Source organism: Gilliamella sp. B2828, from assembly GCF_026537125.1.
In the GTDB taxonomy this organism is placed as follows: Bacteria; Pseudomonadota; Gammaproteobacteria; order Enterobacterales; family Orbaceae; genus Gilliamella.
This window is the reverse complement of sequence record NZ_JAFNMU010000008.1, coordinates 1-106,964: the sequence shown is the minus strand read 5'-3', so window position 1 is coordinate 106,964 and position 106,964 is coordinate 1. Positions and strand designations below refer to the sequence as shown.

The window sequence follows — 106,964 nt, the reverse complement described above, 5'->3', positions numbered from 1 at the left end:
TCAAAATTTTTGACCTTGCTCACTTACACCTGCTGTCTCTGTTTGTCGATGACGCCGTGTCAGTGGATGCGCATTATAGGCACTTCATTTTTTTTGGCAAGTAAAAAAGATTAAATATTTATTCGTTCGAATAACCTTTAAACAGAAAAGACATTAATACACTGATATTTATCAAGATTATATTTAGTTAATTTTTTAATCAATTTTTCAACGGACTGATTGCAGATTGTACTTAATATAATATTTTCTTTTTTAAATAATGGTATTTTGTTTACGTCATACTTGTCTTTTAATAGATTATATACCCTAGTTGCAATTGCATAACCTGAATCAATAAAATTAACTTGAGGAAAAATCATCTGCAACTCTTCTTTAATAAACGGGTAATGAGTACAGCCAAGAACTATTGTATCAGGAATAGTTTGCATATTAAGCCATGGTTGCATCAATTTTTTCAAATATTGCATATCTACAGCAATACCTTGTAATTTATTTTCTGCTATGAGTGCTAATTCAGACAAACCTAATAATTTAACTGAACAATGATTAGCAAATTGGTTAATAAGATTTGTTGTATAAGCCCTTTCAATCGTGGCTTTTGTTGCCAATAATCCTATACATCTATTTTTAGTTAGTAAACTTGCAGGTTTAATTGCAGGTACTACGCCCACTATAGGAAAAGAAAAGTTAGAGCGTAAACTTGGTAAACAAATAGTGCTAGCCGTATTGCATGCAATAACCGCTAAATCGATTTGTTGAAATTTATTAATAGTTTTAATAACAGCATTAACTCGATTAACCAAAACTTCTGACGATTTATCACCATAAGGAAACATTTCATTATCAAATGCATAAATATAATGCGCATTAGGTATTTTATTGTAAATTTCTTTATAGACGGATAATCCACCAATGCCAGAATCAAATACCAACACACTAGGAGATTGTTTTATACTATTCATAGTAAATTAAACTTTATTAGATAATAAAATAAAAAACGAGCGATATCGTAAATTGAATAGAAATTAATGCAAGTAATTTTATTTCTAATAAATTTGCTTTTATTTTATAAACTATTAAGATAGACGTCTAGATGGTAAAACTGCTAAAATAGGCACTTAAAAGCTGAATATTATATTTTCAGCGTTAGACACTATTAAGTTAAAAAGGTATTTTATGTCAGAATTTCTATTCACATCAGAATCTGTTTCAGAAGGTCATCCAGATAAAATTGCAGATCAAATATCTGATGCCGTACTTGATGCAATTTTAAAACAAGATCCAAAAGCTCGTGTTGCTTGCGAGACATATGTAAAAACAGGTATGGCGTTAGTTGGAGGTGAAATTACAACTTCTGCTTGGGTAGATATAGAAGAATTAACCAGAAAAACAATTAATGATATTGGTTATACTAGTTCAGAAATGGGATTCGATGCAAATTCTTGTGCCGTGTTAAATGCAATTGGTAAACAGTCCCCCGATATCAATCAAGGCGTGGATAAAGAAGATCCATTAGAACAAGGCGCTGGTGATCAAGGTATTATGTTTGGTTATGCAACTAATGAAATGCCTAACTTGATGCCCGCCGCAATCAGCTATGCTCATGATTTGATGCGCCGCCAAGCTGAAGTAAGAAAAAATGGTACACTTCCTTGGTTAAGGCCTGATGCAAAAAGTCAAGTCACATTAATTTATCAAAATGGTCAGATAAAAGGTGTCGATACAATTGTTTTATCGACCCAACATTCAGAAGGTATCGAACAAAAAGTTATACAAGAGGCTGTAATGGAAGAAATCATTAAACCGACATTACCTGCCGAATGGTTAACCTCTAAAACTAAATACTTTATTAATCCAACTGGGCGTTTTGTAATTGGTGGTCCTATGGGAGATTGTGGTTTAACTGGCCGAAAAATTATTGTTGATACCTATGGCGGTGCAGCTCGTCATGGTGGTGGTGCGTTTTCTGGAAAAGATCCTTCAAAAGTAGACCGTTCCGCTGCCTACGCAGCAAGATATGTTGCTAAAAATATTGTTGCAGCAGGACTTGCTGATAAATGTGAGTTACAAATTTCTTATGCAATTGGTGTTGCTAACCCAACATCTGTTTATGTTAATACTTTTGGCTCTGAGAAAATTGGACACGATAAAATTATTTCGTTAATCAAAGAATTTTTTGATCTAAGACCTTATGGGTTAATTCAAATGCTTGATCTGATTCAACCAATTTATCAAAAAACTGCAACTTACGGTCATTTTGGTCGAGATATCTTTCCTTGGGAAAAAACCGATAAAGCAGCACTACTTCGCGATGCGGCAGGATTATAAACATATACCAATTTATTTACATAATCAGGTGATGGCTTGTTTGAGAGAGTACTTAAATCAAGCCAATCAACTGCTAGGGACTGAATATAAAGAACCAAAAGTTATCTATAAATCAAAAGGTAGTATAGCAGGTAGTGCAGTATTAAATCATTGGGAAATTCAACTTAATATTACAATGCTTTATGAAAATGGGAAAAATTTTATTGATGAAGTCGTTCCCCATGAATTAGCTCATCTTATTACCTTTCAAAGCTATGGAAAGGTAAAACCTCATGGTAAAGAATGGCAATATGTCATGTCTGAAATAATGAAGAAACAACCTAAAGTCACCCATAATTTTATTTTTAAACGTTTCGAGTATGTATATATTTGTGATTGCCAAGAACATTATTTATCACCAATACGACATAATAAAATTAGAAAGAATAAAACTAGTTATCAATGTCGTAAATGCGGTACTATACTTAAACTTAAAAATTTTGTTTAATTCTTGAAATAAATTATGCCTAAATTTGATACGCACTTTTACAAAAGCTCTATGTTTATTGTGATTTTGAGCGTTCTTCTATATATCACTGGTAACTTTTGGCTTCCATTAGACAATAAATTAACCGTTAGCTTAATTGAACATATACAATCATTATTCTTGTTATTTATGTGTTGTTATACATATCATTATGCTAAAAGCGTCAAGTATAATTTAAACCTTTATAAATTTTGGATTTGGACAATATTTTGGTGGTTTATGCTTTTTGGACGAGGCATTAGTTGGGGACGCGATTTTTTCCCTGATATTCCTCGTATTTATTACAAAATTATTGCTAGTATTATTATTGCAATACCATTGTTAAGTATCTTTTTACCCTCTATTCGTCAAGAGATAATTCGTCGATATAAATTTGAGATAATTCCCGTTTGGCACTTATTTTTTGCATTTCTTTTCTTAGGTATTGCTGATATTGCTGAACATAGACGTTTGGGATATGAATTTTTGGTTCTAGAGCCTGATCGAAAAGATCTCATTGAAGAATTGATGGAAATTCCATGTCTTTTAAGTCTAGCATTAACAACTTTCTATATGCAGAAAAATGAACAAAAGAGGTCAAATAAGTCATGTTAAGCTATCGGCATAGCTATCACGCAGGAAATCATGCAGATGTATTAAAACATATTGTATTAACATTATGTATCAATTCACTAAAAGAAAAAGAAAAACCTTTTTTATATTTAGATACACATTCTGGTGCGGGAAGATACTTGTTAAAAAGTGAGCACTCAGAAAAAACAGGTGAATATTTATCAGGTATTAATATGCTATGGCAACAATCTAATATACCTGAGCCTCTTGATACCTATCTATCTATAATAAAACGATATAATCCTTTTAGTGAATTAAAATATTATCCAGGTTCGCCTTTAATTGCTAAACAATTATTAAGACAACAAGACAAGCTTAATTTAACTGAATTACATCCTACAGATTATCCATTATTACGCCAGGAATTCAATAAAGATAAAAGAGCAAAGGTATTACGTGAAGATGGTTTTTTACAATTAAAATCCAAGCTACCACATGAGTTTCGACGTGGAATTATTTTAATTGATCCATCTTATGAAATCAAAGAAGATTATCAAATATTACCTAAAGCATTATTTGAAGCTTATAAACGTTTTGCAACGGGTGTTTATCTAATTTGGTATCCAGTTGTATCACGAACACAAACGCAAAAAATGATCGATAGTATTATTAAGTTGGGAATTAGACGAATTTCACAATTTGAATTAGCAATCAAACCAGATAATAATCAGAAAGGTATGACTGCATCTGGGATGTTGGTGATTAATCCACCTTGGAAATTACATGAACAAATGCAAACAATATTACCATGGTTGAAAAATATCTTAGATGTTGAGAGAACAGGTAGTATTATTGCTAAAGAGCTGGTTTCAGAATAGTATTAACTTTGTTGAAATGCGAGTGACGATCTCGCATTTTTAATATGGTTGGCTATAGTAGATTTCCTTTCTGTCACGATGTTTCATAAAACATCACGTTTAGATAAAATTAAGAAAAAAAATGACAAGAAAATAGATAAATCCATAAAATAACTGTTAATAACAGAGACATAAATACGGCAGCAGAACCATAGTCTTTCGCTCGTCCAGATAATTCATGTCTCTCACTACCGATCCGATCAACAACGCATTCAATAGCACTATTAAGTAATTCTACAATCATAACAAAACCTATTGAACCAAGTAATAAAATTCGTTCATAGATTGTGAAATCAATTATCATTACTGTCACATAAGCTACCAACAACAAAATTAGCTCTTGTCGAAATGCCGTTTCATATTTAATTGCAGATTTAAAGCCTTTTAAAGAATACTTTGTAGCATTAACAATGCGCTGTAATCCTGTCGATTTTTCCATTATAAATTCCAGATTTAAATTTATCTCACATAACCATAGTTCATTAATCGTTGAAATCTTCTTTCAAGTAAAGTCGATAAATCCATATTTTCAAGTTCATCTAAATCGCTAATCAATTGTTTTTTCAATGATGCAGCTACTTTAGAGTAATCACGATGAGCTCCACCTAGTGGTTCAGGTACAATCGCATCAATAAGATTTAGTTTAAGTAATTTATCAGCGGTCATGTTCATGGCTTCAGCTGCAACGGATGCTTTATCAGCACTTTTCCATAAAATAGATGCGCAACCTTCGGGCGAGATAACCGAATAAGTACTATATTGCATCATGTTAACTTTATCTGCTACGCCAATTGCAAGTGCACCTCCAGACCCTCCTTCACCAATAACAGTACAAATTGTAGGTACTTTTAAACGTGACATTTCTCTTAAATTTCTGGCAATAGCCTCAGCTTGACCTCTTTCTTCAGCACCAATCCCAGGATATGCACCAGGAGTATCAATAAAAGTAATAATAGGTAATTTAAAACGCTCAGCTAATTGCATTAGCCTTAATGCTTTACGATATCCTTCTGGAGCAGGCATACCAAAGTTACGATATATCTTTTGTTTGGTTTCTCGTCCTTTTTGATGACCGATAACCATAACCGCACGTTCATCAATACGAGCGATACCTCCAACTATTGCTTTATCATCAGCATATGCGCGATCGCCTGCCAACTCATCAAAATCAGTGAAAATTTCTTTTATATAATCTAATGTATAAGGTCTATTGGGATGTCTAGCTAATTGTGCTACATCCCAAGGTGATAGATTTGCAAATATTTTTTTAGTTAACTCGCGGCTTTTTCGATTTAATTGTTTAATCTCCTTATCTAAATTTAAATCTAATTCTACTTGTTGCGAATCAATGTTCTTTAAGGAATTAATTTTTGCTTCTAATTCCGCTATCGGCTTTTCAAATTCCAAAAAATTGTTCATAACGCTTATGATTGCCTCTTGTTTTATTTGTATTTCCTAAAAAATACATCATTAACTACAGTATACTGACTATTTCTTAAGATAAAATTAAGTCAATTCTACTATGTAATAGTTATTGAAGTCACCAATATTTATATCAATTTACTTCAATTATTCAAAAATAAAGTCACTAGTTTTTAATAATAGTGACTTTATTGATCCAATATTTTAAATCAATAATGCTCAATTGATAGGTAATTATGTATCAAATTCAAATTCAATACGATCGTTACCAAGCAATGTTTTTAATTCAACAATTAGAGCATCTTCTGGTATTATTCGCCATGTAGTACCAAATTGAATACGTACTACAGAATCTTCGCGATGATAATATAAATTTACAGGTACACTTCCATGGCGATAAGGCTCAAAAACTTGTTGTAATCGTTGTAGTATTGAACGATTAGTTTCAATTTCAGTTAATGTAATAGCAAGGCCTTTTACATATTTTGCTCTAGCATCTTTTAAATCTACAATATCTCGGACTGACATTTTTAGTCCACCATTGAAATCATCATGACTAACTTGTCCTGACACTATGAGAATTTTATCTTTTACAAGTAGATGCCCAAATTTTTCTAAAGAATCGGTAAACAGCATGCCATCAATACGACCAGAACGATCATCTAAGGTAAACAAACCAATTTTATTACCCTTTTTAGTTATCCTAACTCTAGCATCTGCAACTATACCTGCAAAGGTTGCGAGTTTTCCCCAACCAGTTGGAGAAGCCTCACTTATCCTTAACCCACCAGAATAACGATTTAATTCTTTTAAATACTGAGTTACTGGATGGCCTGTTAAATATAGTCCTAATGCTTCTCGCTCACCATCTAATAAAACTTGAGCAGGCAATTCGGGAATGGAGGCATAAGCATGTTCAACTTGCTCAGGCTCTTCGGCTAAAACACCGAACATATCTTCTTGACCTATATCTTGTGCTTTCGCATATTGATCTGCAGCTTGCATGGCATCATTAATACTATGTAAAATCGCCGCTCGATGTGGTCCTAATTTGTCAAAAGCTCCAGCCATAGTTAACTTTTCAAGTACACGGCGATTGATTTTCTTCATGTCTGTTCTGGCACAAAGTTCAAAGATATTTTTAAAATATCCACCGCTGTTACGAGCCTCAACAATGGCTTCAATTGGTCCTTCACCAACCCCTTTGATAGCACCTATACCATAAACAATCTCACCTTTATCATTCACATGAAAATGGTAAAGACCACTATTAATATCAGGAGGATTAACTTTTAATCCCATTCTTAAACATTCATCAACTAAACCAACAATTTTATCAGTATTATCCATATCCGCAGTCATCACTGCTGCCATAAATTCAGCTGGATAGTGCGTTTTTAACCATAATGTTTGATAGGAAACCAATGCATAAGCAGCAGAATGTGATTTATTAAAACCATAACCAGCAAACTTTTCAACTAAATCGAATATCCGCATTGCTAGTTCACCGTCAACACCTTGTTTTTCGGCTCCTTCTTTAAAGACAGATCGCTGTTTAGCCATTTCTTCAGGTTTTTTCTTACCCATAGCTCGACGCAATAAATCTGCACCACCTAAAGTATAACCAGATAAGGTTTGAGCTATCTGCATAACTTGTTCTTGATATAAAATAATACCATAGGTTGGTTCTAGTATTGGCTTTAATGATTCATGTTGATATTTTATATCAGGATAAGAAACGTCTTCCCGACCATGCTTACGATCGATAAAATTATCTACCATGCCAGACTGTAGTGGTCCAGGACGAAATAGTGCTACTAACGCTATCATATCCTCAAAACAGTCTGGTTTTAAACGCCGAATTAAATCTTTCATTCCTCTAGATTCCAGCTGAAATACCGCTGTGGTTTCGGCTTTTAGCAACAACTCAAAGGATTTTTGATCATCAAGTTCTATGCGATTGATATCAACTGGTGGTTGACCATTTTTTAACTGACGTTCATTAATCATTTTAATTGCCCAATTGATAATGGTTAATGTACGCAGTCCTAAAAAGTCAAATTTTACCAGTCCAGCATATTCAACATCATTTTTATCAAACTGCGTTACTGGATGATTTCCTTCTGGATCACAATAAATTGGTGCAAAATCAGTAATCTTAGTCGGAGAAATCACTACTCCACCAGCATGTTTACCCGCATTTCGTGTTACACCTTCTAATTGGCGGGCAATGTCGATTAATGATTTAACATCTTCATTATTATCATATAAATCTTGAAGCTGAGGTTCAATTTCAAAAGCTTTTGCCAGTGTCATCCCTGGATCAAGTGGAATTAACTTAGAAATACGATCAACAAATCCATAAGGGTGTCCAAGTACTCGACCGACATCACGTATTACCGCTTTAGCTGCCATCGTACCAAAAGTAATGATTTGTGAAACAGCATCTCGACCATACATATCAGCAACATGATCAATAACCAGATCACGTTTTTCCATACAAAAATCGACATCAAAGTCAGGCATTGAAATCCGTTCAGGATTTAAGAAACGTTCAAATAGCAAATCAAAAGCTAATGGATCTAAATCAGTAATTTTTAAAGCATAAGCAACGAGAGAGCCTGCGCCCGATCCTCGACCCGGTCCAACAGGAATATCATTATCTTTTGACCATTGAATAAATTCCATAACTATCAGAAAGTATCCTGGAAATCCCATCTGATTGATGACATTTAATTCTGTCTCTAGTCGTTTATCATATTCCGATCTTCTTTGATTTCTTGTTTCAGGATCGGGAAAAAGAAATTCAAGTCTTTCTTCTAAACCTATGAGTGATTTATGGACTAAAAACTCTTCAGTTGACATATCTCCTGTCGGAAATTTGGGTAAGAAGTATTCGCCAAGTCGAATTGTAACATTGCATCGTTTTGCTATTTCAACGCTATTTTCCAAAGCTTCAGGGATATCCGAAAATAGTTCACACATCTCTTGTTCACTACGAAGATACTGTTGAGATGAGTAGTTTTTAGGTCGATTAGGATCTTCAAGAGTATTACCATCATGAATGGCTACACGAATTTCATGAGCTTCAAAATCTGATGATTTTAAAAATCTGACATCATTGGTAGCAACAACAGGTAATTGATATTGTTCGGCAAGTTTTACGGCAGTATGAATGAATAATTCTTCATTAAGACGCCCTGTACGTACCAGTTCAAAATAAAAATGATTAGAAAAATTTTGAAAATAGAAATTGATTCCATTATCAATGATTGTTTGATTATTACGAGTGATACCAATGCCAATATCACTTTCTCTTCCTGCTAAAACAATTAATCCTGCTCTATGCTCAACCAACCATTGTTGATCTACTACTGGCATATCGCCAATATAACCTCGCTGATAAGCTTTAGAAATTAATAAAGTAAGATTTTGATATCCTTCATTAGTTGCAGCTAATAATGTTAACTGATAAATGTCATCTGTTAATTGCGGGTTTTTAATAACTAAATCCGCACCAATAATAGGTTTAATTCCTTTGGACATTGCTGAACCATAAAATTTAACCAATCCGCAAAGATTTGTAAAATCAGTGATCGCAAAAGCTGGCATCTGCAATTTGCTCACTTCACTAACTAAAGTATCCACTTTAGCAATTCCATCAATCATGGAAAAATCGCTATGTAAATGCAGATGAATAAACTTGGGGTCTGCCATAATTACCGGAAATAAAAATGATATAAAATTGATTGGCATTATAACACAAGCAAGATGAATATTCTTATCCTGTTTACATGCTCAACTTCAAACAAGTTTGCAATAATAAAAACTCTTGTACACAAAATCAACGACAGCACTCTTAATTGTAGATAGGATAATCGAAAATAGATTATTTAATGTATTTTAAGACATAACCCTTCTGCATTTATTGCTTTTATTTCGGCAGATAATGTATTTAAGTTAGCTTCAACAAGTAAGTTATAGATCGACTCCTCTTAAACACAACATAATGCATCCATTTTCATCAAGTATTCATCACAAATATCAATTTGACCTATTTCTGCAAGGATTGTTGATAATCCAATCAACTCATAAAGTTATAAAAGATTTCAATCATTTCTAAATCGCTGTCAATCGTCATTAAAATAGCGAAATACCTATTGCTACATTTGCTTTTGTATTATGCCAATAATCATGTATTGCTTCTAATGCAGTAAAACCATTATAAATTGCATGACTACAGATAATCCGCCACTTTCAAACCCAAGACCTGGAAAGCATATTTGTTTCAATGATATGTTTTAATACAAGAGTCATTAAATTTTATTCACAAGCATCTTTTACTTGTGCACCATCTTTTAATAATATATCAAACAAAATTGTTCTAATGGAAAAACAGTAAAAGTTCCAGGTCGTTCTCTCATATTTGCGGATATATTTTTTGAAAATCTTCTGCTTCAAACCCTGTTGCTATTGCATCGCCTATTCTAACCACTAAACGTCGCGTTGGTACCTTAGCTATAACATTTGAATCAACTAAAATTAAATCTGGATTTCCAGATAATACAAAATATTGTTTAAAATAATAATTAATTTAAAAATAATCAACAAAGCAGTATATGGTGCATCTGTTGTAACCAAAGTTCGTGCAACGACACAAGAATAACTGAGTTTTTCAGCTAAAGCTTTAGCTGTATTACTGGCTTTTTCCCTCCAGTATCACTAGTACATTTTAATTTTACCTTATAATGAATTATCCATCACATCAGCTAAATTTTTATATTCAGAAGGGTTTTCAACTAATAATACTTTTTCCAATCCTTGCTTATTTCTGCTTTAAGACCTTCTCTAATGCATTAAAGCCTTGTATATAGCAGTTTTGGTAATAGTGCAGCAGCAATCATAATAGCAGCAGTTATAAAGGATAAAATAAAATTCCCCACACATAACAATGTCATTTTTAATTAAAAAGGTGAAATGTATAGATTGCATCTTATTACCTTGCAACATACACTTTGACTTTCATTAGCGATTGATGCGTTAAATAATTTGGAAAAATGGGATACACCGCATATTTTTGATTAAATAATTTTAACCATTATTAGGCAGCAATATAGAAAAGAGTTTCTTACTCCCATCACGATTTATCGTGATGGGAAAGCAAAATAGAATTAGATTTTTTTAAATAACACTGAACCATTGGTTCCACCGAAACCAAATGAGTTGCAAAGTGCATAATCCAAATTCTTAACTTGACGAGCGGTATGAGGTACATAATCAAGATCACAACCTTCATCTGGATTATCCAGATTAATAGTTGGTGGTATAGCTTGATCACGTAATGCCAGCACAGTAAAAATTGACTCAACAGCACCCGCTGCACCAAGTAAATGACCAATCATAGACTTAGTTGAACTAACCATTACTTTATTAGCATTTTCTTTAAAAATACTTTTAACCGCTTGCGTTTCAGCTTTATCACCAGCTGGTGTTGATGTACCATGAGCATTAATATATCCTACTTGATCAGGAGTTATACCTGCATCACGAAGTGCACATTTCATAGCTAACGCTGCACCGCTACCATCCGCTGGTGGTGAGGTCATGTGATATGCATCACCACTCATACCAAATCCAACTAATTCCGCGTAGATTTTAGCACCGCGTTTTTTGGCATGTTCATATTCTTCTAAGAACATAATGCCCGCACCATCACCAAGCACAAAACCATCTCGATCTTTATCCCATGGTCGACTTGCACCTTTAGGATTATCATTGTTTGTAGATAATGCACGAGCCGCACCAAATCCACCAATACCAAGTGGAGTACTTGCTTTTTCCCCACCGCCGGCTAACATTGCATCAGCATCACCATAGGCAATCATACGAGCAGCATGCCCTATATTATGAACACCAGAGGAGCAAGCTGTAGCAATAGTAATACTTGGACCTTTTAATCCGTAAATAATAGATAAGTGACCAGCAATCATATTAACAATTGTAGATGGAACAAAAAACGGGCTAATTTTTCTTGGTCCACCATTGACTAATGCACTGTGATTTTCTTCAATTAATCCAAGTCCACCAATACCTGAACCAATAGCACAACCAATACGTTCTGCATTTTCTTCCGTTATTTCAATACCCGCATCTTGCATTGCTTGTATACCTGCAGCAATACCATATTGGATAAAATAATCCATTTTACGCGCATCTTTACGTGAAATATTATAATCTTCGCCATCAAAGTTCTTTACCATAGCGGCGAAGCGCGTTGCGAAAGGGGCTGTATCAAAGTGTTCTATGAGTTCAACACCACTTTGACCAGCTAAAAGTGCTTGCCAAGTGGATTCAACTGTATTACCGACTGGAGATATCACGCCCATTCCTGTAACAACAACTCTGCGTTTAGACACATTGTCCTCCAGAAAAGGATTGAAATGAAATTTGAATCATTGAAAATTTTATTTTAAGTTTTCGTTGAATATTCTTAAATTAAAAAATAAAGATAAGAATACAAACTAGGCGATCATTTGACCGCCTAGTGTGAAAACTCTGCAATCTTATTGATTTGCAGTAATATAATCAATTGCTGATTGAACAGTTGTAATTTTTTCAGCTTCTTCATCAGGAATTTCAGTATCAAATTCTTCTTCCAAAGCCATAACTAGTTCAACTGTATCAAGAGAGTCAGCACCAAGGTCTTCAACGAAAGAAGATTCATTTTTAACTTCTTCCTCTTTCACACCAAGTTGCTCAACAATAATTTTCTTAACTCGCTCTTCAATAGTACTCATACTCTTTTTTTTCCTATAAAAATCGCCGAAAGTGGCGGTGAATGTAAGTTTATAAAATGTTGAAAAAGATGCAAATCATTTTTCAACCCAATTGCTTATTTTTTAAGCCAAATGTTAAAATATTGGCTTATTTTACACTATTTTAATCAATTACACCATATACATGCCTCCATTGACATGTAAAGTTTCACCAGTAATATAAGATGCTTCATCTGATGCTAAAAATGCAACTGCATTTGCAATTTCAGTTGGTTCACCTAAACGTCCAGCAGGAACTTGTGCCAATGTTAACGCTTTTTGTTCATCTGTTAGAGTTGCTGTCATATCAGTTGCAATAAAACCTGGAGCAACAACATTAACGGTAATGCCTCTTGAGGCCACCTCACGTGCGAGTGATTTACTAAAGCCAATTAGTCCTGCTTTAGCCGCAGCATAATTAGCCTGTCCAGCATTACCCATAGTGCCAACTACTGAGCCAATTGTTATAATTCTGCCATAACGCTTTTTCATCATTGTACGCATTAAAGCTTTAGATAAACGGAAAACAGAAGTTAAATTTGTATCTAAAATGTCTTGCCATTCCTCTTCTTTCATTCGCATTAATAAATTATCACGAGTAATGCCAGCGTTATTAACTAATATATCAATATCACCAAATTCCGTTTTAATTGTATTAATTACTGATTCAATAGATCCTTCATCGGTCACATTTAGTGCTAAACCTTTACCTTTAGTGCCTAAATAGTCACTTATGGCTTGAGCACCTTTTTCGGTTGTTGCAGTTCCAATAACGGTTGCGCCACAAGCAACAAGTTTTTCTGCAATAGCTTTACCAATGCCGCGACTCGCGCCAGTGACTAAAGCAATTTTTCCTGATAGGTTCATACTCACCTCTTTTTATCTTTTATTTAGTAATTTCTAATGCGGCATCTAATGAAGCTTTATCATTAACAGCACAGCCAGACAACGTGTCAACAATACGTTTAGTTAGACCTGTTAATACTTTACCCGGCCCTATTTCAACTAACAATGTTACGCCTTGATTAGCCATTTTTTCAACTGTTTCAGTCCAACGTACTGGACTATAAAGCTGGGCTGTTAAAGCTGCTTTAATATTATCAGCGACTGATTCAACTTTGACATCAACATTGTTAATCACTGCAAATTTCGGTGTATTAAATGTAATGCTATTTAAGGTTGATGCTAATTTATCCGCCGCTGGCTTCATTAAATCACAATGTGAAGGTACGCTCACTGCAAGAGGTAGTGCTCGTTTAGCTCCAGCCTCTTTACATAAAACACCTGCTCGCTCAACCGCTTCTTTATTACCTGCAATAACGACTTGACCAGGAGAATTAAAATTTACCGGCGCAACAACTTGCCCCTGTGCCGCTTGTTCGCATGCATGGCGAATCAAGTCATTATCTAACCCAATAATTGCATACATAGCGCCGGTACCGCTTGGCACAGCTTCTTGCATTAATTTTCCGCGCAATTCAACAAGTTTAATTGCATCTTTAAAATCAATCACACCCGAACAAACTAAAGCTGAATATTCACCTAAACTATGTCCAGCCATAAAATCAGGTTCAGGGCCATTTTCTCCTTGCCATACTTTGTATATAGCTACAGATGAGGCAAGTAATGCTGGTTGTGTATGCCAGGTTTTATTTAATTCTTCCGCTGGACCAGCTTGTATTAGAGCCCATAAATCATAACCGAGTACCTCTGAAGCTTCAGCAAAAGTTGATTTCACAATTGGAAAATTGTCAGCAAGATCTTTTAACATGCCTACAGTCTGTGAACCTTGTCCTGGAAATACCATTGCAAATTTAGTCATTATTAAATCCTTGATTATTGAAATAAATCATAAATTAAAATCTAATTAGTGCAGAACCCCAAACAAAGCCACCACCAAAAGCTTCTAATAAAATTAGTTGGCCTCGTTGAATTCGCCCATCTCGTACACCTGCGTCTAAAGCACAAGGAACAGAAGCCGCGGAAGTATTACCCTGTTTATCTAATGTAACAATGACTTTACTCATATCCATATCTAAACGTTTTGCTGTTGCTGAAATAATTCTTAAATTAGCTTGATGTGGAACCAACCAATCAAGATCTGCCTTATTAAATGAATTTTCCATTAAAAGCTCATCAACTAAATTTGAAAGCTCTTTAACAGCAACTTTAAACACTTCATTACCATGCATAGTCATATAAACGGGATCATTCATATTACGACGATCAACATATGGATACTTTAACAAGTCGCCATAACGCCCATCAGCATGAAGATGTGAAGCAATAATACCCGGTTCATCTGATGCTCCAACAACAACCGCTCCGGCACCATCACCAAAAATAATAATGGTTCCTCGGTCATTTGGATCAACGCCCCGTGTTAACATATCTGAACCAACGACTAATGCATATTTAACTGCACCACTTTTAATGTATTTATCCACTATATCAAGTGCATAAACAAATCCTGAGCATGCAGCTGACACATCAAATGCAACGACATCATCAATATCTAGTTTAGCTTGTAATTCTGTTGCAGAACTTGGAAAAGCGTTAACTGAAGTTGCTGTTGCAACAATAATCATGCCAATATCATTTTTATTGATATTTGCCATATCTATTGCATTTATAGCTGCTTCATAAGCCATACTTGTAACGGTTTCGTTTGGATCAGCAATGCGTCTTTCTTTAATACCAGTGCGCGTGGTTATCCACTCGTCGCTAGTATCGACCATTTTTTCAAGATCAGCATTAGTTCTTATCTGTTTTGGAAGATAACTTCCTGTTCCTAAAATCTTTGTATACATCTAATTATTCGCTCTTGGGTAATGCGGAAGAAAGGCTCATTGCAATCTTCTCTGGTATATTTGTTTGTATCGCCAAAATAGCTTGTTCAATTGCTGCAAAAAATGATTTTTGATTGGCACTACCGTGACTTTTAATTACAATACTTCGGAGTCCAAGCAAACAAGCGCCATTATAGCGTCCAGGATCTAAATAACCAAAATTTTTTGTAATCGTCTTTTGAAGCCATTTACTTAATAGTTTTATAAAAAATGAATGGCGACCTAAAGATAATTTAAATGAGGACATAAAAATTTTAATTAATCCTTCTACAGTTTTCAGTGTCACATTACCGACAAAACCATCACAAACTAATACATCTGTTTTACCAGTTAATAGCTCATTACCTTCTAAATAACCAATATAATTAATTTGATCATTAGCTTTTAAAATCTCTGCCGCTGCTCGGATTTTATCTAAACCTTTAATATCTTCTTCACCAATATTTAGTAATGCAACTCGAGGATGATCTATCTTAAGCACTGTTTTTGCCAGGATTTCACCCATTATTGCAAATTGTACCAACATATCACTATCACATTGCGCATTAGCTCCGAGATCTAATACTACAGTATTTTGATTATTTAAAGCCGGAATTGTGGCTACTAAAGCAGGTCGATCAATTCCTGTTAATGAATGTAATAACAGCTTTGATAGTCCCATTAAGGCCCCTGTATTACCTGCACTTACACATGCTTGAACTTTGTTATCTTTAACAAGTTCCAATGCTATTCGCATAGATGAGCCTTGACTATGACGAATTGCATATGAGGGTTTCATGTCATTAGCAATTACTGAACTTGATTCAACCAAAGTTAGTCTACCATTTGATTGATATTGAGTGATAAGTTGAGAATTTTCTTTAGACAAAAAGAAATTAACTTCTGTGGGATCGCCGACCAGAAATAAAGAAAGGTTTGGATAACAATTTAGTGCTTGTATTGCTGCAGGAACAACAATACGAGGACCGAAGTCCCCGCTCATAGCATCTAACGCAATGGTTAGATTATCCAAAATGTCACCTGAGAATTTCTAATTAAATAGTAATTATTTAGAAATCACTTTACGACCACGATAATAACCATCAGCGGTTACGTGATGACGTAAATGAGTTTTACCTGATTCATCAACTGAGATATTAGCAACAGTTAATGCATCATGAGAACGACGCATACCACGTTTTGCACGAGTTTTACGATTCTGTTGAACAGCCATGGATTTACCCCTTATTCTTTAAACTAACTAAAATTGCAAATGGATTTGGTTTTTCATTCTCAGTAGGAATGTCACCAAATACCATATCTGCCTCTGACACTTCGCAGTGTTTACTATCATGTACCGGCGCAATTGGCAACGAAAGAATAATTTCGTCTTCAAGTAACGCTAATATATCTACTTCGCCGAACTCGTTCATCAGAACAGGCTCATAATGTTCCGGTAGAGTCTCTGCTTGAGCATCGCTCTTAACAGGACTAAATTTATTCATCACATGAACTTCAGTGATAAAAGGTTTAAAACAACGTTGACAAATCAACTCTAACGTCATTTTTGCATCAATTGTGATAACACAAAGTTTTTGCTCATCAAAATAAAAAGATAAGCTACATGTAATATCACTTTTCGGATAATCAACCCTAGTTATAGCTTGAACAGGATAATATCCAACGTAATCAAGCCGTTTTTGCGCTGCTTTAATAGGATCAATTATTAATGGCAATTTATTTAGCATAAGATATATGTATCTACCTTAAAATTTTATTCAGTATAGCTAAAAACTACACAATGCCGTAAGGCGCGCATATTACCTGTAAATCATGATTTCGTCAATGGGCGTAAATAAGATAATTTGTTTTAATTATTGATTATTACTTCAATATTTATTCTTATTTATATAATTTCGTTCATGTCAAAAATATTATCGCTTAACTGAATTTTTTTGTTAAATACCAAATTTAAGTTGGTCATTATTTATATGAAAACAGAATGTAATAAGGGAAAAACGATGACTTTCAATAACAAAGAAAAAGTATTCATTAGAGAATAAGGCTCCTTAAAAAACTCATTTATTATTACCAACTCCCAGATGCCCCACCGCCACCACTGCGTCCACCGCCACCACCACCAAATCCACCTCCTGATCCGCCTCCAAATCCACCAAAGCCGCCCCCACCTCGATGGTTATTACTACCACCATTACGACCTCCGGCTGACAAAATACCACTTAAAATGGTACTTGTTACAAAAGCTAAAAATAATACTGGTAATACCATATTTATGGGATATCCATGCCATAATGTGAATCCCCCAACAGAGAGACCATTGAGCAATCCGGTTCCTAAACTTCGTTTAGCGCTAACTTTATTAAATAATAAATTTGCAATAAAAAAACACATAAAGAAAGAAACTAATCCATAATTAATAAGCTGTGAGCCAAACTCGCTAGCAAGCAAAGTATTAAGATTCTGCTCTTTTTCATCACCGAAATCTGAAGCTGAAGTATCTATTTTTTCTTTTAATACTGATAATGCATTATCAATGCCTTGATAATAGTTATTTTGCTTAAATTGTGGCACTAATTGTTCACGAATAATATGGTTTGCAACTAAATCGGTTATTGTTCCTTCGAAGCCATAACCAACTTCAATACGCATCAGTTTATCATCTTTAACGATCAATAATAAAATACCATTATCAAGCCCTTTCTTGCCAATTTTCCATTGTATAAATACTCGATCTGCATATTGTTCAATCGTTTCATTATCAAGTTTAGCTATCATTAATACGGCAATTTGTGCTCCATCTGTTCTTGGCTTTTCAAATTCAAGTAAACTTGATTCTAAAGTATTTACTTGTGAAGATGTCAATGTATTAGTTGTATCAATAACACGTTGATTAAAAGAGGGGATGTCAGTTAGCCCATAACTAAGCCAACTAAACATTAATAAAAAACTAAGTAAGAAATAATTTTTCATTATACCTATTGCCCAAAATTGACAGATGGCGCATTAGATATTTGTTGTTCATTTTCAACAGTAAATTGTTGTTTTGGTTGTTGTCCTATTATGTCTGCAATCCATTTCGTTGGTAATTTGCGAATATAACTGTTAAAACTTTGAACTGTTTGAATGTATCTTCCTCTTGCTACAGTAATACGATTTTCCGTACCTTCAAGTTGACTCATTAAATCTTGATAAAGTGTATTAGCTTTAAGATCAGGATAATTTTCACTTACTGCAATTAATCGACTTAATGCAGAGCTTAATTCAGATTGTGCTTGTTGGAATTTTGAAAATAAAGCTGAATCACTAAGTTGATCAGAATTAATTTGAATTGAACCAACTTTAGCTCTAGCATCGGTCACTTGAATTAATACGTCTTTTTCATGAGAAGCGTAACCTTTTACAGTGTTCACTAAATTAGGGACCAAATCGGCACGCCTTTTATATTGATTAACAACTTCAGACCATGAAGCGGCTACAGCTTCATCTTGGTTTTGAATATTGTTATAGTCCTTAAAAAAAATAAAAGCCCCAATAATAACTAGTACAATAATAATTAATAAAGATTTTGATTTCATTGTAAGTCCTTATAAATAATTTAATTCATTGATAAATTAATAAATTATGTATAGTAAATATGTTATTTAAGAACTATATATTTTGCTATTTTACTTAGTAAAATAACTTGCTATTAACAACAAATAGATACAAATTTGATGAAAAATAATACAGATATCAGAAAATTATAAAGATAAGACGTTAAAAAATAATTTCAGGTGAACTATTAAGTATTTAATTATATCGGGTAATGATATTTATCAACTAAACTTACATTGCTCACTATTTATTAAATATTATATCTTTATTTATCAAATTTGCGAAGTATAATCCTAATTATTGATGAAATATACATCGCAAGATTATTTATTAAAATTAATTCAGATAAATTTATTAAATTATCTTATTTTTATAATTTTTTGATTATAGAATTGTTTCAAAGCATTCTAATTGTGCTGGCTCAAAATAAATATCTTTATTATTTGATCGATTATTTGTGTTGCGATGGGTATGTTGAAAATGTTCAGAATTAACCCAAGCATCAAAATCATCTTTAGATTCCCACTCAGTATATGAAGAGAATAACGTATAATTTTCTTCACTTTTTCCTTGTAATAAGTAAAAACGATTAAATCCGTTCATTTCTTTTAAATGACTATCACGATTACGCCATATTTCAATAAATGTATTTTCACTCCCACGTTTAATCTTAAAACGATTCATTACAATAAACATACAAATCTCCTTTTGCATTTTAAATATTTGACAAAAAAATAGCACGCCTATGCGTGCTATTTATATTCTAGCCTTTCACAAAGCTATTGCTGTTCTTCTGCTGAGTTAAGTAATTCAGCTAAGTTAGCTGTTGCTTCTTCTGCAGAAATTGTTGTTTGAATATCATCAGTCGATGGCATTGCTCGTTTACGCATACGTTCTTTATGATAAGCATAACCAGTACCAGCTGGAATTAATCGACCAACAATTACATTTTCTTTTAAGCCACGTAATTCATCATTTTTACCAGCAACTGCTGCTTCGGTTAATACGCGCGTAGTTTCTTGGAACGACGCCGCAGATATAAACGATTCAGTCGTTAGTGATGCTTTAGTAATACCAAGCAGATCGTGTAAGTAAACAATAGGTTCTTTTCCTTGCGCTTCAAGTTCACGGTTAATAATCTTCAAGCGTGAAACCTCAAGCTGTTCCCCATCAAGTAAACGAGAACTGCCTGGATGAATAACCGTTGCTTTACGTAACATCTGACGAACGATAACTTCAATATGTTTATCGTTGATCTTTACACCTTGTAGACGATAAACTTCCTGAACTTCGTTAACAATGTAACGTGTAACCGCATTTACACCACGTAAACGTAGAATATCGTGAGCTGATTCAGGACCATCCGAAATCACATCGCCACGACCAACTTGTTCACCTTCAAATACGTTAAGTTGACGCCATTTAGGAATCATCTCTTCATATGGCTCACTACCATCTAATGGTGTAATAATTAATCGACGTTTACCTTTGGTTTCTTTACCAAATGAGATAATACCATCAATTTCAGCAAGTATAGCAGGTTCTTTCGGTTTACGAGCTTCAAACAAGTCAGCAACACGTGGTAAACCACCTGTAATATCTTTGGTACCAACAGATGCCTGTGGAATACGAGCAAGTGTATCACCAATATTGATTTCAGCTCCATCTTCTAATTGAACTAACGCTTTACCTGGTAAGAAGTATTGTGCAAGCATTTCAGTGCCAGCGACATAAATATCATCACCTTTGGCATCCACAATTTTGATTGCTGGACGTAGATCTTTACCTACACCAGTCCGCTCAGCCACATCTAATATCGCTATAGATGATAAACCTGTTAACTCATCTGTTTGACGCGTAATAGTTTGACCATCAACCATATCAACAAAACGTACGAAACCTTTTGCTTCAGAGATAACTGGCATAGTATGTGGATCCCAGTTCGCAATTGTTTCACCAGCTTCAACTGCTGAACCATTACCTTTACTTAAAATCGAACCGTAAGGAACTTTGTAGGTTTCTTTCATTCGACCTAATTCATCGATAATCGTTAATTCAGCATTACGTGAAGTAATTACTAATTTCTTATCTGGATTAGTCACAAACTTCGCATTAGTTAATTTAATGCTACCTTTGTTTTTAACTTGAACACTTGATTCTGCTGCTGCTCGAGATGCTGCACCACCGATATGGAATGTACGCATGGTTAACTGTGTACCCGGTTCACCGATTGACTGAGCCGCGATAACACCGATTGCTTCACCTTTGTTAACCAAGTGACCACGAGCTAGATCACGACCATAGCATTTTGCACAAACACCAAAATCAGTATCGCATGAAACTACTGAACGTACTTTCACACTATCAACAGATTCAGCTTCTAGTAAATCACAATAGCTTTCATCTAGCAGTGTATTGCGAGGAATTAAGATATCCGCGCCACCTGGTTTTAATACATCTTCAGCTGTTACACGACCTAATACGCGTTCACGTAGTGGCTCTTTAACATCACCACCTTCAATTACTGGTGTCATTACTACACCTTCTAACGTACCGCAATCATCTTCAATAACTACTAAATCTTGAGCTACGTCAACTAAACGGCGTGTTAAGTAACCTGAGTTCGCAGTTTTTAAGGCGGTATCAGCAAGACCTTTACGTGCACCATGGGTAGAAATAAAGTACTGAAGTACGTTTAATCCTTCACGGAAGTTTGCCGTAATTGGTGTTTCGATAATTGAACCATCTGGTTTCGCCATCAAACCACGCATACCAGCTAACTGACGAATCTGAGCTGCAGAACCACGAGCACCAGAGTCAGCCATCATATAGATACTGTTGAAAGAAGATTGAACCTCTTCTTCACCATCACGATTAATGACTTTTTCTGTGGATAAGTTATCCATCATCGCTTTAGCGACACGCTCATTAGCTGCGGCCCAAATATCGATAACTTTGTTATAACGTTCACCAGCAGTAACTAAACCTGATTGGAACTGTTCTTGAATTTCAGCAACTTCAATTTCTGCTTCGTTGATGATTTGTAATTTCTTCGCAGGAATTTCCATATCATCAATACCAACTGAAACACCTGAACGAGCTGCATAAGCAAAACCTGTATACATTACTTGGTCAGCTAAAATTACAGTTTCTTTCATACCTAATTGGCGATAACAAATATTTAAAATTCGTGAAATCGCTTTTTTACCTAGTGGTTGATTAATAACTGAGAAGCTCATACCTTTAGGCATAATTAACCATAAAATAGCACGACCAACTGTAGTATCAACCACAGAAGTTGTATCTTCCCACTCACCAATACTATTACGGTGGCTTTCAGTAATACGTACTTTAACTTTAGCATGTAGCTCAACAAGACCTAAGCGATACAGTTTTTCTGCTTCTTTAGGTCCGGTTAAAATCATGCCTTCCCCTTTCGCATTAATTTTATCACGAGTCATGTAGTAAAGACCTAATACCACGTCCTGAGAAGGAACAATGATAGGCTCACCACTCGCAGGCGAAAGAATGTTGTTGGTTGACATCATTAACGCACGCGCTTCTAATTGAGCTTCTAACGTTAATGGTACGTGAACTGCCATTTGGTCACCATCGAAGTCAGCATTGAATGCCGCACAAACTAATGGATGTAATTGGATCGCTTTACCTTCAATTAGGATAGGTTCAAATGCCTGAATACCTAATCGGTGAAGTGTTGGTGCACGGTTTAGTAATACCGGATGTTCACGGATAACTTCATCTAAGATATCCCAAACAATTGCATCTTCACGTTCAACCATTTTCTTGGCTGCTTTAATGGTAGTTGCATAACCACGGCGTTCTAATTTTCCGTAAATAAATGGTTTGAATAATTCAAGTGCCATTTTTTTCGGTAAACCACATTGGTGTAAACGTAAATATGGACCTACAGTAATTACTGAACGTCCTGAATAGTCAACACGTTTACCTAATAGGTTTTGACGGAAACGACCTTGCTTACCTTTAATCATGTCAGCAAGTGATTTTAAAGGGCGTTTGTTTGATCCTGTAATTGCACGACCACGACGACCATTATCTAATAATGCATCAACCGATTCTTGTAGCATACGTTTTTCGTTACGTACGATAATATCTGGCGCAGCCAAATCTAATAAACGTTTTAAACGGTTATTACGGTTGATTACACGACGATAAAGATCATTTAAATCTGATGTTGCAAAACGTCCACCATCAAGTGGTACTAATGGGCGCAAATCAGGTGGTAATACTGGTAATACATTTAAAATCATCCATTCAGGTTTATTTTCTGATTGAATAAATGCTTCAATGATCTTAATACGTTTAGTTAATTTTTTACGTTTAGTTTCAGAATTCGTTGTTGCTAATTCGTCACGTAGTGCTTCGCATTCTGCTTGAACATCTATGTTACGTAATAATTCTTGGATAGCTTCTGCACCCATACGTGCATCGAACTCATCACCAAATTCTTCTAACGCATCTAAATACTGTTCTTCAGTTAAAATCTGACCACGTTCTAAATTGGTCATACCACCATCAAGAACCATAAATGATTCAAAATAAAGCACACGTTCAATATCACGTAGAGGCATATCAAGTAGTAAACCAATACGAGATGGTAATGATTTTAAAAACCAAATATGTGCAGTTGGAGAAGCAAGCTCAATGTGACCCATACGTTCACGACGTACTTTAGCTTGAGTGACTTCTACACCACATTTTTCACAAATTACACCACGGTGTTTTAAACGTTTATATTTTCCACATAAACATTCATAATCTTTCACTGGCCCAAAAATACGGGCACAAAACAATCCATCACGTTCAGGTTTAAACGTACGATAATTGATTGTTTCAGGTTTTTTGACTTCACCAAAAGACCATGAACGAATCATATCAGGAGAGGCAAGACCTATCTTGATAGCGTCAAAATCTTCAGTTTTAGTTTGTGCTTTTAGAAACTTTAGTAAGTCTTTCACAATTGACTCCTATGGAGTTAAATCAATTAGATAACTTATTATTGCTAATAAGTTATCCCTATAAATAGAAATCATTTGAACTAGAGAAGGTTACTCTTCGTCTAACTCGATATTAATACCTAACGAACGAATCTCTTTTAACAATACATTGAATGATTCTGGTATCGCAGGTTCCATACGATGATCACCATCTACAATATTTTTGTACATTTTAGTACGGCCGTTCACGTCATCTGACTTGACTGTTAACATTTCTTGTAAAGTATAAGCAGCACCATATGCCTCAAGTGCCCATACTTCCATCTCACCGAAACGTTGACCGCCGAATTGAGCTTTACCACCCAATGGTTGTTGAGTAACCAGACTGTATGAACCAGTAGAACGAGCATGCATTTTGTCATCAACTAAGTGATTTAATTTGAGCATATACATGTAACCAACGGTTACAGGACGTTCAAATTGCTCACCTGTACGGCCATCATACAGCGTAATTTGCCCTGACGTTGGTAAGTCACCAAGTTCAAGTAACGCCTTAATTTCTTGCTCTTTAGCACCATCAAATACTGGTGTAGCAAGTGGCATGCCATTACGTAAGTTTTGTGCCAGTGTCATGACTTCTTGATCAGTAAATTCTGCAACATTAACTTTTTGTGCAGCACCTAAGCCAAGATCATACGCTTTTTGGATAAATTCGCGTAATTTAGCTAATTCTTGCTGTTCTTTTAGCATTGCATCGATCTTCTGACCAATACCTTTAGCCGCCATACCTAAGTGAGTTTCAAGGATCTGTCCGATATTCATACGAGACGGAACACCCAATGGATTTAGTACGATATCAACAGGACGACCTTTGTCATCATATGGCATATCCTCAATTGGATTAATTTTAGAAATAACCCCTTTGTTACCATGACGACCTGCCATCTTATCACCAGGCTGGATTTGACGTTTAACAGCTAAGTAAACTTTAACAATTTTTAACACCCCAGGTTGTAAATCATCACCTTGAGTGATCTTCATGCGTTTAGCTTCAAGTTTTTTGTTAAATTCTGCTTTGATTTCTTCGTGCTGTTCTGCAAGCTGCTCTAATTGAGCTTGTTTCTCTTCATTTGCAATACCAATTGTTAACCACTTTTCACGTGGTAACACATCTAATTTATCAGCTTTAATACCACCAGCAATTAATACATCACGGATACGAGCAAACAAAGCAGCTTCTAAAATGTTAAGTTCTTCAGTTAAATCTTTACGTGCTTGTTTTAATTGCATATCTTCAATTTCAAGTGCACGTTTATCTTTTTGCACCCCATCACGCGTAAAGACTTGAACATCAATTACTGTACCAGAAACACCATTTGGTACACGTAAAGAAGTATCTTTAACATCAGACGCTTTTTCACCAAAAATCGCACGTAGTAGTTTTTCTTCAGGAGTTAATTGAGTTTCACCTTTTGGTGTCACCTTACCAACCAGAATATCACCGCCTTTAACTTCAGCACCGATATAAACAATACCTGATTCATCCAGTTTAGAAAGGGCTGCTTCACCTACATTTGGAATATCAGCAGTAATTTCTTCTGCACCAAGTTTAGTATCACGAGATACGCAAGAAAGTTCTTGAATATGAATCGAAGTAAAACGGTCATCTTGTACCACTTTTTCAGAGACTAAAATGGAATCCTCAAAGTTATAACCATTCCATGGCATGAATGCCACGCGCATGTTTTGACCTAATGCTAATTCACCTAGATCAGTTGATGGACCATCAGCAAGAACATCACCTCGCTCAACTTTTTCTCCTAATTCCACACATGGAATTTGATTGATACAAGTATTTTGGTTAGAACGGGTATATTTAGTTAAGTTATAAATATCAATACCGGTTTCGCCAGCGTACATTTCATCATCGTTAACATTAATTACAATGCGTGATGCATCAACATACTGAACGGTACCTCCACGACGAGCTACTGCCGTTACACCAGAGTCAACCGCTACAGCCCTTTCCATACCAGTACCAACAAATGGTTTTTCCGCTTTTAATGTCGGTACCGCTTGACGTTGCATGTTCGCACCCATTAAGGCACGGTTCGCATCATCATGCTCTAAGAATGGAATTAATGAAGCACCAACCGATACGATTTGCTGAGTTGATACGTCCATATAATGAACTTGTTCAGGACTATATAAACCAGACTCACCATTTAAACGGCAAGTCACTAAATCTTCTTTGAAACGTCCGTCTTCATCAAGATTCGAGTTAGCCTGAGCAATAACAAATTCGCTCTCATCAATCGCTGATAAATAATTAATTTCATCAGTTACAATACCATCAATCACACGGCGATATGGAGTTTCTAAAAAGCCATACTCATTAGTGCGAGAATAAACTGCTAATGAGTTAATCAAACCAATGTTCGGACCTTCAGGTGTTTCAATCGGGCACACACGACCGTAATGGGTAGGATGTACGTCACGAACTTCAAATCCTGCACGTTCACGAGTTAAACCACCTGGACCTAATGCTGAAATACGACGTTTGTGAGTAATTTCAGATAATGGATTGTTTTGATCCATAAACTGAGATAATTGACTAGAACCAAAGAACTCACGGATTGCAGCTGAGATCGGTTTAGCATTGATCATATCTTGTGGCATAAGTGAATCTAGATCGCCTAAAGATAAACGTTCTTTAACAGCACGCTCTACACGTACTAAACCAATACGGAATTGGTTTTCTGCCATTTCACCAACGCTACGAATACGACGATTACCTAAATGATCAATATCATCAACTTCACCATGACCGTTACGAATGCCGATTAATTTCTTCATTACGTCAACGATATCATCTTTTGTCAAGACGCTTTCGCCTTCGATATCTTCACGACCTAAAGAACGATTAAATTTCATTCTACCCACAGCTGACAAATCATAACGCTCATCAGAGAAGAATAAATTATCAAATAATGCTTCAGCCGCTTCTTTTGTTGGTGGTTCACCAGGGCGCATCATACGATAAATTTCAACTAATGCACCTAATCGATCACGAGTTGAATCAACATTTAAAGTTTCAGAAATAAATGGTCCATGATCAAGATCATTTGTAAATAATGTTTCGATCTTTCTATGACCAGCATTAGTTAATTCAAGCAATAACTCTAATGAAATTGGTGTATTAGCAAAAGCAATAACTTCACCTGTCGCTTCATTGACATAATTTTTAGCTAGAACTTTATTAACTATATATTCAACAGGTACGTCAATTTTAGTAACGTTATCTTTGTCCAATTCACGTATATGACGAGCCGTAATACGACGACCTTTTTCAGCATAAACTTTACCTTTTGATTCGATATCAAAAAGAGCTGTTTCACCACGTAAACGTTCAGGAACAAGATCCATTTTCAGTTTGGATTTGCCCACTTCAAAAATAGTTTTTTCGAAGAAAATATCTAGAATCTCTTCTGTTTCATAACCTAAGGCACGTAAAATAATTGTTGCTGGAAGTTTACGACGACGGTCAATACGGGCAAAAAGATTATCTTTTGGATCAAATTCAAAATCAAGCCAAGAGCCACGATAAGGAATAATCCGAGCATTATATAAAACTTTACCAGAAGAGTGTGTTTTACCTTTATCACTATCAAAGAACACACCAGGACTACGATGTAATTGTGATACGATTACACGTTCTGTACCGTTGATCACAAACGTACCATTATCCGTCATTAAAGGAATTTCGCCCATGTAGACGTCTTGCTCTTTAATATCTTTTACTGTTCCTTCTGGCGCATCTTTATCATAAATAACTAAACGTAATTTTACGCGCAACGGTGCTGAGTAAGTGATTCCCCTAATTTGACATTCTTTAACATCAAACACAGGTTCGCCCATTTTAAAGCTCACGTATTGTAACTCAGCGTTACCACTATAACTTTTTATCGGAAATATTGAACGGAATGCGGCTTCTAAGCCATATTGACCTTCTGGATCTTGCTCAATAAATTTCTGGAACGAATCAAGTTGAATAGAAAGAAGATACGGTATATCCAAGACTTGTGGACGCTTACCAAAATTCTTACGAATTCGTTTTTTCTCGGTATAAGAGTAAACCATTAGTTCCTCAACTTGCTTATCTGCTATTTTAGCATGATTAAATATTCATCAGGGGGTACTACCTTCAAATAATAACGCCTGACACCTCATCGAAAATATCTTTAAATATCAATTGATTAGGCTTAGAAAATATACAATTTCTTTATTACTTTTTATTGATAATCTTCAAATAAAATTCTTTGACTTTTTACAGCGCAAAAAGGCTGGAGGTAAAAAACCCCCAGCCATTTAGGTTGCTATCGATAAACTTATTTAAGTTCGACAACCGCACCAGATTCTTCAAGTGCCTTTTTAAGTTCATCTGCATCAGCTTTGCTAACGCCTTCTTTAACAGTTGCTGGAGCTGATTCAACAAGATCTTTAGCTTCTTTCAAGCCTAAACCTGTTGCACCACGAACTGCTTTGATAACAGCTACTTTGTTAGCACCAACTTCTTTTAAGATTACATCAAATTCAGTTTTCTCTTCTGCTGCTTCAGCTGGACCAGCTGCTGCAACTGCCACAGCTGCTGCTGCAGAAACGCCAAATTTTTCTTCCATCATTGATACAAGTTTAACAACGTCCATTACAGACATTTCGGCAACTGCATCTAAAATTTGTTCTTTAGTGATAGACATAATATAGTTTCCCAAATTTACAATTTTTATTAATTAATAAAGTTCACAATCATACTGCGATTAAGCAGCTTCTTTTTGATCGCGAACTGCTGCAAGAGTACGAACCAATTTGCCAGCTGCGGCTTCTTTCATGGTTGACATCAAGCGTGCTAATGCTTCTTCATAAGTAGGTAATGTTGCTAAGCGATCAATATTCGCTGCAGTAATCAACTCACCTTCAAAGGCTGCGGCTTTAATCTCAAATTTATCATTTTCTTTAGCAAACGCTTTAAAAATACGCGCTGCAGCACCTGGGTGCTCATTTGAAAATGCAATTAGAGTTGGACCAACAAACGTATCTTTTAAACACTCGTATTGAGTTCCCTCAACAACTCGGCGTAAAAGCGTATTACGAACAACACGCATATAAACACCAGCTTCACGAGCAGACTTACGTAATGCAGTCATTTTTTCTACAGTTACGCCACGAGAATCAGCAACAACTGCAGAAAGCGCACCTTTGGCGATTTCGTTAACTTCAGCAACAATTTCTTGTTTATTTTGAAGATTTAGTGCCATTGGTATTGCTCCTGGATTAAACTAGGCAAAGCCTAGACTGATTTTAACTAGCTACACATGTAGCTAGCATAACCACGATGAGCAGAATCCCTCTATTATATCTATCAGGCTCTGTCACCGTCTACGTAGGAAAATTAAGTAGTTAAAATTCAACTACACCTACGGTCTTGGACGGGGTCTGGTTAAGGCCAGACACCAACCGATTCTTATTGTTTAATTAACAAAGGTAATTAAACCGTTGCATTTAAAGTTGCTTGATCAATAGCAACTCCAGCACCCATTGTAGTAGAAAGGCTAACTTTCTTCACAAATACACCTTTAGAAGAGGCTGGTTTTGCTCGTTTTAAAGCAACAAGTAATGCTTCTAAATTTTCTTTAAGCTTCGCTGCATCAAAGTCAGCTTTACCGATAGTTGTATGGATAATACCATTTTTATCATTACGGTAACGAATCTGACCAGCTTTAGCATTTTTAACAGCTTCTGCAACATTAGGCGTTACAGTACCAACTTTAGGATTTGGCATTAAACCACGTGGTCCTAAAATTTGACCTAATTGACCAACAACACGCATAGCGTCTGGTGATGCAATAACTACATCAAAATCCATTTCGCCCTTCTTGATTTGATCAGCTAGATCATCCATTCCAACTAGTTCTGCGCCAGCTTCTTTAGCTGCTTCTGCATTTGCACCTTGAGTAAATACAGCAACGCGGACACTACGACCAGTACCGTGTGGAAGTACAATTGCACCACGTACATTCTGATCTGATTTACGTGAATCAATACCTAAATTAACAGCAACATCAACACTTTCTGTAAATTTAGCTGTTGCAAGTTCTTTCAATAAAGCAATAGCTTCATTAATCTCATATTGTTTAGTCGCATTCACTTTTTCGCGGATAAGTTTAGCTTTCTTAGATAATTTAGCCATTAATTAACCCTCCACTTCCAAGCCCATTGAACGAGCAGTTCCTTCAATAGAACGCATCATTGTTTCAATGGTAGCACCATTCATATCTGCAGCTTTTAATTCAGCAATTTCGCGAATCTGAGCACTCGTTACTTTACCTACTTTTTTCTTGTTTGGTTCACCAGAACCAGACTTAATTTTAGCAGCTTTTTTTAATAAAACCGCAGCAGGAGGAGTTTTAGTTACAAATGTAAATGAACGGTCAGAATATACTGTAATAACAACAGGAATAGGTAAACCTTTTTCCATGCTTTCAGTTTTTGCATTAAATGCTTTACAGAATTCCATAATATTAACACCATGTTGACCAAGTGCAGGACCAACTGGCGGACTAGGATTCGCTGCACCAGCTGCAACTTGCAACTTGATGTAAGCTTGTACTTTTTTTGCCATTTTTAATTTTCCTTTTCTCGGGTGCAAACGCCTCTATTAATAATAGCTATTAATAAATAGACAGCTCCCCTAAGTTAAATGAGGGCGAAATTATCCTATAACTTAAAACAAAAATCAAGATTTATTTAAAACCGGATAAATGAAAAGCAGAACCACTAGTTCTGCTTTCTTGCCATCAAATTATAGTACGTTAATTGCATTAAGTTCTTTAAATGCAAGCTCTAAACGTGCAACTAAAGAATCTTGACCTTTACGTAACCATACACGAGGATCGTAATATTTTTTATTTGGAGCGTCAGGACCTTCAGGATTACCTAATTGTCCTTGTAAGTAAGCTTCATTTGCTTTGTAGTAATCTAAAATACCAGCCCAGTTAGCCCATTGTGTATCAGTATCAATATTCATTTTGATAACACCATAGTTTACCGCTTCTGCAATTTCTTCTGGAGTAGAACCAGAACCACCATGGAACACAAAGTTCAATGATTTTTCAGGTAGATTAAACTTTTCTGATACATATTTTTGTGAATTATCGAGAATTTTTGGCGTTAATTTAACGTTACCTGGTTTATAAACACCATGTACGTTACCAAATGAAGCAGCAATAGTGAAACGAGGACTAATTGCACTCAAACGTTCATAAGCATAAGCAACATCTTCTGGTTGAGTATAAAGTGCTGAACTATCCATATGGCTATTATCAACACCATCTTCTTCACCACCAGTACAACCTAATTCTAATTCTAATGTCATTTTCATTGCCGACATACGAGCAAGGTATTGACAACAAATATCAATGTTATCTTTTAATGTTTCTTCTGAAAGATCGATCATATGAGAAGAAAACAATGGTTTACCTGTTTTAGCAAAATGAGTTTCGCCAGCATCAAGTAATCCGTCAACCCAAGGCAGTAATTTTTTCGCACAATGGTCAGTATGTACAATAACAGGTACGCCATATTTTTCTGCTATTAGATGAACATGTTTAGCACCAGATACAGCACCTAACACTGCACACTCTTGACCTTCAAGTTTTAAACCTTTACCTGCGATAAATTGTGCACCACCATTGGAAAACTGAACAATAACAGGAGACCCCACTTTAGCTGCGGTTTCAATAACTGCATTGATTGTATTTGTATCAACACAGTTCACCGCTGGTAGCGCAAAATTATTTTCACGTGCAATTTGGAACACTTTTTGAACATCATCACCAGTTACTACGCCAGGTTTAACGACATCAGAAATTTTTGTAACCATTTTATTACCTATAAATTTATTAATATAAAAAGTAGTAAGGATGAGTAATTAGCTCATCCTTACTTTTAAACTATAATATTATGCTTTTGCTCTTTCTTCTAACATTGCAACGGCTGGAAGTTTTTTACCTTCAACGAATTCTAGGAAAGCACCACCGCCGGTTGAAATATAAGAGATTTTATCTTCAATACCGAATAAATCAATTGCCGCTAATGTATCACCTCCACCGGCAATTGAAAAACCTTGGCTATCAGCAATTGCCTTGGCAACAATTTCAGTACCACGACGGAAATTAGGGAATTCAAATACGCCTACCGGGCCATTCCATAGGATTGTTTTTGCATTCTTGATAATATTTGCTAATACTTCTGCTGATTTATCTCCCAAATCAAGAATTTGTTCATTTTCTTTAACGTCTTTCACTGATTTTTCAGTTGCGGTAGCTGTTTCACTAAATTCAGTGGCAACTCGTACATCAGTAGGCACAGGAATTTCACAGTTAGCCATTAATTTTTTAGCTTCAGGAATTAAATCGGCTTCGTAAAGTGATTTACCAACATTATAACCTTCCGCTGCAATGAAAGTATTAGCAATACCACCGCCAACAATAATTTGGTCGGCAATTTTTGAAAGTGAATCAAGAACAGTTAATTTAGTTGATACTTTTGAACCGGCAACAATGGCAACCATTGGTCTTGCAGGGTTATCAAGCGCTTTACCTAAGGCATCTAACTCAGCAGCTAATAATGGACCTGCACAAGCAATAGGTGCAAATTTACCCACACCATGCGTTGAAGCTTGAGCACGGTGAGCTGTGCCAAACGCATCCATTACATAAATGTCGCAAAGTGCAGCGTATTTTTTAGATAAAGTTTCATCATCTTTACCTTCACCGACATTAAAACGAACATTTTCAAGAACAACTAATTCGCCCTCTTTAACATCCACGCCATCAAGGTAATCTTTTACTAAACGAACAGGGAAAGATACATGTTCTTTTAAATAATCAACAACTGGTTGTAATGAAAATTCTGGGTTATACTCGCCTTCCGTTGGACGACCAATATGAGAAGTAACCATTACTTTAGCACCTTTCTTGATCGCTTCTTCAATAGTCGGTAGTGATGCCTTAATTCGCGCATCAGAGGTTACTTTACCATTTTTAACTGGCACATTAAGATCTGAACGAATAAATAAACGTTTTCCATTTAGATCAAGATCTTGCATTCTAATAATAGACATGTGACTTCCTCTTATAAATATCAATATAATAAAATTGTGACTATTCTAACATAAAATTTTCTTTTAGGTTACAACCATTATTGCTCATATACTGAACATCTGCCGGAAATAAAAAATTTGTTATCTTAGTAAAAATTTTTATACAACAGCATTGACAATAGGCAGAAAATCAGGCATATTTTGCCGCCTTATTAATATGTAATTTTTATCTAAACTTGGGAGTTGACTTTGGCTAATATCAAATCAGCTAAGAAACGTGCGGTTCAATCCGAAAAACGCCGTAAACATAATGCTAGTAACCGTTCAATGATGCGTACTTATATTAAAAAAGTTTACGCAGCTGTTGCAGCTGGTGATAAACAAACAGCTGAAGTGGCATTCAAAGACATGCAAGCAGTTGTTGATCGTCAAGCGGCTCGTGGCTTAATCCACAAAAATAAAGCTGCACGCCATAAAGCGAATTTAATTAAGCAGATTAAAGCATTGGCTTAATGCCATTATCTGTTAACTATTGCAGTTAGAAAGAATAATAAAAAGTGGTGTAAGCCACTTTTTTTATTTGTATACTAATCCGTTATTCGATATTAATAAGAGAGTATATTGTGGTTCAGCGTGATTATGTAAGAAAAAAGAGCCGATCAAAAAAAAATAACTCACGAAATAAGCCTAATTTAATGATATTTTTGGCCATTATTATCATTATTCTATTTTCTACTATTCTCTATTATATTGTGAATAACAAACCAACTCAATCTGTCAAACCCCCAAAAGTAAAAACACAACCTCCGGCAATAACATTACCTGAACGGCCACAAGAACGTTGGACTTATCTTAAAGAGTTAGAAACTCCCAATGCTAGTTATGGTTCAAGATCAATCGCGAGTGAACGACAACAAATTTTAGATAGTTTTGTTAATAACTCACGTCCAGTGGCGCCGACTAAAAATAATAATGTAACCAAACAAGAAATTCCCACATCTACAACTACGCAAGATTTTAGTACTTCAAATAAATGGATATTGAAATGTGGAGCATTCAAAGATAAAGCTAATGCTGAAACCCTTAAAGCGAGAATCGCGATGATTGGCATCAGTGGTAATGTATCTTCAGGTCAATTATATCGAGTCACAGCGGGGCAATATACAAATAAAAATGAGGCAAATAAGGCATTAAACTCATTAAAAAATAATGGGATTAATGATTGTATTATTTCTAACTAAAAAGAAAAATATGAAATCATTCAAAAATATACAGTTATTCACTAAAATGTTATGGTTGCGTATCAATCAAGACCGTTTAACCACGTCTTCTGCTGGATTAGCTTATACAACAATCCTTGCTTTAGTGCCACTTATTACTGTTATATTTTCTCTACTCTCTGCTTTCCCTATGTTTGATGAGGTCAGTTTTTCATTAAAAAAAATAATTTATAACAATCTGGTTCCTACCGCTAGTGACACTATCGAAAATTACTTAGAACAATTTATTGGCAATACCAAAAAAATGACCTTTATGGGTATAATTGGTCTAATAGTTACATCGCTTTTATTAATCAATTCAATTAATACCGCGCTAAATCACATATGGAAAACCAAAAAAAAGCGATCATTCATGTACAATCTAACGATGTATTGGACGATATTAACTTTAGGTCCTATTTTAGCAGGTTCAAGTGTTGCAATAAGTTCATATATATTTTCATTAAAATGGCTTTCTACTGCTGCACCGGGTAACTTTCTACTCAGTACCCTACCTTTTTTTATATCTGTGGCTGGTTTTTGGCTGCTTTATAGTATTATTCCAACTGAATCTGTGCCTTTCAAAGAGTCCATGGTCGGAGCCATTGTTGCAGCGATTTTATTTGAACTAGGAAAACGAGCATTTGCTCTATATATAACTTCATTCCCAACTTATCAACTTATTTATGGGGTTGTATCATCAATTCCCATTATGTTGGTTTGGATCTATTTTTCTTGGTGCATTGTTTTGTTTGGTGCCGAATTTGCAGCAACTTTAACTGACTTTAATCGCAAAAAGCACATAGTTGAAAATCAATCATTACCAGAGTAATTACTTTATGATCGCCTTAATTCAACGCGTTAAACAAGCTAGTGTTACTGTTAATAATCAAATTATTGGACAGATTAATCATGGATTACTAGTATTATTAGGTATAGAAAAAGAAGATAACGAGCAAAAAGCAATACGTTTATGTGAAAAAGTACTAGGGTATCGAATCTTTAGTGATAGTGAAGGTAAAATGAATTTAAATGTTACTCAAACTAATGGTGATCTTTTAGTTGTTTCTCAATTTACACTTGCAGCCGATACGCATAAGGGAATGCGCCCTAGTTTTACTAAAGGTGCAAAACCCGAGGAAGCCAATAAACTATACCAATTTTTTATTGAACAGTGTAAAAAGCAAATTAATACACAAACAGGACAATTTGCAGCTGATATGCAAGTTTCTTTGATAAACGATGGACCAGTGACATTCTGGTTAGAGGTCTAACCAGAATCGTAATATTAAATATTATGTCCCCATGTAGAAACATAATATTTATAGTTGTTTATTTATTGAAGGTTTTTTAACATTTCTATTTCTGAATGATTTTCAACCAAACCTAATTTATTCAGTTTGTTAACATAAAATTGTTTTACATCACTCCATAGGTAATAAGGATAGATATCTGATTTTACAGGTAAATGTACTTCTCGTTCATTTAGCAATACTTTAATCAAAATAGGTTGATGGGTTTGCTTGCTTTTATAAAAAAGCCATTGAATGTTTGCTCCCATAGGAATAATTTTATCTGCTTTCCATACAGTAGGATAATCAAATAGTGTTTTAGTAACATTAGCAGAACCTTCAATTTCAAGTAAAGTGGCTAATGGCGAAATCGTTTCAGCATGTGCAAAGCGCAAATTAGCATCCACATTATTATCTTTTATTGCCTTATCGGCAGAATGAATCATATCCCATAATAATGGTGCAGCAATTTTAATTTGAATACCTGTATTATTAAAGGCAGGGCCTATCTGCAAATAATTTTTTGCAGTAACAACCGTGTTATACCATTCCTTTTGTTCTGATGAAAAATAACGGTCTAATTCAAGATGATTATCCGTTAAAACTTGTGGCGAAAAAGCCTGTAATTCTTGATACAATTGGTATATTGCAATAACAAAATCTGATGTTTTTACTGATGCATCCTCAGATACCTCTAACCCTTTTTTTAATTTATTTAAAAAAGATTTCTTAAAAATGCCTTTGGCAACTTGTTTACTCATCTGTTCGGTTCGAGAAGCATACTCAATCGATTTCACAGCATTTTTAACGGTCTGACTTTTTTTATATTCACTATAAGCGGGAGAATACTCAAAAAAGCGTAATAATGTTTGTTCATTATCTGGTTGTTGAACAACATGAATATTGGGATATTTAACTTTAAAAGATTTAATAAAAATTTCTGCTGTCTCTTTTGCTCTAGGAGAGCTAGTTGAAATAACTTCAATTTTTTGTCCTTTAAATACCGATGGATTATTTTCCAACATCCGTCTACTGATCAAACTAATGTCTGTGCGACCCAGATTAGTGAGCTGACCATAGTGGTTCTGATTTAATTGCTTAATGATAATGAGTTGACTTAGTAGATCTTTTCCTGAATTGGTCAATTGGTGCTGACTATCAGCCAATGATAAAATGTGATAAGCAAGATCCTCATGCTTTGACTTACTGATATAGCGAGAACCATGGCGTCCAATATGATCAATATAAAAAGCTTGATAGCCTGTGGGAGCAGAAGTAAGAATTTGTTTAGGATCGTATGGATAAGCTGTTTTGGAACCAGCGATCACATAGGGTTGAGCAAAACTTAATGAAGTAAAGGTAAATAAAAAAACTGTTAATAGCTTACGAGAACCCAGTATAATCATATTTGTATCTCCATTTAGATACTAATCAGGATTAAGATAAAAAACGGTCAATAAATGCCTTAAATAACAATATCCGTTTCATATATTAACACAGCAGACCCACTAAACTTGATTAATAGTAAAATTTTACGATAAAAGATGATTATTTTTATAACACTCTTTTATTTTTTGTAAAAAAGATTATCTTATTAGGCACTCAAAATAACTTCCATTTTATTAATTAAAAATAATGAAATTATATGGCCTTTCTGGCACCAAAATTAGCTGTGCATTTATTTCAGCATGTATAAGTACCCCTTATAATACAACTCGTTTTTTTAAAGACTTAATTGCAGGGATAACCGTTGGTATTATTGCTATACCACTAGCAATGGCTCTTGCAATTGCCAGTGGAGTTCCGCCACAACATGGGCTTTATACCGCAATTATAGCTGGTCTTGTTATTGCTCTAACGGGAGGATCACGTTTTAGTGTATCCGGACCTACAGCCGCATTTGTAGTTATTTTATATCCAGTATCATTACAATATGGTATATCCGGATTATTAATTGCAACATTATTATCAGGTGTTTTTCTAATATTAATGGGCATGATTCGATTAGGACGATTAATTGAATATATTCCATTACCTGTCGTATTAGGTTTTACCTCAGGCATTGCTATTACCATCGCCACCATGCAAATTAAAGATTTCTTTGGTTTAACTCTTGAACATATGCCTGAAAGTTATATAAGTAAAGTTATTGAATTAGCTAAGACTTTACCATCCATTAATATTGCAGATACAATTGTCGGAATGGTAACACTGATTATTTTAATTGTATGGCCAAAATTTCGAGTAAAAATATCCGGTCATCTACCAGCTTTGGTTGCAGGTATTATTATCATGTTTATTTTAAATCAATTCGGCTTTCAAATTGAAACCATAGGCTCAAGATTCACCTACACACTTGCTGATAATACTACCGGTCGTGGTATTCCTTCAGTACTACCTGAATTTGTTTTACCATGGGAAAATGCTGAATTTAATTGGGATTGGACGACACTTTCAGCTTTACTTCCGATTTCACTTACTATGGCAATGTTATGTGCCATTGAATCACTGCTTTGCGCTGTAGTATTAGATGAAATGACCCACACTAAACATCACTCAAACAGCGAACTGATAGGTCAAGGTTTAGGCAATATTATTGCTCCATTTTTTGGTGGTATTTCGGCTACTGCTGCTATCGCACGTTCAGCTGCGAATGTTAAGGCTGGTGCTACATCACCTATCGCAGCAGTCTTACATTCATTGGTAGTATTACTTGCTCTTATTTGCTTTGCACCACTTTTATCTTATATTCCACTATCAGCAATGGCTGCTCTGTTATTAATAGTAGCATGGAATATGAGTGCTGTGCAGCGGGTAATATATATCATCAAATGTGCACCTAAAGATGATATTTTAATTATGTTTATCTGTATGACACTGACCGTATTGTTTGATATGGTTATTGCAATTACACTTGGAATAGTACTGGCTTCCATATTATTTATGCGTCGTATTGCTAGAATGACTCGTTTAGTTGAACTAAATCGGAGTGATAATAAAACTTTAATTTTACGTGTTAATGGACCACTGTTTTTTGCTGCTGCAGAAAAAACTTTTGCTGAGCTTTATAAAAAAATTAACGGTTATGAGCATATTATATTACAATGGGATGCCGTACCAATTCTTGACGCTGGCGGACTTAATGCCTTAATACATTTTATTGATGAATTGCCAGAACACGTTGATTTATCAATATGTGAGTTGCAATTTCAGCCATTAAAAACATTAGCTCGCGCAAAAATTGTACCTATCCCCAATAAACTAATGTTCTTCTCAACATTAGATGAAGCATTGAAGGATAAAGAGTAGTTTCATCGTAGTTTTTATGTTATTTAATAAGTAAGTAGTAAGATCTGTGGTACATCTAAAAATACTACAGATCAGTAGTAATCATTACCTCCGCGATCTTTCTTTTCTATTGCTAACTATGATTAGCAATTCTACGATCAGAAAGATGTTTTATTTAAATGTAAACTTAAATATAAAAGTAGGAAAATAATATGATATGTGATGAAAATAACGTTCAATATATAAAACAAAAATCCAATTGGTTAATTGTAGTAGGCATTATTTTAATTGTATTAGGGTGTTTAGCCTTAGGTTATCAATTAATTGCAACTGTTTTTTCTGTCTATTTTATTGGTGCATTAATTTTAATAGCAGGAATTGCACAAACAATAAATTCATTTAACCTCAAAGGTTTTGGTCAAACGGCATTATGGACAATAATAGGTATTTTATACATTATTGTTGGCTTAATATCTTTTTTTCGACCGATTGCGGTTTCATCAGCTTTAACTTTAGTGATCTCCATCTTGCTGATTATGAGTGGCTTTACGCAAATTTTTGCTTCTTTTAGTAATCGAAATTTACCACGTTGGGGATGGGTACTCACTTCTGGTATTATTACCCTAATTTTAGGTTTGATGATTATTACTGGCTGGCCATATGATAGTCTTTGGGTATTAGGAATGTTTTTAGGTATAGACCTTATATTCCAAGGTTTTGCATATGTAGCTATTGGTTTTGCAATAAAAAACTGATAGTTTAATACTAAAGGGTTGCTTAAATTGCTATTGATCCAATTTAAGCTACCCTTATCTATTGTAATAACGAAATCGCATCAATTAAATAATTAAAATTAACAATATTAAAATTTAAAAACTTTTATTTATAACTTTTATTTGTTCTAGCTTTTACTTCTTTCATGGTTTGTAAAATTCGATGATAGTTATCTAACCTTGATGGTGCAATTTTGCTATCTTTCACAGCTTGTTGTAATAAGCAACCTGGTGTATCGAGATGATTACAATCTCGAAACTGACATCCCCCTAAATAGTCATCGAACTCTCTAAAGCCACTAATTACCTGTTCTGGCTCCAGATGCCATAAACCAAACTCACGAATACCTGGCGAATCAATAATATCACCTCCGTTTGGTAGATGATAAAGTCGAGTTGAAGTAGTAGTGTGCTGCCCCAATCCGGATAATTCGGAAATATCTCCAGTAATAGCTGATTGTGATTGATGCGGTAATAATAAATTAATAATACTTGATTTTCCCACACCTGATTGCCCAACTAAAATGGATATTTTATTCTGTAAAAGAGCTTGTAACGCAGCAATACCATGGTGATTGTGACAAGAAACATATAAAACTTGATAACCAATATTTTTGTAAATAGTTAATTGTTCTTCAACTTTTGCTCGTTGTTGATCACTCAGTAAATCGGTTTTATTTAAAACAATGATTGGCTCAATATCGGTTGCTTCGCAAGCCACCAAATAACGATCAATAATATTAAGTGATAATTCAGGTAAAACAGCTGAAATAATTATTATTTGATCGACGTTAGCAGCAACAGGTTTAACTCCATCATAAAAATCAGGGCGAACTAACTCAGAATGCCTTACATGAACCGCCTCAATAATACCATTGGTATTAGGCTCCAAACTTTCACGCCACACGACTTTATCACCTGTCACTAATGATGGTAAAGTACGCCGAATACTACAGCGATAAATGTGTCGTGAGTTATCTTCAACATCAGCTGTCTTCCCAAAACGACTTATCACCACACCATCACGTGGTGATGAAAAATTTAACAGACTTTCATCTTGTTTGGTTTCTAATCGTTGTCGGTGTTTAGCCTCAACACGTCTTTTTTGATTTTTGGATAGTTGATTTTTTGCCACAGTCACTAATTTTTGCTAAAACAGTTTGACAGTTATGCTACACTACTCGGCATCAAAAAGAAAATTTCTATAACAAATTATGACCACACAATTACAAATTAACAGTAGCAATCTCATTTGGATCGATCTTGAAATGACTGGTCTAAACCCAGAAACCGATCGTATTATTGAAATTGCAACTATCGTAACTGATTCTAATTTAAACATTTTAGCTGAAGGTCCCGTTATTGCCGTTCATCAATCCGACGAACGATTAGCCTTAATGGATGATTGGAACAAAAATACCCACGGCAAGTCAGGTTTAATTGAACGAGTACGCCAAAGTAACGTTAATGAACAACAAGCCGAACAACAAACCATCCAATTTTTAAAACAGTGGGTACCTATAAATAGCTCACCAATTTGCGGAAACACTATTGGGCAAGACCGCCGTTTTCTATTTAATTATATGCCTAATTTAGAGAGTTATTTTCATTATCGCTATTTAGATGTTAGTACCATAAAAGAATTAGCGAAACGATGGAAACCTGAAATTTTAAAAGGATTCACAAAACGAAGTACTCATCAAGCACTTGATGATATTCGTGATTCTATTGCAGAGCTTATTTATTATCGCCAACATTTTTTTAACCTTAAGGACTGATGGATATGCAACGGATTTATACCATTTTACTCTATCTTATTCAGCCATTGGTATGGATAAGATTACTTTGGCGTAGTTACAAAACACCAGCATATCGTAAACGTTTGCTTGAGAGGTATGGTTTTTGCAAAAATAAAGTGAAGGAAAATGGCATTTTAGTTCATGCAGTATCTGTCGGTGAAACCATTGCAGCCGTTCCGCTTATTAAAGCTTTACAACGACAATATCCTGATTTACCCATTACCGTCACAACAATGACACCAACGGGATCTGAGCGAGTTAAATCATTACTAAAAGACAGTGTAAGCCATGTGTATTTACCATATGATTTGCCGTGCGCTATTAGGCGTTTTTTGCAAAGAATCCAACCTAAGTTAGTTATTATTATGGAAACCGAACTTTGGCCTAATTTTATTAGCCAATGCCATAAGTACGCTATCCCTTTAATTATTGCTAATGCTCGCTTATCCGAACGCTCAGCTAACCGTTACAGTAAACTAGGCACAAGCATTAAACATTTATTAGCTAAAATTAGCATGGTTGCGGTACAAAATAAGCAAGATGGTGAACGCTTTCTATCACTAGGCCTACCCAGCGATCATCTAACCGTAACTGGCAGTATCAAGTTTGACATTAATTTAACGACTGAGCAACAACAAAAAATTGCTGAATTAAAACAAAAATGGCAATTAAATCGTCCCGTTTTTATTGCAGCTAGTACTCATGATGGCGAAGATGAGATCATCCTAAAGGCATTTAAACAATTATTGCTGTATAATCCAGATTTATTATTAATCTTAGTACCCCGCCATCCTGAACGTTTTAAAATAATTGAAAAACTAATTAAAAATAGCCAATTTAACTATATAACTCGTAGTTTAAACCAAATACCAACAGTTCAAACTCAAGTGGTTTTGGGTGACACCATGGGTGAACTATTAGAACTTTATAGCATGGCAGATATTGCTTTTGTTGGCGGTAGCTTGGTCGATCATGGAGGACATAACCCTTTAGAACCAGCCTTGCATCATATTCCAGTTATTAGTGGTAAATATTTTTTCAATTTTAAACTTATTTGCGAGCAATTAATTGCTGCAAAAGGAATGATTATTTGTGACAGCACAGCTGAATCTTTATACTTAGTTGTAAACAATCTATTGAATAATAAAACAGAAAGCCAACAAATTGGTGAAAATGCCTATCAAGTATTAAAGAAAAATCAAGGTGCACTAGATAGGCTTGTTAGTACTATAAACGGTTATCTTTGTTCAAAATAAGGTTACTTATGAATAAAACACAAGGGTTATTACTGGTTAATATTGGGACACCTAACACAGCCACGCCTGATGCAATAAAACAATACTTAATTGAATTTTTACTTGATAGGCACGTAGTGGATTTGCCTGCTTTCTTTTGGTATCCAATTTTAAAATATCGAGTATTACCTAAACGGGTGCCTTGTATTATTAATCATTATAAAAAAATTTGGATAGATGATTTATCACCATTGATGCATTACAGTCAACAACTGTGCGAGAAGTTACAACAGGCTTTATCTAATATTCATTGCCAATTAGCCATGACCTATGGCGAGCCGAATCTTCAATTTGCATTAAATAAATTACAATCATGTAACAAAATAACAGTATTACCATTATTTCCTCAATATTCGACTACGACAACATTATCTGTACTGGATAAAATAAAAACAATTGAATCCTCTCAATCAATACCCAATAATATTCATTACATCCGTGATTATGCTGATCATCCCAGTTATATTAATGCTCTATATTTACAGATTAAACAAGCGTTTGAAGAGCAAGGGAAGCCTGATGTATTAGTACTGTCTTATCATGGAATTCCCGAACGTTATATCCACAAACGCAAAGATGATTACATAGAGCGTTGCCAAATAACCACATTATTGTTAATTGAAAAATGTAAAGCTCATGGCATTAATCTTCCCATTGAAATGGCTTATCAATCTAAATTTGGCAAAGGAAAATGGGTTACACCAAATACCAGCGATTCGCTGGAAAAACTAGCGCATAACGGCGTTAAATATGTACATGTTATTTGTCCTGGATTTTCTGTAGATTGTATTGAAACTATTTACGAAATTAATGAAGAAAATCGAGAACTATTTTTACATGCTGGTGGTGAAAAATTTCATTATATTCCAGCATTAAATGATTCTAATTTACAAATTAATTTAATTAAAGATCTTATAAACTATACTTAAACGTATAGTTAATCTAAAACTTTTTGACAAAAATAAAAAATGGGGCTAAAAAGAAATTAATTATTGCTTTAAACCTTTAATACTTTGTTTTCAATTGTGCAACTGATTAATATTGAGTCACTATCTACAGCGTATACATTTTATAACCTATGATAGGATTGTCAATATTGAGAATCTGAGCCCTAAGGAGAAAATTAGATGAAAATAATCATCATTGGCGCTCAAGCTGCTGGAGCGAGTGCTGCAGCTAAAGCCAAAAGAATGAACCCCAATGCTACCATTCGTATTTATGAAAAAACTGACATCGTATCGTTTGGGGCTTGTGGTTTACCCTATTTTATTGGTGAGCATTTCACTGATGCTAATGAAATGATATCCCGTACACCACAACAATTCCAACAAGATGGCATTGAAATAAAAACATTTCACCAAGTCGTCGCTATTGATAACATACAAAAAAAATTAACAATTAAAAATATCAATACAAATGAGTGCTTTGATGATAATTATGACAAATTATTAATTGCTGTTGGTGCAAGTCCTATTATTCCAAATTTTACAAATCATCAATTGAAAAATATTTTTACTTTACGAGATCTTGATGATGGTTTAGCAATTAAACAAACATTATCCGATCCTAAAGTAAAACATGTTATTGTAGTAGGTGCAGGCTTTATAGGGCTTGAAATTGCCGAATCATGTGTAGCTTTGAATAAGCAAGTTAAACTAATTCAGTTAGATGATAGAGTCCTGATCGATGCATTCGATGAACAAATTACCGACATTATTGCAAAGAACATCAAACAACATTGTGATTTGCATCTACAAGAACAAGTACAGGGCTTTATTGGAGAAGAGCACGTCACACACGTAATTACCAATAAAAATACGTATCTTGCTGATATTGTTATTATTGCAACTGGTGTGAAACCAAACAGTGAAATTTATCAAAATATTGGTCTTAATACGTTAGCAAATGGCGCTATCATTACTGATAGCTATGGACAAACCAACCTTTCTGATATTTATGCAGCGGGTGACTGTGCAGCATTACATCATAAAGTCAGCAAAGCTTTAGTTTACATTCCTCTTGCTACAGGTGCAAATAAACTGGGGAAAGTAGTGGGCGAGAATTTAGGAGGAGGACAGAGTGAATTTCCTGGAACCATCGGTACATCAGCATTTAAGGCGTTTGATATTGAAGCTGGACGAACTGGCTTAACTGAAAAAGAAGTCCAAAAAGCGGGTATTGCATATAAAACCGTTGTAGTTAGGGATAAAAATCACAGTAATTATGTTGCCGGACAAACTGAGATAACGGCCAAAATCATTTATCACGCTGATAGCCGTATCATTTTAGGCGGGCAAATCGTGGGTGGTAGTGGTGCTGTTTTACGAGTGAATACGTTAGCTACTGCCATATGGGCAGAGATGAAAATTGATGAATTAGCAATGATGGACTTTCTGTATGCGCCTCCATTTTCAAGACCCTGGGACATTTTAAATATTGCAGGTTCAATAGCTAAATAATACAAATTATCTTACTTGATACAAAAATCAGTTCATCAAAATTAACTAAGATTATTAATATGATTTTATTCGATGATTAAATTATCACAATAAAGAGGCAATTATGTCAGATCCCATTTTTCAAGGAACTTTTTTTGAAAAGTTCCTATCAATTACACACTATCAAACTTTAATTGGTATTGGACTACTACTAGTTTGTTTTCTAGGGGTGATGAAACCACTACAGGACAGAAAAGTTAATTTTTCTATTCGAATGTTAGTTGGATTAATACTGGGTGCCGTGCTAGGTTTAGGTATACAAAGTGCAGCAGGATTTCCAGATAGATCAACTCTTTGGATGCAAGAGACGGCCACATGGTATGGTCTTTTTGGGCGTGCTTTTATTGCCTTTATTCGTATGTTAGTCATTCCCTTGATATTTGTCTCAATTGTAAAAGTTATTATCGATTTTTCGGGTAAAAAAAATCTCCCACAAATCGCATTTAGAGGGATATTCTGGTTACTATTTACCACTGCGATTGCTTGTATAGTCGGTATTGTTTTGGCTAATTTGTTTGAATTAGGAAAGATCAGCTCTACAACTATTCACCAAGCTCAAGCTAAACAGTACACTAATATTATTGATACATTTGTAAACCTTATTCCAAGTAATATCATTGCATCAATGGTTAAAGAAAATATTGTTGGATTAGTTATCTTTTCTTCTCTTATGGGACTTGCTGCCAATCGAATGGAAAAGAAAAGTCCTCAACCTATTATCCTTTTTAAAACTTTTATTGAAGCACTTTATAAAATTGTGATGTCAATTGCGATGACTATCATTAAATATATGCCATATGCAGTGATCGCTCTTCTTGCCAGAACTATTATTTCCAATGGTATACCTGCAATTGTTGAAGTATCAGGTTTTGTTGCTGCTATCTACACGGCCACTTTAATCATGTTAATTGTACATGTTTTAATTGTTATGATTCACGGCATATCACCATTTATGTATATTAAAAAAGCGATGGGAACGTGGTTATTAGCCTTTACCAGCCGCTCGTCAGTCGGTACATTACCTATGACTATCTCAACTTTAACAGTACGTATGGGAGTAAATACCGGTACAGCAAATTTAGTCTCATCACTTGGTAGCACTATGGGTATGAATGGCTGTGCTGGTTTCTTTCCAGCGTTGCTTGCCGTTATGGTTGCGCATATGGTAGGTATAGATACTAATTTTCAATTTTATATTATGCTAGTAATTGTAGTTGTGATTGGATCTATTGGCATTGCTGGGATACCTGGTACAGCAACAGTTGCTGCAACAGTAGTTTTATCTGGTATGGGCATGGCTGAATACTTCCCATTAATTGGTATGGTTTTGGCTGTCGATCCAATCATTGATATGGCACGAACCCTAGTCAACGTATCTGGGTCAATGACTGCCGCTGTCGCTACCGATCGCGAAGTGGGACTTATGGATATGAATACGTTCTATAATCCAAATATTACTCTTGAAAATGAACAGTCGGATGTTTAATACAAGTAAAGAATATACAGAATGAAAAGGACGCTTAAAGCGTCCTTTTTTGTGATAAAAAATTAATGTTTAAATTGTCTTTAACCATGCAGTAACATCATTACCTAAGCTTTTATGACGCATTGCGTATTGTACAAAGGTTTGTACATAACCCAATTTATTACCACAGTCATGACTTCGACCTTTAATACAATATGCATCTACAGGATCTTCTTCAAGTAACATTGCAATCGCATCAGTGAGCTGAATTTCACCACCCGTACCTAATGGTGTTTTCGCAAGTAAAGGCCATATTTTTTCTGATAAAACATAGCGTCCAACTACTGATTGATTGGATGGTGCTTCTTCCACTGATGGTTTTTCAACGACACTATACATTTGTCTTACATCCCCAGCAGACAATTCTTGACCATGACAATCGACAATACCATAAGAAGAAACTAATTCTTTCGGTACCGGCTCTACCATAATTTGGCTATGCTTAGTCTCATGATAGTTATTAATCATTGCTGCTAAATTATCTTTTGTTAGATCGCTTTCATACTCATCAATAATTACATCTGGTAGCACGACCGCAAAAGGTTCATCGCCAACCAAAGGATAAGCACATAATACGGCATGACCAAGCCCTTTGGCTAAACCTTGACGGACGCTGGTTATTGTAACATGTTTAGGTAAAATACTTTGTACTTCTTGTAACAGCTGACGTTTAACGCGCGCTTCTAACATTGCTTCTAATTCAAAACTGGTATCAAAGTGGTTTTCAATGGAATTTTTTGATGAGTGGGTAACAAAAATGATCTCAGTAATGCCTGCTGCAATACACTCTTTTACTACATACTGAATAAGTGGTTTATCAACCACTGGTAACATTTCCTTAGGAATGGCTTTAGTAGCAGGTAACATTCGCGTACCAAGACCGGCAACGGGGATAACGGCTTTCTTGACGTTTCCATTCAAAGTTGATTCAAAACTTAATGACATGTTATTTCCTTAAAAAAATTAGCAGATAATACACTATTGCAACAGTGTGTTATCTCTATGCCATATTAACAACATGTATTTTCAACCCTTAATGATTTTATGACTTCAACATATAGGGAATCAAAGAACATGCATGAATAATTGCCTTTGTAAAATTTCATATATTACATTGATTCAATATCAAATTGTAATAAACGATGAAAAAATTGAAATCTAGCATCGTAAAGGCAGTATTAATAATCTTTACTGTATAATTGAAATTCTAGGGCTAAATTATCAAAAATTAAATAAGAAAGTGAAATAAATTTTGTTAATATGCTTGATACTATAATTATCAATTCAAGCTATATTGCTATTAGTGTTTTTTTTATAAAATATTTCATCTATTTACATATTGATACATCGTTAGATTCAATTAATGTAAGATTATCCCTGTCTTTAACTAAAGAATCAATAGCAATATAAATAATCTGACAGTTTTGCAAAATCTCTTGCCTTACTACAAATTTCGCTTTGCGATCACGTGCTTCTTTTTGCGTGGGACTCATATAAAGATCTTCATAGCCATCATCATATAATGTCACTCTATCTAGTAAGGACTGTGCTCGCCAAAATGTTTGTTTTGGATAATCACGAATCTCAATATTTCCCGTGAATTTACCTTTCATGCCAGCATAACTTGCTGGTAAGTGTTTACTTTGTCGACTTTGGGCAATATAAATATGCTGATAATTTGATATGTTTGATGGTAAAGGATTTAATACAAATTCTGTATTAATCATACTTGAATAATGACAGTTTTTCATTGTTAAAGGTGCAGTTCGAAAATTTAACGAACCGCACCCAGTAAGTAAAAAAATATAACTACTAAAATATATCTCATTTTACTTTTGACAATTTATAACTTTATTTATTGTCTTTATTATAATTTATCACTAACTTTTTCTGCTGTTTTTGATATAGTCTTACCACCAGATTGGACATCTTTACCTACACCATTAACTGTATTACATCCAACAATGAGAGTTGTCATTGCAATACCGAAGACTAGCATTAACATATTACGTAACATAAATATTCTCCTTTTTGTGACTTGATTATTTTAATGTAGCAAATGCTTCCGCCACACGATGAATATTATGGTGATTTAGACCCGCCACACACATTCTTCCACTGCCCACCAAATAAACAGCAAAATTATCTTTTAATTGTGTGACTTGTTGTTTACTAAAACCAGTATAACTAAACATCCCACGCTGTTTTACTAAATAATCGAAATTTCTATCTGGAACTTGTTTTTTTAACAAGTTAACTAAAGTAGAACGCATCGCCACAATACGATTTCGCATTGATTCGACTTCCTTGAACCAATTTGCTTTCAAATCGGGATCATTTAACACGTAACTGACTAATTGGGCACCGTAAGCCGATGGGCTAGAATAGTTTCGACGGACAGTTGCCTGAAGTTGCCCTAATACATGACTCGCTACTTCATGATTTTCACATAACACAGATAAACCCCCAACACGTTCACCATAAAGTGAAAAAGTTTTCGAAAACGAGTTACTTATAAAACCACAAAGACCAACTTCCGCAGCTTTTTTAATTGCGTAACTGTCACTTTCAATACTTTCGCCAAATCCTTGATAAGCAATATCCATAAATGGAATGAGATCACGATTTTTCAATACTGCAATTATTTTATCCCACTGTCTCTGTGTTAAATCAGCCCCAGTAGGATTATGACAACAAGGATGAAGTAATACAATGCTTCTAGCTGGCAATTGTTCTAATGTCTCAAGCATTGCATCGAATTTGACTCCACATGTTTGTGAATCAAAATAGGGATAGGTATTTACTTTAAAACCAGCACCACTAAAAATAGCGATATGATTTTCCCATGTTGGATCGCTAACCCAAACTTGTGAATTAGGGAAGTAACGATATAAAAAATCAGCGCCTATTTTTAGTGCGCCTGATCCACCCAATGTTTGTATCGTTGCAATACGTTTATCTTTATAGGCTGAATGTTCTTCACCAAATAGTAATGACTGAATTGCTTGGCAATAAGAGGATAAACCGCTCATCGGTAAATAGAGTTGCGCACCTTTTTGATTGTGATAAATATAATCACGAGCATTTTTGATACACTCTAATTGAGGTACTACACTATTTTCATCATAATAATAACCAATACTTAAATTAGTTTTACTTTCACGATGATCATTATTAAATTCAGCGACTAATGATAAAATTGGATCCCCAGCATAGGACTCTACTTTTTCAAACATATTACAACCTAATTGACACAATAACTAATAGCTGTAGATTATTGCATCAACTCAATTGGCAATCAATCACTAAATCTAAGTTTAACTATAAATAATTCAATTCAATTTTTTCGATGAATTTTAATCAGTTTTAATCTTAATAACCACGATATAATAGAGAATAAAATTATTTAATTTACATTGAATTTTATACTAAAACGTATACTTTACCTGAAACTTTTTGGATAAGATTAGCACTTTTTAGTGCTAATCAAACTAGCAAAACTATTTAGCAGCAACGACTTCTATTTCAACTTTTGCATCTTTAGGAATACGAGCAACTTGTACACAAGAACGTGCGGTGAATCCAGCATTATTTTCTATAAAAAATGCTTCATATACCGCATTAACAGCGGCGAAATCATTCATATCAGCTAAAAAAATGGTTGTTTTTACTATATTACTTACTTGATAACCGGCCGATGTGATGATTGCTTTAACATTAGCTAAACTTTGCTTTGCTTGCTCTTTAACGCAAGTTGACATTTCGCCACTTTCAGGGATTATGGGAATTTGTCCTGACACAAATAGCATATTGCCTAAATCGACTGCCTGAACATAAGGGCCGATTGCTGCTGGGGCGTTTTCGGTTTGAATCACTTTCGCCATTTTCAATTTTCTCCTTTTGTATTTCTTCTATTTTTTCATTACTTTTAATAAGTAATTTACCTTTGTTAATTTTTTTCATTTCAACAGGAAGATAATTTAGTGTCAAGTCAATACACAATGATGATCATGGGACTTCTTAAAATTTTCTGATATGATAATCAAAATTTTTTTATTTATTGAGAGTTAATATGTTTGAGAATTTAACCGACCGTTTATCGCAGACATTTCGCAATATCAGTGGTCGAGGACGACTGTCTGAAGATAATATTAAAGAAGCACTGCGTGATGTACGAATGGCTCTACTTGAAGCCGATGTTGCGTTACCTGTTGTTCGTGAATTTATTAATCAAGTTAAAGAAAAGGCTGTAGGTTTAGATGTCAATAAAAGCCTAACACCAGGCCAAGAGTTTATTAAAATTGTTCAAGCTGAATTGACCACAGCAATGGGAGAAGTCAACAGTTCACTTAACCTTGCAACACAGCCACCAGCAGTAATTTTAATGGCTGGTTTACAAGGTGCAGGTAAAACCACCAGTGTTGCCAAACTGGCCAAATTCTTAAAGGAAAAACAGAAGAAAAAAGTACTGGTTGTATCAGCCGATGTTTATCGACCAGCGGCAATTAAACAGTTAGAAACACTTGCTAAAGCCATTAATGTAGAATTTTTTCCATCCGATATTAATGAAAAACCAATTAATATTGTAAATAAAGCCATTTCACATGCTAAATTGCAATTTTTTGATGTACTTATTGTCGATACCGCAGGTCGTTTACATATCGATAATGACATGATGGACGAAATCAAGGCTCTTCATCAAGCTATAAACCCAATTGAAACCCTATTTGTTGTAGATGCTATGACGGGTCAAGATGCGGCCAATACTGCGAAAGCATTTAATGATGCATTACCGCTTACTGGTATAATTTTAACTAAAATTGATGGTGATGCTCGTGGTGGTGCTGCACTTTCTATTCGCAAGATTACTGGCAAATCAATTAAATTTTTAGGAATGGGTGAGAAGACTGATGCTTTAGAACCATTCTATCCTGATCGTATTGCTTCTCGTATTTTAGGTATGGGTGATGTGATTTCGTTAATTGAGGAATTACAGAGTAATGTCGATCGTGAGAAAGCAGAAAAAATCGCCAAAAAATTAAAAAAAGGAGATAAATTCGATTTTAATGATTTTCAAGATCAGCTTAAACAGATGCGCAATATGGGTGGTATGGGCGCAATGCTGGCAAAATTACCTGGTATTGGTCAACTGCCTGATCATATCAAAGCACAAATGGATGATAAAATAACTATCAAAATGGAAGCAATTATCGGCTCAATGACACTCAAAGAGCGCGCAAATCCAGAAATCATTAAAGGTTCACGCAAGCGTCGAATTGCGATGGGATCAGGAACCCAAGTGCAAGATGTGAATAAACTCTTAAAACAGTTTGACGATATGCAAAGAATGATGAAAAAAATGAAAGGTGGTGGCATGATGAAGATGATGCGCCAAATGAAAGGTTTAATGGGTGGCGGAATGGGATTCCCTCCTCGTTAAATCTGTGCTTGATTTCTTATTTTTTGAATTATCATAGCTGAACGTTAGATAACGACTCTCAAAATTATCGCGCTTAAAACTGCGCGATAATTTTTTTAGTGACCGGACTTAATCGATTTAATCTTTATCGGGCGATTCATCGTTAATACAGTTCCTATCGATGAAACAATAATAAACGCGATGGCTAACCACTGATACCCTGATAATTGTTCATTCAACACAATTAAACCTGAAAGTGCAGCAAATACAGGCGATAAACTCATTAAAGTACTAAACGTTTTAGCTGGCAATTTTGGAAGAGCAACCATATCTAATCCATAAGGAATAGCCGATGCTAATAACGAAACGATAAAGACCAGAGGTAGTAAATCTAACGAAAACATAGCACTACCACTTTGCCATACACCAATAGGAAATAAGAAGAACGAAGCAATTACCGACCCAATAGCGACACTTGAAGATCCATAAATAGCGCCTGCTTTACGACCAAATAAAATATAGCATGCCCAAAAACTGCCTGCCAACAAAGCAAATACAATACCCAACGGATCTAAACTCCCTGATACTTGATGAATAGGCAATAACATAGCCAAACCAATGACAGCAATACCTAGCCAAATAAAATCAAACAGTTGGCGCGATGAACACATCGCCACCATTATTGGACCGGTCAATTCAATGGCAACAGCAATACCTAAAGGAACCCTAGCGATAGCACTATAAAAAGCCAAATTCATACAACCAATTGAAATACCGTATAAAAATATGAATTTTAATGCCTGTTTAGGTATTGATTTTCGCCATGGTTTAAAAATAATGATTAAAATTATAGCCGAAAAACACAATCGCCAAGCGGTCATACCTTCAGGTCCTAATACGGGGAAAAGATATTTGGCAATTGATGCACTACCTTGAATGGAGATCATCGAAACAAAAATCAAAAAAACAGGCCAAGATCTTTTAAACATAAATAAATACCTTATTTTAAGATACTGAACTTACTGTCTACTTAATTAAAGCCAAAAGTTTAAGGTAAACGATACGTTTAAGTATAAAATAGACGCCGAAATTACTAAATTAACGATTAATTAATTTTCCCTTTTTACTGATAATAAGGCTAAATCTTGTAAAGCTTGTTTATAAGGTGAATCAGGCAAAATAGCAATAGCATCGTATGCTTTACGAGCTTCTGTTTGAGCAGTTTGAAAAGTAAAATCAAACGAACCACATTCATCCATAATGTGTAAAATGCGATCCAATAAATGCCGACCATTACCTTGTTCTATAGCTCGACGAATTAATGCGGCATCCTCAGATTTTTTAGTGTTATGCATAGCGTGCAGGAGCGGTAATGTTGGCTTGCCTTCATTAAGGTCATCTCCTAAATTTTTTCCTAATTTTTGATTATTATCAGCATTATAATCCAATAGGTCATCAATAATTTGAAAGGCTGTACCTAAATATTTACCATATTCTTGTAGGGCAAACTCCTGTTGTTCATTTGCACCAGCTAACACCGCAGCAGAATGCGAAGTTGCTTCAAATAGGCGTGCTGTTTTACGATAAATAACTTCTAAATATTGTTCTTCAGTAATATCAGGATCATTACAATTAATTAATTGCTGTACTTCTCCTTCAGCAATAACATTGGTTGCTGCCGACATGATCGTCAAAACCTTAAACGATTCTGTACGAACCATCATTTGAAAAGAACGAGTATAAATATAATCACCCACTAATACGCTAGCAGCATTGCCAAACAAAGCATTTGCAGTCGATTTACCACGTCTTAAATCAGATTCGTCTACCACATCATCATGCAATAAGGTAGCGGTATGAATAAATTCAATAAAAGCAGCAGTAATAATATGCTTGTCACCTTGATAATTAAGCGCTTTAGCAATTAATAAAGCAATAACCGGACGAATACGCTTTCCCCCACTGCTAATAATATAATTGCCCAACTGGTTAATCAAAGCCACATCTGAACTGAGTTCAGCTTGTATGGCTTGATTTACTTTAACTAAATCATCTTTTACCAGATCAAGTATTTGATTCATTGATGGATTATTCATCAGCCTAACCGCTAGAAATAATAGATATTAATCTTACTATTATCTGATAAATATTTTTATGCAACAAGAGTTGTATATGATATTTTAAAAAAAACTACAAATGATAAGCATTTTCATTTAAAATACTTACCTTAGATTAGGAATGTTTATTAGTATGAAAATTAATTTTGATATAGATATCAGTGATGAAAAGATCCCTCAATCCATTGCTAAAAAAAAGCGAAGAGGTGATTGTTTATATGCATCTTTTTCTATGTTGTCACATTTTTGTTTACTTGCTTTATTATTTTGTCCTACGCTTTTTGCAGAAAATATTATTGTAGATGAGGGTGATAATTCAATTAAAGCTATCATGGTTGATCTTTCTCTGGCTGCACCAAAACAATCATTAATTGAAAATACGCCTGATATTCAAGGCATTCAAGATAGTGATATTATTGATAACAAACCAATTGAAGAGACACCAATTATTGAACACGAAATAGAAGTAGAAAAACCTGAACCTATCTCAGAAAAAAGACCTGACAAACCCACCGTAATAACTGAAAAAGATATTATTGTAAAACAGAAAGATAAGGTTAAGAAAAAACATCGTCCGATGCAAAAAGCATCACGTCAACAAGTTAGGCAAGAAGTCATTACTGAAAATATCTCAAATACTTCTGTTGCTCCCCAAATATCTGATAGTCGTCAATACTCGGGTAATCCTTCACCAATTAGTCGCAACCAACCTGAATATCCACGCCGAGCACTTGATATGCGATTGGAAGGTTATGTGATAGTACTGTTTGATATAAACAGTAATGGGCGTATTGAAAATATTCGGATTATAGAAACAAAACCCAATAATATTTTTAATCGATCAGTGATTAGTGCAATGAAAATGTGGAAATACCAACCTATTGCAGCGAAAGATCAAAAAATAAAAATTATTTTTAATCGGGATAAATCCATCAGTTTAGACTAGTTATACGGCATGTCGCTTAAGTAAGAATAACAAAGCCATAACCTCTATCTTAAAAGTTATGGCAATAGTGAGCGATACTTTATAAATGATTTAACATCAATTTTTCAATTTGTTTAGGTTCTTTGGGAACATCCGCGGTTAAAACTTCATTACCAGATTCGGTAATTAAAATATTATCTTCAATACGAATGCCAATACCTTTATAATGATCTGGTACATTGGCATCTTTATTAATATACAGTCCAGGTTCGACAGTTAATACCATTCCAGGTTCAAGAATTTGATCCCTTCCACTACCAACATCATGAACATCAATTCCAAGCCAGTGCCCTAAACCATGCATATAAAATTCCATATAAGCTTTGTTGGCAATTAAATTGTCTATATCACCTTGCATAATACCTAATTTGACTAAACCTATTACCATTGTTCGTATGACTTTGTCATTAACATTTTTAATGGATGTACCAGGTTTAAGAAGATGAATTGCTTGATATTGAGAAGCCAAAACAATATCATAAATTTCACGCTGTGCTTGGCTAAATTTGCCATTAATTGGAAATGTTCGAGTAATATCTCCTGCGTAGTATTGATATTCACAACCCGCATCAATCAAGACCATATCACCGTCTTTTAATTGCTTATTGTTATTATCATAATGCAAAATACAACCATTATTACCACTACCTATAATGGTGTTGTAAGATGGGAAGCGCGCACCATGCCAAGCAAATTCATGGTGAATTTCTGCTTCCAATTGATATTCAAACATAGAAGGCTTACATATTTGCATCGCTTTAACGTGCGCTTTAGCACTAATTTTACATGCCTTACGTAATAGTTGCATCTCAAAATCCGACTTAAACATCCGCATCTCATGAACTATTGGTCGCCAATCAATGATTGAGCTTGGTGCAACTAAATTTAATCTCATCCCTTGTCTTAAAGTAACCTGTGCTTGGTTGACAATTTGATCAGCATACTGATAAAGTTGATCAGCATGATAAATTGCGATTTTACCATTTAATAAATTGGGTAATATGGCATCAATTTCATCAAAAAGATAAGATTCATCAACTAAAACCGTTTTCAATGCAGCTTGCTGACCTAAACGATATCCTGTCCATGTCTCTGCCAAAGGATCTTTTTTTCGATTGAATAACACATACCGAGCAGTATTATCTTGTTGTTTAATCACTGCCAACACTGCCTCTGGCTCAGCAAAGAAGGTAAAATACCAAAAATCACTATTTTGTCGATATGGATAATGAGTATCATTGCTGCGTGTTACTTCAGGAGCAGCAAAAAAAAGAGCTACACTATTAGGCATCATTTTCGCAAGCAATTTTTCACGACGCAAAATCATTTCTGTTTTAATATCTTTTTTCATCATGACGACCTTAATTAAGATTACTTACTATGAGTTAATCTTAATGAATTGTTGGTGTTATTTCAGTTTCATTGAATTCATCAAAACATAACATTGATGTTATACGCACATATTCTTTGATTTCTTCAAACGCAAACTCAAGCTCTTGTTGATCTTCTTGTTCATCATAGCCCAATTTAACAATTTGACGTAGATCATATATCGCTTCTCCTACATCTCCTTTGATTCGATTAATTTTGGGTTGTACTAACCCTATACCAAGCAAAAAATGATTTACCCAACCAACTAAATCATCAATTTGTGCGTACAAATCTTTTTCACTGATAAATAATTGAAATTCAAAATCTTCATCCAAAAGTTGTTGCTTAGTTAACTGATAAAGTTTGGTAATTTGTTCATTCAAAGGTGCAACAATAGTTTGACCATTATTTAACATATCTTCAACTAAAGGACGCCAGCTCTCATCATGGTTTCCTCCAGCTAAAATACCTACGATAAAACCATGTAACTCAGCAGCAGTGATCCCTAATTTACATTGGACTAATTGACGATTAAATTCGTCATAATTAATAGTTTCCGTCATTACTCCACCTTGATGTTGTCATATCACAAAAAATGCATCTCTGCACTTTCCCCAATTTTAGTATATAATTCTAAACTCGCTATAAATAATAAACAGGTTACTGAGCTTTATAAAGGAATTATTTTGAACTTATTAAGATTAATCGTGAAATTGCCTCTGCTACTATCTTTTTATGCAATTTTAGCTATATCATTAACCTCTTGTGGTACATTAATTTCAAATAATGGTGTGATCATCCTTAATATGCAAGATAAGTTACACACTTATGTAACCAGCCAAAATTTACCTGTAGCGTATAAATTAGGTGATGGTGAGCAAGAACTGCAACGATTCGAAACATTCTGTCATGAAGAAATTAGAGCTTCACAACTTGACGGTAGTGAAGAAGTCGTTTTTGAGAATATCAAACATGGTATCCATGGGCAGGTGGAATTTAAAAATTGTAGTGATAAAATCACTCGAATTTACCGATACTGATAAAATCTAGCTATCTTTATAAATTATGGCTAATAATATTTAATGAATGTCAAAGATCTATGAAATCTTACTAGCCTTTCATGCAGTTTTTATTTATATTGGTCGCTGAAAAGAAAATATTTTTAGGAGCAAAAATAATATGTATAAACAAGATGTAACAATTACTGCATCAAATGGTCTTCATACTCGTCCTGCGGCGCAATTTGTCAAGGAAGCCAAAAATTTCAATGCAGAAATTACCGTTACTTCAAATGGTAAAAGTGCAAGTGCAAAAAGCTTATTTAAATTACAAACTTTAGGTTTAACACAAGGAACAACGATTACTATTTCAGCTGAAGGCGAAGATGAAAAAGAAGCAGTACAACATCTTGTAAAACTAATTCCAGAATTAGAATAATAACTCCAAATTAGCTATGAACAGTTTTAAAATTGAATAAGGACTAAATTTATGGTATCAGGTATACTTGTTTCCCCCGGTATCGCTTTTGCAAAAGCGCTATTATTAAAAGAAGAGCCTATTGTTATTAGTAATAGACAAATTCTTGATAACAAAATTGACGCTGAAATTGAACGTTTCAAAGAAGCTCGAGAAAAATCAAGTGAGCAATTACATGTAATCATGGAACGAGCAAAATCTACATTAGGTGAAGATAAAGCAGCAATTTTTGAAGGTCATATTATGCTTCTTGAAGATGAAGATCTTGAACAAGAAGTTATTTCACGTATTCAAACTAAACATTCTACCGCTGATGCCGCAGTTCAATCTGTTTTTGAAACTCAAGCTAAAGAACTCGAAAATTTAGATGATGAATATTTAAAAGAGCGTGCAGCAGATATTCGCGATATCGGCAAACGCTTACTTAAAAATATTTTAGGTATTGAAATTGTTGATTTGAGTGCTATTAACCAACCATGTATTTTAGTAGCAACAGATTTAACACCATCTGAAACCGCTCAGTTGAATTTAGACATGGTATTAGGTTTTATTACTGACGCAGGTGGGCGAACATCACATACGTCAATTATGGCTCGTTCATTAGAAATTCCTGCTATCGTGGGTACGTCTAATGCAACCCAAGAAATCAAACAAGGTGATTTTGTTATTTTGGATGCAATTAATAATGCTATCTATATCAATCCAGATCACACTACTCAAGAAAAATTAAAGCAGGTCCAAGCAAAATTTATTACCGATAAAGAAGAACTTGCAAAATTAAAAGACTTACCAGCTGTAACACTTGATGGACACCAAGTCGAAATTTGCGGCAATATTGGTACAGTGCGTGATATTGCTGGCGCAGAACGCAATGGTTATGAGGGTGTTGGTTTATATCGTACAGAATTTTTATTCATGGATCGAGAAGCTTATCCTAATGAGGAAGAACAATTCAAAGCATATAAAGAAGTGGCTGAATCGACGAATGGTTTATCAGTGATTGTACGCACGATGGATATTGGTGGTGATAAAGATGTACCTTATATGCATTTACCAAAAGAAGAGAATCCATTTTTAGGCTGGCGTGCAATTCGTATTTGTTTAGATCGTAAAGAAGTACTGCACGCTCAATTACGTGCAATCTTGCGTGCATCTGCATTCGGAAAATTACGTATTATGTTCCCAATGATTATTTCAGTGGAAGAAATTCGTATATTAAAATCTGAAATTAATATTCTTAAAGAACAATTAACGACCGAAGGAAAAGCATTCGATAAAAATATCGAAATTGGTGTAATGATTGAAACCCCAGCAGCAGCAGTGATTGCACATCATTTAGCCAAAGAAGTAGATTTCTTTAGTATCGGTACTAATGATTTAACACAATATACACTTGCTGTTGACCGTGGTAATGAATTGATTTCTCATCTTTACAATCCATTATCACCTTCTGTATTAACATTGATTAAAAATGTTATTGATGCTTCGCACAAAGAAGGTAAATGGACTGGAATGTGTGGTGAACTTGCTGGTGACGAACGGGCAACAATTTTATTATTAGGTATGGGCCTTGATGAATTTAGTATGAGTGCTGTATCAATTCCAAAAATTAAGAAATTGATTCGCAATACTAATTATGAAGAGGCGAAAAAGTTTGCTGATACAGCTCTACAAAAAGCAACAGCTAAAGAAATTATTGACTTAATTGAAAATTATACCGCTGAAAAGCAAATTTGTTAGGAGACAATGATGGGTCTATTCGATAAAATTAAGCAATTAGTATCCGATGATAATAAAAATAGCATCGAAATTATTGCACCTTTAAGTGGCGAAATTGTCAAAATCGAAGATGTACCAGATGTGGTTTTTGCTGAAAAAATCGTTGGTGACGGTGTTGCAATTAAGCCCTCTGGTAATAAAATTGTTGCACCTTTAAATGGTAAAATTGGTAAAATTTTCGAAACCAATCATGCTTTTGCAATTGAATCAGATGAAGGTATTGAGCTTTTTGTTCACTTTGGTATTGACACAGTAGAATTAAAAGGTGAAGGCTTTAAGCGAATTGCTGAAGAAGGTCAACAAGTAAAAGTAGGCGATACTATTATTGAAATCGATCTGCCATTACTTGAGAGTAAAGCTAAATCAGTGTTAACACCAGTAGTTATTTCTAATATGGAAACAGTATTAGAATTAACAAAACTTTCTGGATCGGTTGAAGCAGGTAAAACGCCAATAATGCGAGTAAAAAAATAATCTTTTTATTTAATTTACTTAAAAAAAACCTTCAGTTTAAACTGAAGGTTTTTTATAAACATGTTTAATTTCTTAAACTTCTTAACGCCACTTTTTATATTGGTTAATTAAGTTATTGGTAGACTCATCATGAGAATTAACTGGCTTATCATCCGATAATTCGGGTAAAATACGTCCTGCTAACTGTTTACCAAGTTCTACACCCCATTGATCAAAACTAAAAATATTAAGAATAATACCTTGAGTAAAGATCTTATGTTCATACATAGCGACTAATGCACCAAGTGTATAAGGTGTTATTTTCTTCACTAAGATTGAATTAGTTGGTTTATTACCCTCAAAAACTTTAAATGGTACTATAGACTTAACTTCATCAAGTGTTTTACCTGCTGCAATAAATTCTTGCTCAACTTGCTGTGCAGTTTTACCAAATGCTAAAGCTTCTGTCTGTGCAAAAAAGTTTGATAACAATTTCGGGTGGTGATCACTTACTGGGTTATGGCTAATTGCTGGTGCAATAAAGTCACATGGAATTAATTTAGTACCCTGATGAATTAATTGATAAAATGCGTGTTGACCATTAGTACCAGGTTCCCCCCAAATAATTGGACCAGTTGTATAAGTCGTTTTTTGACCATTGCGATCAACACGCTTACCATTTGATTCCATATTTCCTTGTTGGAAATAAGCGGCAAAACGGTGCATATATTGATCATACGGTAAAATCGCTTCAGTTTCTGCTCCACAAAAATTGTTGTACCAAAGACCAATTAACGCAAGTAATGCTGGAATATTTTTCTCGATTGACGCGCTCTGGAAATGTTTATCCATAGCATGACCTCCAGCTAAAAACTTTTTAAAATTTTCAAAACCAATTGATAGAACAATTGATAAGCCAATTGCAGACCAAGATGAATAGCGACCACCAACCCAGTCCCAAAATTCAAACATATTGGTGGTATCAATACCAAATTTTTCGACCTCTTTAACATTGGTTGAAAGCGCAACAAAATGTAAAGCAATGGCTTTATCCTCTTTGGCTGCATCCAGTAACCACTTACGAGCAGTCTGCGCATTTGTCATGGTTTCTTGGGTGGTAAACGTTTTAGATGCCACTAAAAATAAAGTGGTTTCAGGGTTTAGATCTTTAAGCGCTTCTACAATATGAGTACCATCGACATTCGAAACAAAATGCATTGTTAGATGATTTTTATAAGGGCGTAATGCTTCGGTGATCATATGAGGACCAAGATCTGAACCACCAATACCAATATTAACTACGTCCGTAATTGCTTTACCCGTATAACCTTTCCATTCTCCACTAATGATCTTTTTACTAAACGAATCCATTTTAGCAAGTACGGTGTTAACCTCATCCATTACATTCTTACCATCGACATAAATCGGGGTATTTGAAGTATTACGCAACGCAACATGCAATACAGCACGATTTTCTGTACGATTAATTTTTTCACCGCTATACATGGCGTTAATGGCGCCATTTAAATCACATTCATCAGCAAGTTTGTAAAGCAATTCTAAAGTTTCTTGCGTCACTCTATTTTTTGACAAATCAACCAAAAACTCATCTTCAAAAGGAATGCTCAGTTTTTCAACACGCTTAGGTTCATCTTTTAAAATTTGGGCAATGGTTTTTTCATGATGCTTTTCATAACTAGCCTGAAGAGATTGCCAAGAAGAAGTGGTAGTTGGATCAATTGACTTTAACATATCTAATTCCTTAATTAATATAGCACTGCTGCCCATAATATAACTATGCCTAACATGATGCAAGATAAGGATTTTATCTTTTGTTTTTTAAATTGATATCATTTCAATCCCTTTTTTTACTATCTTCAATATATTTTGTCAGATTCTCAAAATCATCAAAGATAATAGGACCAAGATAAGGCACATATTTAGCTAAGTATATTTAAGACACAATTCCTTTTTCTTAAGCCAAAATTGTCACGTTACTAACTCTAAGGGATCTATTTATCTAATTCGTTCCGAGTAAGCGTGCTCTTTTATGCTTATGATGCTTCTACTTATAGACCTTGATAAACGACTTCACTATGAAATATGTAAAGGATTTATCTGTACATTTCTACACTAAATTCTATCCAGTTTTATTTATCAATAAAAAACAGTTCTTATTCACGTATTTCACATATTATTAATTAGTGTGGGATTTTATTTTCTGGTTGTATTGTTAAGTTTATTTCGTGAGATAACCACTTTAAATAAAAGGTAAGTGATTTTTTAGTAATAGCGCTCAATCTATAAGGAGCGCTTTTTTAGAGCTTGGGGAATGATAGTTATATCATAGATTATAGCGATAATATACACATAACTTCTCACGTGTTTCATAGATCAATTAACGTTGAATTGGTTAAGTAATGCAACACTCAATTGCTTCATCTTGAGCTGTACTATAATCAAAATGAGCTTTTTTAGAATCAGATTCTTGTAATTACATTTTAGGTAAATCAATAAAATTATAGTTAGCTAACTGACTTTTAAAACCGATTGTTGCATTTGTTACCATTCTTTTATTTAATTAATTTATAACATTTCATTGATCTTTTCTTATTTCTTATATTACTAATATCAGTAATAGATTTAAAAAATATTAATGTTTTTGGATTACATTTATCTATTGTATGATTTGTTTTTTCATTAAACCATGTGAAAAGCATGCGTTATACTTTTTTAAGAACAAATTTTTTACTTATTTTCCATAATTAATATTATTTACTTCTATATACCAATAGGGTTTATATATTTGCTTTTTTTAATCATCAACCGTCATATTACGTGTTTTTAAATCAAATGGTGTTAATTGATAGACATAATAGTTAAGCCAATTACTAAATAGTAAATAGGCATGGCTACGCCATGTAGCTTTCGGGGGCAGATTTGGATTATTATCTGGAAAATAATTTTCTGGAATATTCGGATTAATCCCAGCGTTAATATCGCGAAAATATTCATTGGCTAAGGTGTAAGAGTCGTATTCTGGGTGTCCTGTTACAAATGCCATACGTTTATCTGTTGTTGTCATTAGATAAGGCCCTGTTATATCGGACTCAGCTAAAATTGTTAAATCGGTGTAATTTATAATTTTATCTTTGGGAAAATCAGCATTACGTGAATGAGGTGCTAAAAAAGTATCATCAAATCCTCGTGATAAAATCGCATTCGGCTGAATAATTTGATGTTGATAAACACCTGATAATTTCTGGCTGCGAGTAAATTTTGGTAAATCATATAAGACTTTCAAAGCAGCCTGTACAGCCCAACAAACAAACATTGTTGAAGTTACATGTTCTTTTGCCCAAGTAATAATTTCAGCTAATTTAGACCAATAAACTACATCAGAAAAAGGCACTTTACCTAGTGGTGCTCCAGTTATAATAAGCCCATCAAAATTTTGATGTCGAATATCATCAAAATCACAATAAAAGCTTCTCAAATGTTCCATTGGTGTATTTTTTGATTCACGTTGATCAATACGCAATAATTGAATATTCACTTGTAAAGGGGAATTTGATAATAACCGAAAAAATTGATTTTCAGTCTCTATTTTTTTAGGCATTAAATTAAGGAAGAGAAGCTTAAGTGCTCGAATTTCTTGATTTTTAGCACGCGATGAAGTCATAATAAAGACATTTTCATTGCGTAACACATCTACAGCAGGCAATGAGTCTGGGATACAAATAGGCATAACAACAGCTCCTAAAGCAATGATTTATTTTTTATAATTAAAATAGACGTCTAGATATCTACATAGCTAAATATAGTGGGTTTTATAAAATTTGTCGAGATTTTTATTAAGCAATAAGATTCAAAAAAATCAGCATACTAGAAATTTTAATAGTAAATAATGCTTAAATGGTCTTCAAAGTGAAAACGTTGATGGGAATATTAAAACTTAGAAAGTACGAGTATCAGTACGCCAAGTATCGGCGGTTAATGCTTCGCCAAAATAGCTATTAATTAATTTTTGGGTAATGTCACTTAATGGTGAAGCTAATACTTCAGCCGTATTACCATATTCAACCAGTTCTCCCTTATGCATTACTAAAATTTCATCGCTGATATGTTTCATCATTCCTATATCTTGAGTAACGTAAACATAAGAAATATTTTGCTCAGCTTGCAGTGACAACATTAAATTGACTATTTGTGATCGCATTGAAATATCTAGCGCAGCTAAAGCTTCATCTAAAATTATCACTTTAGGCTTTAAAATTAATGCTCGAGCTAGTGCGACTCGTTGTTTTTGCCCTGCTGCCATTACCGAAGGATAATAAGAAGCATGTTCAGGTAATAATCCAACTTGTTTTAAGACGTCATTAATTAACTTTTCACGTTCTTGGGCATTATATTTAGTATTGTGTTTCAACGGGATTTCTAACAATTGTCCAATACGTAATCTTGGATCAAATGAGCTCTCTACATGTTGAAATATCATACGGATAAGTTGGCAACGGTAACTATAATCACCATATTCAACTTTATTACCATCAATCCAGATATCACCGCTATCAGGTTTCAACATACCGACTAACATTTTTGCTACAGTTGACTTTCCTGAGCCATTTTGTCCAATAATGGCCAACGTCTTACCTTCACTAAGTGAAAACGACAATGGTTTAACTGCATCAATACGCAAATTCCCCAGAAAACCTTTAGGAATTTTGAATTGTTTAGATAAATTACGCACTTTTAATATTGGATTCATCATATATACCTGTTATTGACCACTACTCATCAGTATTTAACGGAAAATGGCAAGCTACTGAGTGATCTTTTATCGGTCTTAACTCAGGTGCTTCGATACACTTCTTTTGAGCATAAGGACAACGGGGTCCTAACCGGCAACCTATCGGTAAATGCTCAAGAGATGGAATAACTCCGGGTAAAGTATTGAGTGGGCTTTTATGGGGCATCGCTTTTCCAAAATCAGGAATAGCATAAATCAAAGCTTGAGTATAAGGATGATAAGGGGATTTAATTAAATCTTCACTATCAGCAACTTCCACCGTTTGGCCACAATACAATACACTAATACGATCAGTCCATCGTGTCACCATTTGTAAATCATGACTGATAAGAAGAATTGTGGTTCCAATATTTTGATTCATACTCGCAAGAAGCCTAAATATTTGTGATTCGGTTGTTGCCTCCATTGAATTAGTGGGTTCATCTGCAATTAATAATTTGGGTCGATTAGCCAGTGCAATAGCAATCATTACTTTCTGGCACTCTCCTTCAGTCAATTCAAATGGATAAGATTTTAATATTTCTTTATGGTCTTTAATTCCCACCCGATGCAACAATTCAATGGCACGATGTTTGCGCCAAAATAATCTTTGCCACCAATGCCCTTTAAATGTTCTTCTTGGAATAGCATTTATTAACTGTTGACCTATTTTCATTGAAGGATCTAAACATGATTGCGGTTCTTGAAATATCATAGATACGTTATCACTAATCACTTTTCGACGCTGTTTAGGAGAAAGTTTCAATAGATCAATATCATCAAAATGAAAGCGATCAGCCGAAATCTTCCAATTATGATTAGTCACCCCTAAAATGGCTTTAGCAATAAGACTTTTTCCTGAACCTGACTCTCCAACTAAACCACGAATTTCACCTTCAGATAGCTTTAAGTTTACACGATCGATTGCTCGTAACAAACCATCAGGCGTAATAAATTCTATGGTTAAATTTCGAATATCTAACAAAGCCATAATTAATGCCCTGCTCGTCGGCCATATAATCCAAAATTGAATAAATAGACCAAAGTTATAGTAACAACTACAACCAATCCTGGCGATAGAAAAGCTAAATAATTAGTACCGATAATATCTTTCATTTTGAACATCATCATACCTAAATCGGGACGTGAAACGTCATTTGCAAAACCTAGAAAAGTTATGGTAGTAATGGCCAAAATGATCGAACCAAATAATGAGGCAATTTCGGTCAAATACATGGGTAAAATATTAGGTAAAATGTAGTGATTAAAAATTGATAACGGTGATAACCCATCCAATCGGTAAGCTGTAATGTAAGTTTTATGCCATTCATTAATCGCTTGTTGATGAATATTATAGATAAAGCGTGGTGTATAAGATAATCCAATCACTAATAATATGTTGGTAATATCATCTTCTAATATCATACTAATTGCAATGACGCCTAGTAGCGGTGGCACAACCATACAAAACTTAAAAATAAATAGAATTAGCGGACGCAAAAAAGATATAAAGAACATCAAATAATTAATTATCCCACCAAAAATAATGACATAAAATACGGCTTTTAATGTCATGGATATGGTCGAGCGATATCCGATCAGTAAATAATCAAAAATATCTTGTCCTTTGGCATTAGTACCTAAAATATGATTTAAATCACCATTCGCCCACCAAGCTGGTGGTAATGAAGCCGGATAAATAGAATTTAAATGAGCATGAAAAAACCATTTAGTCGATAATGCTACAAATGCAATTGCTAAAATACCATAAAAGCTAATAATTAAATAAACATTACTGTGTAGCTTATTAAAGCAAGATACAATAGCATTTACTAGTTTAGTTACCCTAGACATAATTTACCTTATGACGTAATGGATAAATAGCAACAGAAGAAATTTCACCTAATAATGTTAATAGACTAATGACCGTACCACATGCCAAAATTGCAATAGCTATAATGGAATAATTATGATGGTGATAAGCAATCATCACCCATTGCCCTAGACCAACACGATTAAATAAAATTTCTATTACCATTGTCGAAAACAGCAGTGTTGTCGTATTGTATGTTAACTGTGGAATCGTTGCAGGAATAGAATTAGGTAACAAATGACGGCGTAAAATTTTAAATGGGGATCGTTCACGAATAATCGCTATTTTAATATAGTTTTGACGTGAGGTACTTTTTACCGATTGACTCACTAATTGTATTGTCATAATACTTGGTTGAATGGCTAAAATAATAATAGGCAAAAGCAAATGATGCAGATGTACAAGAAGTGCTTGTAATTTCATTGTTTTTGATGCAACAAGAATTTCGAGTAACGATGTGCCCGTTACTGACGGCGACACATCAAAATTCATTGATATCGACCAAGTAGGCGATAACCAATGCATCACAATAACAACAAACATAACTTTAGGACAAGAATACAGAAATAAAGATCCTAAGCGAATAGTATTATTAAGCCAATTAATATTACTCAAACCAAGAAAAATTCCCAATGGCAGTCCAATGACTAGAGCAACCACTAAAGCTAGTATACAAAGTTCGAAAGTCGCTAATAAAGTGTGAAAAAATGGTACGGTTTCACCTGATAATAATCTAAATTGACCTTGTAGTAATTGCTTAAAAAAAGCACTATATGCATCAACAAAACTCAAATTATTAGAGTTAAGTATTGAATGTGGAGCAAAATAGACTAAACAGAAACTAATCTGAGTTAATACGCAGATAATAAATAAAAACGTTACTATTTTTTTGAAAATATAGATAATCATGTTTATCTTTATCGCTGTTATAAGTAAATAAAACACGGTAACAACTATTTATTACCGTGTTTTAAACTATTTAAAGGATTAATCTTCTGATATTAATGGTTTGCTAGCAGCTGCATAAGCATGATCTTGTGCGCTCAAACCACCCGCATTACCTTTACCATCAAAATGATAGTCTGACTCTTCACGTGACCTTATAGTTTTATTCGATACTTCATACTCTGGTGCTGATGCTTTAGTCATTACAGCCGAAGAATGCCCTGTTGTTTGTTCATTTTCATTCACTGATTTATCACTGTCATTACTTTGTTCAACTTCATTAGAATCAAGTTGTATATTAATATCTATTTGATTAACAGGAGCAATATCTAACGTTATATCTGTATTATCTTTCATATTATTTGTCACTACAACTTCATTATCCTTAACAACAATAGGGATCAAAAGTGACGGAATTAACGGTATTGTCACTTTTGGTTCCTCCTGCTTCAATTGACTATAATCGATAAATACTCGACCTAATGCCAGTTCTAATGATGAAGCTGCAAATGCCAATGGCATTGGTGACTGTTTTTGTTCAGTATTTTTTAAACGTCGCTTATTACGCTGACCATTCATACGCAAATGTCTGGATGTTCGACGTTGGCGCTTTGGTTGAGTTTCAGTAACTTTATTCTCCACTGATTCTGCGACAAGAATTGGTAACAGTAAAGTTGGAATAATAACTTTTTCACCGACAGCCTGATCGATCATCTCACTATTTTTGACTCGAACACTTTTGTTTAAAGTGCGCTGTTGACGTCGTGGTTTAGGTTCTTTTGGCTTAATAGTTGTAACTTCATTAACCGTTTTATCTACTTTAGCAGTTGTATTTATTGTATTTATTGTATTTGATGCATTTGATGCATTTGCATTATTACTTTGTCTTGTGCGACGTCCACTATTTCTATTTGGTGTTTCTTTTGCTCGACTTTCTGTTGCCGGTGTTACCATAGCAATAATGTTATTAACAGCATTATTACTACGATTATTACGCTGGCGTCGATTATTAGAACGTTGATTATCACGTCGTTTTGGTGATGGTTGTTTAACTTCTGGTTCTGGTTTAGGTTTTTCAGCAGCAAATAATTTACATACTTTACCTAGCATATTATTGAACAAATTGACCAATTTCTCAATTTTTGGCTCAGCTTTGACTTTTGGTGTTGCACAAGCTTCAACTTTAGGTCCTGATAATATAGCTTGTTCTACAATAATGTCTGCTGTCTGATCATCTTCCTCTTCTTCAAGCTCACGAATCAGTTTAGGTAGATTATAACTTAGTACATCTGTCTCTTCACCAGTACGTTTACGAATAACTTTATAAAGAGGCGTTTCCATCTCTTCATCCCCGGCAATGACAATTTTGACATCAGGATGCATTTTTTCAATATTTGTAATCGCTCGACGTTTTTCATTGAGTAAATAACTCGCAATTGGCACAGGAACAATCACATCAATTTGAACTGTGTTATCTTTCATTGCTTCTTCTTGAATTAAACGGAGAATAGAAAGAGACAATGAATTGTTATCACGGACGGTACCTGTACCTTGACAACGAGGACAAATATGATGTGTTGCTTCACGTAATGAAGGACTTAAGCGTTGACGTGACATCTCAAGCAAACCAAAACGAGATATTCGCGTAGTTTGAATACGGGCACGGTCAGTTTTCATCGCTTCTTTTAACCGGTTTTCAACTTCACGCTGGTTGCGAATCGGTGTCATATCGATAAAATCAATAACAATCAAACCACCTAAATCGCGTAAACGTAATTGACGAGCGATTTCTTCAGCTGCTTCAAGATTTGTATTAAATGCAGTTTCTTCAATATCACTACCGCGAATTGACTTAGCAGAGTTAATATCAATAGCGGTTAATGCCTCAGTCGTATCAATAACGATTGAACCACCAGATGGTAAGCGAACTTCGCGTTGGAATGCTGACTCGATTTGTCCTTCAATCTGGAAATGATTGAATAATGGAACATCACCTTCATAAAGTTTTAAGCGGTTAACATATTCAACACGACCTAAATCAACCAATCGTTTTTTAGCCACTTCCATTACTTTAGGATTATCAATTAAAATGTCCCCTACATCATCACGTAAATAATCACGAAATGCACGGGTAATAATATCACTTTCTTTATGAATTAAACTTGGGGCTGGATAGTTTTTGGCTTCATTTTGAATTGCTGTCCAATAATTCACTAAAGCATTTAAATCTTGTTGTAACTCTTCTTGACTCTTACCCACACCAGCAGTACGAGCAATAACCCCCATTCCTCTTGGTTTTTCAATCGCATCAATAATGCGTCTTAAATCAGCTCGATCTTCACCTTCAATACGGCGCGAAACACCACCAGCTCGGGGATCATTAGGCATCAATACTAAATAGCTACCTGCAAGGCTAATATAAGTCGTTAATGCTGCACCTTTTTTACCACGAATCTCTTTTTCAATTTGGATTAGAACTTCTTGTCCTTCTTGTAAGTGCTTAATACTACGACGACCCGAAATATTGGTAGGGAAATAACTTTCAGCAATCTCTTTTAATGGTAAAAATCCATCACGTTCACCACCATAAGAAACAAAAGCAGCTTCTAAACTTGGATTTATTTTAGTGATTTTGCCTTTATAAATATTAGCCTTTTTTTGCTCATGCCCAAGACTTTCAATATCTAAATCATACAAGCGTTGTCCATCAACGAGCGCAACGCGCAACTCCTCTTGCTGGGTTGCGTTGATTAGCATTCTTTTCATTATTCTACACTCTTTATTAATCTTAATTAATTATAGGTAGAATATTATTATTAATAATAAGCGTTTATTTAACAATGATAAATAATGGTTGTTAACTAAATATTCAAATATGGTATTCATTATTTTATTTGTGCTATTTTTGTTATTATTTTATGTGAAACCGATATTATTCATACAATATCTTTTTAAAATTTAGGTATTATTAATGTTCAAAAGTTTCATACACTTTGTGAACCATCCCTAAATATATAACTCTTCGATATTATTTCTATGGTTAACTTATAAACTAAAGTTTTTTTTGACTTTGGCTACCAAATTAAATCGTTATCTGATTGTTCAAAATAAACATATTATTTAATTATAATAATCCTACTTACGCTATTTTACTTTTAAAAAAGTTGTTTGTAATGTCTAACGCCATTGCTGCATTACAAGGATAAAAAAATCCTTTCTTATTTTAACGTTTCAGCAAAGGATAGCAAGTAAATTAAAATTGCTATTTTATAAATAGTTATCAATATTTTGTATTTCTTATAAATCTTGTTCAACCAAAAAAGAAAATCTTACTTTTTAGTATGAGTACTTTATACGGAAACATCATGTAAACCTGAAACTTTTTTTACAATTTTTCGTCTTAAAGCTCATTTCACTTAATTAAAAATAAGCAACAAATTACATCGTGCAACGTTGTTCTTAATCAGTATAATAATTACGAATAAAAACAATTAACAAGAGACAAGAACGATTTATGGACTTATCGGAAAAAAAAACACTCATTGAATTTACTACTCGTTGGTTGAATCAGTTTGATTACGCACCACAAAGTGAAGAATTGCATTCCATACCCTCACCTTGTATTTTAAAAACTCAACAACTCACTGTATTTTGGCGACCATTTATCTTACAACCACCAAGAGATCTCTCCATTGTTGAAGAAGTTGTAGGTATCACCTTACATCCCTGTTCACACATTTTTTATGGCACACAATATGCTGGCAATATGGCAGCTAAATTAGCTGACACAAACTTAACTTTAATTCAAACTTGGAATGATGATGATTTTTCAAACTTAGAAAGAAATTTAATAGCCCATTTATCTCAACAAAAAAAATTAAAACGCGTTCCAACCATTTTTATAGCTGCGACAGATGAAGATACTGAAATAATTTCCTTAAACAATTTAACCGGAGAGGTTGTAAAAGAAGATTTGATTACTGGAGAGTTAATTACACTAAGCCAAAATTTAACTACTTTTTTAAATAAACTCATTGTTATTAATTAAATAACAATTATTAATCGATAACTCGAGCAATAAGTCAGTACTGATATTGATCGGTAAAAGTAAATATTTTCGAAATTGTAACTTATAAACGAATGTGTATATAATGCTTTAAAAGTCATTAGATTAGATAGGTGAATTATGTTTGAATATTTAACAGCCGCGTCAGCCGATCCCATTTTAGGGCTAGCAGATCTTTATAATAAAGATGAACGCACCAATAAGATTAATTTAAGTGTTGGTGTTTACAAGGACGAAACCACCAGAACACCTATTTTAGAAAGTGTAAAGAAGGCGGAGCATTCATTATTAACTGACGAAACTACTAAAAGTTATTTACCAATTGTTGGCGCGAGTCCATTTAACGAAGCGACACAAACGTTACTTTTTGGTCATAAAAATGAACGTGCAAGAACAGCCCAAGCGCCAGGAGGAACCGGTGCTCTACGTATAATGGCTGATTTTCTATCTCGCCGTACTAAAGTAAAACGCATTTGGATAAGTAATCCATCTTGGCCTAATCACCGGAGTGTATTTCAAACAGCTGGTCTTGAAGTAAGGGAATACGACTATTACAATCCTCAGACACATAGTCTTGATTTTGATGCCATGATGAGTAGTTTAAGTCAAGTCACTACCAGTGAAGCAGTACTATTCCATGGTTGTTGTCATAACCCTACGGGTATCGATCCTACACCAGAACAATGGCAAGCAATTTCAGATCTAGCACTAAAAAATGGCTGGTTACCTCTATTTGATTTAGCTTACCAAGGTTTTGGAGAAGGTGTTGAAGAAGATGTGTATGGATTGAGATTATTTGCTAATCATCAACCAGAATTGCTTATTGCGAGTTCTTATTCAAAAAACTTTGGGCTATATAATGAGCGCGTGGGAGCATTTACATTAATCGCTGCGAATGCCGAAATTGCTGAGCGTGCTTTTAGTCAAGTTAAAACTATTATCCGTGCGAATTATTCAAATCCTCCAGCTCATGGAGCTAAAATTGTCTCTTATATTTTAAACAATGACGAGTTAAAAGAAGAGTGGATTGATGAATTAACCAACATGCGTCAACGTATTCATCGTATGCGACAATTATTTGTTAAAACGTTACAAGATAAAGGTGCAAATCAAGACTTTAGCTTTATAGCTAAGCAAAATGGAATGTTCTCATTTAGTGGCTTAAGTGAAGAGCAAGTTATAAAGTTACGTAATGATTATGGCATTTATATTGTTAATTCAGGAAGGATCAATATTGCAGGAATGACTATTGATAATATGTCCAGACTTTGTGAATCAATTGTTGAAGTACTCTAAAACCTATTAATTCCTTGAATAAAAATTTAAAATATCATAGGCAAACTAAGGAAATGATACAATTTCCTTAGTCATTGCGAGAAACAATAAAAATTCTAATCCACTAAAATTGCAGTAATCCATCAAAATAAAAACAATTTTATCTCTAAGTGATTTTGAATAAACCACTGTATCTTTCATTCTCTATTTTTATTCCTTTTAGTTATATCAATATACAAACTGATTATTAGACGCTAATCCATTAATTATTAATAATTGAACAGTAGAATATAGAAAATAATTGGGGGCAGTTTGGTGGCATCACACGTTTTAGATTTTTTAATTTTGGGAAATAATTTTAGCACCAGTGAAATGCGGGCGATTTGGTCAGAGCAAAATCGTTTAGAAAAGCAAGTCGATGTAGAAGTCGCCTTAGCAAAAGCCGAAGGTCAATTAGGCGTGATCCCCGCTGATGTAGCTAGTGAGATTATAAAAAAAGCAGATGCATCAAAATTATCTTTACAGCAAATTGCAAACGAAGCAGCAAAAGCTAAACACTCATTAATGTCAACCATTAACGCACTACAAAAACAGGTGGGCGAAGCGGGCCAATTTATTCATTATGGAGCAACCACTCAAGATATCGTTGATACGGCAACTGTCTTACAATTAAAGCAATCTTTTGCCATTGTTGAACGTGACACGAAACTTATTGCCATTGAACTTAAACGATTAGCTAAGCAATATCAATATCTTCCTATGGTTGGGCGCACTCACGGTATGCAAGCGCTACCGACCACTTTTGGCTTTAAATTAGCGGTTTGGTTGGATGAGTTTGTACGTCATTTACAACGTTTAACTGAAATAAAACAACGAGTGTTAGTTGGAAACATCAGCGGCGCTGTTTGCACTTATGCATCAATAGGGAAATTAGGTCCTCTAATTGAAGCTCGTGCATTATCGAGTCTTGGTCTTAATACCCCAAATATCGGTTGGCAATCAGCCCGCGACCGTTTTTCGGAATATGCCTCAGTCATTGCCTTAATTAGTGGTACACTAGGCAAAATTGGCAATGAGTTTTATAACTTAATGCGTACTGAAATAAACGAAGTCGAAGAACCGTTTTCAGAAGGTAAAATTGGTTCAACAACTATGCCTCATAAACGTAATCCAGCAGCCTTAGAAGGTTTAGCGAGCTTAACCGCCCCTCTATTAAAAAGTGTGGCGTTAATCCACGAATCGATGAAAGTTGAACATGAGCGTGATGCCATGAGTTGGCGGGCAGAATGGATTGCCTTACCCGAAATCAATTTATATATCTCTGCTCAATTGCAAAGCGCATTCACTATTTTTAAAGGTTTGAAAGTGAATAGCGATCGCATGTTAGCAAATTTGTTAATGCAAAATGGGCTTTTGTTATCCGAAAAAGTCATGTTTGAAATTGGTAAGCGTTTAGGAAAACAAACTGCCCATCATCTGGTGTATAACTGTGCTATGCAAGCCTTTGAACAAAATAGAGCGTTCAAAGAGGTGTTGTTAGATGATCCATTACTGAATAAAGAGTTTACTTTAGCAGAACTTGATAGCTGGCTTGAACCAATTAATTATCTGGGCACGGCACCAGAAAAAGTGCAGCAAGTTATCAATTATGCTGAGCAAAGTGGAGTACTAGTATGAACTTCCGCTTGATTAATCAGTCTGATATTTCCGCATATCAGACTTTATTACACAATGCGTATCAAATGGCAACCAATTTAGGGATTCATTTTGCCGCGGCCTCAGTGAATTATGAGCAAATTACCCATCATATGGAATGCAATGCAGTTTATCTGTCTGAAAAAGGAGGTGAACTAGTTTCAACCTTAAGTATCCGCTTCCCATGGGGAAATAACCCAGGACCTTATGGATTACCGCATCTAGGTTGGTTTGCTACCGATCCCAAATATAAAGGGAAAGGTTATGGCAACCAATTATGGGATTGGGTAGAACAACAAATCCTAATTAATCAATTAAAACTACCCGCGGTCACTTTAGGTACAGCACAAAATCACCCTTGGTTGGTACAAATGTATATTAAAAAAGGCTTTCGTCCAATTGGTCAAGCTGATTTAACGATGGATCATACGACTATTTATTTCGAAAAAATCTTTAATCAACATAGCTATACCGAATGGAAAAATAGGAATTATAAAAAATGAATAAAATGATAACATTATTCTCTACTGCAATATTCACTTGTTTAGCGTTAGTCAGTTGCGATAATCAATCGAGCAAGCCAACAACTGAACAAAATGTTCTAAAAGTAGGTTCCACTGGGCAAAGTTATCCCAATGGTTATAAACAAAATGATAAATTAGTAGGATTTGATGTTGAGGTCACTGAAGCTATCGCAAAAGAGCTCGGTTATAAAATTGAGTGGATTATTGCAGAATTTGGCGGTTTAATGGGACAATTTGATTCAGGGCGTTTAGATACCATTGCCAATGCCGTTGCAATTACCCCAGAGCGTGAAGCTAAATATGATTTTTCCTATATTTACAGCTTTTATGGCAGTCAAATCGTTACTCATAAAAACAATAAAAATATAAATCAACTATATGATTTTAAAGGTAAAATTATTGCCGGAGTGCTTGGCTCTAATCATATCAATAATCTAAAACACGCTTTCCCTAAAAATGACATTATAATAAAAACCTATGAAACACGAGATGGTGCTATGTATGATACTGAATATCAGCGTGTTGATGGATATATCAATTCAAAACCTATATTACTTGCCGAAATCAAACGCAAAAACTTACCGTTTAAATTAGTCGGTAAGCCCATCACTATTGAACAGGTAGCGTTTCCATTTAGTAAAAATGAAAAAGGCCAAGCACTACGTGAAAAATTTAATCAGGCTATAGAAAAACTGCGTGCTAATGGCACATTGCAAAACATTGCAATTAAATATTTTGGTGAAGATATTACCTCATGAATTTTAATGTAACTTATTTTTTTAGTGTGTTCCCACAGATTTTACCTTATCTGCCAGTCACACTCTTTATTGCTATCGTATCGATCATATTTGCCATTGTTTTTGGGTTAGCAATTGCATTATTACGTAATCATAAAATGATGATGATTGATGCTATCTTTGCGCTATTTATTTCATTATTTCGTGGTATTCCTTCTGTTGTATTATTGTTTATTATTTACTATGGTTTACCACAAATTTTTCCGATATTAAAGCAGATTGGTGCAACGACAGCAGCAATTATTTGCTTTAGTTTAAAATATTCAGCTTATTTAGCCGAAATATTTCGTGCGGGCTTGGCATCAGTTGATCAAGGACAAAAAGAAGCTGGTTTAACCTCAGGTCTTAGTAACTTTCAAGTTTACCGTGGCATTATACTGCCACAAGCACTGGTTAATGCCCTACCCAATACAGGCAATATGTTTATTTCATTACTTAAAGACTCATCGGTGGCTTTTTTTGTTGGCGTACAAGAATTATTAGCAGCAGGAAAAATGTTAACGGCTAATTCTTTCCTTTATTTTGAAACTTACTTAGCTGTCGGTATTGTTTATTGGTTTACTGTTGTTGTCTATTCTTGGATACAAAAAAAGATTGAGAGCAAGCTCAGTAAACCCTATCATCGTTAAGGAGAAAGGTAATGATTTCTGTTTCACATTTATCTAAACGCTTTGCCGATAATGAGGTTTTAAAAGATATTAATTTAAATATTAAACAAGGTGAAGTAGTAGCCATTATTGGTCCTTCGGGTTCAGGTAAATCGACCTTGTTGCGTTGTTTGAATTTACTGGAAAAACCGAATACGGGGACAATCAAAATAGGTGAGGTTGCGCTAAATAGTAAACATTATCGCAATAAAGAAGAGATAAGCTTGCGCAAACAATCGTCCATGGTTTTTCAACACTATAATTTATTTAAAAATAAAACCGCATTAGAAAATATTACTTATCCATTAATCATTGGGCAAAAAATCGATAAAGATAACGCCAAACAACATGGGCTATCTTTACTTAAGCGAGTGGGTATGTTGCCTTATGCGAATCAATATCCAATCACCTTATCGGGCGGTCAACAACAACGAGTCGCTATTGCTAGAGCATTGGCAGTAAGACCCAAAGTACTATTATTTGATGAACCTACATCGGCACTCGACCCTGAACGAGTCCACGAGGTTCTGCAAGTGATGTTACAGTTAGCTAAAGAACATATTACGATGATCATTGTCACGCACGAAATGGAGTTTGCTAAATATGTTGCCGATCGCATCATCTTTATGGCAAATGGTGTAATTGTTGAAGAAGGTCCAGCAAAATCAATTATCGATAATCCACAAAATGAACTGACTCAACGCTTTTTATGCCAAATTACTGATAAAATTGATTTTGAAATTTAATCAAGATAAGTCAATAAAACTTATTTAGCATTTTCATTTTACAATGTTAAAACATACTGTGCTATAAATTGGTTAATCGTTAAACCTGAGGCTAAATTTTTGATATCAGCTAATAAACTTTTTGCTTTTTGTTGGTCTTTGATTGCATCTGTTAGTTTTAATAACATCTCCATTTGGCTATAAGGATTTCTAGGTGATCCTTTTGGAACATCAATACGTTGACTAATTTTTTCTCCTGTATCTAGCTCAATTTCAATTACAACATATCGACCGTTATAGGCGTCAGCATGGGGGGCAAGGTTGATTTGATAACTACGCTGCATTTTTTGCATCAGTATTCGAATCTGTCCTGGAATAGGATTGGATCTAAATTGCTCAAAATTAAGCGGGATACCTAATAGAGTTAACGCTAAAATATATTCAGCTGAAAACCGCCCCTGCTCAGCTATTACAGGATTATTATATATTAATGCGGCATCACTGTTTACTGGTGAAAAAAATAGGGTAATATGGCTAATATGGTGAACATTAAATTGTAGGTGTTGATAAAGTAACTGACCAGCATCAGCAATATAAGCTGCGGCAGAACAAAAACAATAGGTTTTAAACCATAGCCCAGGGTGTTCTATTCTCCAAACGATTCCCCACTGACTTAAATCAAAATTATCATTACCCTGCCCATAAACAGCTAAAAATCCTAGTTTTTCGTCTAAAAAGTCCTTCTCTGCAGTGATTCCACTGCGTAACCATTGAACAGATTGTATCGCATGCTGAGCGGCTAACCCTGCATGCAAAAACTTAATGGGGGTACCCATCACTAGACGGATACCTGATGCTTGAGTCGCCGACAATGTCAAAGCTTGCCGCAAAAAAGGTTCATTATAAAGGTAACAAATAGCAGCTGTGGCAGCGATACCACCTAAGGTGAGAGTTGCATGCCATCCTTTTTCATAATGCTTTGGATTAACGCTTTTACCTAGTCTCGCCATAACTTCAATACCAATAACATAAGCGGTCAAAAAACGCTTACCATCAATAGGAGATTGAATCTCATCTAATTGTATACTAGCAAATAGTGCTGATAAAATAACGGCGGAAGGATGTCCACGGATATCAGAATGGACATCATCATAATCTAAACAATGCGCTTGAAAACCATTAAATAATGCCGCTTGACGGGCTGTCGCTAATTTTTTTTGTCCTAGCAACCAAGCTTTGGCTTTACCCCCTTCATCATCAATCCAATTAAGCAATCGATGGATATCGACTTCATGACGAGCTTGTAAACTACTAGCAAAATAATCAACCACACCATTGATTGCGCATTCAATTGTCCTAGGATCGTTAATTATGGGAGTATTTGCTATTAAAAAACTTAATTGTTGGCCTAAATTCATTTTTCATCTCAAAAAAATCGTTACATAACAAACTGAACCTGGTTACCATAACGTATAAAAAATTATAAGTTAAAGATTGTCTGGTTATAATTTAATAACTTTTAGTCATAACCCTTAGACTTTGAATATCCATTTTTTTACTTTTAATTTATATGCTAAAATAATGTGAGCAACATTTATTTTTAACACGACAAAAAATTAAATCCATTATGTCAATTTGTTATATCGCATTAGGTAGCAATTTGGACGATCCATTTGCACAAGCCAATCGAGCTATTACCGCATTAAAACAGTTATCTGCTACTCATATTTTAGCTATTTCACCATTTTACCGTAGTAAACCGTTAGGCCCTAAAGACCAAAATGATTATCTAAATGCTGTGATTAAAATGTCCACAGATTTGTCACCAATAGCTTTGCTCGATGAACTGCAAGCAATTGAGAAATCCCAAGGGCGTATTCGCAAAGACAATCGATGGGGAGCAAGAACCTTGGATTTGGATATTCTACTGTATGATAATTTAATTATTGATAGTGAGCGATTAACGATTCCTCATTATCATATGAAAAGTAGAGAATTTGTTCTTTATCCACTGTTTGATATCGCGCCGGATTTAATTTTACCTGACAACGATAAACTGCATGAGTTAGTGGTTAAATGTCCACTCAATGGCTTAATAAAGTGGAATAATTAATTATTTTGTTTAATAACATGGAGTTGTTTTATTTTTCTCTTACTTAACGCAAAAAAAAATTAAAAAAAATTTGCCAAAGGCTAAATTATTGCTATAGTTTACCGCCTGCAAATAATCTGTACATAAGGGGATTGTTTTGAAAAAGGAACAAAAAGTAAATACCTCTTCTCTTAGCCTGCTTTCAATTGCAGGACTTGAGCCTTATAAAGAGGCAAAAGGTGAGGAGTATATGAATCCTAACCAATTGAAACATTTTAAACTTATCTTAGAAGCATGGCTTTCACAATTACAAGGTGAAATGGGTAAAACTGTTTCTCACATGCAAGATGAAGCTGCAAATTTTCCAGATCCGGCTGATAGAGCAACTCAAGAAGAGGAATTCAGTCTTGAGTTACGCGCCCGTGATAGAGAACGTCGACTCATTAAGAAAATTGAAAAAACATTGAAGAAAATCGAAATAGATGATTTTGGTTATTGTGAATCTTGTGGCGTTGAAATTGGTATTCGTCGTTTAGAAGCGCGACCAACGGCTGATTTATGCATTGATTGTAAAACCTTAGCTGAACTTCGAGAAAAACAAATGGGTATATAATTCCATTTAATCAACGAGTTTACTTAATACGCCCATGCAATATATTGGTCGTTTTGCACCCTCACCTTCAGGACCATTACACTTTGGTTCGTTGGTGACCGCTTTAGGCAGCTACTTACAAGCCAAATACTGTCGTGGTAAATGGCTTGTTCGCATTGAAGATATCGACCCACCTAGGGAGGTTAAAGGGGCATCAACTCTCATTTTAAAAACTCTCGAAGCGCTCAATTTATATTGGGATGATGAAATTTTATATCAATCAAACTGTTGTAAACGTTATAAAACTGTTCTGCAATCGCTACTTAATAAACAACAAGCATATTACTGTGATTGCACAAGACAACGAATTCACAGTTTAGCAAATAAAATTTATGATGGATTTTGCCGTGATCGACCGTTGTCTGTTATTAATAGCGAACATATGGCGATTCGTATTAAACAAAATCATCCAGTTTTAGCCTTTACTGATAAAATACGAGGGAAACAAACTGTCCAACAAGCAGATGCCTTAGAAGATTTTATTATTCATCGCAAAAAGGGGTTATTTGCTTATAATCTAGTGGTCGTACTTGATGATCATGAGCAAGGCATTACAGAGATAGTACGCGGTGCCGATCTTCTACCTGTTACAACAAAACACATTTCACTGTATCAACTATTAGGTTTCAATGTTCCGACATATTGTCATTTACCTTTGGCCTTAGATAAAAATGGTAACAAGCTTTCTAAACAAAATCATGCCAGCCCTATTGATTTAAACAACCTTAAGGCATTAACTGTTCAAGCTTTACAATTTTTAGGACAAAAAGTGCCAAAAGATTGGCAAGATGCATCTCAACAGCAACTTTTAGATTGGGCGATTCAACACTGGCAGCTCACAAATATCCCAAAACATAATGCCAGTTATCCACCAATATAGGATAAATTCGGTGTGATACCAACATTATGATCATGTAGCAAATGTTTTTCTGGTTTAATCATTAATGAAGTAAGGATTTTGGTTTGTAATTGTGTTTTTTGATCTGGGCTTACCAACAAATCACGTAAATCAACGGCTGCATTACCAAACAAGCAATAATGTAATTTACCAACGGATGACACACGCAATCGATTACAGCTTTTACAAAAATCTTTGGAATATGGCATAATTAGCCCAATTTTACCTTGATAATCGTTATGTACATATACTTTGGCTGGTCCTGACAATGGAATCTTTGGTTGTAACTGCCATCCTTGAACAATGAGCTGTGATTCAATCATTGTACCAGCGGTATGATATCGTTCAAACACCTCATTACTATCACCGATTTCCATCAACTCAATAAAACGTAATTCTATTGGACGATGTTTAATCCATAATAGATAATCATCGAGATTGTCATTCATATTTTTCATCAAAACAGTATTAATTTTGACCTTTTTTATACCAACTTCCAATGATTTTTCAACACATTGCACTAGTTCTTTCAATTTATCTTGGCCCGTGATTAATTTGAATAAGTGTGGAGATAGGCTATCAATACTGATGTTAATTGCATTTAGCCCAGCTTGTTGCCAATGTGAAATATTTTTTAATAAACGCGATCCATTGGTAGTGATTGCCAGTTCCTTAATACTAGAATAAGAAGAAATCATTGCCAAAATATCAACAAAATCGCGTCGTAATGTTGGTTCTCCGCCGGTTAAACGAATTTTATTTACGCCAAGTTCATTGAAGGCAGATACAATATTATCAATTTCATTCAGTGAAAGAAACGTATGATTTTTATTAGGTCGATAACCATTTGGTAAACAATACTGGCACTGAAAATTACACAGCTCAGTAATCGATAAACGCAAATATTGAAATCGCCGTTGATAGTTATCAACTAATTGCATATAGAATTTAAACACCTTATCCAAATCGGGAAGCATAGCCATTTCTGCACTATACCGCGGCTAATTGACCATATGAATAACATTATCACTTAGGAAAAATAGCTTCAGAGTTTAGTTAAGTCTAGCACAGTCTTAATTTATTGACTATAAGCAACTATTTCATATCAACATAACAAAAATTGATTTATTTTTTATTTTAGACTTGACGTTATTATTACTGTTCCCTACATAGATAGCGTTAATGTAGCAAGGAATAATAGGTGCAGTTCGAAAGAAATGAACCTACAGAATATCTTTTTGTTTATGAATTAAATTTTTTTAATTAAATATCTTCTTCTATATCAGTATTTGATTATTCGTTTACATAGTCATTAATAAACTAAATTCATTTTCTATATCTTCATAGTGAGTTAATCAATCACTGTTATCAATGATTAAAATTGATCTAATTTTATACTACAATTACATTCAAATCCTTGTTGAATATCCTATTGAAAAATAGTTGATTAGAAAAGATCAGTTAAATTTTTCATAATCTATAAATCAACTTATTTATAAATTACGTTATTATCAGCTTTACTTATTTTTTATTCTATTTGAATATATAATAATTTTTTGCCGATAAAACCGTCAAATGGAGGTTGTAATGATTACCCATATTAGCCCATTAGGATCAATGGACTTACTTGCTCAAGCTGAAGTTGATATTTTAAAAAAATCAGCTAATAGTGATCTTTATCAGTTATTTAGAAATTGTTCTTTAGCAACACTCAATGCCGGCAGTAAAACCGATAATACTAAAGATCTGTTAGATAGATTCCAATCTTTCGAAATTAATGTTATTAGTAAAGAAAGGGGAGTTAAACTAGAGCTTATTAATGCACCTGAAAGTGCATTTGTTGATAAAAGAATTATTCGTTCAATTCAAGCTAATCTATTTGCCGTTTTACGTGATATTCTTTTTTTAAATAGCCAAATAATTGCAATAAAACATTTAGTTCCTAATGATAAACTTGAAAAAGAACGCTCTTACTACATCACCAACCTTGTTTTTTCAATTTTACGTAATGCTAACGCACTGCATGTTGGTGAAGAACCCAATCTCATTGTTTGTTGGGGTGGACACTCAATTAATGAAAGCGAATATTATTATGCTCGTCAAGTTGGTTTACAACTAGGATTGCGTGAGCTTAACATTTGTACTGGTTGTGGCCCTGGCATAATGGAAGCACCAATGAAAGGCGCCGCGGTAGGTCATGCACAACAACGTTATAAAGATAGCCGGTTTATTGGCATGACCGAACCATCAATTATTGCTGCCGAACCCCCAAATGCATTAGTAAATGAACTGATTATTATGCCGGATATTGAAAAACGTCTTGAAGCGTTTGTAAGAATGGCACACGGTATTATTATATTCCCAGGCGGACCTGGAACAGCCGAAGAATTACTTTATATTCTGGGTATCATGTTGAATCCTGCTAATAAAAACCAGACTCTACCACTAATTTTAACTGGTCCTAAAGAGTGTGAAGGTTATTTTGCAGCCATTGATGATTTTGTACGTAATACATTAGGCGAAGAAGCAACCAAGCTTTATCAAATTGTGATTGACTCACCTGAACAAGTTGCTCGTATTATGAAAGATGGAGTAAAACACGTAAAATCTTCGCGCTTAAAAACGGGTGATGCTTATGGGTTTAACTGGCTATTAAAAATTGATGAATCCCTACAACATCCTTTTGAACCACTGCACAAAAATATGGCTGCATTAAATCTGCATAAAAACCAACCTGTTGAATTACTGGCGGCAGATTTACGTAGAGCGTTCTCGGGTATTGTTGCCGGCAATGTCAAAGAATTTGGTATGAAACAAATTACCGAACATGGGCGATATAAACTACAAGGTGATCCTGAAATTATGAAACAGCTTGATAATTTATTAAGAAGTTTTATAAAACAAGACCGCATGAAACTACCAGGAGGAACCGCTTACCAACCCTGTTATGAGATTTGTTATTAACAGAAAGCCAAAACCCAACTATTATAATATTCCGCCGAAAACAATATCGACGGAATAATCTTTATTAAACATATTGTTAAAAATCACTCAAAATATCTAAAGCTTCTGATACTTTCTTCACTGCAAAAATCTGCATATTGTCGGGTTTCTTTTTAGGCATATTTGCAAACGGTACAATCGCTTTTTTAAAACCATGTTTAGCTGCTTCAAAAATTCTCTCTTGCCCACTTGGTACCGGACGAATTTCACCACCTAGACCAATTTCGCCCAATATCACAACGTCTTGCGGTAAAGGACGATTACGAAAACTTGATACTAATGCAGCTATCAATGCCAAATCAGCACTAGTTTCAGTAACTTTTACGCCACCAACAACATTAACAAAAATATCTTGATCGGCCATTTGTAATCCACCATGACGGTGCAAAACAGCTAACAATAACGCCAATCTATTTTGATCAAGACCTACGGTAACGCGTCTAGGGTTACCATATATAGAGTGATCAACTAAAGCCTGAATCTCAACCAATAGTGGACGCGTTCCTTCCCAAAGTACCATGACCGAACTGCCGGGCAACATCTCATCACCGCGACTTAAGAATATCGCAGATGGATTACTGACCTCTTTTAAACCTTGTTCGGTCATGGCAAATACACCAAGTTCATTTACTGCACCAAAACGGTTTTTATGACTGCGTAGCGTTCTAAAACGAGAATCGGCATCCCCATCTAATAAAATGGAACAGTCAATACAGTGCTCAAGGACTTTTGGACCTGCCAGCGAACCATCTTTAGTGACATGTCCAACCATAATAATGGCAATCCCTTTTGTTTTGGCAAAGCGTGTTAAATAAGCTGCAGTTTCCCGCACTTGTGCCACGCTTCCAGGTGAAGATTGAATATCGGCAAGGTGCATCACTTGAATTGAGTCAATTACCATAAGTTTAGGTTGTGATTGTTCAGCCTGTAGACAAATTTGTTCAATGCTGGTTTCAGATAACATATTAATATTATCGGTTGGTAAACCTAATCTATGAGCCCGCATAGCAACTTGTTGCAGTGATTCTTCACCTGTTACATACAATGTATTCATTTGTACAGATAATTTACTCATCGTTTGTAACAATAAAGTACTTTTTCCAGCCCCTGGATTACCGCCAATTAATATGGCACTGCCAGGCACAACTCCGCCACCTAACACACGATCGAATTCAAAAAATCCAGTTGAAAATCTTGGTAAGGCTTCTAAACTAATTTCCGATAATTTTTGAATCTTGGCTTGACCTGTTCCACCAGCGTAACCCGTTAATCTGTCATTACGTGATGAGGTGCTTGCTAACCTAACTTCAGTAATCGTATTCCAAGCATGGCAAGCACTACACTGACCTTGCCAGCGCGGATAATCTGCACCACAATCATTACACACATAAGCACGTTTAACGGTTTTTGCCAAGTTATTCTCCTAACCTTCACTTAATAAACTGGTTGATAAAATACACCATAAACCAGTTAAATCTGCATAATTAATACTAATTCTCGCCTTTTCAACAACTTTGGGTTTACCATGATAAGCTACGCCAAGTCCAGCAATCCGAATCATCATTAAATCATTTGCTCCATCACCAATTGCAACAGTTTGTTCAATTGGAATATCAAGCGAAGCTGCTAATTGCTGCAATGTTCTTGCCTTGTACTTAGCATCCACAATATCACCAATCACTTTACCAGTTAGTTTGTCATTTTTAATTTCTAATTGATTAGCATAAGCATCAACTAACTTTAATTTTTGTTTAAGATGATCAGCAAAATAGGTAAATCCCCCAGAGGCAATAGCAACATGCCAATTTTTTTTGTACAACTCACGAACTAAATAAGTTAGTCCTGGCGTAAGTGGTAGCCTGTCTTTCACTTCTTGTAAGATGTTTTGAGATGCACCTTTTAATGTCGCAACTCTTTTACGTAAACTAGTTGAAAAATCTAGTTCTCCGCGCATAGCTTGTTCAGTAACGGCAGCAACTTGCTCGCCAACCCCATGCAATTTAGCCAATTCATCAATACATTCAATGCCAATTGCAGTTGAATCCATATCCATGATAAGTAGACCAGGAGAATGCAACGTTGGTAGATTATCAATTGGTGCAACATCAATACCTAAAGTCAGTGAGATGGATTTAGCTTTTTTAGGCATTACCCCAGCGATACGAACAATTTGATAGGTTTTGATTGTCCACGATGACACAATCACCATTGGCATAGCCAGTTTATTTTGGAATGTTGATAATATTGTTTTATTCAATTTCTTTCCATAAATAATCCAACCGGTTTTACCTGCATTGTAATCAAGCGGAACAACCTCACAACCATTTAAAGAAAGCGGTAATCCTTGCCAATCTTGAATATTTTCAGGTAAATCATTATAGGTGAGTGTGTAAGCCATATCAGAAAATCATTATAACGTAAAACGAAATCAGAATTTAGCATATCTACAAAAGATTGTCCAAATTGGAATTTAGCTTATCTAATATTCAACTTTTAAATTCAAATATTTGAACACAAAATATTTAAAACGGTATAGACTCCTAAATATTTTTTACAAAATATGTAATTTTATATTCAAACATCCATTTTATAGCGAACAAAACCATCAAAATATTACTGCAAAAGATGATTATTAATTTGAAAATTCGTAATATTCACCAATTTTATCCAGATTACAAAATCAATGTATAAGAAGAACAAGTCGCTTTACTTAGCATGATCTAATCGTGCTAAAATACCTTGTGTATTGGTTTCACATGCCAGCAATACTTGAAATATGGTTTGATGAGGTATTAACCTATCAATTTGCTTATGGCTTACAAAGGCATAAATTAAAAGATTAAAAATGATTACAAAGGTTAACTTTAGGACAAATAGAGCAAAATTTTATAAATATCACCCTGAATTAATGAATAACTTATTCGAATCCATTAAGATTTCAGCATGATACATACCAATGTAATATCTATCCTGTACTTTTATAAGATATGACACCTGTTATTGAAGAGTAAAACGACGATAAAAGCAAAAGTATTATAACATAGTAAGCAACTAGCTAAATTAATTAAAATTACAGCAAGTAGCACAACGGTAATGCATTAATTATTTTTTAATAGAGCATGACATTTTTAAAATGCACTAACTCTTTTTTTTAAAACAGAATAGAAAAAACCATCACCACCTTGTGCAGTCGGTAAAAATTGTTTCATGTCACCCACAAGTTGGGCATTGCTGTTTTCTTGCAAAAAACGCTCAATTTGTAATTTATTTTCATCAGGTAGGATTGAACAGGTAGCATAAACTAAAATGCCATTTACTTTAAGATATGGCCAAATTTGAGTTATAATTTCGTGTTGTAATTCAGTTAATTGTGTAATATCGCTATCGCGACGTAACCACTTGATATCAGGATGGCGACGAATCACTCCTGTTGCCGAGCATGGTGAATCAAGCAAAATACGGTCAAATTGTCTGCCTTTGCACCATTTCTCAGGTGTCAACCCATCCCCCACTTTCACTTCTGCTACTTGTTTTAAGCGTGCCAGATTTTCTTCAATACGTTTAGCACGACACGCATCAACATCTACTGCTAATAAATTTGCTTTTGGTGCAATTTCTAAAATATGGGTTGTTTTACCACCTGGTGCGGCACACATATCCAAAATTTGCTCACCATTTTTGGGTGCTAACAAATATGCAGCATATTGAGCAGATAAATCCTGTACTGTAACTGCTCCTTCTGCAAAATAAGGTAACTTCGCTACATTTACAGGAGACAATAACCTAATAGCACAAGGTAAATCAGCAAAAGTCTCTGATTCAATTTGCTGTTCAGCTAACAATTGTTGATACTCACTAACAGAATAGTGATTAAGATTAACTCGTAACCACATTGGCGGTTTTTGGTTATTCGCATTGACAATATTTGTCCATTGCTGTGGATAAGCTTGTTTTAGACGATTAAGTAACCAACTTGGATGCAAGGTTTGAGTTGTCTGCTGTTTATCATCCTGTACAAATTTTTGTTGTAATGATTGCTGTTGGCGTAAAAATTCACGCAATACGCCATTTACTAATCCTTTGAGCGATGATTTGTTTAAATCATTTACGGCATTCACTGTTTCGCCTACTGCGGCATGTTCAGGGATTCGGGTATATAAAATTTGGTAAATGCCCACTAACAATAAATAGTGTAAAACTCGATTTTTTCCAGTAAGAATTTTATTCATCAAAGTATGAATATAAAAATTAAGTTCAGGCAAAACACGCATCACACCAAAACAGATTTCTTGTACTAGAGCGCGATCTTTTTCCGCTATTTTATGGGTAAATAACGTTAAGGCCGTACTAAGCGATTGCCCCTCTTCAAGCACATTGAAAATCGCTTGCGCACAAATAGCTCGAATATTTGAATGTGACTTTTTATTCATAACCAATAATGACCTTAACTCATCTATCTAAATGTTTATAAAATTAATGATCCAACCCAGCCAGCAATAAATAATGGAATATTAAAATGAGTAAATGTTGGAATAACACTATCGCGGATATGATCATGCTGACCATCACTATTTAAGCCTGCTGATGTTGATAAAATAGTATCAGAAGGCGGAGATCCTGCATCACCAATCGCTCCAGATGCACCAATTAAACAAACAGTAGCAATAGGAGAAAAACCAAGTTGTACACAAAGTGGTACATAAATAGCAGCAATAATTGGTACAGTTGAAAATGAGGAACCAATACCTAAGGTGATAACCAGTCCAACAAGCATCATCATAAATGAAGCAATAACTTTATTGCCAGCGAATAACTCAGCACTATTGATAACTAAAGGTTCAATTTCGTGAGTCTGTTTCAAAACTTCGGCAAAACCTTGAGCTGAAATCATTACAAAACCAATCATCGCCATCATTTTGATACCATCAGTAAATACGCCGTCTGCTTCACCCCACTTAATTGAGCCTGATACAATAAAGCAAATAAAACCAACTAAAGCACCTAAAATCATTGATCCGGTGTAAAGTTGAATTGCGAACGATAAAATGACAGCTAATAATGAAACAATAAGTGAACGCTTATTCACATTGTTTAGTGCATCTAAATTAATTTCTTCACGAATAATTTTATATTCTCTTGGTTTTCGGTAACTTACAAAAATAGCCCACAATAAACCAATAAACATACCCAATGCAGGAATGGCCATCGCATGCATGACATTAACATGACTGACATCCATTCCTGATGAAATAATATTTTTTAACAAAATTTGATTTAAAAAGATATTACCGAAACCAACAGGTAAGAACATATAAGGTGTAATAAGACCAAAAGTCATGATACAAGCAATCATTCTTCTATCTAATTGCAAACGCGACATCACATATAAAAGTGGTGGAATCAATAGAGGGATAAAAGCGATATGTATAGGAATAATGTTTTGTGATGAAATACTAACCAGTGCAATAATGATAATTAATAACCATTTAATACGCTTTTTAGCACTACTGGTTGTAAGCTGTTTTATTGCCTTATCTGCTAATAATTCAGGCAAGCCTGATTTTGAAATCGCTACAGCAAAAGCGCCAAGCATAGCATAAGAAAGCGCAATATTAGCACCATTACTAATACCAGTATTAAAAGCATCGATCGTTTCTTTTAACGATAAATGGCTAAATAATCCGCCTACAAACGCACCAATAATTAAGCTGATTACCACATGAACACGGCAAAGAGACAAAATTAACATACAAATTACCGCAACCACAACTGCATTTATAGACGAGAACAAATCAAGCACTGTATTCATAAAAAGATTCTGGGTTAAGAAGCAAAGTTTAACATTTTAGGCTATAGATATAGAAAGTGCAATTGATAGAGTAGAACATAGATTGTAAATAACGTTAACGCAAAACATATTGATTTTTGTATAAATTTGCAACATTTCTAAACAAATTTTAATTAAAGATTATTGAAAGAGTTGTCTGATATTTAATCGTTATTGCTTTTAATCTACTGATTTTTATTTTTTTGATGTAACTCCCATTTTAATAAAAAATCCTTTTTTAACTTAGCAAGTGAACAATATCTTTTACTTTAAATAATAAATATTTTTAATAGAAATACCTATATTTATAGAAATAATATAACAAATCATGATTAAGCTAATTCAAAAATTACAGAGAATTTATATTTCCTATGAATTAAATTTTAATTAATAAGAAAGATAGGCTAAATATTAGTACGATAATGAATGCTATCACAATAATTCAGGTATGATAGCCAATTCAATCCATTTTATTCATAAATCAAACACGCCTGAAAATCTAAAAAGTGCTAAATGAGGATTGGTGGTATATGCAATTTTTCTATGATAGAAATCTAAACTAAACTAAAAAATATAAAGGAATGACTTTACCAAACACATAATTGTCGGGTATCAAAAGAAGCTTAGAAATTGATCTTGTGACATTATGAAAAGCATTACTTTAAATATTGATTTAAATTGAATGTTGTAATGATGAGCCATCCCTGTCAAAATCACTCATTTAACGCGCTATGGTGTATATTATAGATATTCGCGCGTAACTTAACTAGTTGAAGAAAAATCTTTATGTTATAAAACCTTGTGCTTTGATAAGGTTATTTTGGAGAATGTCTATGAGAGATAATATCGACGGTCATCACTTATTAATAGGATTAATGGCCTACCCAATCCGCCACAGTTTATCGCCACAAATGCAAAATATAAGCTATTCTAAATTGAATATACCTTATGTATATTTAGCATTCGAAGTGGATCAAGAAAAGTTACCGGATGCAATAAAAGGTTTAAGGGCATTAGGGTTACGTGGAAGTGCCGTATCGATGCCAAACAAACAATTAGTATGCCAATATTTAGATAAATTAACACCAGCGGTTGAAATAAGTGGCGCTTGTAACACCATTTCAAATGATAACGGCGTACTAACAGGTTACAACACTGATGGTATAGGCTATATGCGTATGCTTAAAGAGGCGAATGTTGATGTTATTGGTAAAAAAATAACAATTATGGGAGCGGGAGGTGCGGCAACAGCAATTGTTGTACAAGCAGCACTAGATGGTGTAAAAGAGATTGCCATATTTAACCAAAAAGACGAGTGTTACAGAAAAATCAAAGCGATAGCAAAAAAATTAAATAAAGATACTCAATGTAAGGTTCATATAACTGATCTTGATGATAAAAAACAATTACGCAAAGAAATTGCAGAAAGCGTCGTAATTTGTAATGCTACTGGCGTAGGTATGAAGCCATTAGAAAATCAAAGTTTAATAACCGATCCAACTATGCTAAGAGCAGATCTTGTGGTAACTGATTGTATTTATAGCCCACGAAAAACGAAATTACTTGAAATAGCAGAGCAACAAGGTTGTAAAATACTCAATGGTATTGGCATGATGTTATGGCAAGGCGCAGCACAAATTAAAATTTGGACTGGTGAAGAGGCACCTATTGAATATATAAAAGAAAAAATGGGATTTAAAGATCAATAGATAATCAAACCTATTTTTTAGATTTAAATACCACCATTATAATTGGTGGTGAAATTGATTGAATTAGATTCAATTAACATGATTTTTTACTAGCAGGATATTAAATGAAAACCGTTACTATTAAAGGAATTGAGATAGGTTCTGGCGCACCTAAAATTATCGTCCCTGTTGTCGGTAAAACCGAAGCAGAATTACTCGAAGAAATACTATTTTTACAATCAATCGATTTTGATGTGTTAGAATGGCGTGTTGATCACTTTACTCAAGTTGACAATATCAATGCTGTAAAACAGATAGCGAAACAAATTCGAGAACTTTTACCCAATAAACCTATTTTGTTTACTTTTAGAACAGAAAACGAAGGTGGTGTAAAACCTTGGCCATTAACTTCATATATGGAATTAAATAAACAAATAGCGCATAGTGGTTTAATCGATCTTATTGATGTTGAGGTGTTTATTGGTGATAACTATGTAAAAGAGATTATTCATATTGCCCATCAGCACAATGTTTTTGTGGTAGCATCCAACCACGATTTTGACAAAACCCCCCCTAAAAGCGATATCATCTATCGATTACGAAAAATGCAAGATTTAGGCGCTGATATTTCCAAAATTGCAGTCATGCCACAAACAACTGATGATGTTTTAACGTTACTTGCTGCAACAACCGAGATGAATGAAAAATACGCTGAAAAACCCATTATTACTATGTCTATGTCAGGTCTTGGTGTTGTGAGCCGCGTAGCTGGAACAATCTTTGGATCTTCAATGACATTTGGTGCAGCAAAAAATGCATCAGCACCAGGTCAATTAGATGTGCAAGAGTTACGTTATATTTTAGAGGTTTTATATCGAAGCAAAATCTAAGAAAACATTAAGTTTATTATTAATTAAAAAGTTATATTTAATTTGTCTTTAAGTAAACATTATCAAAAATAGAATAAATCGTCGTATTGATAAGGCAAAATTGATTTAGATCAGATAATGATGTCTGAGTAATAAAAAATGCAGTTGGACATAATATTATTCAATTTATTTCTGAAAATAGGGCCAAAGAGATTTGTAGAGTTAAAATTAATCAACCTTTATAATAAGTTTATATTTCATTAAAACTTAACTATGTTAAGTAAATTGCATAGCCTAAAGATCATGCAAATTTGCTAACAATTAATTAGTAACAAGTATATACTTAAACAATCTCTTTATTTTAAAAAAACGTTTAGCTTTATAATTTTAACAGGTTCTTCTGTTTGCTTAACAAGCTCATAATTAAAGTTATTAAAATATATCAATAATGTAAAAGCCTGAGGTTTATTTTTTTATGTTTTCATGGTGGACTAAAGTCTATTTCTCTCTTATCCAAATCTTAGTCAAACTTTTTGTTAAAAGTAAACCGATTCCTACTGATCCAATAACAGAACTAAATTTGGATTTAAGTAAACCTATTTTATATGTACTCCCTTATAACTCTCAAATTGATCTGATGGTCGTCAGATCTCTCTGTTTACAATATCATTTACCAGATCCCCTAACAGGTATTGAAATCAATGGTAAAATCGTACCGTCATATCTCTATATTGATAAAGGACCAGGTATTTTTTCATCTTATCGACAACAAACTAAAGCAATTGAAATTTTAAGAGACTATATTTCTGCACATCAACAAAATCATAATCTGGATGTTCAAATGTTACCTGTCTCGGTAATGTTTGGGCGAAGACCAGATAAAGAAGGCAAAAAAATACCATCATTACAAGTAGTGGGTGCAACGTATAAGTTATATAAAATAATTGTTTCCGGACGTGATTGTTACACACGCTTTTCTCGTACCGTTTCATTTAATACACTTAGACTTGATAATAACCAAGATATTTTAACATTAGCACACAAATTATCACGTGTTGCTCGAATTCATTTTGCCAAACAAAGAACGGCATCGGTTGGACCAAAACTGCCTGTTCGACAACAAATGCTTAATAAATTATTGAATAATCCTGGTATTTCAGAAGCAATACAAGAAGAAGCAAAAAGTAAAAACATTAATCTTGATAAAGCTAAAAAAAATGCCTTATCCATTTTAAATGAAATTGCGGCAAATTTTTCTTATCGAATGCTTAGAGTGACCGATTTTATTCTGACTTGGGCATGGAATAGACTTTATCAAGGATTAAAAGTCACCAATGCAGATCCAATTCGTGAATTAGCACAAAACGGATACGAGATTGTTTATGCGCCTTGTCATCGTAGTCATATGGATTATTTATTATTATCCTATGTTCTTTATCGTCAAGGATTAGTTCCCCCACATATTGCCGCAGGTATTAATCTGAATTTCTGGCCAGCTGGCCCCATTTTTCGACGTTTAGGTGCTTTTTTTATTCGCCGTTCATTTCGAGGAAATAAACTCTATACCTCTGTTTTTCGTGAATATTTAGCTGAATTATTTATTCGTGGTTATTCTGTTGAATATTTTATTGAAGGCGGTCGTTCTCGCACAGGGCGATTGCTTGATCCTAAAACAGGCATGTTAACAATAACTGTACAGACCTTGTTACGTGGCGATGCCAGACCTATTACGATTGTGCCGGTTTATATTGGTTATGAACATGTTTTAGAAGTTGCAACCTACGCAAATGAATTGCGTGGAGCCAAAAAAGAAAAAGAGAGTTTATGGATCACTATTAAAGCCTTCTTTAAACTGAAAAAGTTAGGTTTTGGTTATGTTAATTTTGGGCAACCAATCCCATTAAATCAATTTTTAAATCAACATATCCCAGATTGGCGCAATGCGATTGAACCAACGGGTTCTCAACGCCCTAGCTGGTTAACACCAACAACAAACTTACTTGCCAAGCAGATAATGGAACGTATTAATTCATCGGCAGCAATCAATGCCATGAATTTATGTAGTTCAATATTACTAGCAGCAGATCAGTGCACATTAACAAAAGTGAGATTGATTGAACATATTGATTATCTGATAAAATTATTACACAAAGTACCCTATTCTGATTTAATTACTATCCCTGATCAGACGCCTGAAGAACTGTTTGAGCATGCAAAACAAATGGGAAAATTTATTATCACAACCGATGAAGTGGGTGAAATGGTTGGTCTTACAGCCGAACAAGCAGTATTAATGACTTATTATCGTAATAATATCCAACATTTATTAATTATTCCCGCAATAGTAGCCAGAATATTGTTAAAGCATAATCGAATTTCATTACAAGAAATCATTGAACAAGTAAAATTACTTTTCCCATTGATAAAATCTGAATTATTTCTTTATCACAACGATGAACAGCTCACAGAGTATGTGAATAATATAATTGCAACTTATTCTGAATTAAATTTAATCAATTCTTCTTCGGACAAATTAACGTTAAGCTATTTAAAAATATCAGAATTACAATTACTCGCTTCATCATCGAAAGATACATTACAACGTTATGTGATTGCATTTTCTTTGTTACAAAAAGATCCTTCTATCAGTCGTACTATTTTGGAAAAAGAAGGTCGATTAATTGCTGAAAGATTATCTGTTTTACACGGTATTAATGCTCCTGAATTTTTTGACAAAGGTGTATTTTCAATATTAGTCGCATCGCTACGTGAACAAGGCTATTTAGATGATAAAGATGGCGCAAATCTACCAAAAATTGAAGCTATGAACAAAATACTTAAACCGTTAATTACGGCGCAGGTCATGCAAACTATTGATGAAATTAATCCTTGAATAAAAGAATAAAAAAGCATTGTTTTTAGGAATATGTAATTATTTTTATTTGATACATTATTCAATAAATAGCGATAAATATACTTAACCATTATGTATTCCTGAAACTTTCTAACAGGAATACAACTTTTCTTTTCCTTATATTCACCGTATTGCATATACGCATAAATTTATTTTTTGACAAACATCAAATTTTACCAATTACTATTTGTTTTCTCTTTATTTCTGTTCAATAAACGATTATCATTAATATTAATAAGGATATTTATCGCCTCCAATACAATAAATTTAATAATGTAATGTCTGCTTTCTAAGGAGTCTATATGCTATTTAACCGTAGGCAGTTCTTTAAGATCTGTGCTGGTGGCATGGCAGGAACAACTGTCGCTACACTAGGATTGATGCCGAATATAGCGCTTGCACAAACTCGCCAATTTAAATTACTAAAATCAAAAGAAACCCGTAATAACTGCACTTATTGCTCTGTAGGATGTGGAATGTTGCTTTATAGTCGAGGTGATGGTGCAAAAAATGCTGAATCATCAATATTCCATATAGAGGGTGATCCCGACCATCCAGTGAGTCGCGGTTCGCTTTGTCCAAAGGGTGCTGGCGTACTTGACTATATCAAAAGTGAACAACGCGTTAAATATCCGGAATATCGAGCACCAGGCTCGGATAAATGGCAACGCATTAGTTGGGATGAGGCGATTGAACGCATCGCCCGCTTAATGAAAGAAGATCGTGACAAAAATTTTGTTGAAAAAAATGAAAAAGGTATAACTGTAAATCGTTGGACAACAACAGGATGGCTTGTGACTTCTGCTGCCAGTAATGAAACCGGTTGGTTAGCATTTAAAGTTGCACGTTCATTAGGTATGTTAAGTCTTGAAACTCAAGCAAGGGTTTGTCATGGACCATCAGTATCCAGCTTAGCAGCAACTTATGGTCGAGGGGCTATGACCAACAATTGGAACGACATTAAAAATGCAAACGTCGTTATTGTTATGGGTGGAAATGCCGCAGAGGCACACCCAGTTGGCTTTAAATGGGCTATTGAAGCTAAAATTACTAACGGTGCAGAATTGATTGCTATTGATCCACGTTTTCATCGAACAGCTTCTGTTGCTGATCATTATGTACCGATTCGAGCTGGATCGGACATTGCGTTTTTGCTTGGTATCATTAATTATCTTATTACGCACGATGAAGTGAATTATGATTATTTAATCACTCATAGTAATGCAAGTTTAATTATTCATGATGATTTTAATTTTGATGCAAATAATGGACTTTTTAGTGGCTACGATGCAACAACCAAACAATATAATCAGACCAGTTGGGCCTATCAAAAAGATGAAAACGGCTTTGCGCTTCGAGATAAAACATTAAATCATCCTCGTTGTGTATGGAATCTGCTCAAACAACATGTAAGTCGCTATACACCTGAAATGGTTAATAAAGTAACCGGCAGCCCTATTGAAGGCTTTTTACATGTTTGTCGGTCCCTAGCAAGCACCAAAACGAATGACAGAGCAGCGACCTTTTTATATGCATTAGGTTGGACACAACATAGCTATGGCACACAAATTATTCGTACAGCAGCAATGATCCAGCTAATTTTAGGTAATATTGGGGTCATGGGTGGCGGCATTAATGCACTACGTGGGCATTCGAATATTCAAGGCTTAACCGATGTTGGTTTATTATCTAATCGTTTACCTGCTTATCTTGAATTACCCAAAGACTCTCATGTTTCACTTCAACAATATTTAGAAGAAAAAACACCAAAACCACTTGGTCCAAATGAAGTTAATTTCTGGGGGAATTATCCTAAATTTTTTGTTAGCTTTATGAAGGCAATGTATGGGGATAAATCCACTATTGACAATAATTGGGGATTCGATTGGTTACCGAAATGGGATAAAACCTATGATGTTTTAAGATTCAGTAAAATGATGCGTGATGGCCAAGCCAATGGCTTTATTTGTCAAGGTTTTAACCCGCTTGCTGCACTACCTGATAAAAATAGTATTCGTGAAGGATTATCTAAACTGAAATTTCTGGTAAATATTGATCCAATGCCAACAGAGACGGCCGAGTTTTGGAAAAATCATGGCGAATCAAATGATGTTGATCCAAGCCAAATTCAAACTGAAGTATTTAGACTTCCAGCTAACTGTTTTGCTGAGGAAAACGGTACAATCGTTAACTCATCACGTTTATTACAATGGCACTGGGCAGCAGCAAGACCACCCTATGAATCACTTTATGATCCAGAAATTATAGCGCGCATTTATTTAAGAATTAAAGAACTTTATGAAGAAGAAGGTGGTGCTTATCACGAACCAATTAATAATTTAACATGGGATTACCAAGATCCTGAAGGACCAGCAGCTGAAGAACTTGCAAAAGAGTGTAATGGACGAACACTGGTAGATATAACCGATAATAATGGCAATATTATTCTTAAAAAAGGACAATTATTGAGTGGTTTCTCTCAACTAAAAGCAGACGGTACAACATCATCAGGCATTTGGATATTCTGCGGTTCTTGGACAGAGCAAGGCAACCTAATGGCTCGGCGCGATCCAAGCGATCCATCTGGTAAAGGCATTCATGCAGGCTGGGCTTGGACATGGCCAATGAATCGACGCGTCCTTTATAATCGAGCCTCTGCTGATGAAAATGGCAAACCATGGGATTCAAAACGTGTATTAATAAAATGGAATGGTTCAAGTTGGGACGGTAATGATGTTGCTGATTTCACTGCAACTTTATCGCCAAGTTCTGGTGCAGGAGCTTTCATTATGAATAATGATGGCTTAGGAGGATTATTTTGTTTAAATCGATTAGTCGATGGACCATTCCCTGAACATTATGAACCCTTTGAAACACCGATTACTAACAATCCATTACATCCTAACCAGATCAACAATCCTGTGGCTCGTGCATTTAAAGAGGACTTAGCACGCTTAGGAAGTGCCAGTCAATTTCCGTATGTTGGAACAACTTACAGCATAACTGAACATTTCCATTTTTGGACTCAACATGCAAGACTGGCTGCTATTTCACAACCTGAACAATTTATTGAGTTAAGTGAAAATTTAGCAAATAAAAAAGGAATAAAACTTGGTGATACAGTTAAAGTAACGTCATACCGTGGTTATATTAAAGCTAAAGCGGTTGTAACTAAACGTCTTCCTACATTAACCGTTGATGGTAAAGAAGTTGAAACCATTGGAATTCCAATCGTATGGGGTTTTACTGGGCAGACAAAGAAAGGATTTTTAGTTAACGAATTAACCCCTCATTTAGGTGATGCTAATTCGCAAACACCAGAATACAAGTCTTTCTTAGTGAATATCGAAAAAGTGACTACAGCGGCATAAGTGAGGGAGAATAAAAGATATGTCATTACAAACTCAAGATATCATCCGCCGCTCAGCAACGAGTGCTTTAACTCCAGCTCCACGAGTTCGAGATTATCAACAAGAAGTGGCAAAACTGATTGATGTTACAACCTGTATCGGCTGTAAAGCCTGCCAGATTGCATGTAGTGAATGGAATGATCTACGTGCTGAAATTGGTAACACTGTTGGTGTTTATGACAATCCAGCAGACTTAGAACCTAAAGCTTGGACGGTGATGCGTTATTCTGAAGTCGAAGTAAATGGTAAATTTGAATGGCTGATTCGCAAAGATGGTTGTATGCATTGTTCTGATCCAGGTTGCCTCAAAGCCTGCCCATCGAAAGGTGCAATCATTCAATACGCAAATGGTATTGTAGATTTTCAATCAGAACACTGCATTGGTTGCGGTTATTGTATTGCTGGCTGTCCATTTAATATTCCACGAGTAAGTAAAGAAGATAATCATTCGTACAAATGTACATTGTGTGTTGATCGCGTTTCTGTAGGACAAGAGCCTGCTTGTGTCAAAACTTGCCCAACAGGAGCAATTCATTTTGGCACAAAACAAGATATGATTCGTCATGCGGAACATCGCATTGAGGATCTTAAAAAACGAGGTTTTGAACAGGCTGGTCTTTACGATCCTCAAGGTGTCGGCGGTACTCATGTAATGTATGTATTACATCATGCAGATCAACCCGAACTGTATCATGGTTTACCGAAAGATCCTCACATTAGTGAAATTGTTAAATTCTGGAAAGGTGCATGGAAACCGTTATCCGCAGCCGCATTCATTGCAACATTTGGGGGGCTACTATTCCATTATATGAGTGTTGGTGCAATAGAAGTTGATGAAGAAGATATAGAGCAAGAAAAAAAAGCTGATAGACAAGCTAGAAAACGTCTAGGATTACCAATTTTTGAACGTCAAAATAGCACTAATTCAGTACAACAGGAGAATCATCATGAGTAAAAAAGACATGATATTAAGAACACCACTTATTGTTCGTTTTTGTCATTGGTGTATGGTGTGTCTTTTTATTCTAACCGCACTATCCGGTTTATTTTTATTTTTTCCATCAATTAAATTGTTTGGTTTAGTACTTGGTACACCACAATTGGTCAGAGCATTGCACCCAATGATAGGTTGTATTGTGTTCTTACTATTAATGTTTATGTTCTTGAAGCTTGTTCACCATAATATTCCAAATAAAGCAGATATTGTATGGTTAAAGAACTTTAAGCATGTAATTATGGGCAAAGAAGAAGGCATTCCAATTGGTAAATACAATGTCGGTCAGAAGTTTTTATTTTGGTGCATTATGAGCCTAATATCTGTACTATTTATCACAGGAATGATTATGTGGCGTAGGTATGTTTCTGACTATTTTCCTGTTCAAATTGTCCGTATCGCTATATTTTTCCACTCGCTTGCTGCAATAGGATTAATTTTACTCGCCATAGGTCATGCCTATATGGCTCTTTGGGTTAAAGGATCAATTAAAGGTATGATAACAGGTTATGTATCTCGAGCCTGGGCTCGTAAAAACCATTCTGCATGGTATGAAGAAGAAATGCAAAAAATACATCAAAAAGAACTTAATGCTAATACCAAATCAGAAACAAAACAAACAACAAAAGTAGAGCGTAAACCGGCATAAAAACAACTCATTACATTAAATAAATGTTATCCCTAATTTTAATTAACCGATAACATTTAATTATGAAAAATTATGGATAAAACGATAGTAAAATGGTAATTAATAATGAGTATAAAAATCATCCCACAAGAGCAACTTGAACAACAAACAACAAACACAGTTATTCGACAAATCCCACTACTCTTTTATCCATCGCCAAAGACGCTGTATATTCATCGTGCGGAACGTTTAAAAGAGCTAGCAACAAGTAGTCCATTTAGTGAATATTTGGAATTTTGTACTATAATTGTTGAACTACAAGCCAATATTGTCAAGCAAAAACCAGTAAATATCGATTTGCCAAATAGCCTTGATGGTCAATACCCCCCTTTAAGTTTATATAATTTTCCCTTATCCACTTTTTGGCAAGAATATTTAAGTGAACTATTAGGTTCGATGACAGATACAACAGAACAAATTAGATTAGTGACAGAACAGCTAAGAAAAAATAGTTCTGATCAATTACAAGATAAAGCCAACCATTTAATTAATGGTGAATTTAACTGTGTAGAAGGTAATGAAGCTATGTTTATCTGGTCCGCATTATCGGTTTACTATAGCCAGCTAGCAAGTCAAATCAAAGGCAAAGCAGTCGCAGAAAATAGCGATAAAAACTGGTTATGTCCTGTATGTAATAGTATGCCTGTCGCCAGTATTATTCAGCTAGGAAGTAACAATGGATTACGTTATTTACACTGTAGCTTATGCGAAAGTGAATGGTACGTACCTCGAATAAAATGTACCTGTTGTGATAATATGCAGGACATTCAATATTTTTCACTGGATAAAGAACTATCAGCAACAAAAACAGAATGCTGTGATATTTGCCACAGTTATCTAAAGATTCTAGATCAAGACAAAGATCCACGTATTGAGGTTATTGCTGATGATATCGCTTCGTTGATCTTGGATATAAAAACAGAAGAGGAAGGATTTGCTAAAAGTGGCATAAACCCTTTTATATTTGCTCAATAAAAAAGTAAATATACGTTATAGTTAAAATTCAGTTTCATCAAAATCAATTATTATCACAATCAATATTGCTTACTAGCGAGAGAGTTGATTAACGATATTTATTATTTGAATAAAATACAACTTAACATTTTATATTAATAAGGTTAGAATTGAACTAATGTACTAGTTTATGAGTTTATTTTATGAAGCGTTTTATTTTTTTAACAATGATGATATTACTTATACCGCTGTTTAGTTCCGCTGATACATTTAAATATGTTGCAATTACAGCAATTATTGAACATCCATCATTAGATCAAATCCGTGAGGGTGTGAAAGATGAATTAACAGATAGTGGTTATAAGTTAAACGAAAACATAACAGTACAATATAAAAGTGCGCAAGGAAGTAGCGCTACTGCCGCTCAAATTGCTAGACAATTTATTGCAGCAAAGCCTGATGTCATTGTGGCCATTGCAACACCTAGTGCACAAGCAACAGCGGCTGCGACTAAAAAAATTCCCGTTATATTTGCCGGAATTACTGATCCTATCGCAGCAAAGTTAATTAAAACCTGGCAACCAACTGGCACAAATATTACTGGTGTTTCAGATTATCAAGAGATTGTTCCTCAAATTAATTTTATGAAGAAAATTGTACCTAATGTTAGGTCAGTAGGATATATTTATAGTCCAAGTGAAATTAACTCTACCGTTGTCCTAAAAAATCTGCAAACTCATCTAGCCAAACAAAATATTTCTCTTGTTGCTGTACCCGCACAGAGAACTGCTGATATTTCAACAGCAGCCAATACATTAAAAGGTAAAGTAGATTTAATTTATACAACAACAGATAATAACGTTGTTTCAGCTTATGAATCACTTGTAAAATTTGCTAATGAAAATAAAATACCACTTTTAGCTTCGTTTCCTGATGCAATTGAACGAGGAGCTACTGCTGCTTATGGTATGAGCTATTATGATATTGGACGTCAATCTGGTAAGCAAGTTGTTCGGATATTGAAAGGTGAAAAACCTGGAAGTATTGCCCCGGAACTTGGACAAGCATTACACCTTGTTATTAATTCTAATGCAGCAAAAAAACAAGGAGTAAATTTATCTCCCGAAATTATCCAATCAGCTTATAAAATAATTGGACAATAATTAAGTATTATTTTATTAAAAATATCAAAATTAACTTTGCTCAAAGGTATGGGCAAAGTGTAATATAACAAACAATATTCCTGTTTATAGCCATTCGTCACCTGCTATGTAATGAATTATTTACATTTGCTAGTTCTTTTTTTATTCTGGAAAAATATTCAATTTTGCTTTATAGTAACTCAAAATTTCGCTTGGTTGTAAAAAAAATAGTACAGGAGTACCTTATGCGTAATTATATTATTAAACTTTTTATGATTTTCAGTTTACCGTTCGCTGCATTTTATTCTTACGCAGATACAAAAGCCGAACAAAAATTTGTAGCCATTACTGCAATTGTTGAACACCCAGCACTAGATAGTGTACGAAAAGGTGTTGAAGATGAATTAAAAGATAATGGCTATATTGCAGGGGAAAATTTAAAGCTTCAATTTGCCAGTGCACAAGGTAGCAGTGCAACTGCTGCTCAGATAGCGAAGCAATTTGTAGCGAATAAACCTGATGCTATTGTTGGTATTGCAACACCAAGTTCACAAGCTTTAGTTGCAACAACAAAACTTATTCCTATTGTTTTTACCGCTGTGACTGATCCTGTGGTAGCAAAATTAACGCCAAGTTGGGATGCATCAAAAACAAATGTGACAGGCGTTTCCGATGCCTTATCACTGGATTCTCAAATTGAGATGATGTTAAAAATTAAACCTGATGCTAAAAATATTGGTTATGTTTATAGTCCTAGTGAAGTTAATTCAATTATTATCTTGAAACAATTGCAAGTAGAACTTGAAAAAAGAGGAATGAAAATTATTGCAGCTCCTGCTCAACGAACTTCTGATATATCAACAGCGGCAAGGAGTTTAAAAGGTAAGGTTGATATGATTTATACGACTACCGATAATAATGTTGTTTCATCTTATGAAGCTTTAGCTAAAATTGCTAATGAAAGTAAAATTCCTCTTGTAGCATCAAATCCTGAATCAGCTGAACGTGGTGCTATTGCAGCATTAGGAATGAGCTATTATGATCTTGGTCGTCAAGCTGGTAAAATTGTTATCCGGATACTTAATGGCGAGAAACCAGGGGATATACCACCACAAGTTGGTAATATTACTCAATTAACAATTAATAAAAAAGCTGCTGAACGCCAAGGTATTACTTTATCTGAAGATGTATTAAAATCAGCAGCAAAAATTGTCGAAAAATAATTGTAACTTTTTGATAACTAAACCGCTATTTCAGCGGTTACTTTTTAATGGATGTTTTTCATGTCTTTTGAATTTTTTTTAGGATCTATTGGAATTGGACTTATTTATGCACTGGTTAGTTTAGGTGTTTTTATCTCATTCCGTTTACTTGATTTTCCGGATCTTACCGCTGATGCCAGTTTTCCTCTTGGAGGGGCGGTTTGCGGCCTATGTATTTACGTAGGTATTGATCCTTGGATAGCAACATTGTTAGGCATGTTTGCTGGTTGTATTGCTGGAGCAATGACTGGAATATTGTATGTTAAACTCAATATACTACAACTACTTTCAAGTATCATTGTCATGATAGGGCTTTATTCTATCAATTTGAGAATATTAGGTATTGGACCTTATATTATGGACGAAACACCAAGAATGGCTGGTTCACCTAATCTCTCTTTACTTGATGCTAAAACAATATTTTCACCATTTATTACTGAAGATTATAGTAATCAATATATTGTACAACCACTTATGATATTAGGTTTTGTCATTCTATTTTGGTTATTACTCAATCTCTTTTTAAATACCAAAATCGGCTTAGCATTAAGAGCAACAGGAACCAACCAACGAATGGCCAAATCTCAAGGTATTCCGACAGGTAGTATTACTATTCTTGGTATGGCAATATCAAATGGCTTAATAGCTCTTGGCGGTTCTTTATTTGTACAAACCCAAGGTGGAGCAGATGTTACAATTGGTGTTGGCACTATCGTTATAGGACTGGCATCAATTATTATTGGCGAAAGTATTTTTCCAACTAAGCGTATTTGGGCTGTAATGCTAGCGGTTATTTTTGGTTCAATTTTATATCGCTTATTCATTGCGTTTGCACTCAGTAATGAGTTTTTACAAGAAATTGGTGTAGGAACCGAGGATTTAAATCTTATTACAGCTATCTTGGTAGTACTTGCTTTAGTTTTACCTAAACAGTTAAAAAAACGCTCAAAAAAAAGAGGAAGTAAGCATGATTAAAGTTGGAGAATTACAATTAACTTTTAATCAAGGAACACCTATCGAAAATCATGTATTACGAGGATTAAATCTTAATATAAGCGAAGGTGAATTTGTCACAATCATAGGTAGTAATGGGGCAGGGAAAAGCTCATTACTCAATGTAATTAGTGGTGATTTACTTGCCGACTCAGGCAGTGTAATTATTAATGGAAAAAATGTAACTCGCTGGCCTGCATGGAAAAGGGCGGGATTAGTTGCTCGAGTTTTTCAAGATCCAATGGTTGGTACTTGTGAAAACCTAACTATTGAAGAAAATCTTGCTATTGCTTATAACCGAGGACATAGCTTTACATTGTCTCCAGCCCTAAATAGAAAGTTACGTGCAATATTTAAAGAAAAACTTGCGACATTAAATTTAGGTCTAGAGAATCGATTGTCCGACATGATGGGATTACTTTCTGGAGGGCAAAGACAAGCAATTAGTTTACTAATGTCAACGCTGCAACCATCTAAAATATTATTGCTTGATGAACATACCGCTGCACTTGATCCTAAAACGGCACAATTTGTTTTAGAGCTAACCGATGAAATTGTTTCAAAAAATCATTTGACAGCCATGATGGTTACTCACTCTATGAAACAAGCATTAGAATATGGCAATAGGACAGTAATGCTCCATCAGGGTCAGGTCGTACTTGATGTTGCTGGAGAACAACGTGCCAAGCTAACAGTAAATGATTTACTAGCTATGTTTGAAAAAACGCGTGGCGAAAAAGTTACTGATGATGCATTACTTTTAGGATAATAAACCAAATAACAAAGCAATATTCTTTTTAAATATTGCTTTGTTTTCCAAAATTCATTTTGAAAAATTCATAACTGTTTTCTTATTTGCGGTTAAATATTCATTAAAGTACTTCTTATCACTTTTACCTCTCACACTAGTGTATAACAATATTAAAAGCTTTTTCAGATAATTCAAATCTAAATATTTTATCAATAGAATTTACCTACAACATAATCTCGATTTAATTAATGATAACAAATCCATTAATTTTAGATTTTATGAATATTTCGTAAAGTAATAGTTATACTTATATTGATGCATTATTTGTATCAAAATTATCAGCTATAAAACTTATTTCAATAAATTAATAATTTTTTAATTTAAATCTATAGGAATTAAAGATCGTTATGAATATATCTTCTTTTCATTAAAGAACCTTTGATTCCTTACAGCATATAATATTCAACAATTACTTATTAGGCATTATCAATAATAAAAAATAAAATTAATATTATTTGCAAAGATTATTGAAATAATAGAGATGGGCAGTTTTATTTATACAATGAAAAGATAGCAATATCGTATTGATTATTTTATATTTATTGCAAAATTTTATAGAAATTTTTAACTAATGATAATTTTAATGATTAAATTCACTATTAAGATACTTATTATAAATAACTCTTAATTAAGATCTATTAGCTAAAATCAATTCTGTTTTTATTAATAATATCTTCAATAAAAACAGAATTATTGTTATAAAACTTATAAGATTGTGGTCACAATCAGGAAAATAACTCAACTAATCAAAGTTGTAAATAAGATAAATTGTCATCAAAAAGATAGCAAATTTTGTTAAATGTTAATTATAACAATTTACTAGGTAGATATTTGGTATAGGTAAATGAGCTAATAATCTGCTTTCAAATAACCTTATCAGAAGTTTGTAATTTCTGTATGCAAAAAAGCCCAGCATTCCTGCTGGGCTCTCAATATATTTAAAAGTCTGGCGGCTCCCTACTC

90 protein-coding genes, 1 pseudogene and 1 riboswitch are annotated in these 106,964 nt (G+C 34.5%); of the genes and pseudogenes, 44 read left to right on the top strand and 47 right to left on the bottom strand.

Translation table 11 applies throughout. The annotated features are described in order from the left end of the window. Nucleotides 1–137: 137 nt before the first annotated feature. Nucleotides 138–962: a glutamate racemase gene (murI, locus tag J3U19_RS08385; protein WP_267341284.1), complete on the bottom strand. Its 825-nt coding sequence runs from the start codon at nucleotides 960–962 to the stop codon at nucleotides 138–140. 214 nt (nucleotides 963–1,176) lie between these two features. On the opposite strand from murI, the gene metK reads away from it, so the two are divergent. The 4 genes from metK (at nucleotide 1,177) to J3U19_RS08365 (ending at nucleotide 4,284) form a co-directional block, all read left to right on the top strand. Next, nucleotides 1,177–2,328 (top strand): methionine adenosyltransferase, encoded by a 1,152-nt coding sequence (gene metK, locus J3U19_RS08380; RefSeq protein ID WP_267346018.1) that lies wholly within the window; start codon nucleotides 1,177–1,179, stop codon nucleotides 2,326–2,328. Further along, a complete protein-coding gene (locus J3U19_RS08375; RefSeq protein WP_267341282.1) occupies nucleotides 2,312–2,815 on the top strand; it encodes a SprT family zinc-dependent metalloprotease in 504 nt (167 codons plus the stop codon). The genes metK and J3U19_RS08375 overlap by 17 nt, the downstream gene beginning before the upstream one ends. Nucleotides 2,816–3,073: 258 nt before the next feature. Continuing rightward, nucleotides 3,074–3,448 (top strand): hypothetical protein, encoded by a 375-nt coding sequence (locus tag J3U19_RS08370; protein ID WP_267341281.1) that lies wholly within the window; start codon nucleotides 3,074–3,076, stop codon nucleotides 3,446–3,448. Next, nucleotides 3,442–4,284 carry a 23S rRNA (adenine(2030)-N(6))-methyltransferase RlmJ gene (locus J3U19_RS08365; RefSeq protein WP_267341280.1) on the top strand — a complete coding sequence of 281 codons (843 nt, stop codon included), beginning with the start codon at nucleotides 3,442–3,444 and terminating at the stop codon, nucleotides 4,282–4,284. Before J3U19_RS08370 ends, J3U19_RS08365 begins: the two co-directional genes overlap by 7 nt. A gap of 109 nt (nucleotides 4,285–4,393) precedes the next feature. On the opposite strand, the gene J3U19_RS08360 is transcribed toward J3U19_RS08365, so the two are convergent. The 22 genes from J3U19_RS08360 to pgk all read right to left on the bottom strand — a co-directional run bounded on the left by J3U19_RS08360 (nucleotide 4,394) and on the right by pgk (nucleotide 33,160). Then, the gene (locus tag J3U19_RS08360; RefSeq protein WP_267341279.1) at nucleotides 4,394–4,762 is read right to left on the bottom strand and encodes a diacylglycerol kinase; all 369 of its coding nucleotides are present in this window, start codon (nucleotides 4,760–4,762) and stop codon (nucleotides 4,394–4,396) included. A 20-nt stretch (nucleotides 4,763–4,782) separates the two neighbouring features. Next, on the bottom strand, nucleotides 4,783–5,742 hold the full coding sequence (gene accA, locus J3U19_RS08355; protein WP_267341278.1) for an acetyl-CoA carboxylase carboxyl transferase subunit alpha: 960 nt from the start codon (nucleotides 5,740–5,742) through the stop codon (nucleotides 4,783–4,785). 237 nt (nucleotides 5,743–5,979) lie between these two features. Further along, the gene (gene dnaE / locus J3U19_RS08350; RefSeq protein WP_267346017.1) at nucleotides 5,980–9,462 is read right to left on the bottom strand and encodes a DNA polymerase III subunit alpha; all 3,483 of its coding nucleotides are present in this window, start codon (nucleotides 9,460–9,462) and stop codon (nucleotides 5,980–5,982) included. 1,454 nt (nucleotides 9,463–10,916) lie between these two features. Further along, nucleotides 10,917–12,161, bottom strand: a complete 1,245-nt coding sequence (gene fabF / locus J3U19_RS08345) for a beta-ketoacyl-ACP synthase II (RefSeq protein ID WP_267341276.1) — start codon at nucleotides 12,159–12,161, stop codon at nucleotides 10,917–10,919. A 147-nt stretch (nucleotides 12,162–12,308) separates the two neighbouring features. Beyond that, the gene (acpP, locus tag J3U19_RS08340) at nucleotides 12,309–12,542 is read right to left on the bottom strand and encodes an acyl carrier protein (RefSeq protein WP_034948180.1); all 234 of its coding nucleotides are present in this window, start codon (nucleotides 12,540–12,542) and stop codon (nucleotides 12,309–12,311) included. 150 nt (nucleotides 12,543–12,692) lie between these two features. Beyond that, nucleotides 12,693–13,427, bottom strand: coding sequence for a 3-oxoacyl-ACP reductase FabG (gene fabG / locus J3U19_RS08335; protein WP_267341275.1), 735 nt, complete (start codon nucleotides 13,425–13,427; stop codon nucleotides 12,693–12,695). Nucleotides 13,428–13,446: 19 nt separating this feature from the next. Further along, on the bottom strand, nucleotides 13,447–14,382 hold the full coding sequence (gene fabD, locus J3U19_RS08330; RefSeq protein WP_267341274.1) for an ACP S-malonyltransferase: 936 nt from the start codon (nucleotides 14,380–14,382) through the stop codon (nucleotides 13,447–13,449). A gap of 34 nt (nucleotides 14,383–14,416) precedes the next feature. Continuing rightward, nucleotides 14,417–15,370: a beta-ketoacyl-ACP synthase III gene (locus J3U19_RS08325; protein ID WP_267341273.1), complete on the bottom strand. Its 954-nt coding sequence runs from the start codon at nucleotides 15,368–15,370 to the stop codon at nucleotides 14,417–14,419. 4 nt (nucleotides 15,371–15,374) lie between these two features. After that, the gene (plsX, locus tag J3U19_RS08320; protein ID WP_267341272.1) at nucleotides 15,375–16,421 is read right to left on the bottom strand and encodes a phosphate acyltransferase PlsX; all 1,047 of its coding nucleotides are present in this window, start codon (nucleotides 16,419–16,421) and stop codon (nucleotides 15,375–15,377) included. A gap of 33 nt (nucleotides 16,422–16,454) precedes the next feature. Further along, nucleotides 16,455–16,622, bottom strand: a complete 168-nt coding sequence (gene rpmF, locus J3U19_RS08315) for a 50S ribosomal protein L32 (protein WP_025316508.1) — start codon at nucleotides 16,620–16,622, stop codon at nucleotides 16,455–16,457. A 4-nt stretch (nucleotides 16,623–16,626) separates the two neighbouring features. Continuing rightward, nucleotides 16,627–17,136: a 23S rRNA accumulation protein YceD gene (gene yceD / locus J3U19_RS08310; RefSeq protein WP_267341271.1), complete on the bottom strand. Its 510-nt coding sequence runs from the start codon at nucleotides 17,134–17,136 to the stop codon at nucleotides 16,627–16,629. Nucleotides 17,137–17,476: 340 nt separating this feature from the next. Continuing rightward, a complete protein-coding gene (locus J3U19_RS08305; protein ID WP_267346016.1) occupies nucleotides 17,477–18,379 on the bottom strand; it encodes a TPM domain-containing protein in 903 nt (300 codons plus the stop codon). A gap of 5 nt (nucleotides 18,380–18,384) precedes the next feature. Then, on the bottom strand, nucleotides 18,385–18,984 hold the full coding sequence (locus J3U19_RS08300) for a LemA family protein (protein ID WP_267341267.1): 600 nt from the start codon (nucleotides 18,982–18,984) through the stop codon (nucleotides 18,385–18,387). Between the two features lie 403 nt (nucleotides 18,985–19,387). Next, a complete protein-coding gene (locus J3U19_RS08295) occupies nucleotides 19,388–19,699 on the bottom strand; it encodes an antibiotic biosynthesis monooxygenase family protein (protein WP_267346015.1) in 312 nt (103 codons plus the stop codon). An 83-nt stretch (nucleotides 19,700–19,782) separates the two neighbouring features. Further along, nucleotides 19,783–24,000, bottom strand: a complete 4,218-nt coding sequence (rpoC, locus tag J3U19_RS08290; protein ID WP_267341265.1) for a DNA-directed RNA polymerase subunit beta' — start codon at nucleotides 23,998–24,000, stop codon at nucleotides 19,783–19,785. Between the two features lie 90 nt (nucleotides 24,001–24,090). Further along, nucleotides 24,091–28,119, bottom strand: a complete 4,029-nt coding sequence (gene rpoB / locus J3U19_RS08285) for a DNA-directed RNA polymerase subunit beta (protein WP_267341264.1) — start codon at nucleotides 28,117–28,119, stop codon at nucleotides 24,091–24,093. 248 nt (nucleotides 28,120–28,367) lie between these two features. After that, entirely contained in the window at nucleotides 28,368–28,736 is a 369-nt protein-coding gene (gene rplL / locus J3U19_RS08280; RefSeq protein ID WP_267346014.1) for a 50S ribosomal protein L7/L12, read from the bottom strand. 60 nt (nucleotides 28,737–28,796) lie between these two features. Next, complete coding sequence (gene rplJ / locus J3U19_RS08275; RefSeq protein WP_025316516.1) at nucleotides 28,797–29,294, bottom strand: 50S ribosomal protein L10; 498 nt, start codon at nucleotides 29,292–29,294, stop codon at nucleotides 28,797–28,799. 230 nt (nucleotides 29,295–29,524) lie between these two features. Further along, nucleotides 29,525–30,226 (bottom strand): 50S ribosomal protein L1, encoded by a 702-nt coding sequence (rplA, locus tag J3U19_RS08270; RefSeq protein ID WP_065603964.1) that lies wholly within the window; start codon nucleotides 30,224–30,226, stop codon nucleotides 29,525–29,527. 3 nt (nucleotides 30,227–30,229) lie between these two features. After that, nucleotides 30,230–30,658, bottom strand: a complete 429-nt coding sequence (gene rplK / locus J3U19_RS08265; protein WP_034884321.1) for a 50S ribosomal protein L11 — start codon at nucleotides 30,656–30,658, stop codon at nucleotides 30,230–30,232. Between the two features lie 180 nt (nucleotides 30,659–30,838). Then, entirely contained in the window at nucleotides 30,839–31,918 is a 1,080-nt protein-coding gene (gene fbaA, locus J3U19_RS08260) for a class II fructose-bisphosphate aldolase (RefSeq protein ID WP_267341263.1), read from the bottom strand. Between the two features lie 78 nt (nucleotides 31,919–31,996). Continuing rightward, nucleotides 31,997–33,160, bottom strand: coding sequence for a phosphoglycerate kinase (gene pgk / locus J3U19_RS08255; protein WP_267341262.1), 1,164 nt, complete (start codon nucleotides 33,158–33,160; stop codon nucleotides 31,997–31,999). Between the two features lie 228 nt (nucleotides 33,161–33,388). Between pgk and rpsT the strand changes: the two genes are divergently transcribed. The 4 genes from rpsT (at nucleotide 33,389) to dtd (ending at nucleotide 35,672) form a co-directional block, all read left to right on the top strand. Continuing rightward, a complete protein-coding gene (gene rpsT, locus J3U19_RS08250; protein ID WP_025316521.1) occupies nucleotides 33,389–33,652 on the top strand; it encodes a 30S ribosomal protein S20 in 264 nt (87 codons plus the stop codon). Between the two features lie 110 nt (nucleotides 33,653–33,762). Continuing rightward, nucleotides 33,763–34,380 carry an SPOR domain-containing protein gene (locus J3U19_RS08245; protein WP_267346013.1) on the top strand — a complete coding sequence of 206 codons (618 nt, stop codon included), beginning with the start codon at nucleotides 33,763–33,765 and terminating at the stop codon, nucleotides 34,378–34,380. Between the two features lie 10 nt (nucleotides 34,381–34,390). Then, the gene (locus J3U19_RS08240) at nucleotides 34,391–35,230 is read left to right on the top strand and encodes a virulence factor BrkB family protein (protein WP_267346012.1); all 840 of its coding nucleotides are present in this window, start codon (nucleotides 34,391–34,393) and stop codon (nucleotides 35,228–35,230) included. Nucleotides 35,231–35,237: 7 nt separating this feature from the next. Continuing rightward, nucleotides 35,238–35,672 (top strand): D-aminoacyl-tRNA deacylase, encoded by a 435-nt coding sequence (gene dtd, locus J3U19_RS08235; RefSeq protein ID WP_267341259.1) that lies wholly within the window; start codon nucleotides 35,238–35,240, stop codon nucleotides 35,670–35,672. Between the two features lie 62 nt (nucleotides 35,673–35,734). On the opposite strand, the gene J3U19_RS08230 is transcribed toward dtd, so the two are convergent. Then, nucleotides 35,735–37,096 (bottom strand): histidine-type phosphatase, encoded by a 1,362-nt coding sequence (locus J3U19_RS08230; RefSeq protein ID WP_267341257.1) that lies wholly within the window; start codon nucleotides 37,094–37,096, stop codon nucleotides 35,735–35,737. Between the two features lie 229 nt (nucleotides 37,097–37,325). On the opposite strand from J3U19_RS08230, the gene dauA reads away from it, so the two are divergent. Together dauA and J3U19_RS08220 are read left to right on the top strand one after the other, a co-directional pair. Next, nucleotides 37,326–38,999, top strand: coding sequence for a C4-dicarboxylic acid transporter DauA (dauA, locus tag J3U19_RS08225; protein WP_267341255.1), 1,674 nt, complete (start codon nucleotides 37,326–37,328; stop codon nucleotides 38,997–38,999). A gap of 191 nt (nucleotides 39,000–39,190) precedes the next feature. Beyond that, nucleotides 39,191–39,733, top strand: coding sequence for an HdeD family acid-resistance protein (locus tag J3U19_RS08220; protein WP_267341254.1), 543 nt, complete (start codon nucleotides 39,191–39,193; stop codon nucleotides 39,731–39,733). A gap of 124 nt (nucleotides 39,734–39,857) precedes the next feature. On the opposite strand, the gene rsgA is transcribed toward J3U19_RS08220, so the two are convergent. Continuing rightward, nucleotides 39,858–40,886 carry a small ribosomal subunit biogenesis GTPase RsgA gene (rsgA, locus tag J3U19_RS08215; protein WP_267346010.1) on the bottom strand — a complete coding sequence of 343 codons (1,029 nt, stop codon included), beginning with the start codon at nucleotides 40,884–40,886 and terminating at the stop codon, nucleotides 39,858–39,860. Between the two features lie 79 nt (nucleotides 40,887–40,965). Between rsgA and orn the strand changes: the two genes are divergently transcribed. The 5 genes from orn to J3U19_RS08190 all read left to right on the top strand — a co-directional run bounded on the left by orn (nucleotide 40,966) and on the right by J3U19_RS08190 (nucleotide 46,829). Further along, entirely contained in the window at nucleotides 40,966–41,529 is a 564-nt protein-coding gene (gene orn, locus J3U19_RS08210) for an oligoribonuclease (protein ID WP_267346009.1), read from the top strand. A 5-nt stretch (nucleotides 41,530–41,534) separates the two neighbouring features. Next, complete coding sequence (gene waaA, locus J3U19_RS08205) at nucleotides 41,535–42,806, top strand: lipid IV(A) 3-deoxy-D-manno-octulosonic acid transferase (RefSeq protein ID WP_267346008.1); 1,272 nt, start codon at nucleotides 41,535–41,537, stop codon at nucleotides 42,804–42,806. Nucleotides 42,807–42,814: 8 nt separating this feature from the next. Further along, nucleotides 42,815–43,774, top strand: a complete 960-nt coding sequence (gene hemH / locus J3U19_RS08200; RefSeq protein WP_267346007.1) for a ferrochelatase — start codon at nucleotides 42,815–42,817, stop codon at nucleotides 43,772–43,774. A gap of 198 nt (nucleotides 43,775–43,972) precedes the next feature. Continuing rightward, nucleotides 43,973–45,304 carry a CoA-disulfide reductase gene (locus J3U19_RS08195; protein WP_267341246.1) on the top strand — a complete coding sequence of 444 codons (1,332 nt, stop codon included), beginning with the start codon at nucleotides 43,973–43,975 and terminating at the stop codon, nucleotides 45,302–45,304. Nucleotides 45,305–45,407: 103 nt separating this feature from the next. Next, on the top strand, nucleotides 45,408–46,829 hold the full coding sequence (locus J3U19_RS08190; protein WP_267346006.1) for a cation:dicarboxylate symporter family transporter: 1,422 nt from the start codon (nucleotides 45,408–45,410) through the stop codon (nucleotides 46,827–46,829). 69 nt (nucleotides 46,830–46,898) lie between these two features. On the opposite strand, the gene galU is transcribed toward J3U19_RS08190, so the two are convergent. From galU to J3U19_RS08165, 5 genes are all read right to left on the bottom strand, one after another. Then, nucleotides 46,899–47,813 (bottom strand): UTP--glucose-1-phosphate uridylyltransferase GalU, encoded by a 915-nt coding sequence (gene galU / locus J3U19_RS08185; protein ID WP_267341243.1) that lies wholly within the window; start codon nucleotides 47,811–47,813, stop codon nucleotides 46,899–46,901. A gap of 383 nt (nucleotides 47,814–48,196) precedes the next feature. Beyond that, complete coding sequence (locus tag J3U19_RS08180) at nucleotides 48,197–48,619, bottom strand: hypothetical protein (RefSeq protein ID WP_267346005.1); 423 nt, start codon at nucleotides 48,617–48,619, stop codon at nucleotides 48,197–48,199. Between the two features lie 116 nt (nucleotides 48,620–48,735). Beyond that, nucleotides 48,736–48,885, bottom strand: coding sequence for an entericidin A/B family lipoprotein (locus J3U19_RS08175; protein WP_267341241.1), 150 nt, complete (start codon nucleotides 48,883–48,885; stop codon nucleotides 48,736–48,738). 25 nt (nucleotides 48,886–48,910) lie between these two features. Further along, entirely contained in the window at nucleotides 48,911–50,104 is a 1,194-nt protein-coding gene (locus tag J3U19_RS08170) for an aromatic amino acid transaminase (RefSeq protein WP_267346004.1), read from the bottom strand. Nucleotides 50,105–50,368: 264 nt separating this feature from the next. Beyond that, nucleotides 50,369–50,752 carry a Rid family detoxifying hydrolase gene (locus J3U19_RS08165; protein WP_267341238.1) on the bottom strand — a complete coding sequence of 128 codons (384 nt, stop codon included), beginning with the start codon at nucleotides 50,750–50,752 and terminating at the stop codon, nucleotides 50,369–50,371. Nucleotides 50,753–50,940: 188 nt separating this feature from the next. Between J3U19_RS08165 and ffh the strand changes: the two genes are divergently transcribed. Then, nucleotides 50,941–52,308, top strand: coding sequence for a signal recognition particle protein (gene ffh, locus J3U19_RS08160; protein ID WP_267341236.1), 1,368 nt, complete (start codon nucleotides 50,941–50,943; stop codon nucleotides 52,306–52,308). Between the two features lie 95 nt (nucleotides 52,309–52,403). Here the strand turns inward: ffh and J3U19_RS08155 are convergent, their stop codons facing one another. Both J3U19_RS08155 and ispB read right to left on the bottom strand, forming a co-directional pair. Beyond that, entirely contained in the window at nucleotides 52,404–53,276 is an 873-nt protein-coding gene (locus J3U19_RS08155) for an EamA family transporter (RefSeq protein ID WP_267341235.1), read from the bottom strand. 120 nt (nucleotides 53,277–53,396) lie between these two features. Next, nucleotides 53,397–54,383: an octaprenyl diphosphate synthase gene (ispB, locus tag J3U19_RS08150; RefSeq protein ID WP_267341234.1), complete on the bottom strand. Its 987-nt coding sequence runs from the start codon at nucleotides 54,381–54,383 to the stop codon at nucleotides 53,397–53,399. Between the two features lie 154 nt (nucleotides 54,384–54,537). Here ispB and J3U19_RS08145 point away from each other — a divergent pair, with 154 nt between their 5' ends. Next, nucleotides 54,538–55,350 carry a TonB family protein gene (locus J3U19_RS08145; protein ID WP_267341233.1) on the top strand — a complete coding sequence of 271 codons (813 nt, stop codon included), beginning with the start codon at nucleotides 54,538–54,540 and terminating at the stop codon, nucleotides 55,348–55,350. A 79-nt stretch (nucleotides 55,351–55,429) separates the two neighbouring features. Here the strand turns inward: J3U19_RS08145 and pepP are convergent, their stop codons facing one another. Beyond that, the gene (gene pepP / locus J3U19_RS08140; protein ID WP_267346003.1) at nucleotides 55,430–56,740 is read right to left on the bottom strand and encodes a Xaa-Pro aminopeptidase; all 1,311 of its coding nucleotides are present in this window, start codon (nucleotides 56,738–56,740) and stop codon (nucleotides 55,430–55,432) included. A gap of 40 nt (nucleotides 56,741–56,780) precedes the next feature. Next, the gene (locus tag J3U19_RS08135) at nucleotides 56,781–57,323 is read right to left on the bottom strand and encodes a UPF0149 family protein (RefSeq protein WP_267341230.1); all 543 of its coding nucleotides are present in this window, start codon (nucleotides 57,321–57,323) and stop codon (nucleotides 56,781–56,783) included. 123 nt (nucleotides 57,324–57,446) lie between these two features. On the opposite strand from J3U19_RS08135, the gene J3U19_RS08130 reads away from it, so the two are divergent. The 4 genes from J3U19_RS08130 to crr all read left to right on the top strand — a co-directional run bounded on the left by J3U19_RS08130 (nucleotide 57,447) and on the right by crr (nucleotide 60,489). Beyond that, nucleotides 57,447–57,800 carry a hypothetical protein gene (locus tag J3U19_RS08130; protein ID WP_267341229.1) on the top strand — a complete coding sequence of 118 codons (354 nt, stop codon included), beginning with the start codon at nucleotides 57,447–57,449 and terminating at the stop codon, nucleotides 57,798–57,800. A gap of 139 nt (nucleotides 57,801–57,939) precedes the next feature. Further along, nucleotides 57,940–58,197 (top strand): phosphocarrier protein Hpr, encoded by a 258-nt coding sequence (gene ptsH / locus J3U19_RS08125; protein WP_025316545.1) that lies wholly within the window; start codon nucleotides 57,940–57,942, stop codon nucleotides 58,195–58,197. Nucleotides 58,198–58,248: 51 nt separating this feature from the next. Then, the gene (gene ptsI, locus J3U19_RS08120) at nucleotides 58,249–59,976 is read left to right on the top strand and encodes a phosphoenolpyruvate-protein phosphotransferase PtsI (protein ID WP_267341227.1); all 1,728 of its coding nucleotides are present in this window, start codon (nucleotides 58,249–58,251) and stop codon (nucleotides 59,974–59,976) included. A 9-nt stretch (nucleotides 59,977–59,985) separates the two neighbouring features. After that, nucleotides 59,986–60,489 carry a PTS glucose transporter subunit IIA gene (gene crr / locus J3U19_RS08115; protein WP_267341225.1) on the top strand — a complete coding sequence of 168 codons (504 nt, stop codon included), beginning with the start codon at nucleotides 59,986–59,988 and terminating at the stop codon, nucleotides 60,487–60,489. 81 nt (nucleotides 60,490–60,570) lie between these two features. On the opposite strand, the gene pgi is transcribed toward crr, so the two are convergent. From pgi to rne, 7 genes are all read right to left on the bottom strand, one after another. Beyond that, a complete protein-coding gene (gene pgi, locus J3U19_RS08110) occupies nucleotides 60,571–62,220 on the bottom strand; it encodes a glucose-6-phosphate isomerase (protein ID WP_267341223.1) in 1,650 nt (549 codons plus the stop codon). Between the two features lie 1,063 nt (nucleotides 62,221–63,283). After that, complete coding sequence (metA, locus tag J3U19_RS08105) at nucleotides 63,284–64,216, bottom strand: homoserine O-acetyltransferase MetA (RefSeq protein WP_267341222.1); 933 nt, start codon at nucleotides 64,214–64,216, stop codon at nucleotides 63,284–63,286. 207 nt (nucleotides 64,217–64,423) lie between these two features. Further along, nucleotides 64,424–65,239, bottom strand: coding sequence for an ATP-binding cassette domain-containing protein (locus J3U19_RS08100; RefSeq protein ID WP_267346002.1), 816 nt, complete (start codon nucleotides 65,237–65,239; stop codon nucleotides 64,424–64,426). Nucleotides 65,240–65,258: 19 nt separating this feature from the next. Further along, nucleotides 65,259–66,248 carry a putrescine export ABC transporter ATP-binding protein SapD gene (gene sapD, locus J3U19_RS08095; protein WP_267341220.1) on the bottom strand — a complete coding sequence of 330 codons (990 nt, stop codon included), beginning with the start codon at nucleotides 66,246–66,248 and terminating at the stop codon, nucleotides 65,259–65,261. Nucleotides 66,249–66,250: 2 nt separating this feature from the next. Beyond that, nucleotides 66,251–67,111: an ABC transporter permease subunit gene (locus tag J3U19_RS08090; protein ID WP_267346001.1), complete on the bottom strand. Its 861-nt coding sequence runs from the start codon at nucleotides 67,109–67,111 to the stop codon at nucleotides 66,251–66,253. Continuing rightward, nucleotides 67,104–68,039 (bottom strand): ABC transporter permease subunit, encoded by a 936-nt coding sequence (locus J3U19_RS08085; protein WP_267345999.1) that lies wholly within the window; start codon nucleotides 68,037–68,039, stop codon nucleotides 67,104–67,106. Before J3U19_RS08085 ends, J3U19_RS08090 begins: the two co-directional genes overlap by 8 nt. A gap of 78 nt (nucleotides 68,040–68,117) precedes the next feature. Next, nucleotides 68,118–70,841: a ribonuclease E gene (rne, locus tag J3U19_RS08080; protein ID WP_267345997.1), complete on the bottom strand. Its 2,724-nt coding sequence runs from the start codon at nucleotides 70,839–70,841 to the stop codon at nucleotides 68,118–68,120. A 748-nt stretch (nucleotides 70,842–71,589) separates the two neighbouring features. On the opposite strand from rne, the gene syd reads away from it, so the two are divergent. From syd to J3U19_RS08045, 7 genes are all read left to right on the top strand, one after another. Continuing rightward, nucleotides 71,590–72,123, top strand: coding sequence for a SecY-interacting protein (gene syd / locus J3U19_RS08075; protein ID WP_267345996.1), 534 nt, complete (start codon nucleotides 71,590–71,592; stop codon nucleotides 72,121–72,123). Nucleotides 72,124–72,261: 138 nt separating this feature from the next. Next, nucleotides 72,262–73,437, top strand: coding sequence for an aromatic amino acid transaminase (locus J3U19_RS08070; protein ID WP_267341214.1), 1,176 nt, complete (start codon nucleotides 72,262–72,264; stop codon nucleotides 73,435–73,437). Between the two features lie 294 nt (nucleotides 73,438–73,731). Next, on the top strand, nucleotides 73,732–75,093 hold the full coding sequence (gene purB, locus J3U19_RS08065) for an adenylosuccinate lyase (RefSeq protein WP_267341212.1): 1,362 nt from the start codon (nucleotides 73,732–73,734) through the stop codon (nucleotides 75,091–75,093). Beyond that, a complete protein-coding gene (locus J3U19_RS08060; protein WP_267345994.1) occupies nucleotides 75,090–75,614 on the top strand; it encodes a GNAT family N-acetyltransferase in 525 nt (174 codons plus the stop codon). Before purB ends, J3U19_RS08060 begins: the two co-directional genes overlap by 4 nt. Further along, entirely contained in the window at nucleotides 75,611–76,393 is a 783-nt protein-coding gene (locus J3U19_RS08055; protein ID WP_267345993.1) for an amino acid ABC transporter substrate-binding protein, read from the top strand. Before J3U19_RS08060 ends, J3U19_RS08055 begins: the two co-directional genes overlap by 4 nt. Continuing rightward, nucleotides 76,390–77,061, top strand: coding sequence for an amino acid ABC transporter permease (locus J3U19_RS08050; protein ID WP_267345992.1), 672 nt, complete (start codon nucleotides 76,390–76,392; stop codon nucleotides 77,059–77,061). Before J3U19_RS08055 ends, J3U19_RS08050 begins: the two co-directional genes overlap by 4 nt. A gap of 11 nt (nucleotides 77,062–77,072) precedes the next feature. Beyond that, nucleotides 77,073–77,825: an amino acid ABC transporter ATP-binding protein gene (locus J3U19_RS08045; protein ID WP_267341206.1), complete on the top strand. Its 753-nt coding sequence runs from the start codon at nucleotides 77,073–77,075 to the stop codon at nucleotides 77,823–77,825. A gap of 38 nt (nucleotides 77,826–77,863) precedes the next feature. Here the strand turns inward: J3U19_RS08045 and J3U19_RS08040 are convergent, their stop codons facing one another. Beyond that, a complete protein-coding gene (locus tag J3U19_RS08040; protein WP_267341204.1) occupies nucleotides 77,864–79,222 on the bottom strand; it encodes an MmgE/PrpD family protein in 1,359 nt (452 codons plus the stop codon). A gap of 209 nt (nucleotides 79,223–79,431) precedes the next feature. Here J3U19_RS08040 and folK point away from each other — a divergent pair, with 209 nt between their 5' ends. From folK to gluQRS, 3 genes are all read left to right on the top strand, one after another. Then, nucleotides 79,432–79,917, top strand: coding sequence for a 2-amino-4-hydroxy-6-hydroxymethyldihydropteridine diphosphokinase (gene folK, locus J3U19_RS08035; protein WP_267341203.1), 486 nt, complete (start codon nucleotides 79,432–79,434; stop codon nucleotides 79,915–79,917). 136 nt (nucleotides 79,918–80,053) lie between these two features. Further along, nucleotides 80,054–80,509: an RNA polymerase-binding protein DksA gene (dksA, locus tag J3U19_RS08030; RefSeq protein WP_267341202.1), complete on the top strand. Its 456-nt coding sequence runs from the start codon at nucleotides 80,054–80,056 to the stop codon at nucleotides 80,507–80,509. 34 nt (nucleotides 80,510–80,543) lie between these two features. Then, nucleotides 80,544–81,428, top strand: coding sequence for a tRNA glutamyl-Q(34) synthetase GluQRS (gluQRS, locus tag J3U19_RS08025; RefSeq protein WP_267341200.1), 885 nt, complete (start codon nucleotides 80,544–80,546; stop codon nucleotides 81,426–81,428). Here gluQRS and moaA read toward each other — a convergent pair. Then, nucleotides 81,413–82,387, bottom strand: a complete 975-nt coding sequence (gene moaA, locus J3U19_RS08020) for a GTP 3',8-cyclase MoaA (protein WP_267341199.1) — start codon at nucleotides 82,385–82,387, stop codon at nucleotides 81,413–81,415. The genes gluQRS and moaA overlap by 16 nt on opposite strands. After that, nucleotides 82,384–82,509, bottom strand: a riboswitch (molybdenum cofactor riboswitch). It overlaps the preceding gene by 4 nt. A 524-nt stretch (nucleotides 82,510–83,033) precedes the next feature. Here moaA and ppnN point away from each other — a divergent pair. Next, nucleotides 83,034–84,410 (top strand): nucleotide 5'-monophosphate nucleosidase PpnN, encoded by a 1,377-nt coding sequence (gene ppnN / locus J3U19_RS08015; RefSeq protein WP_267345991.1) that lies wholly within the window; start codon nucleotides 83,034–83,036, stop codon nucleotides 84,408–84,410. Between the two features lie 76 nt (nucleotides 84,411–84,486). Here the strand turns inward: ppnN and radA are convergent, their stop codons facing one another. Further along, nucleotides 84,487–85,863, bottom strand: coding sequence for a DNA repair protein RadA (gene radA, locus J3U19_RS08010; RefSeq protein ID WP_267341196.1), 1,377 nt, complete (start codon nucleotides 85,861–85,863; stop codon nucleotides 84,487–84,489). A gap of 9 nt (nucleotides 85,864–85,872) precedes the next feature. Continuing rightward, nucleotides 85,873–86,847: a phosphoserine phosphatase gene (gene serB, locus J3U19_RS08005; protein WP_267341195.1), complete on the bottom strand. Its 975-nt coding sequence runs from the start codon at nucleotides 86,845–86,847 to the stop codon at nucleotides 85,873–85,875. A gap of 167 nt (nucleotides 86,848–87,014) precedes the next feature. Between serB and J3U19_RS11585 the strand changes: the two are divergent. After that, nucleotides 87,015–87,289: pseudogene (locus J3U19_RS11585) on the top strand (NAD(P)H-dependent oxidoreductase); the annotation flags it as partial. A 288-nt stretch (nucleotides 87,290–87,577) separates the two neighbouring features. Here the strand turns inward: J3U19_RS11585 and rsmB are convergent. Both rsmB and J3U19_RS07995 read right to left on the bottom strand, forming a co-directional pair. Continuing rightward, the gene (rsmB, locus tag J3U19_RS08000) at nucleotides 87,578–88,879 is read right to left on the bottom strand and encodes a 16S rRNA (cytosine(967)-C(5))-methyltransferase RsmB (protein ID WP_267341193.1); all 1,302 of its coding nucleotides are present in this window, start codon (nucleotides 88,877–88,879) and stop codon (nucleotides 87,578–87,580) included. 35 nt (nucleotides 88,880–88,914) lie between these two features. Continuing rightward, on the bottom strand, nucleotides 88,915–90,258 hold the full coding sequence (locus J3U19_RS07995) for a Na+/H+ antiporter family protein (protein ID WP_267341192.1): 1,344 nt from the start codon (nucleotides 90,256–90,258) through the stop codon (nucleotides 88,915–88,917). A gap of 851 nt (nucleotides 90,259–91,109) precedes the next feature. Between J3U19_RS07995 and J3U19_RS07990 the strand changes: the two genes are divergently transcribed. The 11 genes from J3U19_RS07990 to J3U19_RS07940 all read left to right on the top strand — a co-directional run bounded on the left by J3U19_RS07990 (nucleotide 91,110) and on the right by J3U19_RS07940 (nucleotide 105,959). Beyond that, a complete protein-coding gene (locus tag J3U19_RS07990) occupies nucleotides 91,110–91,985 on the top strand; it encodes a shikimate dehydrogenase (protein ID WP_267345989.1) in 876 nt (291 codons plus the stop codon). Nucleotides 91,986–92,089: 104 nt separating this feature from the next. Continuing rightward, nucleotides 92,090–92,854 (top strand): type I 3-dehydroquinate dehydratase, encoded by a 765-nt coding sequence (aroD, locus tag J3U19_RS07985; RefSeq protein ID WP_267341189.1) that lies wholly within the window; start codon nucleotides 92,090–92,092, stop codon nucleotides 92,852–92,854. Nucleotides 92,855–93,308: 454 nt separating this feature from the next. Beyond that, the gene (gene plsB / locus J3U19_RS07980) at nucleotides 93,309–95,726 is read left to right on the top strand and encodes a glycerol-3-phosphate 1-O-acyltransferase PlsB (RefSeq protein WP_267345988.1); all 2,418 of its coding nucleotides are present in this window, start codon (nucleotides 93,309–93,311) and stop codon (nucleotides 95,724–95,726) included. Nucleotides 95,727–96,049: 323 nt separating this feature from the next. Further along, the gene (fdnG, locus tag J3U19_RS07975) at nucleotides 96,050–99,118 is read left to right on the top strand and encodes a formate dehydrogenase-N subunit alpha (protein ID WP_267345986.1); all 3,069 of its coding nucleotides are present in this window, start codon (nucleotides 96,050–96,052) and stop codon (nucleotides 99,116–99,118) included. Between the two features lie 19 nt (nucleotides 99,119–99,137). After that, nucleotides 99,138–100,112 (top strand): formate dehydrogenase subunit beta, encoded by a 975-nt coding sequence (fdxH, locus tag J3U19_RS07970; protein ID WP_324123817.1) that lies wholly within the window; start codon nucleotides 99,138–99,140, stop codon nucleotides 100,110–100,112. Further along, on the top strand, nucleotides 100,105–100,800 hold the full coding sequence (locus J3U19_RS07965; protein ID WP_267345985.1) for a formate dehydrogenase subunit gamma: 696 nt from the start codon (nucleotides 100,105–100,107) through the stop codon (nucleotides 100,798–100,800). The genes fdxH and J3U19_RS07965 overlap by 8 nt, the downstream gene beginning before the upstream one ends. 105 nt (nucleotides 100,801–100,905) lie before the next feature. Further along, on the top strand, nucleotides 100,906–101,814 hold the full coding sequence (gene fdhE, locus J3U19_RS07960) for a formate dehydrogenase accessory protein FdhE (protein WP_267341184.1): 909 nt from the start codon (nucleotides 100,906–100,908) through the stop codon (nucleotides 101,812–101,814). Nucleotides 101,815–101,996: 182 nt separating this feature from the next. Next, entirely contained in the window at nucleotides 101,997–102,956 is a 960-nt protein-coding gene (locus J3U19_RS07955; RefSeq protein WP_267341183.1) for an ABC transporter substrate-binding protein, read from the top strand. 251 nt (nucleotides 102,957–103,207) lie between these two features. Further along, complete coding sequence (locus J3U19_RS07950) at nucleotides 103,208–104,158, top strand: ABC transporter substrate-binding protein (protein WP_416380302.1); 951 nt, start codon at nucleotides 103,208–103,210, stop codon at nucleotides 104,156–104,158. A 60-nt stretch (nucleotides 104,159–104,218) separates the two neighbouring features. Beyond that, the gene (locus J3U19_RS07945; protein ID WP_267341179.1) at nucleotides 104,219–105,172 is read left to right on the top strand and encodes an ABC transporter permease; all 954 of its coding nucleotides are present in this window, start codon (nucleotides 104,219–104,221) and stop codon (nucleotides 105,170–105,172) included. Then, on the top strand, nucleotides 105,165–105,959 hold the full coding sequence (locus tag J3U19_RS07940) for an ABC transporter ATP-binding protein (protein ID WP_267341178.1): 795 nt from the start codon (nucleotides 105,165–105,167) through the stop codon (nucleotides 105,957–105,959). The genes J3U19_RS07945 and J3U19_RS07940 overlap by 8 nt, the downstream gene beginning before the upstream one ends. Nucleotides 105,960–106,964: the final 1,005 nt, after the last annotated feature.

Bases quoted from the DNA above. Each gene is read 5' to 3' on its own strand.
- waaA (WP_267346008.1), top strand. From the start codon at position 41,535: ATGCAACGGATTTATACCATTTTACTCTATCTTATTCAGCCATTGGTA.
- pgi (WP_267341223.1), bottom strand. From the start codon at position 62,220: ATGTTAAAGTCAATTGATCCAACTACCACTTCTTCTTGGCAATCTCTT.
- crr (WP_267341225.1), top strand. From the start codon at position 59,986: ATGGGTCTATTCGATAAAATTAAGCAATTAGTATCCGATGATAATAAA.
- yceD (WP_267341271.1), bottom strand. From the start codon at position 17,136: ATGCTAAATAAATTGCCATTAATAATTGATCCTATTAAAGCAGCGCAA.
- J3U19_RS08055 (WP_267345993.1), top strand. From the start codon at position 75,611: ATGAATAAAATGATAACATTATTCTCTACTGCAATATTCACTTGTTTA.
- syd (WP_267345996.1), top strand. From the start codon at position 71,590: ATGGACTTATCGGAAAAAAAAACACTCATTGAATTTACTACTCGTTGG.
- J3U19_RS08085 (WP_267345999.1), bottom strand. From the start codon at position 68,039: ATGATTATCTATATTTTCAAAAAAATAGTAACGTTTTTATTTATTATC.
- J3U19_RS08135 (WP_267341230.1), bottom strand. From the start codon at position 57,323: ATGACGGAAACTATTAATTATGACGAATTTAATCGTCAATTAGTCCAA.
- ispB (WP_267341234.1), bottom strand. From the start codon at position 54,383: ATGAATAATCCATCAATGAATCAAATACTTGATCTGGTAAAAGATGAT.
- J3U19_RS08295 (WP_267346015.1), bottom strand. From the start codon at position 19,699: ATGTTTATTGTAATGAATCGTTTTAAGATTAAACGTGGGAGTGAAAAT.
- J3U19_RS08300 (WP_267341267.1), bottom strand. From the start codon at position 18,984: ATGAAATCAAAATCTTTATTAATTATTATTGTACTAGTTATTATTGGG.
- rplJ (WP_025316516.1), bottom strand. From the start codon at position 29,294: ATGGCACTAAATCTTCAAAATAAACAAGAAATTGTTGCTGAAGTTAAC.
- moaA (WP_267341199.1), bottom strand. From the start codon at position 82,387: ATGCAATTAGTTGATAACTATCAACGGCGATTTCAATATTTGCGTTTA.
- rplL (WP_267346014.1), bottom strand. From the start codon at position 28,736: ATGTCTATCACTAAAGAACAAATTTTAGATGCAGTTGCCGAAATGTCT.
- ptsH (WP_025316545.1), top strand. From the start codon at position 57,940: ATGTATAAACAAGATGTAACAATTACTGCATCAAATGGTCTTCATACT.
- J3U19_RS07945 (WP_267341179.1), top strand. From the start codon at position 104,219: ATGTCTTTTGAATTTTTTTTAGGATCTATTGGAATTGGACTTATTTAT.
- aroD (WP_267341189.1), top strand. From the start codon at position 92,090: ATGAAAACCGTTACTATTAAAGGAATTGAGATAGGTTCTGGCGCACCT.
- fabG (WP_267341275.1), bottom strand. From the start codon at position 13,427: ATGAACCTATCAGGAAAAATTGCTTTAGTCACTGGCGCGAGTCGCGGC.
- J3U19_RS08045 (WP_267341206.1), top strand. From the start codon at position 77,073: ATGATTTCTGTTTCACATTTATCTAAACGCTTTGCCGATAATGAGGTT.
- pgk (WP_267341262.1), bottom strand. From the start codon at position 33,160: ATGTCTATTATTAGAATGCAAGATCTTGATCTAAATGGAAAACGTTTA.
- gluQRS (WP_267341200.1), top strand. From the start codon at position 80,544: ATGCAATATATTGGTCGTTTTGCACCCTCACCTTCAGGACCATTACAC.
- rplA (WP_065603964.1), bottom strand. From the start codon at position 30,226: ATGGCTAAATTATCTAAGAAAGCTAAACTTATCCGCGAAAAAGTGAAT.
- J3U19_RS08240 (WP_267346012.1), top strand. From the start codon at position 34,391: ATGAAATCATTCAAAAATATACAGTTATTCACTAAAATGTTATGGTTG.
- rplK (WP_034884321.1), bottom strand. From the start codon at position 30,658: ATGGCAAAAAAAGTACAAGCTTACATCAAGTTGCAAGTTGCAGCTGGT.
- rsmB (WP_267341193.1), bottom strand. From the start codon at position 88,879: ATGAATAAAAAGTCACATTCAAATATTCGAGCTATTTGTGCGCAAGCG.
- J3U19_RS07950 (WP_416380302.1), top strand. From the start codon at position 103,208: ATGATTTTCAGTTTACCGTTCGCTGCATTTTATTCTTACGCAGATACA.
- dauA (WP_267341255.1), top strand. From the start codon at position 37,326: ATGAAATTATATGGCCTTTCTGGCACCAAAATTAGCTGTGCATTTATT.
- fabD (WP_267341274.1), bottom strand. From the start codon at position 14,382: ATGACTAAATTTGCAATGGTATTTCCAGGACAAGGTTCACAGACTGTA.
- J3U19_RS08050 (WP_267345992.1), top strand. From the start codon at position 76,390: ATGAATTTTAATGTAACTTATTTTTTTAGTGTGTTCCCACAGATTTTA.
- metK (WP_267346018.1), top strand. From the start codon at position 1,177: ATGTCAGAATTTCTATTCACATCAGAATCTGTTTCAGAAGGTCATCCA.
- pepP (WP_267346003.1), bottom strand. From the start codon at position 56,740: ATGAAAAAAGATATTAAAACAGAAATGATTTTGCGTCGTGAAAAATTG.
- J3U19_RS08170 (WP_267346004.1), bottom strand. From the start codon at position 50,104: ATGTTTGAAAAAGTAGAGTCCTATGCTGGGGATCCAATTTTATCATTA.
- hemH (WP_267346007.1), top strand. From the start codon at position 42,815: ATGAATAAAACACAAGGGTTATTACTGGTTAATATTGGGACACCTAAC.
- serB (WP_267341195.1), bottom strand. From the start codon at position 86,847: ATGGCTTACACACTCACCTATAATGATTTACCTGAAAATATTCAAGAT.
- folK (WP_267341203.1), top strand. From the start codon at position 79,432: ATGTCAATTTGTTATATCGCATTAGGTAGCAATTTGGACGATCCATTT.
- J3U19_RS07965 (WP_267345985.1), top strand. From the start codon at position 100,105: ATGAGTAAAAAAGACATGATATTAAGAACACCACTTATTGTTCGTTTT.
- fdxH (WP_324123817.1), top strand. From the start codon at position 99,138: ATGTCATTACAAACTCAAGATATCATCCGCCGCTCAGCAACGAGTGCT.
- fdhE (WP_267341184.1), top strand. From the start codon at position 100,906: ATGAGTATAAAAATCATCCCACAAGAGCAACTTGAACAACAAACAACA.
- accA (WP_267341278.1), bottom strand. From the start codon at position 5,742: ATGAACAATTTTTTGGAATTTGAAAAGCCGATAGCGGAATTAGAAGCA.
- J3U19_RS08370 (WP_267341281.1), top strand. From the start codon at position 3,074: ATGCTTTTTGGACGAGGCATTAGTTGGGGACGCGATTTTTTCCCTGAT.
- J3U19_RS08145 (WP_267341233.1), top strand. From the start codon at position 54,538: ATGAAAATTAATTTTGATATAGATATCAGTGATGAAAAGATCCCTCAA.
- J3U19_RS08100 (WP_267346002.1), bottom strand. From the start codon at position 65,239: ATGATGAATCCAATATTAAAAGTGCGTAATTTATCTAAACAATTCAAA.
- rpmF (WP_025316508.1), bottom strand. From the start codon at position 16,622: ATGGCTGTTCAACAGAATCGTAAAACTCGTGCAAAACGTGGTATGCGT.
- J3U19_RS08190 (WP_267346006.1), top strand. From the start codon at position 45,408: ATGTCAGATCCCATTTTTCAAGGAACTTTTTTTGAAAAGTTCCTATCA.
- sapD (WP_267341220.1), bottom strand. From the start codon at position 66,248: ATGGCTTTGTTAGATATTCGAAATTTAACCATAGAATTTATTACGCCT.
- J3U19_RS08195 (WP_267341246.1), top strand. From the start codon at position 43,973: ATGAAAATAATCATCATTGGCGCTCAAGCTGCTGGAGCGAGTGCTGCA.
- metA (WP_267341222.1), bottom strand. From the start codon at position 64,216: ATGCCTATTTGTATCCCAGACTCATTGCCTGCTGTAGATGTGTTACGC.
- J3U19_RS08070 (WP_267341214.1), top strand. From the start codon at position 72,262: ATGTTTGAATATTTAACAGCCGCGTCAGCCGATCCCATTTTAGGGCTA.
- ptsI (WP_267341227.1), top strand. From the start codon at position 58,249: ATGGTATCAGGTATACTTGTTTCCCCCGGTATCGCTTTTGCAAAAGCG.
- J3U19_RS08155 (WP_267341235.1), bottom strand. From the start codon at position 53,276: ATGTTTAAAAGATCTTGGCCTGTTTTTTTGATTTTTGTTTCGATGATC.
- dtd (WP_267341259.1), top strand. From the start codon at position 35,238: ATGATCGCCTTAATTCAACGCGTTAAACAAGCTAGTGTTACTGTTAAT.
- J3U19_RS08090 (WP_267346001.1), bottom strand. From the start codon at position 67,111: ATGTCTAGGGTAACTAAACTAGTAAATGCTATTGTATCTTGCTTTAAT.
- J3U19_RS07940 (WP_267341178.1), top strand. From the start codon at position 105,165: ATGATTAAAGTTGGAGAATTACAATTAACTTTTAATCAAGGAACACCT.
- J3U19_RS07995 (WP_267341192.1), bottom strand. From the start codon at position 90,258: ATGAATACAGTGCTTGATTTGTTCTCGTCTATAAATGCAGTTGTGGTT.
- J3U19_RS08305 (WP_267346016.1), bottom strand. From the start codon at position 18,379: ATGAAAAATTATTTCTTACTTAGTTTTTTATTAATGTTTAGTTGGCTT.
- J3U19_RS08180 (WP_267346005.1), bottom strand. From the start codon at position 48,619: ATGAAAAACTGTCATTATTCAAGTATGATTAATACAGAATTTGTATTA.
- J3U19_RS07990 (WP_267345989.1), top strand. From the start codon at position 91,110: ATGAGAGATAATATCGACGGTCATCACTTATTAATAGGATTAATGGCC.
- J3U19_RS08325 (WP_267341273.1), bottom strand. From the start codon at position 15,370: ATGTATACAAAGATTTTAGGAACAGGAAGTTATCTTCCAAAACAGATA.
- J3U19_RS08060 (WP_267345994.1), top strand. From the start codon at position 75,090: ATGAACTTCCGCTTGATTAATCAGTCTGATATTTCCGCATATCAGACT.
- fdnG (WP_267345986.1), top strand. From the start codon at position 96,050: ATGCTATTTAACCGTAGGCAGTTCTTTAAGATCTGTGCTGGTGGCATG.
- rne (WP_267345997.1), bottom strand. From the start codon at position 70,841: ATGAAAAGAATGCTAATCAACGCAACCCAGCAAGAGGAGTTGCGCGTT.
- J3U19_RS08375 (WP_267341282.1), top strand. From the start codon at position 2,312: ATGCGGCAGGATTATAAACATATACCAATTTATTTACATAATCAGGTG.
- galU (WP_267341243.1), bottom strand. From the start codon at position 47,813: ATGTCATTAAGTTTTGAATCAACTTTGAATGGAAACGTCAAGAAAGCC.
- rpoB (WP_267341264.1), bottom strand. From the start codon at position 28,119: ATGGTTTACTCTTATACCGAGAAAAAACGAATTCGTAAGAATTTTGGT.
- J3U19_RS08175 (WP_267341241.1), bottom strand. From the start codon at position 48,885: ATGTTACGTAATATGTTAATGCTAGTCTTCGGTATTGCAATGACAACT.
- J3U19_RS08360 (WP_267341279.1), bottom strand. From the start codon at position 4,762: ATGGAAAAATCGACAGGATTACAGCGCATTGTTAATGCTACAAAGTAT.
- J3U19_RS08040 (WP_267341204.1), bottom strand. From the start codon at position 79,222: ATGAATTTAGGCCAACAATTAAGTTTTTTAATAGCAAATACTCCCATA.
- J3U19_RS08220 (WP_267341254.1), top strand. From the start codon at position 39,191: ATGATATGTGATGAAAATAACGTTCAATATATAAAACAAAAATCCAAT.
- ffh (WP_267341236.1), top strand. From the start codon at position 50,941: ATGTTTGAGAATTTAACCGACCGTTTATCGCAGACATTTCGCAATATC.
- fbaA (WP_267341263.1), bottom strand. From the start codon at position 31,918: ATGGTTACAAAAATTTCTGATGTCGTTAAACCTGGCGTAGTAACTGGT.
- orn (WP_267346009.1), top strand. From the start codon at position 40,966: ATGACCACACAATTACAAATTAACAGTAGCAATCTCATTTGGATCGAT.
- J3U19_RS08165 (WP_267341238.1), bottom strand. From the start codon at position 50,752: ATGGCGAAAGTGATTCAAACCGAAAACGCCCCAGCAGCAATCGGCCCT.
- ppnN (WP_267345991.1), top strand. From the start codon at position 83,034: ATGATTACCCATATTAGCCCATTAGGATCAATGGACTTACTTGCTCAA.
- J3U19_RS08365 (WP_267341280.1), top strand. From the start codon at position 3,442: ATGTTAAGCTATCGGCATAGCTATCACGCAGGAAATCATGCAGATGTA.
- dnaE (WP_267346017.1), bottom strand. From the start codon at position 9,462: ATGGCAGACCCCAAGTTTATTCATCTGCATTTACATAGCGATTTTTCC.
- plsB (WP_267345988.1), top strand. From the start codon at position 93,309: ATGTTTTCATGGTGGACTAAAGTCTATTTCTCTCTTATCCAAATCTTA.
- acpP (WP_034948180.1), bottom strand. From the start codon at position 12,542: ATGAGTACTATTGAAGAGCGAGTTAAGAAAATTATTGTTGAGCAACTT.
- murI (WP_267341284.1), bottom strand. From the start codon at position 962: ATGAATAGTATAAAACAATCTCCTAGTGTGTTGGTATTTGATTCTGGC.
- J3U19_RS07955 (WP_267341183.1), top strand. From the start codon at position 101,997: ATGAAGCGTTTTATTTTTTTAACAATGATGATATTACTTATACCGCTG.
- J3U19_RS08230 (WP_267341257.1), bottom strand. From the start codon at position 37,096: ATGATTATACTGGGTTCTCGTAAGCTATTAACAGTTTTTTTATTTACC.